This is a genomic window from Citrobacter sp. Ce006 (assembly GCF_030336535.1).
GTDB classification, from domain to species: Bacteria; Pseudomonadota; Gammaproteobacteria; order Enterobacterales; family Enterobacteriaceae; genus Citrobacter; species Citrobacter europaeus.
Map to the genome: position 1 here is coordinate 56,781 of NZ_JAOWDO010000067.1, position 115,343 is coordinate 172,123.

General features: G+C 52.2%; 114 protein-coding genes, 1 other RNA gene and 1 other annotated feature (1 of these 116 only partly in view). Of the genes, 60 read left to right on the forward strand and 55 right to left on the reverse strand.

What is annotated here, in order from left to right:
* Positions 1-677, reverse strand: the 5' portion of a protein-coding gene (gene gdhA / locus OGV94_RS09330; RefSeq protein ID WP_003832501.1) for an NADP-specific glutamate dehydrogenase. The gene continues 667 nt to the left of window position 1, outside the view; only the first 677 of its 1,344 coding nucleotides appear in the window; the start codon lies at positions 675-677; the stop codon falls past the left edge of the window.
* Between the two features lie 237 nt (positions 678-914).
* Here gdhA and OGV94_RS09335 point away from each other — a divergent pair, with 237 nt between their 5' ends.
* Positions 915-1,190 carry a YnjH family protein gene (locus tag OGV94_RS09335; RefSeq protein WP_181634639.1) on the forward strand — a complete coding sequence of 92 codons (276 nt, stop codon included), beginning with the start codon at positions 915-917 and terminating at the stop codon, positions 1,188-1,190.
* On the opposite strand, the gene OGV94_RS09340 is transcribed toward OGV94_RS09335, so the two are convergent.
* A complete protein-coding gene (locus tag OGV94_RS09340) occupies positions 1,150-1,563 on the reverse strand; it encodes a pyrimidine (deoxy)nucleoside triphosphate diphosphatase (protein ID WP_043016625.1) in 414 nt (137 codons plus the stop codon). The two genes, OGV94_RS09335 and OGV94_RS09340, sit on opposite strands and share 41 nt — an antisense overlap.
* 79 nt (positions 1,564-1,642) lie before the next feature.
* Here OGV94_RS09340 and OGV94_RS09345 point away from each other — a divergent pair, with 79 nt between their 5' ends.
* Together OGV94_RS09345 and OGV94_RS09350 are read left to right on the forward strand one after the other, a co-directional pair.
* Complete coding sequence (locus OGV94_RS09345; protein ID WP_213733105.1) at positions 1,643-2,212, forward strand: carboxymuconolactone decarboxylase family protein; 570 nt, start codon at positions 1,643-1,645, stop codon at positions 2,210-2,212.
* Positions 2,205-2,828, forward strand: coding sequence for a CDP-alcohol phosphatidyltransferase family protein (locus tag OGV94_RS09350; protein ID WP_181231344.1), 624 nt, complete (start codon positions 2,205-2,207; stop codon positions 2,826-2,828). The genes OGV94_RS09345 and OGV94_RS09350 overlap by 8 nt, the downstream gene beginning before the upstream one ends.
* A gap of 44 nt (positions 2,829-2,872) precedes the next feature.
* On the opposite strand, the gene OGV94_RS09355 is transcribed toward OGV94_RS09350, so the two are convergent.
* The 7 genes from OGV94_RS09355 to xthA form a co-directional block, all read right to left on the reverse strand.
* Entirely contained in the window at positions 2,873-4,180 is a 1,308-nt protein-coding gene (locus OGV94_RS09355; RefSeq protein ID WP_286523187.1) for a sulfurtransferase, read from the reverse strand.
* Positions 4,181-4,267: 87 nt separating this feature from the next.
* On the reverse strand, positions 4,268-4,900 hold the full coding sequence (locus OGV94_RS09360; RefSeq protein WP_043016621.1) for an ATP-binding cassette domain-containing protein: 633 nt from the start codon (positions 4,898-4,900) through the stop codon (positions 4,268-4,270).
* A complete protein-coding gene (locus OGV94_RS09365) occupies positions 4,900-6,435 on the reverse strand; it encodes an ABC transporter permease family protein (RefSeq protein WP_075146052.1) in 1,536 nt (511 codons plus the stop codon). Before OGV94_RS09365 ends, OGV94_RS09360 begins: the two co-directional genes overlap by 1 nt.
* On the reverse strand, positions 6,408-7,577 hold the full coding sequence (locus OGV94_RS09370; RefSeq protein WP_286523189.1) for an ABC transporter substrate-binding protein: 1,170 nt from the start codon (positions 7,575-7,577) through the stop codon (positions 6,408-6,410). The genes OGV94_RS09365 and OGV94_RS09370 overlap by 28 nt, the downstream gene beginning before the upstream one ends.
* Before the next feature lie 31 nt (positions 7,578-7,608).
* On the reverse strand, positions 7,609-8,319 hold the full coding sequence (locus tag OGV94_RS09375) for a TVP38/TMEM64 family protein (protein WP_075146054.1): 711 nt from the start codon (positions 8,317-8,319) through the stop codon (positions 7,609-7,611).
* On the reverse strand, positions 8,307-8,972 hold the full coding sequence (locus OGV94_RS09380; protein WP_167394280.1) for a TVP38/TMEM64 family protein: 666 nt from the start codon (positions 8,970-8,972) through the stop codon (positions 8,307-8,309). The genes OGV94_RS09375 and OGV94_RS09380 overlap by 13 nt, the downstream gene beginning before the upstream one ends.
* A gap of 223 nt (positions 8,973-9,195) precedes the next feature.
* Positions 9,196-10,002 carry an exodeoxyribonuclease III gene (xthA, locus tag OGV94_RS09385; protein ID WP_043016615.1) on the reverse strand — a complete coding sequence of 269 codons (807 nt, stop codon included), beginning with the start codon at positions 10,000-10,002 and terminating at the stop codon, positions 9,196-9,198.
* Positions 10,003-10,446: 444 nt separating this feature from the next.
* Here xthA and astC point away from each other — a divergent pair, with 444 nt between their 5' ends.
* From astC to ves, 7 genes are all read left to right on the forward strand, one after another.
* Positions 10,447-11,667, forward strand: coding sequence for a succinylornithine/acetylornithine transaminase (astC, locus tag OGV94_RS09390; protein ID WP_075146056.1), 1,221 nt, complete (start codon positions 10,447-10,449; stop codon positions 11,665-11,667).
* The gene (gene astA / locus OGV94_RS09395; protein WP_043016613.1) at positions 11,664-12,698 is read left to right on the forward strand and encodes an arginine N-succinyltransferase; all 1,035 of its coding nucleotides are present in this window, start codon (positions 11,664-11,666) and stop codon (positions 12,696-12,698) included. The genes astC and astA overlap by 4 nt, the downstream gene beginning before the upstream one ends.
* Positions 12,695-14,173, forward strand: a complete 1,479-nt coding sequence (gene astD, locus OGV94_RS09400; RefSeq protein WP_075146057.1) for a succinylglutamate-semialdehyde dehydrogenase — start codon at positions 12,695-12,697, stop codon at positions 14,171-14,173. Before astA ends, astD begins: the two co-directional genes overlap by 4 nt.
* Positions 14,170-15,513, forward strand: a complete 1,344-nt coding sequence (astB, locus tag OGV94_RS09405) for an N-succinylarginine dihydrolase (RefSeq protein ID WP_075146058.1) — start codon at positions 14,170-14,172, stop codon at positions 15,511-15,513. Before astD ends, astB begins: the two co-directional genes overlap by 4 nt.
* Complete coding sequence (gene astE / locus OGV94_RS09410) at positions 15,506-16,471, forward strand: succinylglutamate desuccinylase (RefSeq protein ID WP_075146059.1); 966 nt, start codon at positions 15,506-15,508, stop codon at positions 16,469-16,471. Before astB ends, astE begins: the two co-directional genes overlap by 8 nt.
* A gap of 348 nt (positions 16,472-16,819) precedes the next feature.
* On the forward strand, positions 16,820-17,305 hold the full coding sequence (gene spy / locus OGV94_RS09415; protein WP_003030629.1) for an ATP-independent periplasmic protein-refolding chaperone Spy: 486 nt from the start codon (positions 16,820-16,822) through the stop codon (positions 17,303-17,305).
* Positions 17,306-17,652: 347 nt separating this feature from the next.
* On the forward strand, positions 17,653-18,228 hold the full coding sequence (gene ves / locus OGV94_RS09420) for an environmental stress-induced protein Ves (RefSeq protein ID WP_003030626.1): 576 nt from the start codon (positions 17,653-17,655) through the stop codon (positions 18,226-18,228).
* On the opposite strand, the gene cho is transcribed toward ves, so the two are convergent.
* Positions 18,188-19,075 carry an excinuclease Cho gene (cho, locus tag OGV94_RS09425; RefSeq protein WP_075146060.1) on the reverse strand — a complete coding sequence of 296 codons (888 nt, stop codon included), beginning with the start codon at positions 19,073-19,075 and terminating at the stop codon, positions 18,188-18,190. The genes ves and cho overlap by 41 nt on opposite strands.
* Before the next feature lie 132 nt (positions 19,076-19,207).
* Entirely contained in the window at positions 19,208-20,038 is an 831-nt protein-coding gene (gene nadE / locus OGV94_RS09430) for an NAD(+) synthase (RefSeq protein ID WP_075146061.1), read from the reverse strand.
* Positions 20,039-20,373: 335 nt separating this feature from the next.
* On the opposite strand from nadE, the gene osmE reads away from it, so the two are divergent.
* From osmE to chbG, 7 genes are all read left to right on the forward strand, one after another.
* Positions 20,374-20,715 carry an osmotically-inducible lipoprotein OsmE gene (gene osmE / locus OGV94_RS09435; RefSeq protein WP_003030621.1) on the forward strand — a complete coding sequence of 114 codons (342 nt, stop codon included), beginning with the start codon at positions 20,374-20,376 and terminating at the stop codon, positions 20,713-20,715.
* A 298-nt stretch (positions 20,716-21,013) separates the two neighbouring features.
* Positions 21,014-21,334 (forward strand): PTS N,N'-diacetylchitobiose transporter subunit IIB, encoded by a 321-nt coding sequence (gene chbB, locus OGV94_RS09440; RefSeq protein WP_003030620.1) that lies wholly within the window; start codon positions 21,014-21,016, stop codon positions 21,332-21,334.
* Positions 21,335-21,421: 87 nt separating this feature from the next.
* Positions 21,422-22,780 carry a PTS N,N'-diacetylchitobiose transporter subunit IIC gene (gene chbC, locus OGV94_RS09445; RefSeq protein WP_003030619.1) on the forward strand — a complete coding sequence of 453 codons (1,359 nt, stop codon included), beginning with the start codon at positions 21,422-21,424 and terminating at the stop codon, positions 22,778-22,780.
* A 54-nt stretch (positions 22,781-22,834) separates the two neighbouring features.
* Complete coding sequence (gene chbA, locus OGV94_RS09450; RefSeq protein WP_003030618.1) at positions 22,835-23,182, forward strand: PTS N,N'-diacetylchitobiose transporter subunit IIA; 348 nt, start codon at positions 22,835-22,837, stop codon at positions 23,180-23,182.
* Between the two features lie 10 nt (positions 23,183-23,192).
* A complete protein-coding gene (chbR, locus tag OGV94_RS09455) occupies positions 23,193-24,035 on the forward strand; it encodes a transcriptional regulator ChbR (protein WP_087050652.1) in 843 nt (280 codons plus the stop codon).
* A gap of 124 nt (positions 24,036-24,159) precedes the next feature.
* Positions 24,160-25,515 carry a 6-phospho-beta-glucosidase gene (locus OGV94_RS09460; RefSeq protein WP_043016604.1) on the forward strand — a complete coding sequence of 452 codons (1,356 nt, stop codon included), beginning with the start codon at positions 24,160-24,162 and terminating at the stop codon, positions 25,513-25,515.
* A gap of 12 nt (positions 25,516-25,527) precedes the next feature.
* Entirely contained in the window at positions 25,528-26,286 is a 759-nt protein-coding gene (chbG, locus tag OGV94_RS09465) for a chitin disaccharide deacetylase (RefSeq protein ID WP_043016603.1), read from the forward strand.
* Between the two features lie 36 nt (positions 26,287-26,322).
* Here the strand turns inward: chbG and katE are convergent, their stop codons facing one another.
* A complete protein-coding gene (gene katE, locus OGV94_RS09470) occupies positions 26,323-28,581 on the reverse strand; it encodes a catalase HPII (RefSeq protein ID WP_075146062.1) in 2,259 nt (752 codons plus the stop codon).
* Positions 28,582-28,773: 192 nt separating this feature from the next.
* Between katE and cedA the strand changes: the two genes are divergently transcribed.
* Complete coding sequence (cedA, locus tag OGV94_RS09475) at positions 28,774-29,037, forward strand: cell division activator CedA (RefSeq protein ID WP_072025560.1); 264 nt, start codon at positions 28,774-28,776, stop codon at positions 29,035-29,037.
* Positions 29,038-29,100: 63 nt separating this feature from the next.
* On the opposite strand, the gene tcyP is transcribed toward cedA, so the two are convergent.
* The 4 genes from tcyP to hxpB all read right to left on the reverse strand — a co-directional run bounded on the left by tcyP (position 29,101) and on the right by hxpB (position 32,888).
* A complete protein-coding gene (gene tcyP / locus OGV94_RS09480) occupies positions 29,101-30,492 on the reverse strand; it encodes a cystine/sulfocysteine:cation symporter (RefSeq protein WP_043016601.1) in 1,392 nt (463 codons plus the stop codon).
* A 135-nt stretch (positions 30,493-30,627) separates the two neighbouring features.
* Positions 30,628-31,227: a metal-dependent hydrolase gene (locus tag OGV94_RS09485; protein ID WP_087050648.1), complete on the reverse strand. Its 600-nt coding sequence runs from the start codon at positions 31,225-31,227 to the stop codon at positions 30,628-30,630.
* 83 nt (positions 31,228-31,310) lie between these two features.
* Positions 31,311-32,072: a 2-dehydro-3-deoxy-D-gluconate 5-dehydrogenase KduD gene (gene kduD, locus OGV94_RS09490; protein ID WP_286523195.1), complete on the reverse strand. Its 762-nt coding sequence runs from the start codon at positions 32,070-32,072 to the stop codon at positions 31,311-31,313.
* A gap of 147 nt (positions 32,073-32,219) precedes the next feature.
* Complete coding sequence (gene hxpB / locus OGV94_RS09495; RefSeq protein WP_043016600.1) at positions 32,220-32,888, reverse strand: hexitol phosphatase HxpB; 669 nt, start codon at positions 32,886-32,888, stop codon at positions 32,220-32,222.
* Between the two features lie 167 nt (positions 32,889-33,055).
* Between hxpB and OGV94_RS09500 the strand changes: the two genes are divergently transcribed.
* Positions 33,056-33,592: a YniB family protein gene (locus OGV94_RS09500; protein WP_043016599.1), complete on the forward strand. Its 537-nt coding sequence runs from the start codon at positions 33,056-33,058 to the stop codon at positions 33,590-33,592.
* Positions 33,593-33,645: 53 nt separating this feature from the next.
* On the opposite strand, the gene OGV94_RS09505 is transcribed toward OGV94_RS09500, so the two are convergent.
* Both OGV94_RS09505 and pfkB read right to left on the reverse strand, forming a co-directional pair.
* Positions 33,646-34,506, reverse strand: a complete 861-nt coding sequence (locus OGV94_RS09505) for a fructosamine kinase family protein (protein WP_043016598.1) — start codon at positions 34,504-34,506, stop codon at positions 33,646-33,648.
* Positions 34,507-34,776: 270 nt separating this feature from the next.
* Positions 34,777-35,706 carry a 6-phosphofructokinase II gene (gene pfkB / locus OGV94_RS09510; RefSeq protein WP_043016597.1) on the reverse strand — a complete coding sequence of 310 codons (930 nt, stop codon included), beginning with the start codon at positions 35,704-35,706 and terminating at the stop codon, positions 34,777-34,779.
* A gap of 287 nt (positions 35,707-35,993) precedes the next feature.
* Between pfkB and OGV94_RS09515 the strand changes: the two genes are divergently transcribed.
* Complete coding sequence (locus OGV94_RS09515; RefSeq protein ID WP_003030592.1) at positions 35,994-36,752, forward strand: DUF481 domain-containing protein; 759 nt, start codon at positions 35,994-35,996, stop codon at positions 36,750-36,752.
* 166 nt (positions 36,753-36,918) lie between these two features.
* Here OGV94_RS09515 and yniD read toward each other — a convergent pair whose 3' ends face one another.
* Positions 36,919-37,026, reverse strand: a complete 108-nt coding sequence (gene yniD / locus OGV94_RS09520) for a small membrane protein YniD (RefSeq protein ID WP_003030590.1) — start codon at positions 37,024-37,026, stop codon at positions 36,919-36,921.
* 304 nt (positions 37,027-37,330) lie between these two features.
* Between yniD and thrS the strand changes: the two genes are divergently transcribed.
* The 14 genes from thrS to selO all read left to right on the forward strand — a co-directional run bounded on the left by thrS (position 37,331) and on the right by selO (position 50,114).
* Positions 37,331-39,259, forward strand: a complete 1,929-nt coding sequence (thrS, locus tag OGV94_RS09525) for a threonine--tRNA ligase (RefSeq protein WP_003832572.1) — start codon at positions 37,331-37,333, stop codon at positions 39,257-39,259.
* 3 nt (positions 39,260-39,262) lie between these two features.
* The gene (gene infC / locus OGV94_RS09530) at positions 39,263-39,805 is read left to right on the forward strand and encodes a translation initiation factor IF-3 (RefSeq protein ID WP_048997935.1); all 543 of its coding nucleotides are present in this window, start codon (positions 39,263-39,265) and stop codon (positions 39,803-39,805) included.
* Positions 39,806-39,901: 96 nt separating this feature from the next.
* Positions 39,902-40,099 carry a 50S ribosomal protein L35 gene (rpmI, locus tag OGV94_RS09535; RefSeq protein WP_003030583.1) on the forward strand — a complete coding sequence of 66 codons (198 nt, stop codon included), beginning with the start codon at positions 39,902-39,904 and terminating at the stop codon, positions 40,097-40,099.
* Positions 40,100-40,154: 55 nt separating this feature from the next.
* Entirely contained in the window at positions 40,155-40,511 is a 357-nt protein-coding gene (gene rplT / locus OGV94_RS09540; protein ID WP_003030578.1) for a 50S ribosomal protein L20, read from the forward strand.
* Between the two features lie 122 nt (positions 40,512-40,633).
* Positions 40,634-40,758 (forward strand) — a sequence feature (Phe leader region).
* Positions 40,639-40,683, forward strand: a complete 45-nt coding sequence (gene pheM, locus OGV94_RS09545; RefSeq protein ID WP_001386830.1) for a pheST operon leader peptide PheM — start codon at positions 40,639-40,641, stop codon at positions 40,681-40,683. Its footprint overlaps the feature before it by 45 nt.
* A gap of 124 nt (positions 40,759-40,882) precedes the next feature.
* Positions 40,883-41,866, forward strand: coding sequence for a phenylalanine--tRNA ligase subunit alpha (gene pheS / locus OGV94_RS09550; RefSeq protein WP_043016596.1), 984 nt, complete (start codon positions 40,883-40,885; stop codon positions 41,864-41,866).
* A 15-nt stretch (positions 41,867-41,881) separates the two neighbouring features.
* Positions 41,882-44,269 carry a phenylalanine--tRNA ligase subunit beta gene (gene pheT, locus OGV94_RS09555; RefSeq protein ID WP_286523197.1) on the forward strand — a complete coding sequence of 796 codons (2,388 nt, stop codon included), beginning with the start codon at positions 41,882-41,884 and terminating at the stop codon, positions 44,267-44,269.
* Positions 44,270-44,273: 4 nt separating this feature from the next.
* Positions 44,274-44,573 carry an integration host factor subunit alpha gene (gene ihfA, locus OGV94_RS09560; protein WP_003030571.1) on the forward strand — a complete coding sequence of 100 codons (300 nt, stop codon included), beginning with the start codon at positions 44,274-44,276 and terminating at the stop codon, positions 44,571-44,573.
* 121 nt (positions 44,574-44,694) lie between these two features.
* Entirely contained in the window at positions 44,695-45,675 is a 981-nt protein-coding gene (gene btuC, locus OGV94_RS09565) for a vitamin B12 ABC transporter permease BtuC (protein ID WP_043016594.1), read from the forward strand.
* 60 nt (positions 45,676-45,735) lie between these two features.
* Complete coding sequence (locus tag OGV94_RS09570) at positions 45,736-46,287, forward strand: glutathione peroxidase (RefSeq protein WP_075146064.1); 552 nt, start codon at positions 45,736-45,738, stop codon at positions 46,285-46,287.
* Positions 46,287-47,036 carry a vitamin B12 ABC transporter ATP-binding protein BtuD gene (gene btuD, locus OGV94_RS09575; RefSeq protein WP_080625088.1) on the forward strand — a complete coding sequence of 250 codons (750 nt, stop codon included), beginning with the start codon at positions 46,287-46,289 and terminating at the stop codon, positions 47,034-47,036. The genes OGV94_RS09570 and btuD overlap by 1 nt, the downstream gene beginning before the upstream one ends.
* 77 nt (positions 47,037-47,113) lie before the next feature.
* The gene (locus OGV94_RS09580) at positions 47,114-47,578 is read left to right on the forward strand and encodes an NlpC/P60 family protein (protein WP_003832591.1); all 465 of its coding nucleotides are present in this window, start codon (positions 47,114-47,116) and stop codon (positions 47,576-47,578) included.
* A gap of 318 nt (positions 47,579-47,896) precedes the next feature.
* The gene (locus tag OGV94_RS09585; RefSeq protein WP_047411698.1) at positions 47,897-48,610 is read left to right on the forward strand and encodes an EAL domain-containing protein; all 714 of its coding nucleotides are present in this window, start codon (positions 47,897-47,899) and stop codon (positions 48,608-48,610) included.
* A 61-nt stretch (positions 48,611-48,671) separates the two neighbouring features.
* Entirely contained in the window at positions 48,672-50,114 is a 1,443-nt protein-coding gene (selO, locus tag OGV94_RS09590) for a protein adenylyltransferase SelO (protein ID WP_286523199.1), read from the forward strand.
* On the opposite strand, the gene OGV94_RS09595 is transcribed toward selO, so the two are convergent.
* From OGV94_RS09595 to ppsR, 8 genes are all read right to left on the reverse strand, one after another.
* The gene (locus tag OGV94_RS09595; RefSeq protein ID WP_080625090.1) at positions 50,111-50,890 is read right to left on the reverse strand and encodes a heme ABC transporter ATP-binding protein; all 780 of its coding nucleotides are present in this window, start codon (positions 50,888-50,890) and stop codon (positions 50,111-50,113) included. The two genes, selO and OGV94_RS09595, sit on opposite strands and share 4 nt — an antisense overlap.
* Positions 50,883-51,875 (reverse strand): FecCD family ABC transporter permease, encoded by a 993-nt coding sequence (locus tag OGV94_RS09600; protein WP_043016588.1) that lies wholly within the window; start codon positions 51,873-51,875, stop codon positions 50,883-50,885. Before OGV94_RS09600 ends, OGV94_RS09595 begins: the two co-directional genes overlap by 8 nt.
* Positions 51,875-52,696 carry a heme/hemin ABC transporter substrate-binding protein gene (locus OGV94_RS09605; RefSeq protein ID WP_286523202.1) on the reverse strand — a complete coding sequence of 274 codons (822 nt, stop codon included), beginning with the start codon at positions 52,694-52,696 and terminating at the stop codon, positions 51,875-51,877. The genes OGV94_RS09600 and OGV94_RS09605 overlap by 1 nt, the downstream gene beginning before the upstream one ends.
* Complete coding sequence (chuS, locus tag OGV94_RS09610; RefSeq protein ID WP_047411688.1) at positions 52,693-53,724, reverse strand: hematinate-forming heme oxygenase ChuS; 1,032 nt, start codon at positions 53,722-53,724, stop codon at positions 52,693-52,695. The genes OGV94_RS09605 and chuS overlap by 4 nt, the downstream gene beginning before the upstream one ends.
* 47 nt (positions 53,725-53,771) lie before the next feature.
* A complete protein-coding gene (locus OGV94_RS09615) occupies positions 53,772-55,757 on the reverse strand; it encodes a TonB-dependent hemoglobin/transferrin/lactoferrin family receptor (protein WP_075146068.1) in 1,986 nt (661 codons plus the stop codon).
* A gap of 74 nt (positions 55,758-55,831) precedes the next feature.
* Positions 55,832-56,020, reverse strand: coding sequence for a hemin uptake protein HemP (hemP, locus tag OGV94_RS09620; protein ID WP_373870774.1), 189 nt, complete (start codon positions 56,018-56,020; stop codon positions 55,832-55,834).
* A 170-nt stretch (positions 56,021-56,190) separates the two neighbouring features.
* The gene (aroH, locus tag OGV94_RS09625; RefSeq protein ID WP_047411681.1) at positions 56,191-57,237 is read right to left on the reverse strand and encodes a 3-deoxy-7-phosphoheptulonate synthase AroH; all 1,047 of its coding nucleotides are present in this window, start codon (positions 57,235-57,237) and stop codon (positions 56,191-56,193) included.
* Positions 57,238-57,363: 126 nt separating this feature from the next.
* The gene (gene ppsR / locus OGV94_RS09630; protein ID WP_043016583.1) at positions 57,364-58,197 is read right to left on the reverse strand and encodes a posphoenolpyruvate synthetase regulatory kinase/phosphorylase PpsR; all 834 of its coding nucleotides are present in this window, start codon (positions 58,195-58,197) and stop codon (positions 57,364-57,366) included.
* 328 nt (positions 58,198-58,525) lie between these two features.
* On the opposite strand from ppsR, the gene ppsA reads away from it, so the two are divergent.
* Complete coding sequence (ppsA, locus tag OGV94_RS09635) at positions 58,526-60,904, forward strand: phosphoenolpyruvate synthase (RefSeq protein WP_043016582.1); 2,379 nt, start codon at positions 58,526-58,528, stop codon at positions 60,902-60,904.
* Between the two features lie 67 nt (positions 60,905-60,971).
* On the opposite strand, the gene fadK is transcribed toward ppsA, so the two are convergent.
* The 5 genes from fadK to OGV94_RS09660 form a co-directional block, all read right to left on the reverse strand.
* Entirely contained in the window at positions 60,972-62,618 is a 1,647-nt protein-coding gene (gene fadK, locus OGV94_RS09640; protein ID WP_100194458.1) for a medium-chain fatty-acid--CoA ligase, read from the reverse strand.
* Positions 62,619-62,700: 82 nt separating this feature from the next.
* The gene (locus tag OGV94_RS09645; protein ID WP_286523206.1) at positions 62,701-62,994 is read right to left on the reverse strand and encodes a ferredoxin family protein; all 294 of its coding nucleotides are present in this window, start codon (positions 62,992-62,994) and stop codon (positions 62,701-62,703) included.
* On the reverse strand, positions 62,991-64,280 hold the full coding sequence (locus tag OGV94_RS09650) for an FAD-dependent oxidoreductase (RefSeq protein ID WP_193144929.1): 1,290 nt from the start codon (positions 64,278-64,280) through the stop codon (positions 62,991-62,993). Before OGV94_RS09650 ends, OGV94_RS09645 begins: the two co-directional genes overlap by 4 nt.
* Positions 64,281-64,333: 53 nt before the next feature.
* Positions 64,334-65,269 (reverse strand): electron transfer flavoprotein subunit alpha, encoded by a 936-nt coding sequence (locus OGV94_RS09655; protein ID WP_286523209.1) that lies wholly within the window; start codon positions 65,267-65,269, stop codon positions 64,334-64,336.
* Between the two features lie 21 nt (positions 65,270-65,290).
* A complete protein-coding gene (locus OGV94_RS09660) occupies positions 65,291-66,055 on the reverse strand; it encodes an electron transfer flavoprotein (RefSeq protein ID WP_075146072.1) in 765 nt (254 codons plus the stop codon).
* Between the two features lie 506 nt (positions 66,056-66,561).
* Here OGV94_RS09660 and OGV94_RS09665 point away from each other — a divergent pair.
* Complete coding sequence (locus OGV94_RS09665) at positions 66,562-67,452, forward strand: AraC family transcriptional regulator (protein ID WP_087053197.1); 891 nt, start codon at positions 66,562-66,564, stop codon at positions 67,450-67,452.
* Between the two features lie 54 nt (positions 67,453-67,506).
* Here the strand turns inward: OGV94_RS09665 and OGV94_RS09670 are convergent, their stop codons facing one another.
* From OGV94_RS09670 to ydiK, 9 genes are all read right to left on the reverse strand, one after another.
* Entirely contained in the window at positions 67,507-68,658 is a 1,152-nt protein-coding gene (locus OGV94_RS09670) for an acyl-CoA dehydrogenase (protein ID WP_047411663.1), read from the reverse strand.
* A gap of 13 nt (positions 68,659-68,671) precedes the next feature.
* Positions 68,672-70,267, reverse strand: coding sequence for an acyl CoA:acetate/3-ketoacid CoA transferase (locus OGV94_RS09675; RefSeq protein WP_286523211.1), 1,596 nt, complete (start codon positions 70,265-70,267; stop codon positions 68,672-68,674).
* A 156-nt stretch (positions 70,268-70,423) separates the two neighbouring features.
* A complete protein-coding gene (aroD, locus tag OGV94_RS09680) occupies positions 70,424-71,182 on the reverse strand; it encodes a type I 3-dehydroquinate dehydratase (protein WP_075146076.1) in 759 nt (252 codons plus the stop codon).
* 36 nt (positions 71,183-71,218) lie between these two features.
* The gene (gene ydiB / locus OGV94_RS09685; RefSeq protein ID WP_043016572.1) at positions 71,219-72,085 is read right to left on the reverse strand and encodes a quinate/shikimate dehydrogenase; all 867 of its coding nucleotides are present in this window, start codon (positions 72,083-72,085) and stop codon (positions 71,219-71,221) included.
* Between the two features lie 21 nt (positions 72,086-72,106).
* Positions 72,107-73,342, reverse strand: coding sequence for an MFS transporter (locus tag OGV94_RS09690; RefSeq protein WP_043016571.1), 1,236 nt, complete (start codon positions 73,340-73,342; stop codon positions 72,107-72,109).
* A gap of 239 nt (positions 73,343-73,581) precedes the next feature.
* Positions 73,582-74,802 carry an MFS transporter gene (locus tag OGV94_RS09695; RefSeq protein WP_286523212.1) on the reverse strand — a complete coding sequence of 407 codons (1,221 nt, stop codon included), beginning with the start codon at positions 74,800-74,802 and terminating at the stop codon, positions 73,582-73,584.
* A gap of 48 nt (positions 74,803-74,850) precedes the next feature.
* Entirely contained in the window at positions 74,851-75,207 is a 357-nt protein-coding gene (locus OGV94_RS09700) for a YdiL family protein (protein ID WP_075146078.1), read from the reverse strand.
* 156 nt (positions 75,208-75,363) lie between these two features.
* Positions 75,364-75,471: antisense sRNA RprA (gene rprA, locus OGV94_RS09705), an RNA gene on the reverse strand.
* 183 nt (positions 75,472-75,654) lie between these two features.
* Positions 75,655-76,764 (reverse strand): AI-2E family transporter YdiK, encoded by a 1,110-nt coding sequence (gene ydiK / locus OGV94_RS09710; protein WP_047411648.1) that lies wholly within the window; start codon positions 76,762-76,764, stop codon positions 75,655-75,657.
* 213 nt (positions 76,765-76,977) lie between these two features.
* Here ydiK and ydiJ point away from each other — a divergent pair, with 213 nt between their 5' ends.
* The 3 genes from ydiJ to OGV94_RS09725 all read left to right on the forward strand — a co-directional run bounded on the left by ydiJ (position 76,978) and on the right by OGV94_RS09725 (position 80,706).
* On the forward strand, positions 76,978-80,034 hold the full coding sequence (ydiJ, locus tag OGV94_RS09715; RefSeq protein ID WP_087050639.1) for a D-2-hydroxyglutarate dehydrogenase YdiJ: 3,057 nt from the start codon (positions 76,978-76,980) through the stop codon (positions 80,032-80,034).
* On the forward strand, positions 80,031-80,441 hold the full coding sequence (gene menI, locus OGV94_RS09720) for a 1,4-dihydroxy-2-naphthoyl-CoA hydrolase (protein WP_016152900.1): 411 nt from the start codon (positions 80,031-80,033) through the stop codon (positions 80,439-80,441). The genes ydiJ and menI overlap by 4 nt, the downstream gene beginning before the upstream one ends.
* A 76-nt stretch (positions 80,442-80,517) precedes the next feature.
* Entirely contained in the window at positions 80,518-80,706 is a 189-nt protein-coding gene (locus OGV94_RS09725) for a YdiH family protein (protein WP_003030540.1), read from the forward strand.
* A 67-nt stretch (positions 80,707-80,773) separates the two neighbouring features.
* Here OGV94_RS09725 and OGV94_RS09730 read toward each other — a convergent pair whose 3' ends face one another.
* On the reverse strand, positions 80,774-81,625 hold the full coding sequence (locus OGV94_RS09730; protein ID WP_075146082.1) for a Vmh family MBL fold metallo-hydrolase: 852 nt from the start codon (positions 81,623-81,625) through the stop codon (positions 80,774-80,776).
* 122 nt (positions 81,626-81,747) lie between these two features.
* Between OGV94_RS09730 and OGV94_RS09735 the strand changes: the two genes are divergently transcribed.
* Positions 81,748-82,623 (forward strand): LysR family transcriptional regulator, encoded by an 876-nt coding sequence (locus OGV94_RS09735; protein WP_043016564.1) that lies wholly within the window; start codon positions 81,748-81,750, stop codon positions 82,621-82,623.
* A 484-nt stretch (positions 82,624-83,107) separates the two neighbouring features.
* Here OGV94_RS09735 and OGV94_RS09740 read toward each other — a convergent pair whose 3' ends face one another.
* Together OGV94_RS09740 and OGV94_RS09745 are read right to left on the reverse strand one after the other, a co-directional pair.
* A complete protein-coding gene (locus tag OGV94_RS09740) occupies positions 83,108-83,587 on the reverse strand; it encodes a DUF2778 domain-containing protein (protein ID WP_043016562.1) in 480 nt (159 codons plus the stop codon).
* A complete protein-coding gene (locus OGV94_RS09745; RefSeq protein WP_043016561.1) occupies positions 83,584-84,066 on the reverse strand; it encodes an Hcp family type VI secretion system effector in 483 nt (160 codons plus the stop codon). The genes OGV94_RS09740 and OGV94_RS09745 overlap by 4 nt, the downstream gene beginning before the upstream one ends.
* A gap of 726 nt (positions 84,067-84,792) precedes the next feature.
* Here OGV94_RS09745 and sufA point away from each other — a divergent pair.
* The 7 genes from sufA (at position 84,793) to ldtE (ending at position 91,441) form a co-directional block, all read left to right on the forward strand.
* Complete coding sequence (sufA, locus tag OGV94_RS09750) at positions 84,793-85,161, forward strand: Fe-S cluster assembly scaffold SufA (protein ID WP_043016560.1); 369 nt, start codon at positions 84,793-84,795, stop codon at positions 85,159-85,161.
* A gap of 8 nt (positions 85,162-85,169) precedes the next feature.
* Positions 85,170-86,657, forward strand: a complete 1,488-nt coding sequence (gene sufB, locus OGV94_RS09755; protein ID WP_043016559.1) for a Fe-S cluster assembly protein SufB — start codon at positions 85,170-85,172, stop codon at positions 86,655-86,657.
* A gap of 17 nt (positions 86,658-86,674) precedes the next feature.
* Positions 86,675-87,421, forward strand: coding sequence for a Fe-S cluster assembly ATPase SufC (sufC, locus tag OGV94_RS09760; RefSeq protein WP_080625103.1), 747 nt, complete (start codon positions 86,675-86,677; stop codon positions 87,419-87,421).
* Positions 87,396-88,667: a Fe-S cluster assembly protein SufD gene (sufD, locus tag OGV94_RS09765; protein WP_286523213.1), complete on the forward strand. Its 1,272-nt coding sequence runs from the start codon at positions 87,396-87,398 to the stop codon at positions 88,665-88,667. The genes sufC and sufD overlap by 26 nt, the downstream gene beginning before the upstream one ends.
* On the forward strand, positions 88,664-89,884 hold the full coding sequence (sufS, locus tag OGV94_RS09770; RefSeq protein ID WP_043016556.1) for a cysteine desulfurase SufS: 1,221 nt from the start codon (positions 88,664-88,666) through the stop codon (positions 89,882-89,884). Before sufD ends, sufS begins: the two co-directional genes overlap by 4 nt.
* Positions 89,885-89,896: 12 nt before the next feature.
* Positions 89,897-90,313: a cysteine desulfuration protein SufE gene (gene sufE, locus OGV94_RS09775; RefSeq protein ID WP_047411626.1), complete on the forward strand. Its 417-nt coding sequence runs from the start codon at positions 89,897-89,899 to the stop codon at positions 90,311-90,313.
* Between the two features lie 123 nt (positions 90,314-90,436).
* Positions 90,437-91,441: a L,D-transpeptidase LdtE gene (gene ldtE / locus OGV94_RS09780; protein ID WP_047411623.1), complete on the forward strand. Its 1,005-nt coding sequence runs from the start codon at positions 90,437-90,439 to the stop codon at positions 91,439-91,441.
* 67 nt (positions 91,442-91,508) lie between these two features.
* Here ldtE and lpp read toward each other — a convergent pair whose 3' ends face one another.
* From lpp to ynhH, 3 genes are all read right to left on the reverse strand, one after another.
* Positions 91,509-91,745, reverse strand: coding sequence for a murein lipoprotein Lpp (gene lpp / locus OGV94_RS09785; protein WP_003029373.1), 237 nt, complete (start codon positions 91,743-91,745; stop codon positions 91,509-91,511).
* A 309-nt stretch (positions 91,746-92,054) separates the two neighbouring features.
* On the reverse strand, positions 92,055-93,467 hold the full coding sequence (gene pykF, locus OGV94_RS09790; RefSeq protein WP_003029366.1) for a pyruvate kinase PykF: 1,413 nt from the start codon (positions 93,465-93,467) through the stop codon (positions 92,055-92,057).
* Between the two features lie 7 nt (positions 93,468-93,474).
* Complete coding sequence (gene ynhH, locus OGV94_RS09795; RefSeq protein ID WP_242637968.1) at positions 93,475-93,669, reverse strand: protein YnhH; 195 nt, start codon at positions 93,667-93,669, stop codon at positions 93,475-93,477.
* Positions 93,670-94,045: 376 nt separating this feature from the next.
* On the opposite strand from ynhH, the gene OGV94_RS09800 reads away from it, so the two are divergent.
* Genes OGV94_RS09800 through OGV94_RS09810 form a run of 3 tightly spaced genes read left to right on the forward strand, consistent with a single transcriptional unit; the run spans position 94,046 to position 96,563 of the window.
* On the forward strand, positions 94,046-95,068 hold the full coding sequence (locus tag OGV94_RS09800; protein WP_087050633.1) for a methionine ABC transporter ATP-binding protein: 1,023 nt from the start codon (positions 94,046-94,048) through the stop codon (positions 95,066-95,068).
* Entirely contained in the window at positions 95,061-95,729 is a 669-nt protein-coding gene (locus tag OGV94_RS09805) for a methionine ABC transporter permease (protein WP_047411615.1), read from the forward strand. The genes OGV94_RS09800 and OGV94_RS09805 overlap by 8 nt, the downstream gene beginning before the upstream one ends.
* A gap of 21 nt (positions 95,730-95,750) precedes the next feature.
* A complete protein-coding gene (locus OGV94_RS09810) occupies positions 95,751-96,563 on the forward strand; it encodes a MetQ/NlpA family ABC transporter substrate-binding protein (protein ID WP_047411612.1) in 813 nt (270 codons plus the stop codon).
* A gap of 94 nt (positions 96,564-96,657) precedes the next feature.
* Here the strand turns inward: OGV94_RS09810 and ttrA are convergent, their stop codons facing one another.
* The 3 genes from ttrA to ttrB are packed head-to-tail and all read right to left on the reverse strand — an operon-like array spanning position 96,658 to position 101,473.
* Positions 96,658-99,723 carry a tetrathionate reductase subunit TtrA gene (gene ttrA / locus OGV94_RS09815; RefSeq protein ID WP_100194452.1) on the reverse strand — a complete coding sequence of 1,022 codons (3,066 nt, stop codon included), beginning with the start codon at positions 99,721-99,723 and terminating at the stop codon, positions 96,658-96,660.
* Positions 99,716-100,738, reverse strand: coding sequence for a tetrathionate reductase subunit TtrC (ttrC, locus tag OGV94_RS09820; RefSeq protein ID WP_286523216.1), 1,023 nt, complete (start codon positions 100,736-100,738; stop codon positions 99,716-99,718). Before ttrC ends, ttrA begins: the two co-directional genes overlap by 8 nt.
* Positions 100,739-101,473: a tetrathionate reductase subunit TtrB gene (gene ttrB / locus OGV94_RS09825; protein ID WP_353622571.1), complete on the reverse strand. Its 735-nt coding sequence runs from the start codon at positions 101,471-101,473 to the stop codon at positions 100,739-100,741.
* A gap of 226 nt (positions 101,474-101,699) precedes the next feature.
* Here ttrB and ttrS point away from each other — a divergent pair, with 226 nt between their 5' ends.
* From ttrS to ydhT, 9 genes are all read left to right on the forward strand, one after another.
* Positions 101,700-103,433 (forward strand): tetrathionate respiration histidine kinase TtrS, encoded by a 1,734-nt coding sequence (ttrS, locus tag OGV94_RS09830; protein ID WP_199995150.1) that lies wholly within the window; start codon positions 101,700-101,702, stop codon positions 103,431-103,433.
* The gene (gene ttrR / locus OGV94_RS09835) at positions 103,408-103,992 is read left to right on the forward strand and encodes a tetrathionate respiration response regulator TtrR (protein WP_286523218.1); all 585 of its coding nucleotides are present in this window, start codon (positions 103,408-103,410) and stop codon (positions 103,990-103,992) included. Before ttrS ends, ttrR begins: the two co-directional genes overlap by 26 nt.
* A gap of 92 nt (positions 103,993-104,084) precedes the next feature.
* Positions 104,085-104,294: a fumarate hydratase FumD gene (gene fumD / locus OGV94_RS09840; RefSeq protein ID WP_003029345.1), complete on the forward strand. Its 210-nt coding sequence runs from the start codon at positions 104,085-104,087 to the stop codon at positions 104,292-104,294.
* 482 nt (positions 104,295-104,776) lie between these two features.
* Positions 104,777-105,403: a ferredoxin-like protein gene (locus OGV94_RS09845; protein WP_286523221.1), complete on the forward strand. Its 627-nt coding sequence runs from the start codon at positions 104,777-104,779 to the stop codon at positions 105,401-105,403.
* 120 nt (positions 105,404-105,523) lie between these two features.
* Positions 105,524-107,626 carry an aldehyde ferredoxin oxidoreductase gene (locus tag OGV94_RS09850; protein WP_043016544.1) on the forward strand — a complete coding sequence of 701 codons (2,103 nt, stop codon included), beginning with the start codon at positions 105,524-105,526 and terminating at the stop codon, positions 107,624-107,626.
* A 10-nt stretch (positions 107,627-107,636) separates the two neighbouring features.
* Entirely contained in the window at positions 107,637-108,302 is a 666-nt protein-coding gene (locus OGV94_RS09855) for a YdhW family putative oxidoreductase system protein (RefSeq protein WP_047411593.1), read from the forward strand.
* 64 nt (positions 108,303-108,366) lie between these two features.
* Complete coding sequence (locus OGV94_RS09860) at positions 108,367-109,035, forward strand: 4Fe-4S dicluster domain-containing protein (RefSeq protein WP_051642705.1); 669 nt, start codon at positions 108,367-108,369, stop codon at positions 109,033-109,035.
* Positions 109,032-109,817, forward strand: coding sequence for a thiosulfate reductase cytochrome B subunit (gene phsC, locus OGV94_RS09865; RefSeq protein ID WP_043016542.1), 786 nt, complete (start codon positions 109,032-109,034; stop codon positions 109,815-109,817). The genes OGV94_RS09860 and phsC overlap by 4 nt, the downstream gene beginning before the upstream one ends.
* 51 nt (positions 109,818-109,868) lie before the next feature.
* Positions 109,869-110,633, forward strand: coding sequence for a protein YdhT (gene ydhT / locus OGV94_RS09870; RefSeq protein WP_370867302.1), 765 nt, complete (start codon positions 109,869-109,871; stop codon positions 110,631-110,633).
* Positions 110,634-110,642: 9 nt separating this feature from the next.
* On the opposite strand, the gene OGV94_RS09875 is transcribed toward ydhT, so the two are convergent.
* The 4 genes from OGV94_RS09875 to OGV94_RS09890 are packed head-to-tail and all read right to left on the reverse strand — an operon-like array spanning position 110,643 to position 113,748.
* Entirely contained in the window at positions 110,643-111,320 is a 678-nt protein-coding gene (locus OGV94_RS09875) for an amino acid ABC transporter permease (protein WP_043016540.1), read from the reverse strand.
* Positions 111,310-112,095, reverse strand: a complete 786-nt coding sequence (locus tag OGV94_RS09880) for an amino acid ABC transporter permease (RefSeq protein WP_087050627.1) — start codon at positions 112,093-112,095, stop codon at positions 111,310-111,312. Before OGV94_RS09880 ends, OGV94_RS09875 begins: the two co-directional genes overlap by 11 nt.
* The gene (locus tag OGV94_RS09885; protein ID WP_047411580.1) at positions 112,095-112,913 is read right to left on the reverse strand and encodes an amino acid ABC transporter ATP-binding protein; all 819 of its coding nucleotides are present in this window, start codon (positions 112,911-112,913) and stop codon (positions 112,095-112,097) included. The genes OGV94_RS09880 and OGV94_RS09885 overlap by 1 nt, the downstream gene beginning before the upstream one ends.
* A gap of 1 nt (position 112,914) precedes the next feature.
* Positions 112,915-113,748 carry an ABC transporter substrate-binding protein gene (locus OGV94_RS09890; RefSeq protein WP_286523224.1) on the reverse strand — a complete coding sequence of 278 codons (834 nt, stop codon included), beginning with the start codon at positions 113,746-113,748 and terminating at the stop codon, positions 112,915-112,917.
* A 305-nt stretch (positions 113,749-114,053) separates the two neighbouring features.
* Between OGV94_RS09890 and OGV94_RS09895 the strand changes: the two genes are divergently transcribed.
* Complete coding sequence (locus OGV94_RS09895; protein WP_043016536.1) at positions 114,054-114,962, forward strand: LysR family transcriptional regulator; 909 nt, start codon at positions 114,054-114,056, stop codon at positions 114,960-114,962.
* A gap of 37 nt (positions 114,963-114,999) precedes the next feature.
* On the opposite strand, the gene OGV94_RS09900 is transcribed toward OGV94_RS09895, so the two are convergent.
* On the reverse strand, positions 115,000-115,140 hold the full coding sequence (locus OGV94_RS09900) for a hypothetical protein (RefSeq protein WP_003832695.1): 141 nt from the start codon (positions 115,138-115,140) through the stop codon (positions 115,000-115,002).
* Positions 115,141-115,343 lie beyond the last annotated feature (203 nt).

Genomic DNA, 115,343 nt, shown 5'->3' on the forward strand with positions numbered 1-115,343 from the left:
TGGCGTTTCAGCATTGCTTCGGTAAAGTACACCAGGCCGTAGCCGGTGGCTTCCGGGCGAATCAGGCTGCCGCCAAAAGAGAGACCTTTACCGGTAAAGACGCAGGCGCTGTTGTTGGACAGTTTTTTCATCATCCCGGCCATAAAGCCGACTTCACGACCGCCCACCCCGATATCGCCCGCCGGAACGTCGGTATCGGGGCCTAAATGGCGGAACAGTTCGGTCATCAGCGCCTGGCAGAAGCGCATGATTTCGCCTTCGCTTTTTCCTTTCGGATCGAAATCGCTCCCGCCTTTACCACCGCCCATTGGTAACGTGGTGAGGGCGTTCTTAAACGTCTGCTCGAAGCCAAGGAATTTCAGGATCGACAGATTCACGGAAGGGTGAAAACGCATACCGCCTTTGTACGGGCCAATGGCGGAGCTGAACTGCACACGCCACGCGCGGTTAACCTGTACCTGATTGCGATCGTCCAGCCAGACTACGCGGAACTGGATCACGCGCTCCGGTTCAACCAGACGTTCCAGCAATGACATCTGACGATAACGTGGGTTTTGTTCGAGGAAGGGCCACAGTGTCGTCATTACCTCACGAACGGCTTGCGCGAACTCGGTCTGATTCGGGTCGCGCTTTTGCACATGGTTAAGGAATGACTCCAGAGAACATGTCTGATCCATAGATATAAGAACCTCTTATGTATTGATATGGTTATATTTTTGATTTTTGTGTTAAGTGTTTTGCAGTTTTTGACTATAACATCAGCAGTGTGACGGGACGCAAGAAAAAATTAACCCCGCTAAGTAAATTAATATTGCGCCGCGGGTCATAACCAAAAACGATGACGGAAGGGGCTAAAGTTTCTGCCGATTTATACCGTTATACTGAGCATAACTGTCAGTCAAAAAGGAAAGAATATGCGCCGTTTAATCGTGGCAGGAGCGTTGGCAATAATGTCCAGCGCGACGCTGGCAAATCAGCTTTATCGCCCGGACGTGCAGGTGAATGTGCCGCCGGAAGTGTTCAGTTCCAGCGGTCAGCGGGCGCAACCCTGTAGTCAGTGCTGTATTTATCAGGATCAAAACTACTCAGAAGGGGCGGTGATTAAGGCGGATGGCGTTCTGTTGCAGTGCCAGCGTGATGATAACACGATCAGCACGAATCCGCTGGTCTGGCGGCGCGTAAAAGGATAAACGCTTCTAACAACGGGATATCGGCAGGCGCCAGCGGATAACGCAGCGCCTCTTCGGGTGAACACCAGACGATATCCTGATGCTCATACGCCTTCAGTTCTCCCTGATATGACGGCACATGCCAGGCATGTAAGTGAATCAGTCGGCCTGAAACCTCGCGTTGATGGCTGGCAATGTAGCGCCCAACGACCGCCTCGATGCCCAACTCTTCACGCAGTTCACGGACCAGCGCCTCGGGCTGACTTTCGCCAGACTCAACCTTACCGCCGGCAAACTCCCACATACCTGACTGATCCGCATGCTGCGGACGTTGAGCCAGTAAAATTTTGCCATCACGTTCTATGATAGCGGCGACCACGTCGAGGGTTTTCATTATATTCATCAAGATCTAACGGCAGAAAGTGACATACTATCGTTATCTTCGTTTTATCTAAAGTATTCAGGAGCAACCGTTGAACGATCCTCAGTCGTGGGTAAAACCGTTAACGCGTATCCCTTTCAGTTTAAAACCGCTCGTTGCGACGCAGAAAAAGCATTATGGCGATGTGCTGCATCCCACGCGCTGGTGGGGGCGGATGCCATTTCTGTTCTGGCTGGTAGCGCTGTTTGTTGGATTTCTGGAGCGTAAAAAGGCGCGCTTAACGCCGGTGATGCGCGCATTGCTAATGACCCGCGTATCTCAGGTGTGCCACTGCGCTTTCTGCATTGATGCCAACAGTTTACGGCTGGCTGAACGCTGCGGCGCGCTGGATAAAGTCTTGCAGGTTGCCAACTGGCAAGAATCGACGCTGTTCAGTGCAGAAGAGCGCGTAGCGCTGGCCTATGCGGATGCGGTGACCGCAACGCCTCCACAGATTGACGATGCGCTGAAAGCGCAGATGAAGCAGTATTTTACCGATACCGCGATTACTGAAATGACCGCGCTGATTGCGTTTCAAAATCTCTCGGCGCGTTTTAATGCCGCACTCGATATCCCCTCCCAGGGACTGTGCGACAGTTTTAAAGGACGCCCGCATGCTTGACCGTCATCTTCACCCGCGATTAAAACCGCTTTTGCATCGCTGCGTGGGGGTCATTGATAAACCCGCGATTACCCCAGACGGACTTACGCTCGTCGGTTTTGCCATTGGTGTGCTGGCGTTGCCATTTCTGGCGCTAGGCTGGTATCTGGCGGCGCTGGTGGCCATTGTGCTCAATCGGCTGTTTGATGGGCTGGATGGGGCGCTGGCTCGGCGTAGAGGGCTTACCGATGCGGGAGGATTTCTCGATATCTCGCTTGATTTTCTGTTTTACGCTTTAGTGCCGTTTGGTTTTATTCTTGCCGCACCGGCGCAAAATGCGCTGGCAGGCGGCTGGCTGCTGTTCGCGTTTATTGGCACCGGCAGCAGCTTTCTGGCCTTCGCCGCGCTGGCGGCTAAGCATCAGATAGATAACCCTGGCTACGCGCATAAATCGTTTTATTATCTGGGCGGACTAACCGAAGGAACCGAGACGATTATGCTGTTTGTGTTGGGATGTCTGTTCCCGGACTATTTCGCTGTGATGGCGTGGGTCTTTGGCGCGCTGTGCTGGATGACGACGTTCACCCGAATCTGGAGCGGATATCTGACGCTGAAAGCGGTTCAGCGTCAGGCGTAATGTATTGCGTTGCCGGATGCGCTTATCCGGCAATCGTGACCATTTTACTTGCTGGCGTCCGGACCCCGTTCACCGCGGGCAACCGGGTTTTTCGGATTGCTGCTCCACTCGTACCAGCCGCCGTCGTAAACAGAGACGTTTTTCCAGCCCATCGCGCGGGCATACATAAACGTTTCTGAAGCACGCCAGCCGGTGCCGCAGTAGAAAGAAACCTGCTGGTCTGGCGTGATATTCCACTGTTTCCACATGGCGGCGATGTCATCCGCGCTGCGCATGGTGCCATCCGGATTATGGAAATCTTCCATATGCGTGGAATCGCTGCCTGCGTGGCCCCAGCGTGCGCCTGCGATCTCACCTTTTGGCTTGATGTAGCTATAGCCGCTGGTAGTACCGATAAACTCCGGCCATGAACGAATGCTCACCAACGACGCATCCTGTCGATGCAGCAGGCCGCGAGCCTGTTCCATATTCAGCATCAACTGCGGCTGGGCAGGAATTTTTACGCCGAAATCAGGTTCTGGCTTCACCGTCGGCGGAGTACCACGTTCGACCGGTAAACCTGAGTCGGACCAGGTTTGCCAGCCGCCGTCGAGTAGACGAACATCTTTCACGCCTGCGTACAGCATAATTTGCGCCACGCGCGCGGCGGCATAAACATCGCGTCCATATAAAATCACCGTAGTGTCGTGGCGAACACCGTGTTTCGCCAGCATCGCTTTGAGCTGCTCGTCGGAAACTTTATTCCACAGTGGTTCGCTTTCGACTTCGTTGGTATCAATATAGCCCGCACCGGGGATATGGCTCAGCAGATACAACTTCGGCGCGCCCCAGGCGGCTTCAATCACTTTCCAGTCACCGGTCGGTTTGGCAGTCACGTCTTTACCCTGCTGCAGGTCGAGCAGCCACTGCGGGTAAACCAGTTGTTCGAAGTGCGGCAGACGTTGCAGACGGGCAGGGTCCGTAAGCGCATCGCTGAGGGTTGAGATATGGCTAAAGCCGACTTTCTGCAGGCGAGATTTGACGGCCTGCATGTCGCTATCGCTGCCATACAGCGCCACCGGCGCGTCGGTTTTCAGCTGATGTGACTTAACCCAGGCGCTGAGTTGTGCATCATTCATCGTGTCGAGCCAGGCGGCAGACAGGTTCAGCGCGGAAGGTTCGTGTCCTGAAGGACCATTGAGCGACTGCGGCCAGCCGTTGTAAAAAGCGCTCTGACGGGTATCGATCGCCGCGCCTTGCTTTTGCTGTAACTGGTTGAGGGTGAGCGTTTGTGCTGTTTCAGCAGCCCAGGATGAAGCGCAAGCGAGCCCTAAAGCCAGTGCCAGCGCGGTCATTTGAGAAACACGTTTCATCGAATAGCCCGACGTTGAAAAAAGAGGACGACATTCTGTGCCGCCAGTGAAGTAAAAACCTTGCGTTAACGCAGCATATCGCTACATTCACGCCCAGCTTTCCATCTGTAATACACGGCCTGCGGGCGGAACGTCCTGCGCGTCATGGGTAACCTGGACCACCGGTATACCCAGCTTACGGACTTCAGTGAAGACCCACTGGCGAAAGGTATCGCGCAGTGACGCATCCAGCCTGCTAAAGGGTTCATCGAGTAACAGCGCCTGAGGCTGCGCCAGCAGCGCGCGAAGCAGGGCGACCCGCGAACGCTGCCCACCGGAGAGCGAAGCCGGATCGCGTGAATAAAATCCTGCCAGGTCCGCGCGCGCGAGGGCGCTTTCTACCTCATGACGCCTGGCGGGACCTTGCAGACTGGCGGGTAAGGCCAGCAGTAAATTCTGCCCAACGCTGAAATGGTCAAACAGCAGCGCATCCTGGAACAGGATGCCAATCTGGCGCTGCGCGGTAGGCAGGGTGTCAATGCGTCGTTCGTTGAGCCACAGTTCGCCTGACGCCTGAAACTGAGGAGACAGCGCTCCGATCATCCACGAAAATAGCGAAGACTTTCCGCTGCCGGAAGGCCCCATAATAGTGACAATGTCACTTTTATTTACCTGAAAATTCACGTCCTTTACCAGCGCTGTCGCGCCCTGGTACAACGAAACGTCTCGTACGGTAAGCATTAGCGGAGTCCTTGTCGAAAGCGGCCAATCCACGCAGCGAGAAACGCCGTGAGTGCGAAAACTAACAGTGGTAACAGAAGCTGCCATAATGCCTGGGTAGCCAGAATCGCGGTGCTACCACCGCTGCTTAATGCCACCGCTTCGGTGGTCAGCGTCGGATAGCGTCCGGCACCTAACCACAGCGTCGGCATATACTGGGCAATACTGACTGAGAATCCTACCGCGAAGGCAATCAGCGCCGGGCGCACTAGCAGTGGGCATTTCACCTGCCAGAATATCCGCCCCCGCGTCCAGCCCAGCGTTTGTGCAATCAAAATCAATCGCGGATCAATGCGTTGCCACGCCGGTTTGAGAACAAACAGCATCCATGGCATCACCCACAGCAGGTGGCCCCAGATAATGGTCGTCATCAGCCCATCCTGTCCGCCATATAATGCCAACAGGTACTGTCCGGTCACCAGCGGCAGCGCAGGCAAAATGAGCGGTAGCCAGACCCAGCGGTGTCCGGTTTGTGGACCCCATTCCAGCCAGGCAAACAGTATCAGCAGCGCCAGCACGCTGGAAAGGAGTCCCAGTTGCAGGCTGTTGCTGAGCGCCTCGCTGTTTAGCGAGGAATAGTTGGCGAGAAGCGCCAGCACCAGCGCACATACCACACCGCTCAGGGGTAAAAGCTGTACCAGCGGGCGTGCGGCCGTAGCGGATGAAAAACGCAGGCGTTCACCGTTTACTGCCGGAATAGTGCGTCGCCAGATGCGCCAGAACAAATAACCCGCCAGCGCAATAATGAGAAGTAACAACACCAGCAGCAGGCTGGCGAGCGCACCTTTAGCCTGCTGTTCAACATCGCCCTGACTGAGCCATTGCCAGCTCAATACGGCAAGCGTTGGCGGATTGCCGGGGCCAAGAACGATTGCCACATCCACAACGGAGAGTGACCAGGCGACAATCGCCAGCATAGCTTTGCCCAACGCCGGGGCGATAGCGGGCAGAACCAGCCACTTCAGGCATTGCAGTCGGCTGTAACCCAGCGAATCCAGCACGATAACCTGCTGCGAAAGTTGTTTTTCACTTAGCAGGGCCGAGAGGATCCATAACAAAAAGGCGCTCTCTTTCACGGCCAGCGTTACGCCAAGTCCAATGCCGTAGCGATCCGGCTGGGGGCTGAAAAACGCAAGCCATTGCCAGAGCAGGCCGCCTTCGGCAAAAACTAACAGCACGCTGGTGGCAAAGGCAACGTGCGGAATTGCCAGCAGCCAGGGAAGACGCGTATACAGACGTACCCAGCCAGCGCCGGGCCACAGGGCGAGGATTGCCAGCAGAGCGATGAGCAGCGCGCCGCCAGCCGCGAGGATTACGGAAACCAGCGTTGCCAGTAACGCCTGCGGGAATTGAGGATCGGTGACTAGCGCCTGCCAGTGTGCGGTGTTAAGCGCCGGTGCTATCAGCGACAATGCCGCTGGCGCCAGCGGCAGATAAACTGCCGCCATAATGGCCCAGAGTAGCAGTATTAATGCGTACCGTAGCGGCGTAGCCATTCTTGTTCCAGAGCGTTTACCCAGGCTGCATGCGGTTCTGGCAGTACGGCAGGGAGTCCTTGCGGGATCCGCGCCAGCAACGCATTACGCTGTTCGACAGGTAATTTTTGTGGATCAAGCACCGAAGGATCTCCCCAGATAGTCGGGTCGGCTTTGCGCAGTTGCGCTTCGGGCGAAAGCAGGTAGTTTGCCACGACTTTCGCTCCGGCGCTGGCGCGCGCATTCGCCGGAATGGTGACAAAATGCACGTTGCCGAGCATGCCCTGTGAGAAACCAAAACTATAGCTGCTTTTGGGCAATTCGCCGCTGGCCACTTTTTGCTGTGCGTGGGCAGGGTTAAAGGTTATTGATAAACGCAGAACGCCACTATTAAGCAGCGCATCCATTCGTGCAGGCGTGGGCGGAAAGTCTTTGCCTTCGCGCCAGAGTGCAGGATGCAACGCATCAAGATAGTGCCATAACGGGGCAGTAACGTCGGCGAAGGTGGTTGCATCAGGAGCGATTTTCAACGCTTGCGGTTTGGTGGTGAGCGATAGTAACAACTGCTCAAGAAACGCTGTTCCGGTAAAATCTGGCGGGCGCGGATAGGTCACGGTACCGGGGTGCGCCTGCGCGAACTCCAGAAGCGCCTGCGGGGATTGCGGCGGCTGCGCGGTGAGATCGCGCCTGGCAATAAAGGTTAGCTGGGCGCCGCCCCACGGTGATTCAGCCCCCTCCGTTGGAACGGAGAAATCTTCCGTCACCGGTTTTTGGGTATCAACATAGCGCCAGTTAGGCAGCGTTTGCGCCCACTGAGTTTGCAGCAGTCCGGCTTCTTTCAGCGTACGGAAGTTTTCGCCGTTAACCCACAGTAAATCTACAGAGCCACCGGTTTTTCGCCCGGATGTCGCTTCCGTCTGAATGCGTTTTACGGCGTCGGCAGCATCCGCCAGGCGCACGATTTTTAGGTTAATGGCGTAGTGCGTTTTCATCTCACCGCTAACCCAGTCGAGATACTGATTAACTGCATTGTCGCCACCCCAGGCGTTGAACCACACCGTCTGACCGCGGGCATCTTTTTTGATTTGCTGCCAGTTGGCGTCCTGGGCAAACGTCGCCAGCGGGCAGAGCAACAAACTCAGGCACAATAAGCAGTAACGCATAATATCTCCATTGCTAAAAATGGGGGAAGTCTCAGGTTTTTTTCCGTTGATGCTCAAGATAAAGGCTTCTCGCCACGGATATCACTACGCTCAGGGCGAACAGAATGAACAGGCCGGTAACAAACCAAAATGTGCCGCCGGTTAACAGGCTACCCGCCCACGAATAGACGATAGTGGCAGGTAATTGTCCGATGCCGGTGGCGATGAAAAAATGGCGAAAGCGAATCGAGGTCAGGCCTGCTGCATAACTTACCGGGTCGAAGGGCACAAAAGGTAACAGGCGACAGATCAGAATTGTGTGCTTGCCATAGCGCTCGAAAAAAGCGTCCATGCTGTTCAGCACCGTTTTTCCGGTCAGTTTCTCCACCGCGCCGCGACCTAAAACGCGGGCAATAAAAAAGCACAGCGCCGCACCCACCATCGCGCTGCTCCAGGACAGTACGCCGCCCCAAAATGCGCCAAACAGTGAGGCATTGGCAAACGTAATAACAAAGGCAGGAAGGGGCGCGACGATGGCCTGCAGGATCATCAGGAAGAACGACACGACCGCGGCCTGGGTTCCGTAAGAACGAATGAAGTTCTCAACAGCATGCTGATCGAGCGTAGCAAACGCTGCCAGGCTGGCGTGGAGAAAGTCGCTCACGCCTGGTATCCACGCCCATGCGATTAGCGCGAGCAGCAGCAGAGCAAGCAAGCTTACCCGGTAATAGCGTGTCAGCCGCGGTGTATTCATTTTGAACATTTACCCGCGCACTCATGCCGGGACGACGGATCGATATGCTTATACCTGGCCCAGGCTTTGGCGGCCTGAACGAGGGCGAATAACACCAGCCCCGCAATGCTGAGCGTACCGATAAATGCCCAGCTAATCCCTTCGCTGGCCAGTTCGTGCGACATCAGCGTATAAATGAAGATGCCGGGCAAGGTGGTTACCGCAGATATCACGGTAAATGACCAGAACGGAATCGCCGTCAGCCCATAAGCGTAGTTTTGAATGTTATAGGGGAACAGCGGCACGAGCCGGGTCAGGATCAGAAAGTCTACTCCGCTATGCGCAATGCCTTTTTCGATAGCCTGAAACGTCGCTGTGTGCCCAACGTATTTTTGCAGTAGATCCCGACCAAGCCAGCGAGCCAGCAAAAACGACAGCGCCGAGGCAACGGTTGCCGCCACTAACGAGATGAGCGTTCCTGTCACGGGACCAAATAGCACCCCACCGACGATCACCAGGATACTGCCTGGGATCAGACACAGCGCAGCAACAATAAACAACAGGATATAAAGCGTATAGCCGAACATACCGCTTTGGCGGATGACGTCTCGTAAATGATGGAAATTGGTTATCAGGTCGGTCAGACCATAATGATGGAAAACTCCCGCCAGAACGCAGAACAGGACCGCGACAATCAGCAGCCGGTATTCTGCTTTATGCGAACTTCTTTTTCATGGGGGTTCTCCTGTAAAACCGAGTGCAATGCAGCATTTTCGTCAGCGAAAAGTGCGCGGGAAGATATAATAAATTCCCGGCCGTAACAATGTATTACCGTCGCTTTATTGATTTTGCACAGAATAAACAGACTCTCCAGGCCGGGCCCGGAGAGTGAAAAGACGCAGAAGGTCAGACGCGGAATTTAGCCCATACAGGCGCATGATCGGACGGTTTTTCCATGCTGCGAATTTCATAGTCGATGCCGGTTTCTTCGCAGCGCTCCGCCAGTGGGTTGCTCGCCAGCAGAAGATCGATACGCAGGCCACGGTTATCGTCAAAGCCTTTTGAGCGGTAATCAAACCACGAGAACTGGTCGTTCTTTTCAGGATAAGCGTGGCGATAGGTATCTACCAGACCCCAGCCCAGCAGGCGCTCCATCCACTCGCGCTCTTCCGGCAGGAAGGAACATTTACCGGTCCGCAGCCAGCGTTTACGGTTCTCTTCGCCGATGCCGATATCGAGGTCGGTAGGGCTGATATTCATATCGCCCATGATCAACACCGGATTGTCGCGTTTCAGTTCTGTCTCCAGATAGTTTTGTAGGTTCTGATAAAACGCGGCTTTGGCCGGGAATTTAGTTTCATGGTCACGGCTTTCGCCCTGCGGGAAATAGCCGTTGATCACCGTGATGCTGCCCAGCGGGGATGGAATTTCCGCCATGATGATACGACGCTGCGCTTCCTCGCCATCGCCGGGGAAGCCACGACGCACCGCGATTGGCGTTTCTTTCGTTAACAGCGCCACGCCGTAATGACCTTTCTGTCCATGATAAAAGACGTTGTAACCGAGCTTTGCTACCTCTTCGAGAGGGAACATATCGTCGTGGACCTTTGTCTCCTGTAAGCCAATAACATCCGGTTGGTGTTTTTCGACAATGGCTGCCAGTTGATGGGGACGGGCGCGCAGGCCGTTGATATTAAAAGAGACAAATTTCATAGTCGCTGCCACTTTGCAAGATGAATAGTGCAAGGATGGTAGCAGAATTTCCGCAGGCTGACTGCTTCTTGTCACCTGATTCCAACAATGATTGCTAATGGCGTTAACGATGGAGCAAAAACTGCACCGTTTTGGCGCGAAGCGCGTCGGAATAGGGCAATAATTTCCGATAAATTTCGTATACGATCACAATTTCAGAATTATATTTGGCGACTGAATAAAACTGCGTTTTTTCCTCTGTTTAGTCGCCGGATGCGCAAACATATTCACTTTATATGCACATATAGTGAATATCGCCACGTTGTAACCTGTTGATATTCCGTTACCAACCTCTGTTTATGCACTTTTTTCGCTGGCTGGCACGAACCCTGCAATCTACATTTACACCGCAAATACTATATTTATTAACATACAGATAACTTTTTATTTACCGTTGAGGTCGCTATGTCTCTGTCAATTACGCGTGAAAATTTTGATGAATGGATGATGCCCGTATACGCTCCGGCCCCTTTTATTCCGGTGCGTGGTGAAGGTTCACGTCTGTGGGACCAGCAGGGCAAAGAGTATATCGATTTCGCGGGAGGCATTGCGGTTAACGCGCTGGGTCACGCCCATCCGGCATTGCGCGATGCATTAAACGACCAGGCGAGCAAATTCTGGCATACGGGAAATGGCTACACCAACGAGCCGGTGCTGCGTCTGGCGAAAAAGTTAATTGACGCCACCTTCGCCGAGCGCATTTTCTTCTGTAACTCTGGCGCAGAGGCCAATGAAGCGGCACTAAAACTGGCGCGTAAATATGCTCACGATCGTTTTGGCAGCCAGAAGAGTGGCATTGTAGCGTTTAAAAATGCTTTCCATGGCCGCACGCTCTTTACCGTCAGCGCCGGAGGACAGCCTGCCTATTCACAGGATTTCGCACCGCTGCCGCCGGATATCCGTCATGCCGTATACAACGATCTCGACTCTGCCAGCCAACTGATTGATGACACCACCTGCGCGGTTATCGTGGAGCCGGTGCAGGGTGAAGGCGGCGTGGTGCCGGCAACGAATGCCTTTTTACAGGGGCTGCGTGAATTATGCGATCGCCATAATGCACTGCTGATATTTGATGAAGTTCAGACCGGCGTTGGCCGTACCGGAGAACTGTATGCCTATATGCACTATGGCGTTACGCCGGATCTACTGACGACAGCAAAAGCGTTGGGCGGTGGCTTTCCCATCGGCGCACTGCTGGCGACAGAGCATTGTGCCAGCGTGATGACGGTCGGTACGCACGGTACAACGTACGGCGGAAACCCGCTGGCCACGGCGGTGGCGGGCAAACTGCTGGAAATTGTTAACACGCCGGAAGTGCTCAACGGAGTGAAACAGCGCCACGACTGGTTTGTGGAGCGTATTAACGCCATTAACGAACCTTTTGGACTGTTTAGTGAAATTCGTGGACTCGGACTGCTGATCGGCTGCGTGCTGAACGCGGAATTTGCCGGGAAAGCGAAACTTATCTCGCAAGAAGCGGCCGTTGCCGGGGTGATGGTACTGATTGCTGGTGCTAACGTGGTGCGTTTTGCCCCTGCGTTAAACGTCAGTGAAGAAGAAGTCGCCACCGGGCTGGATCGCTTTGCGCTGGCCTGCGAACGCATTAAAGCAGGAGGTTCATCATGATGGTGATTCGTCCCATTGAACGCGCGGATATCACTGCGTTGATGCAGCTTGCCAGTAAGACCGGCGGCGGATTGACTTCGCTACCGGCGAATGAAGCTACGCTAATGGCGCGTATCGAACGTTCGCTACAAACCTGGCGCGGTGAGTTGCCAAAAAGTGAGCAAGGATATGTGTTTGTGCTGGAAGACAGCGCCAGCGGAACCGTGGCGGGGATTTGCGCCATCGAGGTGGCGGTGGGGCTTAACGACCCCTGGTACAACTACCGGGTCGGTACTCTGGTGCACGCGTCGAAAGAGCTGAACGTATACAACGCGCTGCCGACGCTGTTTCTGAGTAACGATCATACGGGCAGTAGCGAACTTTGCACTCTGTTTCTCGATCCGGACTGGCGTAAAGAGGGCAACGGTTATTTGCTGTCGAAGTCGCGTTTTATGTTTATGGCGGCCTTTCGCGATCGATTCAATGAGAAAGTCGTGGCCGAGATGCGCGGCGTGATCGATGAGCATGGCTACTCTCCGTTCTGGCAAAGCCTCGGCAAACGATTTTTCTCGATGGAGTTTAGCCGGGCGGATTTTCTCTGCGGAACCGGGCAAAAAGCATTCATTGCTGAACTGATGCCTAAGCATCCGATTTATACCCATTTCTTGTCTGATGAAGCGCAAAGCGTGATTGGTCAGGTACATCCGCAAACGGCTCCTGCTCGGGCAGTGCTGGAGAAAGAAGGGTTTCGCTACCGTAACTATGTCGATATTTTCGACGGCGGGCCGACCCTGGAATGTGATATTGACCGGGTGCGGGCTATCCGTAAAAGCCGACTGGTGGAGGTGGCTGAAGGGCAGCCTGCGCCGGGCGATTATCCAGCTTGTCTGGTTGCCAATGAAAATTATCAAAACTTCCGCGTCATGTTGGTTCGTGCCGACCCGGATACTCAGCGTCTGGTACTGACGGCGGCGCAACTGGACGCCCTGAAATGCCATGCGGGCGACCATGTACGTTTTGTGCGTCTTTGTGCAGAGGAGAAAACAGCATGACATTATGGATAAACGGCGACTGGGTGACCGGGCAGGGTGAGCGTCGGGTGAAAACCAATCCGGTAAGCGGTGATGCGCTGTGGCAGGGCAATGATGCCGATGCAACTCAGGTAGCACAGGCGTGTCGGGCCGCGCGCGCAGCCTTTACCGGTTGGGCTAAACAGCCCTTTAGCGCCCGTCAGACTATTGTTGAAAAGTTTGCTTCATTGCTGGAAAGCAATAAAGCCGAGCTGACCCAGATTATCGCCCGGGAAACCGGCAAACCTCATTGGGAAGCCGCGACTGAACTGACGGCGATGATCAATAAAATTGCCATCTCCGTGAAAGCTTATCATGCCCGTACCGGAGAGCAGCACAGCGAGTTACCGGATGGCGCGGCAACGTTGCGCCATCGCCCGCACGGCGTACTGGCGGTATTTGGCCCGTATAACTTCCCCGGCCATTTACCCAATGGTCATATTGTTCCGGCACTGCTGGCAGGCAATACGTTGATTTTCAAACCCAGCGAGCTGACGCCGTGGACCGGCGAAGCCGTGACAAAGCTGTGGGAGCTGGCGGGATTGCCGCCGGGCGTGCTGAACCTGGTGCAGGGCGGACGCGAAACGGGGCAGGCGCTGAGCGCGCAGGAAGATCTTGATGGTCTGCTGTTTACCGGCAGTGCCAATACCGGTTATCAACTGCATCGACAGCTATCCGGCCAGCCGGAAAAAATCCTTGCCCTGGAAATGGGGGGCAACAACCCGCTGATTATTGAGAATCCGCAAGATATTGATGCCGCGGTGCATCTGACGATTCAATCCGCGTTTGTTACCGCCGGACAGCGTTGTACCTGCGCCCGCCGCCTGTTAGTTAAAAAAGGCGCGCAGGGGGATGCGTTCCTGGCGCGTCTGGTGGAGGTCAGCCAGCGTTTAATGCCCGGCAACTGGGATGCACAACCGCAGCCGTTTCTTGGCGGACTGATTTCCGAACAGGCTGCGCAGCACGTCTATGATGCCTGGCAGCGCCTGGAGTCGTTGGGTGGCCGTACGCTGCTGGCGCCACATCTGGTGAAAGCCGGAACGTCACTGCTGACCCCTGGTATTATCGAACTGACCGGGGCAGGAAACGTACCTGATGAAGAGGTTTTTGGTCCGCTGCTCGGCGTCTGGCGTTATGACAGCTTTGATGATGCGATTCGTATGGCGAACAACACCCGTTTTGGGCTGTCATGCGGCCTGGTGTCACCCGATCGCAGCCAGTTTGACCAATTGCTGCTGGAGGCGCGGGCTGGGATCGTCAACTGGAATAAGCCGTTAACTGGCGCGGCGAGCACAGCGCCGTTTGGCGGGGTTGGCGCGTCCGGGAACCATCGCGCGAGCGCGTGGTATGCCGCAGATTATTGCGCCTGGCCGATGGCAAGTCTGGAATCACCTGCCTTAACGCTGCCAACGGCGCTTAGCCCCGGACTGGATTTTTCTCGCGAGGATAAGCTATGAAAGCCCGTGAGGTAAATTTTGATGGTCTGGTGGGACTGACCCACCATTATGCGGGGCTGTCATTTGGTAATGAGGCCTCAACCAAACATCGTTTTCAGGTGTCGAACCCGCGTCTGGCGGCGAAACAGGGTCTGCTAAAGATGAAAGCGCTGGCGGATGCGGGATTTCCCCAGGCGGTGATCCCTCCCCACGAACGGCCTTATATTCCGGTATTGCGTCAGTTGGGGTTTCACGGCAGTGACGAACAGGTGCTGGAGAAGGTGGCGCGTCAGGCGCCTCACTGGCTTTCCTGCGCCAGCTCCGCATCGCCTATGTGGGTGGCGAACGCGGCAACGGTCTGCCCTTCGGCAGATTCGCTGGACGGGAAAGTACATCTGACAGTGGCGAATCTGAATAATAAGTTCCACCGTTCGCTGGAAGCGCCAACTACCGAAGCATTGTTACGGGCAATTTTCCGTGATGAGAATAGCTTTGCGGTCCACGGCGCGTTGCCTCAGGTTGCGCTTTTCGGTGATGAAGGGGCGGCAAACCATAACCGCCTCGGTGGAGATTACGGTGACCCTGGCGTACAGCTATTCGTTTACGGTCGTGAAGAAGGGAATGCCTCCCAGCCGAAGCGCTATCCGGCGAGGCAATCCCGTGAGGCCAGCGAAGCGGTCGCACGACTGAATCAGGTTAACCCGCATCAGCGCATTTTTGCCCAGCAAAACCCGGACGTCATCGATCTCGGCGTGTTTCATAACGATGTGATTGCGGTATCGAATCGTCAGGTGCTGTTTTGTCATCAACAGGCATTTGTCAGACAGCAGGCGTTGTTAGAGCAGTTACGCAGCCAGGTGGCTGGATTTACTCCGCTGGAAGTTCCGGCTGCGGAAGTGTCGGTGCAGGATGCGGTCACTACCTATCTGTTTAACAGTCAGTTACTCAGCCGGGATGACGGTTCGATGATGTTGGTCCTGCCGCAGGAATGTCGGGAGCATGCGGGCGTGTGGCGGTATTTGAACCGTCTGCTTGAGGAAGACAATCCGATCGATGACCTGCGGGTATTCGACCTGCGCGAAAGTATGTCCAACGGCGGCGGTCCGGCATGTTTGCGCCTGAGAGTGGTGCTTACCCCACAAGAGCTGCAGGTGGTGAACCCAGCGGTTATCATGAACGACACGCTGTTTAACACGTTGAATAACTGGGTTGACCGTTACTACCGCGATCGTCTTACCGCCGCGGATCTTGCCGACCCGCAGCTGTTGCGCGAGGGGCGTGAAGCGCTGGATACGCTGACGCAATTGCTCAATCTCGGCTCTGTGTATCCTTTCCAGCAGGAGAGGACCAGTCATGGATAATTTTCTGACCCAAACGCTTAACGGGAAAATCCCCGAGCAAATCCAGGGCACAGCACATGGTTTTACCTGGCAGTGGGTGGGGCGCGGGATTCTGGAACTGACGCCGAATGCACCCGTTGAACAGTCTCTGGTGCTGTCTGCGGGGATCCATGGCAATGAAACGGCCCCGGTAGAGATTCTCGAATCATTGCTTTCCAGGCTGTTTAGCGGCGAGCTGGCACTGACATGGCGGCTGCTGGTGATTCTGGGAAACCCGCAGGCGCTGGCAGCGGGAAAACGTTATTGCCATAGTGACCTTAACCGGATGTTTGGCGGTCGTTGGCAGATTTTTGCCGCGAGTGAAGAAACGCACCGCGCCCACGAGCTTGAGCTGTGTCTGGAAGATTTCTATTCGCGGGCAAAAGAGCCAGTACGCTGGCATCTGGATCTGCACACCGCGATCCGCGGGTCACAGCATCTGCGCTTTGGCGTGTTGCCACAACGCAACGTTGCCTGGGACGAAGATTTTCTGGGATGGCTGGGTGATGCAGGGCTGGAGGCGCTGGTTTTCCATCAGACACCTGGCGGCACGTTTACCCATTTTAGCGCCGAACATTTTGGCGCGCTGGCCTGTACGCTGGAGCTGGGTAAAGCGCTACCGTTTGGACAAAACGATCTGGCCCAGTTTTCGCAGACGTCAGATGCGCTGGCGAAGCTGCTGCGGGGCGAGCGAATGGTTTGCGGAGAAACATCCCCGCTGCGTTACCGCGTGGTGTCGCAAATTACGCGGCGTAGTGATGATTTCATTCTCCATATGGATAACCAGACGCTCAACTTTACCCCTTTTAAAGAGGGGACTTTGCTTGCGCAGGACGGGGATGAACGTTTTATCGTCACCCATGATGTTGAATACGTTCTCTTTCCGAACCCTAACGTGGCCTGTGGCTTACGTGCCGGATTGATGCTGGAAAAATTGTGACGAATATATTTGCCCTGCAGGTTTATCCTTAAGGGCATATTTTGCGTGCTGTTTTTATTTATTACAGATTATTCCTGGTGAATTGCTTTCTTAATAATCAGGGTTCAGGTATAGTTCTTCATAATCCCTTCAAAATCATCCTGTTGTAATTTTTCATTGCAACTCTGCGCAATTAATTCTTTTTTTCTCCATAATTGATGAAAGTTTGTTTTTTACACTTTCACTGTTTTACCGTTGCTCTGATTAATTGACGCTTAAGCCGGTAAAGTTAATCTCGTCAACACGACATCACATTGCATAAGAGTCGCATGAGTGTCGTAAAAATAACTGAAAGAAAGGATAGAAATTATGCGTAAACTGACTGCTCTGTTTGTTGCCTCTACCCTGGCGCTGGGCGCTGCTAACCTGGCACACGCCGCTGACACGACAACAGCTGCGCCAGCGGATGCCAAACCGATGATGCACCACAACGGCAAATTCGCCCCGCATCATGACATGATGTTCAAAGACCTGAACCTGACCGACGCACAGAAACAGCAGATTCGCGAAATCATGAAAGGTCAGCGCGATCAGATGAAACGTCCACCGCTGGAAGAGCGCCGCGCAATGCACGACATCATTGCCAGCGATAGCTTCGATAAAGCAAAAGCAGAAGCGCAAATTGCGAAGATGGAAGAACAGCGCAAAGCCAATATGCTGGCGCATATGGAAACCCAGAATAAGATTTACAACATCCTGACGCCGGAACAGAAAAAGCAGTTTAATGCCAATTTTGAGAAGCGTCTGACAGAACGTGCAGCGCAGAAAGGTAAAATGCCGCAAGCTGCTGAGTAATCGTTCAGCGTCTACACTAAATCATTCACGCTGTGTGTGCTGATTGCCGCGCAGTGTGAAACCAAACTCAAGACCGCCGCTCTTGTCCACAACACGTTTAACGAGGTGGGCAGGATCGGCGGTTTTTTCTTTACCGCCTCTTGCACCGCGCTTGTGACGCGTTATTCTCCTGAAGCCCGCGAAAATTCCACCTGGAAGGCGCTAATTTTTTTGCAAAACACCGGGTTCATCGCTAAGGCAAATCAACTCTGCTGCCGATAACAATAATCTGCAGGGTGAACAAAACAATGATGATTTATGGCTGCCTGTTATGGCGGGCTGCCGTGCTGCGCCTTTCTGGAGGGATGATGGAATACTTTGATATCCGCAAAATGCCGGTCAATCTGTGGCGAAATGGTGCGGGAGAAACGCGTGAAATTTGCTGTTTTCCACCAGCAACACGAGATTTTCACTGGCGGGCGAGTATCGCCTCCATCGCAGCAAACGGTGAGTTTTCTCTTTTTCCCGGTGTAGAACGCGTGATTACCCTGCTGGAAGGCGGAGAAGTGACCCTGGAAGAGTCGAACACCTTCACGCATACCCTGAAACAGCATCAGCCTTTTACCTTTGCCGGTGACAAGGTGGTAAAAGCGAAGCTGACGGAAGGGCAGATGTCGATGGATTTTAATATCATGACCCGACGGGATGTCTGCCAGGCGAAAGTCAGGGTGGCCGATCGCACCTTTACGACCTTTGGTTCGCGCGGCGGTGTGGTGTTCGTTATCAGCGGCGCCTGGCAACTGGGCGATAAGCTGTTGACGGCCGATCAGGGTGCAAGCTGGCACGACGGTAAACACACATTACGACTGCTGGAGCGTGAGGGGAAACTGCTGTTTAGTGAGATTAACTGGATGCCGGGGCATTCTCCGGACGCAGTTCAATAATGTCATATTGACCAGACAGAACAGGCCGGCAGAGAATTTTATAGCCATCATGGTCAAAGCCGGCCGGCATACGCGCCAGTGTTGCCGCTTCATCCAGCGTAGAAACGGCCCCCAGCCACAGCCAGTTATTGATGATATGGTACTGCGTCATTTCAGCGCGCGTTTCCTGCAGCGCAATGGCATTGCTCCATGGCCAGCAGATCACGCGCACTCTTTCCAGTGCTTCTACCAGACGCAAATGATGCGCTTCAGGGCTTTCCTTCCCACAGCAGGCTCCGGCACAGCGTTTAAGCGCGGAGCGAAAACAGGCGCGCCCGCGACTCAGGGGTTCCAGACCCAACAGGCCGTAGCACAGCTTTTGTTCATCGGCGAGACTTTGCAGCGTCTGTAGCGCCGCGCGGCGATTAGCAAACAGACCAAACAGATTGGGGGCGTGGGAGAAATCAATATCTCGTGCGTAGACAACCTGAACAGTCCGCTCGGTAAGCTGCAAGGCACAAAGTTGACGATTGCGTCGCAGTCGTTTGTTAAACAACGGCTGCTGTTCTTTGATAAGCCGTGCTTCCAGCAGCAGGGCGCCAATTTCTCCGGCCGTACAAATCCAGCTAATGCGTTTGGCCTGACGTAGCATGGCCGCTTCATCTGCGGTACGTAAATGCGCCAGCACGCGGCTGCGAATATTGACGCTTTTACCAATATAAAGCGGCATGGTGTCGCTATCACTGTGAAACAGATAGACGCCGGGCGCGGTGGGAAGCTCACTCAAAAATGGGCGCAGGTGTTCGGGATATTCATAGATTGCCGCTGCCTCAAATGACAGGCGAGGGGCTGATTGACGCTGTACCACTGTTCACTCCGGATGCTGGTTATTCATCCAGTGTAGCAGCTTGAAGGCGATTAAAAAAGCGGCATGAGGTCAGCAGGCTAATGCCGGATTTCGTCAATACTGGCGCTATCCGGCATTATGAAGAGAAAAGGGTTACGCTTTTTTCCAGAAATCATCAAACACGGTGATCGGTGGACGGCGTTTGTGCTCAGTTTTTACGTACCAGCCTTCAATCTTTTTCGCGACGTCGGCAGCCAGTGCTTTTCCTTCCAGATAATCGTCGATGTTGTCGTAGGTGACGCCCAAAGCGGCTTCATCTGGCAGAGAAGGACGATCGTCTTCAAGATCGGCGGTTGGCGCTTTCTTATATAAATGCTCCGGGCAGCCCAGCGCCGCAAGCAACTGTTTACCCTGGCGTTTGTTCAGACGGAATAGAGGGTTAATGTCGGTGCCGCCATCGCCGTATTTAGTGAAAAATCCGGTGATGGCTTCCGCTGCATGATCGGTACCCACGACAACGCCGCTGGTCATGCCGGCGATGCTGTATTGTGCCTTCATGCGCTCACGGGCTTTTTCATTGCCACGCACAAAATCGCTCAGCTCAATACCCGCCTCACGCAGGGCCTGCTCGCTGGCCAGCACCGCGCCCTTGATATTAACAGTGAGCACGCGGTCCGGTTGAATGAAGGCGATGGCGTCCTGACAGTCCTGTTCATCAGCCTGAACGCCATACGGTAGGCGCACGGCAATAAACTGCAACGCGTCATTCCCCGTTTCGTTGCGAAGCTCGGATATCGCCATTTGACACAGTTTTCCAGCGAGCGTCGAGTCTTGTCCGCCGCTAATTCCCAACACCAGCGATTTCAGAAAGGGGTAGGCCTGCAGATAGGATTTCAGGAAATCCACGCTGCGGCGAATTTCTTCTTCTGCATTGATGTGCGGTTTTGCGCCAAGCGCCTGAATTATCTCTTGCTGCAGAGTCATTTAACCCCCTCCTAAAATAAAAATGATCAAAAAAATGATGTGTTAAAGCTAACGCGTTGAGGCCCAAACGACAAGGGATCCGAGCCTGATATCGCAGTATTTTGTTTTAATATACCCGTCATACTTCAAGTTGCATGTGCGTTGGCTGCGCTCGTTCTCCCCGGTCACTTACTTTAGTAAGCTCCTGGGGATTCACTCCCTTGCCGCCTTCCTGCAACTCGAATTATTTAGGCTATAGAATTTTCCGAAACTACCTAAGTATCATCTGATTGCTTGAAAAATGCGTTGTTGTGCTCCAGGCTTATATAACACGCTGAAATAAAAGAGGACGGAATATGAACAAGAATCTAACAGGAATTCTGAGCGCAGCGGCTGTTTTGACTATGCTGGCAGGGTGTACGGCCTACGACCGTACCAAAGACCAATTTGTTCAGCCCGTGGTGAAAGATGTGAAGAAAGGGATGAGCCGGGCGCAGGTGGCGCAGATCGCCGGTAAACCTTCTTCTGAAGTCAGTATGATTCATGCACGTGGGACATGCCAGACCTACATCCTGGGTCAACGAGATGGTAAAGCTGAAACCTATTTTGTTGCTCTGGACGACACCGGACACGTGATTAACTCTGGTTATCAGACCTGTGCAGAGTACGACACCGACCCGCAGGCGGCGAAGAAGTAACAACTGTTTATTGCCTGAGCACACAGAAGAGCCGGCCATCGCGCCGGTTTTTTTGTGCCACACGATCTTATTTATTGCCGCGAATTATTTGCCCGAAATGTGAGGGGGGTCATAACGACAGGTCAAGGAGAGACAATTTAGTTGGTCAAGGAAATACCATCCATCGGTGCAATCCCGTATACTCATTTCAGCCACCTAAAAAAGTAATTTAGCTGACGCAAGTTACCCAGAGCATGGATGCAGGTTATGGCTTGCGGAGTGTCTGGTTGACAGATAATCGCATATGAGGATCGTTTTAATGGAAAAGAAACACATTTATCTGTTTTGTTCTGCGGGCATGTCGACTTCATTGTTGGTTTCGAAGATGCGTGCTCAGGCCGAAAAATACGAAGTACCGGTTATTATTGAAGCGTTTCCTGAGACGCTGGCCGGAGAAAAAGGTCCTGCGGCCGATGTCGTATTATTAGGTCCACAAATTGCTTATATGTTGCCCGAAATTCAGCGCTTGTTACCCAACAAGCCTGTGGAAGTGATTGACTCGCTGCTGTATGGCAAAGTCGATGGTTTAGGCGTGCTTAAGGCTGCAGTTGCAGCAATTAAAAAAGCCGCAGCAAATTAATTATTTTATTTTAATTTTTCCCGTCAAAGAGTTATTTCATTAACATTCACCGTAATTATCAATTGCGGTATTTAAGGGTATTTTTCTATGAGTAACGCTATTGCTTCACTTGAAAAGGTACTCCTTCCTTTTGCTGTAAAAATTGGAAAGCAGCCACACGTTAATGCAATCAAAAACGGCTTTATTCGTTTAATGCCGTTAACCCTCGCAGGGGCCATGTTTGTATTAATCAATAACGTTTTCCTGAGCTTTGGGGAGGGGTCGTTTTTTTATTCAATGGGTATTCGACTTGATGCCTCAACTATTGAAACGCTGAATAGTTTGAAAGGCATTGGTGGAAACGTCTATAACGGTACGCTGGGTATCATGTCCTTGATGGCGCCGTTCTTTATTGGCATGGCGCTGGCGGAAGAACGCAAAGTCGACTCACTGGCAGCCGGGCTGTTATCCGTCGCCGCGTTTATGACCGTAACGCCATATAGCGTGGGTGAAGCCTATGCCGTTGGCGCAAACTGGCTCGGCGGTGCCAATATTATTTCCGGTATTATTATCGGCCTCGCGGTCGCGGAAATGTTTACCTTTGTGGTCCGTCGCAATTGGGTTATTAAATTACCTGATAGCGTACCGACATCCGTATCGCGTTCTTTCTCTGCACTGATTCCTGGCTTCCTTATCCTCTCCATTATGGGGATCATCGCCTGGGCGTTGAACACCTGGGGTACGAACTTCCACCAGATCATCATGGATTCCATTTCAACTCCGCTGGCGTCATTGGGCAGCGTGGTGGGCTGGGCCTACGTGATTTTTGTTCCACTGCTGTGGTTCTTCGGTATTCACGGTTCTCTGGCGCTGACCGCGCTGGACAGCGGAATCATGACGCCATGGGCGCTGGAAAACATCTCCATCTACCAACAGTTTGGTTCCGTAGACGCAGCGCTGGAAGCCGGTAAGACGTTCCACGTCTGGGCGAAACCGATGCTCGACTCCTACATCTTCCTTGGAGGGAGCGGGGCAACGCTGGGTCTGATTATCGCTATCTTCCTGGCATCGCGTCGTCCTGACTATCGTCAGGTTGCTAAACTGGCGCTGCCATCAGGTCTGTTCCAGATTAACGAACCTATCCTGTTCGGTCTGCCGATCATCATGAACCCAGTGATGTTTATCCCATTCATTCTGGTTCAGCCGATTCTGGCGGCGATTACGCTGGCAGCTTATTACTCAGGCATTATTCCACCGATTACCAACATTGCACCGTGGACTATGCCAACCGGTTTGGGCGCGTTCTTTAACACCAACGGTAGCGTCGCTGCTCTGCTGGTCGCGCTGTTCAACCTCGGTATTGCAACGCTGGTTTACCTGCCATTCGTGGTGGTAGCCAATAAAGCGCAGAACGTTATTGATCAAGAAGAAAGCGAAGAAGATATCGCTAACGCATTGAAATTCTAAATTTAATCCGGCATGGCTTCACTGTCATGCCGGACTGAACCAGAGGAAAAAAGTATGTTGGATATCGAAAACATCGTCGACACCCAGTCAGAAGCAGAAGAACTTGAAGAAGTGGTGATGGGCCTTATTATCAATTCTGGTCAGGCACGTAGCCTGGCGTACGGCGCGCTCAAAATGGCCAAGCAAGGTGATTTCGAGTCGGCTAAGGCCATGATGGACCAGTCTCGCCTGGCGCTGAACGAAGCGCACCTCGTGCAAACGAAACTGATTGAAGGCGATCAGGGCGAAGGTAAAATGAAAGTTAGTCTGGTGCTGGTCCACGCGCAGGACCACCTGATGACATCAATGCTGGCGCGTGAGCTGGTGACTGAACTGATTGAGCTTCACGAAAAGCTGAAATAGCGAGGAGTGCATAATGCAGCTACAGATTAACGCACCGGAAATCAAGACCGTCTATGAGCAGCAGCTATTTAATGGCAAAAATTTCCATGTGTTCATCTATAACAAAACTGAGAGCATCAGCGGGCTGCATCAGCATGACTACTATGAATTCACCCTGGTGTTAACCGGGCGCTATTATCAGGAAATCAACGGCAAACGCGTACTGCTCGAACGTGGAGACTTTGTCTTTATCCCGTTAGGATCGCACCACCAAAGTTTTTATGATTTTGGTGCAACAAGGATCCTTAACGTCGGCATCAGTAAACGTTTTTTTGAACAGCACTATCACCCGCTGCTGCCATTTTGTTTTGTTGCATCGCAGGTCTATCACGCGAATAACGCGTTTCTTACCTATATTGAAACGGTTATTGCATCACTGAACTTTCGTGAGAGCGGACTCGATGAATTTGTAGAAGTGGTCACCTTCTATATTATTAATCGGTTACGCCATCATCGCGAAGAGCAGGTGTTGGATGATATTCCTCAGTGGCTCAAAATAACCGTCGAGACCATGCACGACAAACGGCAGTTTAGCGAGAATGCGCTGGAAAATATGGTACACCTGTCCGCGAAATCCCAGGAGTATCTGACCCGCGCGACCCAGCGTTATTACAGCAAAACGCCGATGCAGATCATCAATGAAATCCGCATTAACTTTGCTAAAAAACAGCTGGAAATGACTAATTATTCTGTAACGGATATTGCTTATGAGTCTGGCTACAGTAGTCCAAGCCTGTTTATTAAAACGTTTAAAAAGCTGACGTCATTTACACCTAATAGCTATCGTAAGAAATTAACTGAATTTAATCAGTAGATATTATTTGCCAATAACCCATTTTTTATAGCTTGCCCAAAATAGCGTCGGGACAGCCACGCTATACCTGACAAACGGGTTGAGCATAATACACGTCAGTGTTTTGACACTGAAGGGAGAAATTATGAGCCAGAAATTAAAAGTCGTCACTATCGGTGGCGGGAGCAGCTACACCCCTGAGTTACTTGAAGGCTTTATTAAGCGCTATCATGAATTACCGGTTTCTGAGTTGTGGCTGGTTGATGTCGACGGTGGAAAAGAGAAACTGGACATTATTTTTGACCTTTGCCAGCGAATGATCGACAAAGCGGGTGTGCCGATGAAATTGTTTAAAACACTGGACCGCCGTGAAGCGCTGAAAGATGCTGATTTCGTTACTACCCAGCTGCGCGTAGGGCAACTAAAAGCCCGTGAAAAGGATGAGCGCATTCCACTGAGTCACGGTTATCTGGGGCAGGAAACTAACGGCGCTGGTGGGCTGTTCAAAGGTTTGCGTACCATTCCGGTTATCTTTGATATTGTGAAAGATGTGGAAGAACTGTGCCCGAATGCGTGGGTGATTAACTTTACTAACCCGGCCGGGATGGTGACTGAAGCGGTCTATCGTCATACGAATTTCAAAAAATTCATCGGCGTGTGTAATATTCCTGTCGGCATGAAAATGTTCATTAGCGATGTGCTGGCGCTTAACGAGAGCGACGACTTATCCATCGATCTGTTTGGTCTCAACCATATGGTCTTTATTAAAGACGTACTGGTGAACGGTACATCACGCTTTGATGAACTGTTGGACGGCGTAGCTTCGGGCCAGTTGAAAGCCTCTACCGTGAAGAACATCTTTGACCTGCCGTTTAGTGAAGGACTGATTCGTTCGCTGAAACTGCTGCCGTGCTCTTATTTGCTCTACTACTTCAAGCCAAAAGAGATGCTGGCGATTGAAATGGGTGAATACTATAAGGGCGGCGCGCGCGCTCAGGTGGTACAGAAAGTGGAGAAACAACTGTTTGATCTCTACAAAAACCCGGATCTGAACGTGAAGCCGAAAGAACTGGAGCAGCGCGGTGGAGCCTATTACTCCGATGCGGCCTGCGAAGTGATCAACGCCATCTACAACGACAAACAGACCGAGCACTATGTCAACGTTCCGCACCATGGGCATGTTGATAATATCCCTGCGGACTGGGCGGTAGAGATGACCTGCACGCTGGGACGTAACGGGGCTACGCCGCATCCACGGATTACCCATTTTGATGAGAAAGTGCTCGGCCTTATCTATACCATTAAAGGCTTCGAGGTCGCGGCGAGCAATGCGGCATTGAGCGGCGAGCTGAATGATGTGCTGCTGGCATTGAACCTGAGTCCGCTGGTGCACTCCGACAGCGATGCCGAGATCCTGGCGCGTGAGCTGATTCTGGCGCATGAAAAATGGCTGCCAAACTTTGCCGGGTGTATTGAAAAACTCAAAAGCGAACAACACTAACTGAGGTCGGCTATGGAACGCGTACTGATTGTAAATGCGGATGATTTTGGCCTGAGTAAAGGACAAAACTACGGCATTGTTGAAGCCTGCCGCAATGGCGTTGTCACCTCGACGACGGCACTGGTTAACGGCGCGGCAATTGACCATGCGGTACAGCTGAGTCGCGACATACCGGAACTTGCCGTCGGCATGCATTTTGTTCTGACGCTGGGCATGCCGTTGACGGCAATGCCTGGTCTTACTCGTGACGGATTACTGGGGAAATGGATCTGGCAGATGGCTGAAGAAGACATCTTACCGCTGGATGAAATTTCTCAGGAGCTGGCCGCGCAGTATCAGCGTTTTATTGACCTGTTCGGGCGGGAGCCGACGCATCTGGATAGCCATCACCACGTGCATATGTTCCCACAGATTTTCCCTATAGTGGCCGGGTTCGCTGCCCAAAAAGGGATTGCGTTACGGATCGATCGTCAGGCGGTATTCCAGGCGTCTGACTTTCCACAGACGTTACGGACTTCCCAGGGATTCAGCAGTGAGTTTTACGGCGAGGCGATTTCTGAAGCTCTGTTTTTGCAAACGCTTGACGCGTCAGCAGACCGGGGAGAGTCCTCGCTGGAAGTGATGTGTCACCCGGCCTTTATCGATGACATTATTCGTCAAAGTGCCTACTGTTACCCCCGCTTAACTGAGCTCGACGTGCTGACGTCTTCGTCACTGAAATATGCTATTGCGGAGCGCGGTTATCGTCTTGGCAGTTTTCTGAACGTGTAATTCCTGAGTTTGCGGCGCTTAATGCGCCGCATTTTTTTAGGCAGGAATCGTGTCTATTTTTCCGGCGCGTGACCAGACGCGGTGCGCGGTCATCAGCGTCAGCAGGGTATCCATAAACTGTGCGTTTGCACTGTCCGCTTCAACCACGCCTTCCTCTCCTTCATTTTTGATATTCAACGTTGCTTTAAACTGACGAGCATCGCCAGCCAGGGCGATAGGTTTTAAGTGTTTATACGCTTCGAGTAAGTAATATCGGGCATCACCGTTCGTAACGATATCCGCGAGATTGCCACACGGAACGATAACCGCATCGACCGTCAGGGATGGCGAACCCGCAAAAGTACCGGCGATCGTCAGGGCAGAACCATCATCGGCAACCACATTACCCATTCGGGAATAGAGCAATTTGGCATGTACACCTTTAGCCTGTAGGGCTTGCATGATGGCGAGCAGGTCGCTCGATTTCACCTGGTCATTCAGTAGGATGGCGACCACACGGCCCTTAATCTCTCCTTGCGAACCCGCATATAAACTGAGTGACGGTGCATTTTTCAAACCGTTGACGTTGGGCGGCGGCGCAATGTTGGTCTGTTCCTTGGTTAGCTCAAAACCGAGATTATCGGCAACCGCTTTGGCGAGTGACGTATCAATATGAGCTAACTGTTCGACCACTCTTTCACGAATATAGGGGCGCGTAACTTTACTGAGTTCAAAACTGAATCCACCGATAATATGCTGCTGTTCAATTGGCGTCTGACTTAGCCAGAACAGGCGAGGCTGCGCATAGTATTCGCCAAAAGAGGGGCTGCGTTCGCGGATTTTGTTTCCTTCAATACGTTCCTGATACGACTCGAATCCACCGCGTTTTGGTCCCGGCGGCGTTTCGCGCGGCCAGTTATCATTGATAGAGTTCGGTTCATAGTTGGCAGGATTGGTATCGATGTCCATACGATGCATGCCGTCACGCTGGAAATTATGGTACGGACAGGTTGGGCGATTGATCGGGATTTCATGGAAGTTTGGCCCGCCAAGGCGACTGATTTGGGTATCGGTATAGGAGAACAAGCGGCCCTGCAGCAGGGGATCGTTGGTAAAGTCGATGCCGGGGACGATGTGTCCGGGATGAAACGCGACTTGCTCATTTTCAGCAAAGAAATTATCCGGGTTGCGGTTCAGCACCATTTTACCGACGCGTTGCACCGGAACCAGCTCTTCCGGGATCAGCTTGGTCGGATCGAGCAGGTCAAAATCGAACTTAAATTCGTCTTCTTCGGGAATCAACTGTAGCCCCAGTTCATATTCCGGATAATCGCCCGCTTCAATAGCTTCCCACAGATCGCGACGATGAAAATCGGGATCCCGACCGGTAAGTTTTTGCGCTTCATCCCATACCAGCGACGCTTTGCCTGCCAGCGGTTTCCAGTGGAATCGGACAAAGGTGGCTTTCCCTTGCGCATTGATTAACCGGAATGTGTGGATGCCAAAGCCTTCCATCGTGCGATAGCTGCGTGGGATACCCCGGTCGGACATTGCCCACATGACGTTGTGCAACGTTTCCGGCTGTAATGAGACATAATCCCAAAAGGTATCATGTGCGCTTTGTCCCTGCGGGATAGCCCAATGCGGCTCCGGTTTAACCGCATGGACGAAATCCGGGAATTTATGGGCATCCTGAATAAAGAAGACAGGCGTGTTGTTTCCCACCAGATCGAAAATGCCCTCTTCAGTGTAAAACTTGGTCGCAAACCCCCGAATATCTCTGACTGTATCCGCGGAGCCTGCGCCGCCCTGAACCGTAGAAAAACGCACAAAAACCGGTGTGATTTTATTTTCATCACTCAGAAAGTCCGCTTTCGTCGTTGCGCTGAGGCTGGCATAGGGCTGAAAGTAACCGTGAGCGGCAGAACCTCGGGCATGTACGATCCGCTCAGGGATGCGTTCGTGATCAAAGTGGGTGATTTTTTCCCGCAGGATGAAGTCTTCCAGCAGGGTAGGCCCACGGTTTCCGGCGCGCAGAGAGTTTTGATCGTCCGCAATGCGCACGCCCTGATTGGTGGTCAGGGCAAAATCCTCGCTTCCTTTGCGAAAACTCTCCAGCGCGTTGAGTTTGTCACTTGTGACGTCAGGCGCTTTTAAGCTGCCGGACGTAGTGGGCTGCATGCCTGGTGGCGTAGGTTCAGGCGCTGGCCGATGTGAACCGTCTGCTGGCGCCAGTGAGTCAAGTCCTGGCTGGGATTCGCTGGCATCATGAACCGGCGCTGAGTGATGGAGTGGGTGCTTATCATTCTGTGACATTAAACTCTTCTCCTGCTTTCATCGCTTAAAGGGTCGTTGTTGCCGTCAAAAGCTTTAACTATAGACCACTCACTCAGTGGCGCAGGAACAGACCGATGGTGTAAAGCGCGATGAACCAGGCAAACAGCGCACGCAAGGCAGGACGTCAGTAGGCAAAATCGGCTAAGATAGCAGTTTTCTGATTTTTAGAATTTGTCTTTAGTGAAGCAACTGATTATGAAACCTCTTCGCCAACAAAATCGTCCGGTTATCAGCTATGTTCCTCGCGTGGAGCCTGCCCCACCAGAGCATGCGGTTAAAATGGATGCGTTTCGTGACGTATGGATACTGCGCGGAAAATATGTCGCTTTTGTCTTAATGGGGGAGGCGTTTCAACGTTCGCCTGCATTTACGGTCCCGGAATCAGCGCAACGCTGGGCTAATCAGGTTCGTCAGGAAAATGAACTGAGCGATTAATGGATATAAAAAAACCGCCGGAGCATGACACTCCGGCGGTTTTTTGTTTTTCAACTAACCGGCTTAGCGATGCGCCAGTTCGGCGTTATCGTCGCTGTCCAGAATCGTTTTATCGGTCTGCTTCAGCCATTGACTGGTCAGCGTACCGGCAGTCATAGACCCGCTTACGTTCAGCGCGGTACGACCCATATCGATCAGCGGTTCAACGGAGATCAGCAGCGCAACCAGCGTGACCGGCAGACCCATAGCAGGCAGGACGATCAGCGCGGCAAACGTTGCTCCGCCACCGACACCCGCAACGCCTGCGGAACTCACGGTCACGATACCGACCAGCGTGGCAATCCACATTGGGTCCAGCGGGTTGATTCCGACGGTCGGCGCGACCATTACTGCCAGCATTGCCGGGTACAGGCCCGCACAACCGTTCTGGCCAATCGTGGCGCCAAAAGAGGCGGCGAAAGAGGCGATAGATTCAGGCACGCCCAGACGACGGGTTTGCGCTTCAACGTTCAACGGAATTGAGGCTGCGCTGGAACGGCTGGTGAAGGCGAAAGTCAGTACCGGCCACACCTTACGGAAGTATTTCAGCGGGCTAACGCCGTTAATACCCAGCAGGATCCCGTGAACCACGAACATGATGCCCAGACCGAGATAAGAGGCCACGACAAAGCTACCCAGCTTGATGATGTCCTGCAGGTTGGAGCCTGCAACCACTTTGGTCATCAGCGCCAGAACGCCGTACGGAGTCAATTGCATCACCAGACGAACCAGCTTCATCACCCAGCTTTGCAGGGTATCGATAGCGACCAGAACGCGCTCGCCTTTTGGTGCATCATCTTTCAGCAGCTTCAGCGCGGCAACACCCAGGAATGCAGCGAAGATAACCACGCTGATAATCGACGTCGGGTTAGCACCAGTCAGGTCGGCAAACGGGTTTTTCGGGATAAAGGATAACACCAGTTGCGGAACGCTGAGGTCAGCCACTTTGCCAACGTAGTTGGTTTCAATCGCATTCAGGCGTGCAGTTTCGGCGCCACCTTGAACCAGACCTTCGGCGGTCAGGCCGAACAGGTTGGTCACCAGAACCCCTACCAGCGCGGCAATCAGCGTGGTAAACAGCAGGGTGCCGATGGTCAGGAAGCTGATTTTACCTAACTGAGAGGCGTTGTGCAGACGTGCGACGGCGCTGAGAATAGACGCAAACACCAGCGGCATGACAATCATCTGCAGCAGTTGGACATAACCGTTGCCGACAATGTTGAACCACTGTACGGAATCTTTAAGAACCTGGCTGTCGGAGCCATAAATGGTGTGCAGGGCGAGGCCAAACACGACACCCATGACCAGACCGACCAGTACTTTTTTTGCCAGACTCCACTGTTTGTGACGGGCTTGCGCCAGCAGCAACAGCAGCACTACGAACACGATAATGTTCGCGATTAATGGAAAGTTCATCCCCGTTCTCCTGATCTTATTATGCGTATCACCGTTTAAAGGTGATTCTGTTGGCGCAAGATTAGCAGAACTGTGACTTGCCTCTTATATTCAAATGGAATTGTTTATGCCAAAAATGACTTTTTGGCTGATTAATTAGTCAACCTGGTGCGTTATAAAACGATTAAACTGCATTTGCAGCGTATTTATCATCTGTGATGACCAGCGCACCGCACTGTTCTCTTGTACGGTCTGCGGCATCCAGATTGCCCACGCGAACAGCGCCATGCACAGAAACCGCTCCAGTTGATTACCTTTCTGCGGCACGAGGATCGGCAGACGAAAACGCCAGCGGCATGGCCAAAGCAGAGGAACGCCCGCCGGGGTTAGCATATCGGCCAGTATATGGCTGAGATAACCAAGAACCATACCTTGTAAGGCATCTGCCGGTATTATCCACGTGTCCGGGACTTTCAGGTAAAACGTGGCCAGCAGGGCAAAGACTGCCAGCAGGCTATGCGTAAACCCGCGATGACCAAATGCCCGGGCAATGGGTTTTGATATCCACTTCAGACGCTGCCCCAGCAGGGATTTGGGATGATCGATATCCGGCAGCAGGCACGTTAAAATGGCTGAAGGAACAATATGCCACCAGTCACCCTGCGCAAGAACGGGCGTTAGCTCGGCATTCTTGGCAAATACCGCACAGGCAATAGAAAAAAGAAGGTGACCTTCCGCCGTCATGATAAAACCCAATAAACTGTCGATTCATACAGTATAGGGGTTTTATACAGTAGGCGGAAGAGGTGACGTTGTAACCCTTTGTCACAAGTGCGCCTTTACCGCGCCAGCCAACCGCCATCCACGGCCAGCGTATAGCCATGTATATAGTCAGAGGCAGGACTGGCGAGGAAAACGACCGGGCCTTTCAGGTCATCTGGCGTGCCCCAGCGTCCGGCGGGAATACGATCGACAATCTCCTGATTACGCTCACTGTCTTCGCGCAACTGCTGTGTGTTATTGGTCGCCATATAGCCGGGAGCGATGGCATTAACATTAATCCCCAGGGGCGCCCATTCATTAGCCAGCAGGCGGGTGATACCCAGCACGCCGCTTTTTGATGCGGTATAGGATGGTACGCGGATACCGCCCTGAAAAGAGAGCATTGAGGCAATGTTAATGATTTTTCCGCCGTTGCCCTGAGCCAGAAACTGGCGCGCCACGGCCTGTGACAGAAAGAAAATGGATTTAAGGTTGAGGTTCATCACGTCATCCCAATCCTTTTCGCTGAAGTCCAGCGCATCCTGACGGCGGATGGTTCCCGCATTGTTAACCAGAATATCGACCCGGCCAAACGCCGCCACCGCTTGTGTCACAATGTTGGTGAGCGCATCCTGTTGGCTGAGGTCGGCCTGAATGGCCATAAAGCGCCGACCAAGGCCGTTAATTATCTCTGCGGTTTCATGCGGTATTTTACGATTCACGCCGACGATATCGCAGCCCGCTTCCGCCAGCGCCGCTGCCATACCTTGCCCAAGGCCGGTATCACATCCTGTGACGATAGCGATTTTACCCTCGAGACGAAAAGCTTCCTGAATCATGTTTACCTCAACTATATATGCCATTAACGCTTGCTCTGTAGGGCAAGGATAGGAGAGGTTAAACAGAAATACAATTGAAAATGAAACGATGTTTTAAAAAATAAAAAGCAGGGAAGGCGGGCAATCCGAACATTGCCCGTCACAGGATTAGCCGCGCAGGTGAGCGGCGGTGAGTTCGGTGAGCGAGGTCAGTTTGACGTCGGCAAGAACGAAGCGAGGATCGTCCTGATTTTCATGCGCCGGCACCACGACGGAACGCATACGGGCGGCTTTCGAAGCAATCATACCGTTTACCGAGTCTTCCAGTGCTACGCAGTTTAAAGGATCGATACCCAGTAGCGCCGCGCAATCGAGATAAACCTGTGGGTGCGGTTTGCTGTAGGGCAGTTTTTCCGCAGAAGCCAGTGCGTCGAAGCTGCTGCGCAGCTCAAACATGGTCAGCACTTTTTCCAGCATATGCAGCGGCGAGGCGGATGCCAGTCCTACTTTGATTCCCTGAGATTTGCACAACGCCACGGCTTCACGCACGCCCGGCAGCAACGGCTTTGTTTCTTCTACTAACGCAATTGCCCGGGTAATGATGCGCTCGGTAACTTCCTGACGTGAGGGACCATTCCATGGTTGCTGCGCAAACCACAAATCAACCACCATGTCGATGCGTAAACCAAGGGTATCGGGAAGTTCATGGCGGCGGGAGATATCAACGCCTAAACTTGCTATCACATCCAGTTCAGCCTGATCCCAAAGCGGTTCAGAATCGACCAGTAATCCATCCATATCGAAAATTGCAGCAAGAATCTGACGCGGGGTTGACATCACAACCTCTCCTGTACGGTGATAAAAGGGATTAAGAGCCAGCCAGAACGGGCTCTGAGCGTTCATTATGGCTAATTCGGCAGTATACCGCCTTTAAAGATCAGGCGAAAACGGTAATCAACGGGTAAACTTAGGCCAAAATGACACGTCTTAATCAAGGGGAACTCATGACGTATCAACAAGCTGGACGCATTGCCATCTTGAAAAGGCTGGTGGGATGGGTGGTTTTCATTCCCGCGCTGATTTCAACGCTGGTTTCAGTACTGAAGTTTATGTATGCGCACAGCGAAAAGCAGGAAGGAATTAACGCAGTCATGCTCGATTTTGCCCATGTGATGATCGACATGATGCGGGTGAACACACCTTTTCTTAACGTGTTTTGGTATAACTCGCCGACGCCCGATTTTCAAAGTGGACTGAATCTCGTCTTTTGGCTGATTTTCATTCTGATTTTTATCGGTCTGGCGTTGCAGGACTCCGGTGCCAGAATGAGTCGTCAGGCGCGTTTTTTACGCGAGGGCGTTGAGGACCAGTTGATTCTGGAACAGGCAAAAGGCAGTGAAGGTTTATCGCGCGCGCAACTTGAGTCGCGTATCGTGGTTCCGCACCATACGATTTTTTTGCAAATATTCCCACTCTATATTTTGCCGGTGATTGTTATCGTGATCGGCTACTTCTTCTTTTCATTGCTGGGCTTTTTGTAAGTGCAGGTCTATCAGGCCTGCCGCGTTGTGAAACGCCAGGCCTGATAAGCAGGCTAAGCCGCCAGTAACCTGTCCAGCGCTTTCTGCGCGACCACCAGATGCTGTCCCCCGAACAAAATTGCCCGATTCAGCAGCGTATAGAGCTGGTAGACAGGCTGCCTGTCGAGAAAATCTAATGGTAGCGGCGAAACAGACTGATAGCCGTCATAGATTTGCGGCGGCTGGTCGGTATGCAACGGCAGCATGGCCAGGTCACACTCTCTGTCCCCCCAGTAGCAGGCAGGGTCAAAGATGTACGGACCGTTTGGACCGAGAGCGCAGTTCCCGGACCACAAATCACCGTGCAGAAGAGACGGCTGCGGTTGATGGGAAGATAGACGCTGCTGAACATGCTCAACAATGGCGTCTATATTGCCAAACGCAATGCCTTTTTCAGCGGCGAGTTCCAACTGCCAGCCAATACGCTGCTCGGCAAAAAAGGTTGACCAGCGACGTTGCCAGGTGTTGGGCTGGGGTGTGGTAGAGAGCGCATTATCGAAGTCGAGCCCAAACTGCGGCTGATCGCTCCATTCATGCAAATGCGCCAGCTGTTGGCCGAGGATAAAAGCATTGTGCGCATCAAGCGGACGGGGAGGGAGGAAATCCATCACCAGAAAGCTGTAATCTCTGTCTGCGCCTACCGCCCAGACTTTCGGTACAGATACGGTTTGACTGCGAGAAAGTAGCTCCAACTGATCGGCTTCCGCCGTAAAGCCGGTTAACAGCTCTCTTTCATCGCATTTGACGAAAAAATCGCGCCCCGCATAGCGTAAATGCCATGCGGCGTGGATCTCTCCGCCGGGCAGTTCGTTACGCAGTTCGATTTCGCCTTCACCTAGTTGCTCGCTTAAAAGACGACTGATAGCCTGCCACATGATGTCTCTCCCCATGTTGTCTGCCAGATCATAAGGTTAGCGCAAGAATGCGGTTAAAAAACACGAACTGACGCACACCACTGACGCGTCATCGCTGGAAAGGCACTTAATGTTTGTCGTTCTTCTTCACCTCGCATCGATGTGAAGACGTCCGGTTGCACATGATTCACTTCTTTGTAATCACGTGATTTTTTATCATAGACGTATAACACCCATGCCGACAGTTTTACGGGTAAATCCCCCTGAATCAATACAAGGGGGAAGGTGTCATTACTGAGTAAGATACGAATATATTTTTTGCGTATCGTCTAAGGCGCACAGACGCGTACCCTGATTCAGGGTAGCGGCGCTACCTGCTGCTACACCGTAGCGGACAATATCTTCAAAAGGTACGTTCTCAGCGAGTTTAAGCGTCATGGCGCCGACCATACTGTCGCCCGCGCCTACGGTACTTTGACTTTTCACCGGTGGCGGAACCACCTGGACACAGGTGTCGCGATCAACGCCCAGTGCCCCTTGCGGCCCAAGCGAGACCACTACGCGATGGGCTTTTCCGCTTTGCACGATTTCCTGTGCGGCTTTACGCACGTCATCGGGCTGGGTGAGTTCGCGGTTGACCAGCGCGCTCAGTTCTTTGAGATTAGGTTTGACCAGTTCGATATTGCCGATAGCCAATGCCGCCGCCAGCGCTTCGCCAGAACTATCGACAATACAGCGAATCCCTTGTTTTTGTGCCGTGGTAACGAGACGGGTCAGCTTCTCAAGCTGTACGCCAGGCGGCAAACTGCCACTAATAACCAGCAGCGCGCCAGACTCTATTTCCAGCACCTGATCCTGAAGTTGGTAGAACTCGTCATCGGTCAGCGCAGCACCTGGCATGACGAAGCGATACTGTTCGCCGCTGGACTCAACGTGCACATGGAGATTTTGTCGGGTCCAGTCTTTGGCTTCGACGGTGGATACGGGAACATTTTCGTCGGCGAGCAGAGCGACAAGATGCTCTCCGGTAGCGCCTCCCGCAGGGAAGATAGCCGTCGCGGTTCCGCCAAGATGGGCAATTGCGCGAGCGACGTTGATGCCGCCGCCGCCGGGTTCAAAAACCGGCGAGGTACAGCGAAGTTTACCTTCCGGGTAGATTTGCGGAGTGATTGTTGCGCTATCGAGAGAGGGCGCAAGTGTTAACGTATAGATACGTACCATCTTTACCTCCTGTTAGGCTGTCCTCAGTCTGGCACTTAACCTCGCGAAAGTGAAGTAATTAACAACATGATTTTTAATATCTTTATTTAAAACATTTGCGTCAAAGATATATAAATAAAAAAACGGTTTAGGAACGCTCTTATTCAAAAAATGAAATAAGAATTTATTGCTATGTTATTCGAGTCTTTTTATAATTTGTTACCTTTCAAGGATCTTTTGTCATTGATCCATATGAAAGTTTCCGAGACCGTAATGGTCTCTTTTTTTGTTGTACGGACTCTTAATAAATGAAGCTTTTGAAGACAGTGCCCGCAGCATTACTGCTGACGGGTGGCCTGCTTGCGTCAATGCATGCTGCCGCCGATGATTCCGTTTTTACTGTCATGGATGACCCTTCCAGCGCGAAAAAACCCTTTGAAGGTAACCTGAACGCGGGATATCTCGCCCAGTCAGGCAACACAAAAAGTTCTTCTTTAACCGCAGACACCACCATGACCTGGTACGGTGAAACCACGGCGTGGTCTCTGTGGGGAAATGCCAGCAATACCTCTTCAAATGATGAGCGTTCATCAGAGAAATATGCCGTAGGTGGTCGTAGTCGTTACAACATGACCGACTATGACTACCTCTTTGGGCAGGCAAGCTGGTTGACCGACCGTTACAACGGCTATCGCGAGCGTGACGTGCTGACCGCCGGTTATGGTCGCCAGTTCCTTAACGGACCAGTACATAGCTTCCGTTTTGAATTCGGTCCTGGCGTGCGCTATGACGAGCATACGGATGGCACCACCGAAACGCAGCCGTTGGGCTATGCGTCCGGGGCCTATGCGTGGCAGATGACGGACAATACTAAATTTACGCAAGGCGTGTCGGTATTCGGTGCTGACGATACAACGCTCAACTCTGAAACGGCCTTGAACGTTGCCATCAACGAACACTTTGGGTTAAAGGTGGCTTACAACGTCACCTGGAACTCTGAACCACCGGCAACAGCGCCGGAACATACCGATCGTCGTACTACTGTTTCACTCGGCTACCGGATGTAATGACAAACCGGGTCAAATAATTGGCCCGGCTTTTATCTATTAAAGTTAAGGTTATTTAATAGTTAATCTGTGTTTTATTTTTAGCACTTATCAATAACGCGCTATTTTTCAGACAAATTCGATTTAATTGATAAATACATCCGAACCGGAACAGCGCGCCAGTATTTTAACCCCAGATCATCGCTGCCCAACGTAGCATTAGCATTGCCGCACAAATAACGAGTAGGATCACCACCATCTTCCAGTGTTTCTTTGCAAAGCGATTTGTTGGCATTGTTCTTTTCCTGCTCAGATTAGATGACTTTCTGCAAGTGTAACAAAGACGTCAGGGTGTCAGTGAATTGATTTACATCATAGAGTACGCGTTGATTGTTGCTTTGATCGGCTCGAAATGCCGTGTACACTGTGAAACGGTGTTATCAAAAAGCGGGTGTAGGTCCAGTGTAGCCATTGAGGCAATCAGTGACATATTTCGCAGAGTGAAGCGGGAATCAGCCCACACCTTTTTGATAATTTTAAATATTGAATCTTTGTATGTGATCTTACGTGTGGGTCACCACTGCAAATAAGGATATAACATGCCTGTTATTACTCTTCCTGATGGCAGCCAACGCCATTACGACCACGCTGTAAGCCCCATGGATGTTGCGCTGGACATCGGTCCAGGTCTGGCGAAAGCCACTATTGCTGGCCGTGTTGACGGTGAGCTGGTAGATGCTTCCGATCTGATTGAGCATGATGCGAAGCTCTCCATCATCACCGCGAAGGATGAAGAAGGTCTGGAGATCATTCGTCACTCCTGTGCGCACCTGTTAGGGCACGCGATCAAACAACTCTGGCCGCACACCAAAATGGCGATCGGACCGGTTGTTGATAACGGTTTTTACTACGATATCGATCTTGACCGTACGTTAACCCAGGAAGACGTCGACGCGCTCGAGAAGCGGATGCACGAGCTCGCTGAGAAAAACTACGATGTCATTAAGAAGAAAGTCAGCTGGTACGAAGCGCGTGAAACCTTCGTGAAGCGTGGCGAGACCTATAAAGTCTCTATTCTTGATGAAAACATCGCCCATGATGACAAGCCTGGCTTGTACCATCATGAAGAATATGTCGATATGTGCCGTGGCCCGCACGTGCCGAACATGCGTTTCTGCCATCACTTCAAACTGATGAAGACCGCTGGGGCATACTGGCGTGGCGACAGCAATAACAAGATGCTGCAGCGTATTTATGGTACTGCATGGGCAGATAAAAAAGCCCTGAATGCCTATCTGCAACGTCTGGAAGAAGCGGCCAAACGCGACCACCGTAAAATCGGCAAGCAGCTTGACCTGTATCACATGCAGGAAGAAGCGCCGGGTATGGTGTTCTGGCATAACGATGGCTGGACTATCTTCCGTGAACTGGAAGTCTTTGTTCGCTCAAAACTGAAAGAATACCAGTATCAGGAAGTTAAAGGTCCGTTCATGATGGACCGCGTGCTGTGGGAAAAAACAGGTCACTGGGATAACTACAAAGATGCAATGTTCACGACCTCCTCTGAGAACCGTGAATACTGCATTAAGCCCATGAACTGCCCAGGCCACGTGCAGATCTTCAATCAGGGTCTGAAATCCTATCGCGATCTGCCGTTGCGTATGGCAGAGTTTGGTAGCTGCCACCGTAATGAGCCGTCAGGCGCGCTGCATGGCCTGATGCGTGTTCGTGGCTTCACTCAGGATGATGCGCATATCTTCTGTACAGAAGAGCAGATCCGTGATGAAGTTAACGCTTGCATTCGTATGGTCTACGATATGTACAGCACCTTTGGCTTCGAGAAAATCGTCGTCAAACTGTCCACTCGCCCCGAAAAACGTATCGGCAGCGATGAAATGTGGGACCGTGCTGAAGCTGACCTGGCCGTTGCGCTGGAAGAAAACAACATCCCGTTTGAGTTCCAACTGGGTGAGGGCGCATTCTACGGTCCGAAAATTGAATTTACCCTGTATGACTGCCTCGATCGTGCATGGCAGTGCGGTACTGTACAGCTGGACTTCTCCCTGCCGTCCCGTTTAAGCGCCTCTTATGTTGGCGAAAATAACGAGCGTCAGGTGCCGGTTATGATTCACCGCGCAATTCTTGGGTCGATGGAACGTTTCATCGGTATCCTGACCGAAGAGTTCGCTGGCTTCTTCCCGACCTGGCTTGCGCCGGTTCAGGTTGTTGTCATGAACATCACCGATTCTCAGTCTGAATACGTTAACGAATTAACGCAGAAACTACAAAATGCGGGTATTCGTGTAAAAGCAGACTTGAGAAATGAGAAGATTGGCTTTAAAATCCGCGAGCACACTTTACGTCGTGTCCCTTACATGTTGGTCTGTGGCGACAAAGAGGTAGAAGCAGGCAAAGTTGCCGTGCGCACCCGTCGTGGCAAAGACTTGGGCAGCCTGGACGTAAATGAAGTGATTGAGAAGCTGCAACAAGAGATTCGCAGCCGCAGTCTTCAACAACTGGAGGAATAAGGTATTAAAGGCGGAAAACGAGTTCAAACGGCACGTCCGAATCGTATCAATGGCGAGATTCGCGCCCTGGAAGTTCGCTTAACAGGTCTGGAAGGCGAAGCTTTGGGTATTGTGAGTCTGAGAGAAGCGATCGAAAAAGCTGAAGAAGCTGGAGTAGATTTAGTTGAAATCAGCCCTAACGCCGAACCGCCAGTTTGTCGTATTATGGACTACGGCAAGTTCCTTTATGAAAAGAGTAAGTCTTCTAAGGAACAGAAGAAAAAGCAAAAAGTTATCCAGGTTAAGGAAATTAAATTCCGTCCTGGTACCGACGATGGCGATTACCAGGTAAAACTCCGCAGCCTGGTACGCTTTCTGGAAGATGGCGATAAGGCTAAGATCACGCTGCGTTTTCGCGGCCGTGAGATGGCCCACCAACAGATCGGTATGGAAGTGCTCAACCGCGTCCGTGACGATCTGAGTGAACTGGCAGTAGTCGAATCCTTCCCTACGAAGATCGAAGGCCGCCAGATGATCATGGTGCTCGCTCCTAAGAAGAAACAGTAAGGCCTTCAAGTAGCAATGTCTGTGGAGCCTGCGGGTTCCACAGCCGTTGTTCGCCTACGTTTCGTTTATTAACAATGCGAAGTGGAAGTTATTAAAATGCCAAAAATTAAGACCGTACGCGGTGCTGCTAAGCGCTTCAAAAAAACCGGTGGTGGTGGATTTAAGCGTAAGCACGCAAACCTGCGTCATATTCTGACCAAAAAATCTACTAAGCGTAAACGTCACCTGCGTCCAAAAGGCCTCGTGTCTAAAGGCGATCTGGGTCTGGTTATCGCGTGCCTGCCGTACGCATAAGCCGTTAACGTTTAATTCATTTTTTTACTAAGAATATAGATACAGGAGAGCACATATGGCTCGCGTAAAACGTGGTGTAGTTGCCCGTGCACGTCACAAGAAAATTTTGAAACAAGCTAAAGGCTACTACGGTGCGCGTTCTCGCGTATACCGCGTTGCCTTCCAGGCTGTTATCAAAGCTGGTCAGTACGCTTATCGTGACCGTCGTCAGAAAAAGCGTCAGTTCCGTCAACTGTGGATTGCGCGTATCAACGCAGCAGCACGTCAGAACGGTATTTCTTACAGCAAATTCATCAACGGCCTGAAAAAAGCCTCTGTTGAAATCGACCGTAAGATCCTGGCTGACATCGCAGTATTCGACAAAGTAGCGTTCACCGCTCTGGTCGAAAAAGCGAAAGCAGCTCTGGCATAAGCCGGTGAAAAGAGGGAGCCTGGCTCCCTCTCTTTTATTTGTAGCGCAATCAATTAGTTGACAATTTATCCGTAAGCCTTTTCAATAACGGTTGTCCGGTTTTTTTACCACACAAGGTAACGCAAGCATGAATGCTGCTATTTTCCGCTTCTTCTTTTACTTTAGCACCTGAACTCAGGAGGCTTGCGCGTGAAAGAAGAAACGGAAAACAGCGCCTAAAAGCCTCCCTGGTGGAGGCTTTTTTTATACGCGTCATCCTTCAAGTTGTCTCTGTATTGGCTGCATTTGCTCTTTTGCCGCGTTGATACAACTTGAATGGTTTTGCGTATAGATGAGCGACTAGTGAATATCGCAACATAACGAGGAAAATCATGTCACATCTCGCAGAGCTGGTTGCCAGTGCAACGGCCGCCATTAACCAGGCTTCAGATGTTGCCGCGTTAGACAATGTCCGCGTCGAATATTTGGGCAAGAAAGGGCACCTGACCCTTCAGATGACTACCCTGCGCGAGCTGCCGGCAGAAGAGCGCCCGGCTGCAGGTGCGGTGATAAACGTTGCCAAAGAGCAGGTTCAGCAGGCACTGAACGCGCGTAAAGCCGAATTAGAAAATGCCGCGCTGAATGCCCGTCTGGCTGAAGAAACGATCGATATATCTTTGCCTGGGCGTCGTATCGAAAACGGCGGTCTGCATCCGGTAACGCGTACTATCGACAGGATTGAAAGTTTCTTCGGTGAGCTGGGCTTTACCGTGGCGACGGGTCCAGAAATCGAAGATGACTATCATAACTTCGATGCGCTGAATATTCCTGGCCATCACCCGGCGCGCGCTGACCACGACACTTTCTGGTTTGACGCGACGCGTCTGCTGCGTACACAGACTTCAGGCGTGCAAATCCGCACCATGAAGGAAAAACAACCGCCGATCCGTATTATCGCTCCGGGCCGTGTATATCGTAACGATTACGATCAGACGCACACCCCAATGTTCCATCAGATGGAAGGGCTGATTGTTGATACCAACATCAACTTCACCAACCTGAAAGGCACGCTGCACGATTTCCTGCGCAACTTCTTTGAAGAAGACCTGCAGGTTCGTTTCCGTCCGTCCTACTTCCCGTTCACCGAACCTTCTGCGGAAGTGGACGTGATGGGCAAAAACGGTAAATGGCTGGAAGTGCTGGGTTGCGGGATGGTTCACCCGAACGTGCTGCGTAACGTCGGCATCGATCCGGAAATCTACTCTGGTTTTGCATTCGGTATGGGTATGGAGCGTCTGACCATGCTGCGTTACGGCGTTACCGATCTGCGTTCTTTCTTCGAAAACGATCTGCGTTTCCTCAAACAGTTTAAATAAAGGCAGGATAAAACAATGAAATTCAGTGAACTGTGGTTACGCGAATGGGTAAACCCGGCAATTGATAGCGATGCGCTGTCAAACCAAATCACGATGGCGGGTCTGGAAGTTGACGGTGTGGATCCCGTTTCCGGCGCGTTCAATGGCGTTGTGGTGGGCGAAGTGGTTGAGTGCGCTCAGCACCCGAACGCTGACAAACTACGCGTTACCAAAGTGAACGTCGGCGGCGACCGCCTGCTGGATATCGTCTGCGGTGCGCCAAACTGCCGTCAGGGCCTGAAAGTGGCCGTGGCAACCGTGGGTGCCGTTCTGCCGGGCGATTTCAAAATCAAAGCCGCTAAACTGCGCGGTGAGCCGTCTGAAGGCATGCTGTGCTCGTTTTCCGAGCTGGGTATTTCCGACGATCATAACGGTATTATCGAACTGCCAGCCGATGCACCAATTGGCACCGATATCCGTGAATACCTGAAGCTTGACGACAACACTATCGAAATCAGCGTTACGCCGAACCGCGCCGACTGCTTAGGTATTATCGGTGTGGCACGTGACGTTGCTGTACTGAACAAAGCCCCGCTGGTTGAGCCAGAAATGGCGCCAGTGGCCGCAACCATTAGCGACGTCCTGCCGATTCAGGTCGAAGCGGTGGAAGCCTGCCCACGCTACCTGGGGCGCGTGGTAAAAGGTATCAACGTTAAAGCGCCAACCCCGTTGTGGATGAAAGAAAAACTGCGTCGTTGCGGTATCCGCTCTATCGATGCCGTGGTTGACGTGACTAACTATGTGCTGCTCGAACTGGGCCAGCCGATGCACGCCTTCGACAAAGACCGCATTGAAGGCGGGATTGTTGTCCGTATGGCAAAAGAGGGGGAGACCCTGGTATTGCTGGACGGCAGCGAAGCGAAGCTGAATGCGGATACGCTGGTGATTGCGGACCATAACAAAGCGCTGGCGATGGGCGGCATCTTTGGTGGCGAACACTCCGGTGTGAATGATGAAACGCAAAACGTCCTGCTGGAATGCGCATTCTTTAGCCCGCTGTCTATTACTGGTCGCGCACGTCGTCACGGTCTGCACACCGATGCATCTCACCGCTATGAGCGTGGTGTTGACCCGGCTCTGCAGCATAAAGCCATGGAACGCGCGACACGCCTGCTGATTGATATCTGCGGTGGCGAAGCGGGTCCAATCATTGATGTGACGAACGAAGCTACACTGCCAAAACGCGCAACCATTACGCTTCGCCGTAGCAAACTGGATCGTCTGATCGGGCACCATATTGCGGATGAGCAGGTGAGCGACATTCTGCGTCGTCTGGGATGTGACGTGACGGAAGGGCAGGATGAGTGGAAAGCGGTAGCGCCGAGCTGGCGTTTCGATATGGAAATCGAAGAAGACCTGGTAGAAGAAGTCGCCCGCGTATACGGTTATGACAATATCCCGAACACGCCAATTCAGGCGGGTCTTATCATGGGTACGCATCGTGAAGCGGATTTGTCGCTGAAACGCGTAAAAACCATGCTGAATGACAAAGGCTACCAGGAAGTCATTACCTACAGCTTCGTCGACCCGAAAGTCCAGTCGCTGCTGCATCCGGGTGAAGAAGCGCTGCTGCTGCCAAGCCCAATCTCTATTGATATGTCGGCAATGCGTTTGTCCCTGTGGACTGGCTTGCTGTCTACGGTAGTGTATAACCAGAACCGTCAGCAGAACCGCGTGCGTATTTTCGAAACGGGTTTACGTTTCGTTCCGGATACGCAGGCCAACCTCGGGATCCGTCAGGATCTGATGCTGGCGGGCGTGATCTGCGGCAACCGTCATGATGAACACTGGAACCTGGCAAAAGAGACCGTTGATTTCTATGATCTGAAAGGCGATCTGGAAGCGGTTCTCGACCTGACCGGCAAACTGGCGGACATTCAGTTCAAAGCTGAAGCGAACCCAGCGCTGCATCCGGGGCAGTCTGCGGCGATTTATCTGAAAGGTGAACACATTGGTTTCATTGGGGTTGTTCATCCTGAACTGGAACGTAAACTGGATCTGAACGGTCGCACTCTGGTGTTTGAACTGGAGTGGAACAAGCTCGCAGACCGCGTGGTGCCTCAGGCGCGTGAAGTTTCTCGCTTCCCGGCGAACCGTCGCGATATCGCGGTCGTTGTGGCAGAAAACGTTCCCGCTGCGGATATTTTATCCGAGTGTAAGAAAGTTGGCGTAAATCAGGTAGTTGGCGTAAACTTATTTGACGTGTACCGCGGTAAGGGTGTTGCGGAGGGTTATAAGAGCCTCGCTATCAGCCTGATCCTTCAGGATACCAGCCGTACACTTGAAGAAGAGGAGATTGCCGCTACCGTCGCCAAATGTGTAGAGGCATTAAAAGAGCGATTCCAGGCATCATTGAGGGATTGAACCTATGGCGCTTACAAAAGCTGAAATGTCAGAATATCTGTTTGATAAGCTTGGGCTTAGCAAGCGGGATGCCAAAGAACTGGTCGAGCTGTTTTTCGAAGAGATCCGTCGTGCTCTGGAAAATGGTGAGCAGGTAAAACTCTCTGGTTTTGGTAACTTCGATCTGCGTGATAAGAATCAACGTCCGGGACGTAACCCGAAAACGGGCGAAGATATTCCCATTACAGCACGGCGCGTGGTGACCTTCAGACCCGGACAGAAGTTAAAAAGCCGGGTCGAAAACGCAACGCCCAAAGAAGAGTGATTTAACGATACGCAGAGTATGACGCGTATAACTAAAAAGGCCGCTATGCGGCCTTTTTCCTTTTCACTACTGAATCAGCACCGTAGAATCACCTCCATCTCTTTTCAGCAGAATGGAAAACATGCTGACTTTCGCCCATCAACAGCAGCGACGAAACGTGCGCTGGATACTGTCACTGTCAGTACTGATGCTACTGGCAACGATTCTAAGCTTGTGCGCAGGAGAACAGTGGATCGCCCCCGGCGACTGGTTCAGCGCCCGCGGCGATCTGTTCGTCTGGCAAATTCGACTTCCCCGTACTCTTGCCGTTTTGCTGGTAGGCGCTGCGTTGGCCTTATCAGGAGCCGTGATGCAAGCTCTATTTGAAAACCCGCTCGCAGAGCCTGGATTACTGGGCGTGTCTAACGGTGCGGGAGTCGGGCTTATCGCAGCGGTGCTGCTGGGGCAGGGGCAACTCCCCGGCTGGGCGTTGGGCTTATGCGCTATCGCTGGGGCGCTGATTATCACGCTTATTCTGCTACGTTTTGCCCGACGTCATTTGTCTACCAGCCGCCTGTTGTTGGCGGGAGTAGCGCTGGGGATTATCTGTAGCGCGTTGATGACATGGGCCATCTACTTCTCCACGTCTTTTGATTTGCGACAGCTGATGTACTGGATGATGGGGGGCTTTGGTGGCGTAGACTGGCATCAGGCCTGGCTCATGGTGGCGTTGATTCCGGTGCTGGTGTGGATCTGCTGTCAGTCGCAGCCGATGAATATGCTGGCGTTGGGGGAGACTTCCGCACGTCAGTTGGGACTGCCCCTGTGGTTCTGGCGCAACCTGCTGGTGGTCGCCACTGGCTGGATGGTTGGCGTAAGCGTGGCTCTGGCCGGAGCGATTGGCTTTATCGGGCTGGTGATCCCACATATTTTGCGGCTGTGCGGCTTAACCGATCACCGCGTGTTGCTGCCGGGCTGCGCGTTGGCTGGTGCAATCGTACTACTGTTTGCTGATGTTGTCGCGCGTCTGGTGCTGGCCTCGGCTGAGCTGCCAATCGGCGTGGTGACGGCCACCATGGGCGCACCGGTATTTATCTGGCTATTGTTAAAAGCCGCGCGCTAGAACGCGTTGGTTCGGTCTATGATTAAAAACTGAAAATTCACCTGTTGTTCTGGAGATGCTATGCAAAACACTATTCTCGATACAGAAGTGACGACCATCGACGGTGAGGCTACCTCACTGCAGCCGTATTCCGGAAATGTGCTGTTAATCGTCAACGTGGCCTCAAAATGTGGACTGACGCCGCAATACGAGCAACTGGAGAATCTGCAGAAAGCCTGGCATCAACAGGGTTTTACTGTCCTTGGGTTCCCTTGTAACCAGTTTCTGGGTCAGGAGCCGGGCAGCGAAGAGGAAATAAAAACGTATTGCAGTACCACCTGGGGGGTTACCTTCCCAATGTTCAGCAAAATTGACGTTAACGGCGAGGGACGCCATCCGCTGTATCAGAAGCTGATTGATGCCGCGCCAACGGCCACTGCGCCTGCGGATAGTGGGTTCTATGAGCGTATGGCGAGTAAAGGTCGGGCACCGCTCTATCCGGACGATATTCTATGGAATTTCGAGAAGTTTTTAGTGGGGCGAGATGGTCAGGTATTGCAACGATTCTCACCCGATATGACGCCTGAGGATCCCATTCTGGTGCAATCTATCAAGAAGGCGCTGGCAAACTAATGTCTCGATTGATGCAGCTACAGGACGTAGCGGAATCGACCCGTCTCGGCCCGCTCTCTGGTGAGATAAAAGCCGGAGAGATCCTGCATTTAGTGGGGCCTAACGGTGCTGGAAAGAGCACGCTGTTGGCACGAATGGCGGGCCTGACGACCGGTGAGGGCAGCATCATCTTTGGTGATATGCCGCTGGACGAATGGCCGTCAGCAAAGCTGGCGCAATACCGCGCCTATCTGGCGCAACAGCAAAACCCGCCGTTTGCGATGCCGGTCTGGCATTTTCTGACGCTGCATCAGCCAGACAAAGCGCGCACCGATCTGTTACAGGAAGTCGCTGATGCGCTTGGGCTTGGGGATAAGCTGGGGCGCAGCGTGAATCAGCTCTCCGGCGGTGAGTGGCAGCGCGTGCGCCTGGCTGCGGTTATCCTGCAGATTAGCCCGCAAGCGAATCCATTCGGCCAACTTTTACTGCTGGATGAGCCGATGAACAGCCTGGACGTGGCGCAACAAAACGCGCTGGACCGCTTGTTGAGTCGGCTGTGTCTGCAGGGCATAGCGATTGTCATGAGCAGCCATGACCTTAATCACACCTTACGTCATGCGCATAAGGCCTGGCTCCTCAAACGTGGGAAGTTGCTTGCCAGCGGCGCTCGTGATGCGGTACTCACGCCCGCCAATCTGTCTGCGGCTTATGGCGTGAACTTCCGTCGTTTGGATATTGAAGGCCACAGAATGCTCATATCAACCACTTAAGTTAAATGGGTTCTTGAAAATCATATAATTTCCACGCTAAATTGGCATAAAAATATAATTCAGAGGATTCGTCCTGAATGCGCTTTTGGCTTCTTTTCATCACAGCATTGTTTTTGGCGGGCTGCAGCAGCCATCGTGCTCCTGCGCCAAATGCCCGATTGTCGGATTCTATCGCGGTTATCGCCGGTCTTAATGACCAGCTACAAACCTGGCATGGCACACCCTATCGTTATGGCGGCATGAGCCGTAGCGGGGTGGATTGTTCTGGATTTGTTTTGATGACAATGCGCGATAAATTCGATCTGCAACTCCCGCGTGATACGCGCACGCAATCAAAGATTGGTACCGAAATTGATAAAGACGATTTGCTGCCCGGCGATCTGGTTTTCTTTAAAACCGGGTCTGGAGAAAGTGGTCTGCATGTCGGAATTTACGATACCAATAATCAATTTATTCATGCCTCCACCAGCCGCGGAGTGATGCGCTCGTCCCTGGACAACGTTTACTGGCGTAAAAACTTTTGGCAGGCGCGACGTATTTAATCCTCATTAGTCACAAGGCCGCCCAGGACTGTGCGGCCTCGGCATTTCCATTTGAAAGTCACTTTTTAATTCTACCATCAGCCGGACAATACCCCTGAACAGTAAGAGCGTATCTTGCTAAAAATATGATTTATCCCGAGATATTAAAAAGTGCAAAGCTGGATATTCGCTTATAATCAGGATAAGCTAAAAAAAAGGATTCGATTTACTGGCTATAAAGGGAAAAATGAAAGGGCCTCTACTTGCATCAGCAATAACGTATTTCTCCATCCTTTGCTACAGGATGCCGGATAACACCTATGCAGAGGGGCTGGCGCGATGATTGTTTCACTGGATACTCTTTACCATTCAGAGTTTTCTTTTTTGCCTGCGAGAAGCGAAAAAGGCGATCTTGAATACGTCGATATCATCACCAGTTTCGCCAGCGCGGATGGGGATGTGCGTATACCCACCGAGCTGGTCCTACCTCGGATGTCGGATGAAGAGCAATGTCGCTTATTTACCGAAAAGCTTGAATTAATCGAAACGTGCCAACATTTTTTTATTCAGCGAAATGTCCTGGCCTGGATTAATTTAACGCCGGCAATTGCTAATACTTTATTATCAGATGCTAAATTTGCTTCACAAGTTGAACGATTTTCATTTCTGGAACTGGCTATTAATGAAAACTATCCAGAGTTAAATAATGGAAAAGAGAATCCAACGCTGGCCGCGCTAGCGGCGAGATTTCCATTAGTTCTGACAAACTATGGTGCTGGCGGTATATCCACCCGGGCAATTTTTGATGGGCTGTTCAAACGCGTTGTGTTAGATAAAAACTTTGTTCAACAAAGGATTACACATATTTCGTTTGAGCCGTTTATGCGGGCTATTCTGGCACAGTTATCTCCCAGCAGTGAGTCAATCATCATTAGCGGTATCGATACGCCAGAGATGTTAGCGCGCGTACTGCCTTTGGGATTCAGCGCCATACAGGGCGCGCTGTGGCCCGCCGTGCCACCGGCACAGATAATTTCGTTATCCAGAATATAACCCTTTTATTTGCTGGTGTTTAACAGGCTTTTAACAGTCTACACTAGAGACAGGAGGCCCTATGACCCTGTCTTTTACCACTCGCTGGCGTGATGAATTACCAGCAACCTATACAGCACTTTCGTCGACACCCCTGAAAAACGCACGCCTGATCTGGCATAACGATGCGCTGGCGGAGCTATTAGCTATTCCTGAGTCGCTTTTTGATATTCCGAGCGGAGCGGGTGTTTGGGGTGGCGAATCGCTGCTCCCCGGGATGTCGCCTTTAGCGCAAGTGTATAGCGGAAATCAGTTTGGCGTCTGGGCAGGCCAGCTTGGCGATGGCCGCGGGATCCTGCTGGGCGAGCAACGGCTCGCTGATGGCTCCACGTTTGACTGGCACCTGAAAGGCGCCGGACTTACGCCTTATTCCCGTATGGGGGATGGGCGCGCCGTACTGCGCTCAACAATTCGCGAAAGCCTGGCCAGCGAAGCGATGCACTACCTGGGCATACCAACCACGCGGGCATTGTCGATTGTTACCAGCGACACGCCGGTGTATCGCGAAACGGTAGAAGCAGGGGCGATGCTCATTCGCGTGGCGCAAAGCCATATGCGTTTTGGCCATTTTGAACACTTCTACTATCGCCGCGAGCCGGAAAAAGTGCGTCAGTTGGCTGATTTTGCAATTCGCCATTATTGGTCGCAATGGCAGGAAGAAGCCGATAAATACCAGCTGTGGTTTAACGATGTTGTCACGCGTACAGCGACGTTAATCGCTGACTGGCAAGCGGTAGGATTTGCGCATGGAGTCATGAACACGGACAACATGTCGATTCTGGGACTGACGATGGATTACGGTCCATTCGGTTTTCTAGATGACTACGAGCCCGATTTTATCTGCAACCACTCGGACAACCAGGGACGATACAGTTTCGATAATCAACCGGCCGCGGCGCTGTGGAACTTGCAACGTCTGGCGCAAACCCTGTCGCCATTTATCCCGGTCGAGACGCTCAATGATGCGCTGGACAGTTACCAACTGGCGCTGTTAACTCGCTACGGTCAGCGGATGCGGCAAAAGCTCGGCTTCTTTAGCGAGCAGAAAGACGATAACGAATTGCTAAGCGAACTGTTTAGTCTGATGGCGAGGGAAAGAAGCGACTATACGCGAACGTTTCGTATGCTCAGCCAAACGGAACAACACAGTGCGCAATCCCCACTGCGCGATGAGTTTATCGACCGCGCGGCGTTTGACGACTGGTTCACGCGGTATCGCTCGCGTCTGCAGCAAGACAACATTGCTGACGCAGTCAGACAAACGCAGATGAAGGCGGCTAACCCGGCGATGGTATTACGTAACTGGCTGGCGCAACGGGCGATTAGTCAGGCAGAGCAGGGGGATTACGCCGAGCTGCATCGGTTGCACCAGGCGTTGCGTACCCCGTTTACCGATCGTGATGATGACTATGTCAGCCGTCCACCTGACTGGGGTAAACGGCTGGAAGTGAGCTGTTCAAGTTAAGGGGCCAGAAACACCTGCGGAGATCCGTTGGCCGGATGCTGGCCAACGTGTACCTGAGCGCCATACCAGCGCTTCAGGTCATCGGCCTGTAGCACGCTCTCAGGCGTTCCCTGCGATACCAACCTGCCATCGTGCAGCAACACTATTCTGTCCGCCCATAGTGCGGCGAGGTTCAGATCGTGAAGCACAATGCACACATGTAGCTCTCCCGAAGCGGTTAGCGTCTTCAGCAAGCGCAACAGGTGCTGCTGGTGATAAAGATCCAGCGCAGAGGTGGGTTCATCAAGGAATAACCAACCGCGAGGCGCGCCGTTGCACCAAAGTTGCGCCAGTGCACGGGCCAACTGCACTCGCTGTTGCTCGCCGCCGGAAAGTGCGGCGTATTGCCGGCCCGCCAACGGTGTGCATCCGGTCATTTCCATTACCTGAGCGATAAGCCGGGGTTCCTGCTGTTGGGTCCAGGGCGCACGTCCCATCGCGATGACGGCCTCTACCGGCCAGTCAAATCCCAGTTGCGTTTGCTGGCGCATTACCGCCCGATGCCGCGACAACGTTTGGGTAGGCCACTCCTCCAGCGGTTTGTCCGCCAGCACGCAGCGCCCGGTTGCCGGTTTGAGAAAACCGGTCAGCAGGCGCAGCAGGGTGGATTTTCCTGCACCGTTTGGGCCGATGAGCGCCACCAGTTCACCTTTTGCGAGGGCGAGTGATACATCGTCAATTACCTCTCTGCCAGCCACGCGATAATGAAGCCCTTCAGCGATGAAATGTTCAGCCATGCGGTCCTCGCTGACGAAAAATAAGCCATAAAAACCACGGTGCGCCGAGAAGACTGGTCAACAGACCGACCGGCATCTCTGCAGGGGCAACCGCCGTACGGGCCAACGTGTCGGCAATCAGTAACAGAAACGCGCCCGCCAGCACGGATCCCGGAATAACGGCCCGATGATCTGAGCCAAGCCACATGCGCATCAGATGCGGGATAACCAACCCGATAAATCCAATTACGCCGCTTACCGCCACGGCTGCGGCAACCAGCAATGCGCTACAAAGCAGCAAAATACGCTGAACGGTACGCACATCTACGCCGAGATAATGCGCCTCTTCCTCACCCAACTGCAGCAGGTTCAGTGCCGGCGCCAGACGCCAGATAATCAGCACCGTCGGGATAGTCAGCGAGGTTACCGCCAGCAGCGTGGACCATTGCGCAGCCCCCAGACTTCCCATTCCCCATAGCGACAGCTGGCGCAGTTGCGCATCATTACTGACCCACGACAGAACGCCAACCGCCGCCCCGCAAAGCGCGTTGATGGCAATACCGACCAGTAGCAGACGCGAGAGTGATCCGTCGCGTTGTTGGCTGAGGATAAAAATCACCACCGTTGCCGCCAGGGCACCCATAAAAGCGGCCAGCATTGGGGCGTACAGCATCAGCAGCGCGGGCAAAGAGACAGGCAGTACCACCCACAGGGCGACGGCGCAGGCGGCGCCGCTGCTTATCCCCAGTAATCCCGGGTCAGCTAGCGGGTTGCGAAACAGTCCCTGCATCACGCAGCCTGCGAGCGCCAGAGAGCCGCCAATCACCAGCGCCAGCAGGACGCGCGGCAGACGAATTGTGAGCCAGATTTGACGCAGTGCCTCATCGCCATCATGCCAGAGCAGACTTACCGGCAGGCGCAACGCGCCAAAACCGGTAGCCAGGATTGTCATCATGACTAATATGAGTGCGAGCGCCCATAAAGAATAACTGATACGTCGGGACATCAGGGCAATTGCTCTGCTTTAGCGCGAAGCTGCAAAATGGCCTGCGGCGTACGCACGCTGAAGCCGAGTAGCGCCATATCATCCACCTGTAACACCTGTTTATTCCGCCCGGCAGGCGTTAGCGCAAGGCCCGGCAGCGCCCACAGGTTATCTTCGCCACCCATCGCCTTAACGCCGTCCTGTGAAATCACCACCAGATCGGGCTGGCTGGCAATGACGCCTTCCTGTGACAGCGGCTGATAGCGGTTAACGCCCTGCATGGCGTTGTGCAAACCGGCGGCACGAATAGCCGCATCGGCTCCGGTTTGCTGGCCCGCCGCCATTGCAGTCATCCCGCCATGATTAAGAATAAACAGCACGCGTTTATTTAGTTCAGATGACGGCAACGCCGCCATTTCCTGACGTAAGCTGGCGCGCAGCGTTTCGCCTTCGGCCTGCCGATGGGTTGCTTCGGCGATGACGCGAATTTTTTCATCAATCACCTCAAGATCGTTGCTCGCCGGGATCGTAACAACCCTGACGTTGCTCTGCTCAAGCTGTTTTAGCGCCAGAGAGGGCTGTGCCTGCGCGCTGGCAAGGACCAGCGTAGGGCGTGTAGCAAGGATCCCTTCCGCGTTGAGCTGGCGTAAGTAACCAACATCCGGTAGCGCGCTTGCTGCTTCAGGCCACTGGCTGGTGCTGTCTCGCGCCACAAGGGAAGACTGTGCTCCCAGTGCGTATACAATCTCAGTAACATCGCCACCGAGTGCAACAACCCGTTCCCCGGCAGCAGCCAGCGCTGCAATGGGCAGCAGCGCGATCAGGACCAGCAGTTTTTTCATGCGGCCAGTCCTTTCGGCGTCAGCGCGTCAATCTGTGCACGCCATTGCGTCTGCTCCGGCTCGCCTTCCGTACGTTGACCGTACAACTGGGCAATTTGCGTGCCGTCGGCAGCAAACAGTTCCAGACTGGTGACGTGTCCATCGGCGGTCGGTTTGCGCGTTACCCATGTTTCTGCCACGCTCTCTTCCAGCAGGTGTAAGGTAAATGCCGGGTTGAATATATTCAGCCAGCCTTTCATCGGTACCAATTTTTCAATCACGCCGGTAAAAATCTGTACGCAGCCGCGATTACCCACAAAGATCATGATTTCATTGCCATCCTGACGCGCGGTGTCGAGTAACTGCGCCAGTGCGCTATTAGAAACTTTACAGGCCAGATCGTCGCCCACCAGATTAAACGCCTGTTGGCGGGTGAGGTCGTGGCGTTTCAGCAGACCGAAGAATTGATGGACATCGGTCATTGCTCGCCACTCTTGATCAACGGTCTGCGCATCGACCGTGACGACGGCGGGAGCAGAATTGTTGGCGGGTTGCAGCACCAGTGGCGGGTTTTCGGCAAAGATGAATCGGGTCAGCAACGCCGCCCAATCCTCAATGAGGGTATTCTGCGTGGCGTAGACCTTCAGCAGCGCATCTCCCTGATGGTCAAAGAACTGGATGCTCTGACGTTCGCCGTGGGCGGTTGTTTCGCTGATATGAAATACGCTTGCCCACTGATTGAGGAACAGGCGCAGGTCGAGGGCGCGCGGATTAAGAACCAGCCCGGCATGACCGTTGAGGTGCTGATTGGTAAAAGCACCCACCTGCTCATGTACCGCGTATTCGTTGCGGCAAATGCATTTGGTTTCGCCTACGGTTTCCAGTGCGCCGAGGATTTCGCGTACTTCGCCACGTAAGCGCCAGGCGTCATGACCGACGCGGGCGAAGGTCAGTTCGGCTTCGCTAATATTCATCAACCCCGCAATGTCACGTGCGTATTTGCCAGGATTTTCTTTCTTCAGTTCCAGCCAGCGTGTGTAATGATTCATTGTCTCTTCCTTCCAGATTGCTACCCCGGCGAACCGGGGAAAAGTGATTACCACTGATAACTCACGAAAATTTTGCCATTACGACCATCCTGCGGAATGCCTTGCGGCGACCAGTACTCTTTGTCGAAGGCGTTGCCCAGTACCAGTGTGGTGGTCATACCTTTCAGCGCTTGTTGGCCCTGATAGCTCACGTAGAAATCGTTTACCGCATAGCCGGGCTGTTTAGTGTAGCTGCTGCTGATATGCGTTGAACGATCGGCAAATGTCCCTATCCAGCCCACGGAGAATCCGCTGTGCGCAACCGGCACGTTCAGTTTGCTGGTGACCGTATCTGGGTTAATGCTGGAAATGTATTCTCCCGTGTCAGTATCTTTGCCGCGCGTACGGTTATAGGCCATATCGAGGCTGAACAGATCGGCGGAATATTTCGCCATGACGTCCCAGCCCCAGATTTTCGCGTTGGGGACGTTATAAGACATCGTTGTTGCGGCGGCGAAGTCGACGCTGGTGGAGATGTAATCTTTCGCTTTGGTGTCGAAATAGCTGGCTTTAAATTCGAGCGCATCGCTTGCCATCAGTAGATCGTCAAAGCGCAGACCAAATCCGTATTCCTGTGTTTCGTTGGTTTCCGGACGCAGGTTAGGGTTTGGCACCCAGTAGTTGGTGTAGAAACGGCCAATCGAGAAGTGTTTCGCATCGTTATACATCTCGCCCATAGTCGGTGCACGGAAGGCCTGAGCGTAAGAACCAAACAGCATCAGCCAGTCTGCTGGCGCAACGGTAAGTCCGGCGCGGGACGACCATTTATCGGCATCGACATCTTCATAGCCGTCGCTGCTGCCGCGATAAGAGTCATAACGGGTACCGCCCAGCAGCGTAACCGGCAGATCGCGCAGGGTGATTTCATCCTGTAGCCAGCCGGAGCTGAAATCGATCTTTGCCTCTGGGAAACCGGTGGTTGTGCCACCTGGCTGTTGTTCCTGACGATAGTACTCACCGCCGTAGGTCAGCAGGTGAGATGCGAAAGAGTCGGTAAACAGGCGGGTACGGTTGTCGAGTTTACCGCCTTTGGTCGTCTGCTTGCGAAACTCGCCGGTGTTATCCGTGTTTTGTGCATTAATGCGCGCTTCGGACCAGTAAATACGAGCATCCGCGTTCAGCCAGTCATTGTCCGCCGGGGAGAGCGAGTAGGTCAGTTGCGCATCGCGCTGGATCGTTGAACGGTTGGTCATCGGGTTGCTGGTGGCATCCGCTGCGCTGGTTTGTGGATTTTTAGGTTCACGGGCGTCATTGTTGTAGTAACGCAGCGAACCGGCCAGCGTCTGGGCGCTGTCAATTTTCCAACTGCCTTTCGCCAGCATATTGTTGATCGCTTCGTCGTTTGGCGCTGTTGTACCGTCACTCTGACGCAAATCGCCGCGATCTCGACTCGACCAGGCAAGCAGTCCGTCCAGCGTATCGGTGCGCCCAAAAGCGCTGGCGCCCATACCGAGGCTGTGATCGCCGGTTGCCGCAGTACCGAACACGCGATAACCGCTGTTTTGTCCGGCTTCCAGCAGATCTTTGGCATCCGCTGTGTCATAGGCGATCACGCCGCCCAGCGCACCGCTGCCGTACAGCAGTGCAGAAGGGCCGCGTACGACTTCGATGCGTTTGATAAGCGCCGGGTCGAGGAAGGTACTGTTCAGGTGTCCGGTGTCGGTGCCCTGACGAACGCCGTCAACCAGCACCAGAACGCCGCGTCGATCGTAGCCGCGTAGATTCACGTCCTGGCCATTGGTACGACCTGTGCCATCGAGGGTCAGACCCGGAACCGTCCGCAGCAGATCGGCTGCCGAGCTGGCGGTCTGGTTTTCTGGGGCCGTGGCATCAATCACGCTGACCATCATCGGCGCTTCAAAGGCGCTACGGGCATTGCCAGTGGCGGTAACGGTCATATCTTCAACCGCCGCATAAGCGACGGCGGGCAGGTTACTGATAATCGCCAGCGCCAACAGTGATGGACGCAGGGATGCAGTGTGCAGGTGTGGCATAGCAACTCTCCATTAGGAAATCGAAAAGCGCTGGCTGCCTGGGGATTACCTGGGTGGCTGGCGAAAAGTGTTGTTTATTTAGTCAGAATGAGTTTTCCGGCTTGGGTCTGGCGCAGCAGATAGAGCTGACCATCGTGTTCTATGATCACGCGTCCCTCTTTGCCCAATAGACTTTTACTGTCAATTCGACGCTCGTTTGGCGCGACAGAAGGGGGGGCTTTCTCTTTTGCGTGCGTTGTTGTTGTGTTATCCATACGTGAAATAGTTTTTAAAAATAACAATCAATTTAACAATGATAATCATTATCATCAAACTGCAAATTTGCGGCAAGCATTTTTGTGAAATAATTGTGACGAGAATAGATTTTGTACAACAAGGAGGGGAAAAACAAAGGATTAGCACCGGGCAACGTGATGTTACCCGGCGAACAACATTAAAAACGGCTATCAACCGCAGAGGCGAGTTTTTCAACCAGCAGTTCAGTATCTTCCCAGTTCAGGCATGGGTCGGTAATGGACTGACCGTAAACCAGCGGCTGGCCGCTAACGATTTTTTGCGTACCTTCACGCAGGAAACTCTCCGCCATAATCCCGGCAATCGCCGTCGAACCGTTGCGAATTTGCTGACACACGTCATCACAAACGTCCAACTGACGACGATGCTGCTTCTGGCAATTGCCGTGGCTAAAATCGACTACCAGATGCTCAGGCAGGGAAAATTCGTGCAGGGTATCGCAGGCGGCGGCAATATCTTCAGCATAATAATTCGGCTTTTTACCGCCGCGCATAATGATATGTCCGTAAGGATTACCGCTGGTTTGATAAATGGTCATCTGGCCGGTTTTATCCGGTGAGAGGAACATGTGGCTGGCGCGGGAGGCGCGGATCGCATCGACAGCGATACGCGTGTTGCCATCCGTGCCGTTTTTAAAGCCGACCGGACAGGAGAGCGCAGACGCCATTTCACGGTGGATTTGGCTTTCGGTGGTGCGCGCGCCAATGGCTCCCCAACTGATTAAATCGGCAATAAACTGACCGGTCACCATATCGAGGAATTCTGTTGCCGTGGGTACGCCCAGTTCATTGACCTGCAACAGCAGCTTGCGCGCCAGTTCAATGCCGTGGTTCACGCGGTAGCTGCCGTTTAAATCCGGGTCGGAAATTAAGCCTTTCCAGCCCACGACGGTGCGCGGTTTTTCAAAATAGGTGCGCATCACGATTTCCAGGCGCGCCTGATGTTTTTCGCGCAGCCCCTGCAAGCGGGTCGCGTATTCCATGGCGGCATCAAGATCGTGAATCGAGCAGGGACCTACGATCACCAGCAAACGAGCGTCTTCACCATTTAATATTTTTTCTATCCGACGTCGGGATTCCGTGACATGACGGGCGACGGAGGAAGAAACAGGATGCCGTTGCGCAAGCTCTGCTGGAGTGACCAGATTGTCAATACGCGCAGTACGGAGTTCATCGGTTCTGTTCATTACTTGTCTCAGAAATTTGTTGCTTCAACGGCAGGACTACCGGGAAGTGATGTACATCACAATATCACACTCATCCTGCCTGGTGGCGAGCATAATAACAAAAAATCGAACCAATGCACTAGCATTCTAGTACATGCGGCGATTCAGCCCCATTATGTCGAGGATCTTGGTAGCAATCTCTTCTACCGAATAATTGGTACTGTTCAGCCATGGGATCTGATTTTTACGATACAGCGCTTCCACCTCAGCCACCTCCATACGGCACTGGCGCATGGAGGCGTAACGGCTGTTCTCCCGGCGCTCTTCGCGGATGGCCGCCAGGCGCTCAGGGTCGATGGTCAGGCCGAATAATTTATGCTGTAACGGCTTCAGTGACGCTGGCAGCACCAGATTATCCATATCATCGGCAATAAAGGGGTAGTTGGCCGCACGAATACCAAACTGCATCGCCAGATACAAACTGGTTGGGGTTTTGCCGCAGCGAGAAACGCCGAGCAGGATCACCTGCGCCTGATCGAGGTTGCGCAACGAAATACCGTCGTCATGGGCCAGGGTGTAATCAATGGCGGCAATGCGCGCATCGTACTTGTTGAGGTTGCCGGGATTCAGACCGTGGGTACGATGGGCTATCGGCGTGGGATCGAGCTTCATTTCGTGCTGCAGTGGGGCAACCAATGCCTGCACGATATCCTGACAAAATCCTTCGCTTTGTAGAATGATTGAGCGAATTTCCGGCAAGACGATGGAGTAAAACACCAGAGGGCGCACCCCAGTTTGTTGGTAGATCGCGTCAATCTGGTCTTTGACCGCCCGCGCACGACTCTCATTTTCCACAAACGGCAGCGTAATGCTGCTGATCGTGACCGGAAATTGCGACATTACCGCGTGGCCCAATACCTCGGCGGTGATGGCCGTACCATCAGAAATATAAAATACGTGACGATCAACAGCATTATCCATTTTGCTCATCCTGGGGCTGACATAATTCTCTGAAAGCATAAATTAAAATTCGCCAGAAGCGAATATTGCTGCATCTATTTTATAAAATGAAACGGTATTTTTATATTTAATGAAAAGTACATTTCATTTTTCGGAACAAATGTTTATACCGATAGTTTTTGTGGTGATCCCCTGTGGCTCGCGGGTTTGCGCAAATGCGTAAACAATCTGAAAAAATAAAAAATAAAGTTGCTTGAACGATTCACCGTTTTTTTCGTTGAGGTAAATATGCAAAGATAATTACGCAAAATTGAGTTTCCTAACCTCGTTCATATATAAGGATTGTTCGATGTCCAACAATGGCTCGTCACCGCTGGTGCTTTGGTATAACCAACTCGGCATGAATGATGTAGACAGAGTTGGGGGCAAAAATGCCTCCCTGGGTGAAATGATTACTAACCTTTCCGGTATGGGTGTTTCCGTACCGAATGGTTTTGCAACGACCGCCGATGCGTTTAACCAGTTTCTGGACCAGAGCGGTGTAAACCAGCGCATTTATGAGCTGCTGGATAAAACGGATATTGACGACGTCACCGAGCTTGCGAAAGCCGGTGCACAGATCCGCCAGTGGATTATCGACACTCCTTTCCAGCCGGAGCTGGAAAATGCCGTTCGCGATGCCTACGCGCAGCTTTCAGCGGACGATGCCCATGCTTCTTTTGCCGTGCGCTCTTCCGCTACCGCAGAAGATATGCCAGATGCGTCATTTGCCGGTCAGCAGGAAACCTTCCTCAACGTCCAGGGATTTGATGCCGTACTGGTTGCTATCAAACACGTATTTGCCTCGCTGTTTAACGACCGCGCGATCTCTTATCGTGTTCACCAGGGCTATGACCATCGTGGCGTGGCGCTCTCCGCTGGCGTCCAGCGGATGGTGCGCTCAGACCTCGCGTCTTCTGGCGTAATGTTCTCCATCGATACCGAATCTGGTTTCGATCAGGTGGTGTTTATCACTTCCGCATGGGGCCTGGGTGAAATGGTCGTGCAGGGTGCCGTTAACCCGGATGAATTCTACGTGCACAAACCGACTCTGGCGGCTGACCGTCCGGCGATCGTCCGTCGCACAATGGGTTCGAAAAAAATCCGCATGGTCTACGCGCCAACCCAGGAACACGGTAAGCAGGTAACGATTGAAGATGTACCGCAGGAACAGCGCGACATTTTCTCCCTGACCAATGCAGAAGTGCAGGAGCTGGCGAAGCAGGCGGTACAGATCGAGAAGCACTATGGTCGTCCGATGGACATCGAATGGGCGAAAGACGGTCATACCGGCAAGCTGTTCATTGTGCAGGCGCGCCCGGAAACCGTGCGTTCTCGCGGCCAGGTCATGGAGCGTTATACGCTGCATGCGCAGGGTAAAATTATTGCTGAAGGTCGTGCTATCGGCCATCGCATTGGTGCGGGCCCGGTCAAAGTCATTCATGACATCAGCGAAATGAACCGTATCGAGCCAGGCGACGTACTGGTTACCGACATGACCGACCCGGACTGGGAACCGATCATGAAGAAAGCGGCGGCGATTGTGACCAACCGTGGCGGTCGTACCTGTCACGCGGCGATCATTGCCCGCGAACTGGGGATCCCGGCCGTGGTAGGCTGTGGCGATGCCACCGAGCGCATGAAAGACGGTGAGAAGGTAACCGTTTCCTGTGCCGAAGGGGATACTGGTTATGTTTACGCTGACATGCTCGACTTTAGCGTGAAAAGTTCCAGCGTGGAGACCATGCCGGATCTGCCGTTGAAGGTGATGATGAACGTCGGTAACCCGGATCGGGCTTTCGACTTCGCCTGCCTGCCAAACGAAGGCGTCGGCCTGGCGCGTCTGGAATTTATCATCAACCGTATGATTGGCGTGCACCCGCGTGCGTTGCTGGAGTTCGATGATCAGACGCCTGAGCTGCAAAACGAAATCCGCGGCATGATGAAAGGTTTCGATTCCCCACGTGAATTCTACGTCGGTCGTTTGACGGAAGGGATTGCAACGCTGGGGGCGGCGTTTTATCCAAAACGCGTCATCGTGCGTATGTCGGACTTTAAGTCCAATGAATATGCCAACCTCGTTGGTGGTGAGCGTTATGAGCCGCATGAAGAGAACCCGATGCTGGGCTTCCGCGGGGCGGGCCGCTACGTTGCAGATAGCTTCCGCGACTGCTTCGCGCTGGAATGTGATGCAGTGAAACGTGTCCGTAACGATATGGGCCTGACTAACGTTGAAGTGATGGTACCGTTTGTGCGTACCGTTGCTCAGGCGAAAGCGGTAGTAGAAGAGCTGGCGCGTCAGGGTCTGAAACGCGGTGAGAACGGACTGAAGATCATCATGATGTGTGAGATCCCGTCCAACGCCTTGCTGGCCGAGCAGTTCCTTGAGTACTTTGACGGCTTCTCCATCGGCTCAAACGACATGACGCAGTTAGCGCTGGGTCTGGACCGTGACTCTGGTGTGGTTTCTGAACTGTTTGATGAGCGTAACGACGCGGTGAAAGCGTTGCTGTCGATGGCGATTCGCGCAGCTAAGAAACAGGGTAAATACGTGGGTATTTGCGGTCAGGGACCATCCGACCACGAAGACTTCGCGGCCTGGCTGATGGAAGAGGGTATCGACAGCCTGTCGCTGAACCCGGACACCGTCGTGCAGACCTGGCTGAGCCTGGCTGAACTGAACAAGTAACATCATGCCTTATCCGGCCTATTCAATGTAGGCCGGATAAGACGCAAGAGCGTCGCCATCCGGCATTTTATCCTGCAACGATCTCCACACTCTCCACGTTTAAACGCTGAATAATATCCTGACGCAGCTGGTATTTTCGTATCTTACCGGACGCCGTGCGCGGTAACTTCTCGACAATCACGACATGCTCCGGATATTTATACTTTGCCACCCGTTTGCGGCTAAAAAAGGCCACCACTGATTCCAGCGAGAGTGAGTGATGCGGAGGTTTCAGCACCACGTAAGCGCACGACCGTTCACCTAAGCGTTCGTCCGGCATCGCGACAACGCAGGCATCATGAATGCGTGGGTGCTGCAATAAAATGTCCTCAACTTCGCGACTGCTGATGTTTTCCCCTCCGCGCACAATAATATCTTTTTTTCGTCCGGTGATTTTGATGTATCCCGCGTCGTCCATTCGGCATAAATCGCCACTGTAATACCAGCCGTCCTGATCCAGCGCGCGAGCGGTTAGTTCGGGTTCGTCGAGGTAGCCCATAAAAACATTGGGACCACGCGAGGCCTCTTCACCTTCTACTCCTGCGGGCAGGGTATTGCGCGCTTCATCGACGACTTTAATTTCGACGCCTGCGGCAGCATAGCCGTCGGTTGTCATCATGCGGGAGGGTGAATCATCGAGATTGACCAGCGCATGCGGCGAGCTCTCCGTGGAACCATAAATACTTAACAATTTAATGCCTCGCTGTTGGCAGTCACGGGCAATCTTTTGCGGAATAGTGGTGCCTCCGCATAAGAAAAAACGCAGTGAGGTGAGATCGCAGGGCCGTTTTTCCATGCTACATAACATGTCGTAGACGAAGGGCGTAGCTCCGAGCACGCAGGTACAGCGTTGTTGCTCCAGCAGTTCAAGACAAGCTGTTGGGGTGAAAATATCCAACAATACGCTGCGCGCGCCGATTAAAAACGGCGCGGTAACGCCATGCAGAAAACCGGTAGCGTGTCCAAGTGGAGCGGGCATCAAAAACACATCCTGCCAGGTAAGGTTGAGGCGGGCGCAGTAGGCACGCTCGCTGGCAAGGATGTTGTTGTGGGTTAACATGACGCCTTTCGGCATTCCCTCGGTCCCGGAAGTAAACAGCACGGCAGCCAGTTCATCGGCGTGAACGTTAATCATCTGAGTTAACGGTGGCGCTAAAAGCAACTGGCTGAGCGCCAGCGAGGTTGTTGCTGGCGCCAGTTTATCTACGGCGACAATCTGTTGCAGATGTGGCAACTGGTTTTGTAAGGGGAGGATCAGATCGACCGGTCGGGTCTGCTTAAAAAGCGTTGGTGCGAAAAAAATCTTCGCCTGGCATTTGTTCAGTACCCATACCAACTCCGCTTCGCGCCAGGCAGGCAACAGTGGGACGGAAACCGCTCCGGTTTTCAGGCAGGCCAGATAGATAATGGTAAATTCGCACCAGCCCGGCAACTGAAAGGCAATGCGATCGCCGGGTTGAATACCGCAGGCTAAAAACCAGGTTGCCAGACTGCTGGCAGCACCGTCGAGTGCGGCGTAAGTGTACGAAGCGCCATGATTATCAACCACGGCGATTTTATCCGGCATGGCTCTGGCCGTTTGGCACCAGTAGTCGCTAAGCGAAGCATCTCCCCATAAACCCTGTTTTCGCCAGGCTTCGCGGCGTTCGGCGTTAAACGTTAGTGTGATACTCATGAAGTTATTCCCTGGATGATTTCGGCATACATCTGACCGGATGGCCAGCGGGGCCAATCCGGCGGACAACATGCAAAACCCGCTAGCCGTAGCGGAAATCGACGCCAAATGTTCCGAGCGGATATTCCCATTGTGTGAGGATCGTGTCGCCGCACAGCACCCGGCAGGTGCCGCACTCCAGACAGCCTGCGGAGTCAAAATGAATATTGCCACTCTCATCCTGCTTATACAGTCCGGCGGGGCAGGCTTTCAGCAGCTTGCGAAATTCATTAAGGTCGGGGTGCTCAGCCAGGATGATGTGCGGATGAGCTTCATCGACATTAAATTTATTGACGCCCAGTTTGACGTCGACGTTAACGTTATTGTCCTGATTCATAGCGCGGTTGCCCCCATGATGCCGTCTTTCAGTAAGTTCATCAGCCCAACTTTTCTGGCATGGGACATGATCATCTTGCGAACCGGCTGATTTGGGCGTCCGTCAACGGTAAACATATCGCTCATAATATCGGCCACCATGCGAGGATACTGGGTGAACAGGCGCGGGTTTTCCATCAGCGCCGGGATCTTGCGAAAATGCTGCAAATCACGCATCACGCAGCCCTGTTCGAGGGCGCGTTTGTAGTCCATCAGGCTAGTGGCTGAGTAATCCTGACGTTCTTTGGCTGCAATGGCTGTCTTGGCGGCGGCTTCTGCGGAGGCTATCGCCAAATCCATGCCACGCACCGTGTAACCCAGATTCAGACAGAAACCAGCGGCATCGCCGACGATCATCACACCGTCATCAACCAGCTTCGGAACCATTGCCAGTCCACCTTCCGGTACCATATGTGCGGAGTACTCCAGCAGTTCGCCGCCGGCAATCAACGGACGAATTGTCGGGTGTTGCTTAAAGTCTTCCAGCATTTGTGGAATGCTTTTCGTCGCATGGGCAATCTCTCCCAGTCCACACACCAGACCCAAAGAGATGGAGTTCTGGTTGGTATACAGAAATCCTCCGCCCATCAGTCCATCTGACGGCGAGCCTGCAAACAGCCAGGCTGCACCTTCGTTGCCTGACAGGTTGAATCGATCCGCAATGACCGCTGACGGTAAGCCGATCAGCTCTTTCACGCCAACGGCATAGTGCTGTGCAGAAGAGGGAGGCACCATCCCCAGTGACCGTCCCAGGATAGAATTGACGCCATCGGCAAGGATAACCATATTGGCTTCCAGGATGTCGTCCCCGGCTTGCACGCCGGTGACTTTATTACCTTCGCGGATTAGTGCGTCGACGCGCACGCCGGGAATGAACTGTACGCCAGCCTGTTCCGCTTTTTCCATAAGCCATGGGTCGAGCCTGTTGCGCAAAACTGTCCAGGAATCCTGCGCTGGCGCGTTGTCTTTCTCACGATGGAAGTCGAGGGTAACGGCGCTTTCTTCGGTCAGAAAGGAGATTTTTTCGCGGGTCACTTTACGTTCGAGCGGTGCTTCCTGCGCAAATCCAGGCATGATGCGCTCAAGGCTGTGCGCGTAGAGTCTCCCACCGGTCATATTTTTACTGCCTGCGCTGTTCCCGCGCTCGATGACCAGTACGTCCAGTCCTGCCTGGGCCATAACGTAGCCTGCAATTGTACCCGCTACGCCAGCACCGACCACAATGGCATCAAATTTTTCATCTGACATGCTTTATGCTCCTTTCCCGCCGCGAGGCAGCGGGAGATGTGCGTTAAAGAGGATTAGCGGCTGAGATGTTCGATAAGCGCTGGAACGACTTTGTAGATGTCGCCTACCAGGCCGTAATCGGCGTAATTGAAAATAGGCGCGTTTTTATCTTTGTTGATGGCGACAATGACTTTCGCGCCGTTACCGCCGACCATATGCTGGATTTGTCCTGAGATGCCTAGCGTGAGGTAAAGGTCCGATTTCAATAACACGCCAGAAACGCCAATATAGCGTTCGCGCTCCATCCAGTTTTCGCCTTCAGCAATGGGGCGTGAACAACCCACTTCAGCACCCAGTACGGATGCCAGTTGGTGCACCATTGCCAGGTCGTTTTGCGCAACCAGGCCGCGACCCACACCCACCACGCGTTTGGCTTTGCTGAGGTCCACGCTGCTCACGGATTTGGCGCGACGCTCCAGGCACATAATTTCATGGTGCGGTGAGATGTAATTTGCTGAGACAACAGGGCTGTTATGCGAGGCGTTTTCCGCTACGGGTTCAAGCAGGCCAGGGGCAAGCGTGATGATCGCCAGCGTGCTTTTGATTTTTTCTTTGCCAAATGCCAGCCCACCGTACATACGGTGTTCAGCGAACAGTGTGCCTGCATCAAGCGTTACTGATGTGGCATCGTTCACCATCGCGGCGTTGAGCTGAATGCTTAAGCGCGCGCCAAGGGATTTGGCCCGTTTGGTGGCGGGCATCAATAGCAGTCCGGCGTGTTCCTGTATCAGAGCGACGATGGTTTCGGCATAATTTTCAACACGCTGCAAACCGGAGATTGCTTCGAGCACGACGATTTTATCAGCGCCCAGGGGTTGCAACTGCTTGGCCTGGTCGCTGCCTTGCACAATAAGGTGTACCTGCTCACCCCACTGGCGAGCGCCGGCCATTAATTCTGCATAGCGTTCTACGTTATCGCTGAACACCCAGACGTTGGCTAATTTACTCATGATAATTTCTCTCCGTTGGGCTTAGTTCAGGGCTTTTTTCAGATGTTCAGCCAGTTCGGCAATGGCTTCTGCTGAGTCATTTTCCAGAATGATGTGCTGACGTTCGGTTTGCGGCGGCACGGTGAGACTCACCAGTTCTGCTAACGGTGACGCAGGTATCCAACCAATATCGCTGGCTTGCCACGGAGTGACCGGTTTTTTACCTGCGCCCAGAATCGCTTTCATTGAGGGGATACGCGGTGTGTTGATATCCGACGTCACGCAAAGTACGGCGGGGAGCGGCAGATCAATCACTTCGACTTCATCTTCCAACGTGCGCTCAACCACCAGGCGATCGCCGTTACGTTGGATGCGGCTGACGGCATTAATCACCGGGAGCTGTAATAGTTCACCAACCAGTAAGCCGACCTGCTGAGCGTAGATATCCCCCGATCCTTCACCGAACAACATCAGGTCGACATCCATTTTTTTGGCCGCGCAGGCCAGCGCCTGAGCGGTATCGCGGGGTAATGAGTGCTCCAACTGTGGATCCTGCACCATAAACAAACTGTCCGGCCCGCGGGACAGCACGTCCTTACGCACTTTAGAGTTTTGTAGTAGCGAACCACCCACCGTTAAGGCGACGATTTCATCACCCTCGGCGCTAAGTTGCGCAGCGGCCTCTATCGCATTTAAATCAAACTGACTGATTTTGGCATCGGCCCGGTCAAAGTTAAGCGAGCGCTGTGGGGTAACAACAACGTCCTGTTCTTCAGGCACCAACTTAAAGCAGGTTATTATTTTCATGGCATCTCCAGTGATTCTCGTGTGGATAATGACGTGGCGCGTCATTATCGACAGTAGGGAAAATTGACTGAAAATAGTGTGCGACAGAGGGGACTGTATTTTCGACGGGACAATCTGTTTTCATTGCCAACAATCTTGCAAAAAAAACGACCCGGGATTACCGGGTTTATCAGCAATAATCAGACGTTGCGTACTGCAGGAAAAAACGGGAAGACAAAGGCAGTGAAAATAAATGCGAAATGCATCATGTTTTTAATCGCTTTTATGCTTGATTTGTTTCTTATATGTAAATTATTAATGCAGGGTTAATAACATTTATTCTTTCTGATTATTATAAAACACAAATAATCAGTGGTGACAATGCACTGGAGCAGCCGGTGTCATCTTGCAGATGGCGCAAATAATTTTGTTTCGCCTGGAAGGAATAACGTTGTATAACGTCATTATCGTTTTTATTTTTTCATATTAATAATTCATAAAATTGCTGCCTTTAGGTGGAGGTTGTCATGTATCAACGCTGCTTTGATAATGCCATGGAGACCCTTTTTGAACCGGGGAAAAACCCGAGGTTTTCGCGATTCGTCATCAGTGATGACCCTAAGTGGGAGTCGGGGCATCATGTTCACGATAATGAAACGGAACTTATTTATGTCAAAAAAGGGGTCGCAAGATTTATTATCGATTCGTCGCTGTATGTTGCGCATGCCGGGGATATCGTGGTGATAGAGCAAGGGCGGCTTCATGCGGTTGCTTCAGATAGCAATGCGCCTGCTACCACATACACCTGTGCGCTCCACGATTTTCGTTTCAACGGTTGGCAGGATAATCAGCTATTACAACTGCACTCGTGTCCGGTCATAAGCGTGACTCAGGGTAAGGAGGTTATTAAGAGTATCTTTAATGAGTTGAGCGTCATGCTGCCCCAGAGCAAAAATAATTTGTCGTCTTCAGCTTACGATGCATTTGCTTATGCACTAACTGTTTTATATTACGAAAATTTTAAAAATGCATATCGTTCAGAGCAAGGTTATATCAAAAAAGATGTTTTAATTAAAGATGTGCTGGTTTATTTGAATAATAACTTCCGCGAAAAAATAACTCTCGATCAGCTCTCCAAAAAATTCCGTGCCAGTGTCAGTTATATCTGTCACGAATTTACTAAAGAGTATCGTATTTCTCCGATAAATTATGTGATTCAGCGACGGATGACTGAGGCAAAATTTGCCCTGACAAATACGGAAGCCTCGTTAGCGGAAATCTCCTGGCGGGTAGGGTATGAAAATGTCGATCACTTTGCCAAACTCTTCCAGCGGCATGTGGGTTGTACACCCAGTGATTATCGTAAGCAGTTTAAAAATAATCTGGCTGAGCAGGAATGCCTGATGCCAGAGGTCTGATTATCCTGGCTTGTGCCGGAAAACGCATTTGCGCTATCCGGCACGTATTACCGCTTACTTGTTCTGATAGTCTTTCAGGATTTGGCGACCAGCGACGTAAATCATAATTTCGTCGGTACCGCCGCCAATACGTTCGCAACGGACATCGCGCCAGAATCGGGAAACGCGAGCTTCATCGGTGTAACCCAACCCGCCCATGATTTGAATGGCGTCATCAATCACTTCCATTGCCGTACGGGCGCAATACAGTTTTGCCAACGCCGCGCTGGTCCGCAGTGACTGTTCCTGATCGGCCTGCCAGGCAACTTTCAGCACCATGTTGCGCATGTTTTCGATTTTAATCGCCATCAGCGCCAGTTTTTCCTGGATCATCTGGTTATGGCCAATCGGTTTACCAAATGCGATACGTTGGTTAGCGTAACGGGCGGCATCTTCGAAGGCGCACTCGGCAAAACCGGTACTGCGTGCAGCGTTGATCAACCGTTCCATTTCAAAGTTGTACATGACGTTAAGGAAACCCATGCCTTCTTCGCCGACCCTATCGCTTTCGTCTACTTCAACGTCATCAAGATAGACTTCGCAGGTGCTGAGCATGTGCCAACCAATCTTATGCAGTGGATTAACCTTAATGCCGGGTTTCTTCGAATCCACCCACCACAGCGTAAAGGCTTTTTTCGGATCTTTCGGCTCCGGATCGCGAGCCAGTACCAGCATATACGGGTACTCTTTCGCGCCGGTGATAAAGGTTTTTTGCCCGTTGAGATAGACCTTGCCATTTTTGCGAGTGTAGCTGGTGGTCGCGCTGTTGTTGTCTGAACCCGCTCCCGGCTCGGTTAATGCCAGCGCATAGGCCGGATCGCCCGTTTCCATGGTGCTTTCTGCCGTTTTACGTAACTGCTCGGCGGAGCCAAAACGGCGCATACTGTGGATACACTGACCGTTCGTTATTAAAAAAGCGGGTGCGCCGCATTTGGACACTTCCATCAGCGCCAGCATCTGCGTGACGTAATCTGCCGGGATACCGCCGAACTCTTCCGGAACGCCCAGCATCGAAATACCATTGTCGGCAAGGGCGCGCATAAACTCTTTCGGATAGGTAGCTGTCTGATCGCAGGTACGGAAATATTCTTCCGGGAAATTACTGGTAATCAGTTCCCGAATGCTGGCAAGCAGCAGTTCTTGTTCTTCAGTTAATGAAAAATCCATTAGGGTACTCCTTTTAATTGGCCGCATCGGGTAATACAAAACCCATCGAGGTGTCGATAAATAATCTTTCGTCCATCAGTTTCAGCTCGGGGGAAATAACCGGAGAAAAATCCATTTTGTCCAGAATGTCTTCCTGTAAAGAGACTCCTGGGGCAATCTCGATTAAATGAAGACCATCTTCTTTTAACCTAAATACAGCGCGCTCGGTGATGTAGCGCACATCAAGCCCTCGCTCGAGGGCAATTTTCCCGCTGAAAGTAACTTCAGGTAATTCATTGACGAATTTTTTTACCCGTCCTTCCTGAACGATATTTAATTTGCCATCGGCAACTTCTGTTTTCAGACTTCCGGCAGTTAATGTGCCGCAAAATATTATTTTCTTCGAGGTGGCGCTGATATCGATAAAACCGCCAGTGCCCATGATTTTGCCATTGAATTTATGTACGCCGACGTTGCCGTGGCGATCCACCTCAGCAAAGCTTAAATAGCATACATCCAGCCCGCCACCGTGATAGAAGTCAAACTGAGAGGTCATATCCAGAATTGCGCGAGTGTTGACGTTGGCGCCAAAAGCGATGCCCTGAGAGGTAATACCGCCTATCGGGCCAGTCTCAACCGTCAGAATGAAGTCGTCAGCGCAGCCTTCTTCGCGCGCGACGAGACCTATACCATCGGCGATACCCACGCCAACGTTGCCGACCGCGCCTTTACGCATTTCGAACAGGGCGCGGCGAGCCACCAGTTTACGCTGATTGAGCGCCAGGGGCGTTTGTTGGCTGTCATCGAGGACAAAATCGCCCGAGATAAAGCGGTTAACTGCCGCACCGCCGTACAGTTGAGTTTGATCGGGGTCGATGACCACAATATCGACCAGATAGCCCGGGATACGTACCGCTTTCGGGTGCAGGGTGGCTTTCTTCACCATTTTTTGCACCTGCATCATGACGATGCCGCCGCTGTTGTGTACGGCCTGGGCAATCACCAGCGCATCGAGATACATAACTTCATCTTCAAAGGTGGCGTAGCCTTCGCTGTCGCAGGTGGTGGCACGAATAAAGGCGATGTTTGGCGCAATGGCTTTGTAATAGAGGTACTCTTTGTTATCGATTTCCACCAGCTTGATCAGATCGTCGGTGGTCACTTCATTCAGTTTTCCGCCCTGTTGGCGGGGATCGACAAATGTTCCGATACCAATCTCACTCAGAATGCCCGGCTGGTGGGCTGCCGATGCACGCAGGGTCTGGGTTAATACGCCCTGAGGATAGTTGTAGGCGGCGACTTTATTCTGTTCAGCGAGGTCGGAGATTCGTGGTGATTGTCCCCAGTGACCGCATAATGCCCATTTGACTAAACCTTCCTGTGCCAGCGGGCTAATTCCACGGTCTGCACGGTCACCCAGTCCCGTAGGGCTAATCAATGATAAGTTTCGCGGTGACTGTTCATTTTTATATTTTTCAGCCAGCGCGTTAATTAATGTCGTTGCTTCGAGGATACCTCCGCCTGCGCCTAAAACACAGAGCGTTGCTTCATCAGGAATGTAATTAATGGCTTCAGTTGCGGATAATACGGGTACCCGACCATCAATGCGTTTTGGTCTTAATAATTTCATGTAAACTCCAGATTATATGCGTGCGACAGCCTGTCGCTATATTCGACAATAATAATTTGAGTTATTTAATAATGTCCGGCCAGCTGCCCGATATTCGTGAATGAGCGAATATCTGGGGCAGGGCATTACTGATATTAATATGAATAAATTTTATTATTACGCCTGATGCAATATGGTCAAAACGGTACGTAGATCGGTGACCGAAATTTGCCCAGGGGCAGAGGCTTTTTTCACCGCGCCAAAGGTTGCCGCTGAACCGAAAACCTCACCGGACAGGCGTGAAATCACCCCTGTTTTGGCCATCGACATGGTAATGATCGGCCGATCGGCATAGCGTTCTTGCATTTCCAGGGTGGCGCCAAGCAGGGTCAATACATCCGATGTGTTCTGCGGCATCAGGGCGATTTTAGGAATATCAGCGCCAAGTTCCTGCATTTTACGCAGACGTTGAATAATCTCTTGTGCGGCTGGCGTCTTATGGAAATCATGATTCGACATAATGACGGCGACATTTTTAGCGTGCGCATGTTCGACGGTGGCTTTAACCAACTCATCACCAGTGAAAAGCTCCAGGTCGATCATATCCACCAGACCGCTATCTACTGCCGCACGGTTTAGCTCGATATAGTTTTCAACAGATAGCGCCTGTTCACCACCTTCTTTAGCGCTACGAAAGGTAAACAGCAGCGGTTTGTCAGTCATTACATCGCGGATGGTGCGTGCAGCTTCCAGCACGGCATCTATGGAGGAGATATCGCTGAAATGGTCAACGCGCCATTCCAGAATATCGAAATCCGCTTCGCGATAGGCCAGCGCTTCACTTTTTACCGTTGCGATGTCTTTACCCATCAGCGAGACAATGATCTTCGGCGCACCCTCGCCAATCACGAGGTTTTTTACGGTTACGGTTTTCATCGATTACCCTATTAATATATTACAAATGCTTGTCCGTCAGGCTGCAAAACCCATAACCTGTTTCACATACTCCAGTGGGAAATCTTTCCCGGTCCAGAGTTTGAACTGTTCAGCCCCTTGCCATAACAACATGCCGTAACCATCAATCGTTTTGCAACCGGCAAGTTGTGCCTGCTGCAATAATTTGGTCATATGCGGGTTGTAGACGCATTCAGTTACCAGCAGGTCCGGTCGCAGCAGGGTAACGTCGGTTACGAGAGAGTCGTTCTCCAGCGGTTTCATGCCCACTTTCGTACCGTTGGTCAAAATATCTGCACTGGCCAGTGCGTCAGCAAAAGCCTGTCGATCGTCGAGATCGATAACGGTGACCACGCAGTCGGTATTCTCATTGACACGTTTAGCGAATTCTTGCGCTTTGGCAAAGAACTCATCCTGGCGGTTGAAGAGTTTGATTTCTTTGATGCCTTCAATCGCTGCCTGGGCGCCAATGGCCGTTGACGCGCCGCCTGCGCCCAACAGTACCATGGTTTTACCTCTGATATCGAAACCGCTTTCCTTGATTGCCCGAATATGACCGGTGCCATCGGTATTGTAGCCGCGCAGGTAACCATCGTCATTGACGATAGTATTGATCGCGCCGACCAGTTTGGCTGCAGGCGTTAATTCATCAACATATTCGCATGCCAGCTGTTTGTTGGGCATAGAGACTCCGGTACCGCGCATCTTTAAGGCTTTCAGCCCGGCAATTGCGTTAGCAAACGTTGAGTTATCAACTTCAAATGCCATGTAAGTAAAAGGCAATCCTGCTTTTTCTAATGCCTTGTTTTGCATTTCAGGCGACAGACTATGTCTGATAGGGTAGGCCATCAGACCAATCAGTTCATATTTTGCAGTTACGTCCATTTGATACTCCTTCTGAATAATTTATTGAAAATAACGTTCGCCCAACCGCACATCATTTTGGGGAATATCAAATACGCGGTAGTAACGAATAAAAACGATGATCGCGGTGACGAAGGCCAGCAAAGCGAATGCGAGGTCCAGCAAAATGATGTACTGCAGGCCAATGTTAGAAAGGTATCCGGTGATTAATGGGATAATAAAGTTGGCGACGCCACCCATCATCATATAAATACTGGTGACTTTGGCTTTGCTCCTGGGAAAAAACTCTGACATCACCGAAACGCCGAGCTGTAAAATCCCCCCTGCTGCAGAGAACCCAATCAGAAATGAACCGGCGTTACACACCAATGGAGATGGATATAAATAGATAATGGCGGCGGTGACGGTTGCCAGTCCGGCGTTAAAGACATTCGCCCAAATAGGTCGAACCATTTTCTTAAGCAGCGCTGCAAAAATAAACACGCAGACCAGCGATCCCATGCTGTAGTAAGAGATGGTTTTTAGCGCGTCGGCTTCTGCCATACCGGCAAATGCCATCGCGTATTTCGGCATCCAGACAACGATGACGTAAAAGGTCGAAAATGCGGCTACCCCGAACATGACGGATGCCACGCCTTCCAGCCAGACCAACGGTTTACTGTTCATCTGGGGGAGTTCTTTTGCAATGCCCGCATCCACCATCTGGCTGGGGAAGCGACTTCTTAGCAACATTAAGGTGATGATGACAAACAATACGCCCGGGATAATGACCGCATAGCCGTACCAGATATGATTGAGCAGCATGGTGCTGACGACGATGGGGTAGACCATCTGCCCAAACGAGACCATCGCTTTAACCAGGATAACAGCGGATCCAGATGCCTTAGGGAAACACTCCATCAATGCCGGATAGCCGCCTGTATCCAGCGCCGAGTTTGCCACACCGACGCAAACAGCCAGAATAAAGGCAATCATCAGATTCGGGCTGGCGGGAATACCGAAGAAAAACAGCATGTACAGAATCGCACCTAACAGAATGATTGCCCGCCGACCAAATTTGTCTGAGAGCACCCCAAAGAATAAAATACTCACTAATCGACCAAGACCAATGCCGGAAATTAAATAGGCAATCCCGGCATTGTCGGTGGAGAATTTTTCTGCAAGCGAGCTCATATTTTGCGCCAATGTAATGACGCTAATTCCGTGTAAAAAATAACTTAAATAAATACAGCTTATCGCCAAAAGAAATGGCGTAGTAAAGGTCTTGTTTTGAGACATTTTCACAACTCCTTGCGGATTTTAAAATTGTTCTGTGCTCGTCGGTTTAGTTTAAATTGCGGCGACCTTGTGAATAATATACCGGGTGGTAACTATTGGGCCTACATAGCATGGCGTTTAACTTACCAGGGATGTTGCATGTCAAATTGTGAATTTAATACTCTGCGCCCACTTTTTGCTGAAATTTTAAAAATGCAGTCAATTATTTTGCAGGTATGAGGAACAATATTGCATCCGCGCTATTCTGCGACTTGAGTCATTTTTAATTGATGCTTTGACGCGATGTTGCTGCGATAACCAATAAACAGCGCCAACAGAAAACCTACAGCGGCTATGGCGGTATCAAACCACATGATGTGAGCGATGCTAATCTCGGAAAGTTTCGCTGTAATCAACGGGATGGTAAAAGTGGCTATGCTGCCTGCGCTGTAGTAAATCCCGGTGGCTTTGCCCTTTGCCTGCGGAAAGCGTGCCGCCATCAGCGTTAAACCGATTTGTACCACGCCTCCGGCTGAAGAAAAACCGATGACAAACGCGAAGACGATGACCACGTAGGTTGTTGGATGCAGACACACCATGAGCAGGGCGAAAAATGAAATGAACGTGTACAGCGTCAATAACGATGTCGCGCGTGCTGCTTTGCGTACCAGTGGGGCAGTAATCAAAACGCACAACAGGGAACCGCACGTGTAAATGCTTAAGAGTTTGATCGATAACGTATAGGACATCCCGGCGACGAACTGTCCGTATTGTGCCAGCCACTGGCTCACCAGATAAAATGTCGCCATGGCGATATAGCCGTATAAGGTATAACTAGCAAGGTCGAGCAAGGAGCATTGAGGTTCAGGCTGTGCGGTTTTTTGTTTTGCAGGTTGTGTTCTGATGACGATATCAGGCCCGGGATGCGGCGGGAACCGACAGCGAAACAAAAACACACCGTTGAATAACATAATGGCTGCAGCCAGCAGGAAGGACCAGCCAAACCAAAGTTCGGCCCACACCAGTAGACTGATAATCATAGGCAGTAGAAACTGGCCACTGGAGACGAACGCTTTAATTAAAATATTGGCCGTGCTGGGTGTGCGGGGAAACGCCTCCATCAGGCTGGGGTATGTACCGGCATCGAGAAAACTGTTTGCCATTCCTGCCAAAAAACCAAATGCATAGGCAATATAAATACTGTGAGTATTGACGATGCCGACAAAGAAAATCAGGTAGCAGGTCATGCCGAAAATAATAAACGGTCTGCGGCCATAGCGATCTGAGAGCATGCCTGCCACCAGTAAGACGCTTAAACGGCCAATGCCGAGTGAGGAAATAACAATTGAAACACCCGCGGCATTGGTCTGCCACTGTTGTTCCAGTGCAGACATATTGAGGCTCATCAGAATCACCCCCATGCCGTGTACCAGGTAATTAAAGTACAGCCCTATCGCAGTGGAGAAATAGGTATTTTTCATAATATGTTACTCAGCGAAGAGGCTAAATGAGAGTGGTGTTGCTGTCTCTTAACACAAACGCTCAAGGTCGTGGGCATACAGCTCTGCAGCAGCAGATTGGTAGATTTTCCAGTCAAGAAAATTATCGTGCTGATAAACCGTCTGAAAAGAGATGAAATCGGGGAAAAAACGCATGGTGTTATTACCGATACGATTATTTATTTTGTCGATAATTGCGTTAATTCTTAACTTTCTCATGGCCTTCATTTCTGCACAAATTCGCGTGATGTCTTCCGGGATTTCCCTTTCGCCATTTTCCCATTGATGCCAGGCGGCAACATTATGATCCCGCGAGATATACATAGCGCTTTCTTCTACCGTCATAGCAAAAATATGGCGGATAGCCTGGAGTTCTAATGCGTTCATTATTTGATAACCTCATCAAAGACGGTGGAATAGTAATAACATTGCTGTGGATATTTCGGCTTGAAGAGAGTCACAGTATCTTGTGCAATATTATTTGTTCATCAACGGGGAAGTGGACGTGTGGAGCGGTTAGGTGGGTGGCGAGGCGTGCTAAGGACAAAAAAAAGCCCATCGTGGGAGATGGGCAAAGACTACACACAGCAATTCGTTGTTTCACTCAGGGGATTTCCATGCTTATAAATCAATGTGTTGATCTAAAGCCATGGGCTAATAGTAGGCATACTGGTTTTTTACGTCGATCAGATTCATCTCAATAGTTTAAAAACTGTAAAGAATTTGCGACACAAATGAGTATTTAAAGAGGGTGAGGTTCAGTCCAATACAGTAAGGGAAAGGAACTGATTAGCATTGTTAAACAATCAGGCGGCAGTGCCGCCTGAAGTGGGATTACTTATTGCGTTCCATTTCAGCAATTTCTTCGAGGATTTCATCCGGATTGCTGCCTGGTGCAGGGGCTTCGTTTACCCAGGCTGAGAACAGACGCCAGGAGACGGCCAGTACTACCGGGCCGATGAACAGACCAATCATACCGAAAGCAATCAGTCCGCCGATGACTCCAGAGAGAATCAGGATCAGCGGCAAATCGGCGCCCATGCGAATCAGCATCGGGCGAATAACGTTATCCAGTGTACCGACCACGCCGCTCCACACCAGCAGCACGGTGCCCCAGGTTGAATCCCCCGTCCAGTACAGCCAGATAATGGCCGGCACCAGCACCGGTAACGGCCCCAGTTGGATCAGGCATGACAGGATCATCAATACCGCCAGCAGCGTGGCATACGGCACGCCGGTTACCGCCAGACCAATGCCGCCAAGAACAGCCTGCACCAGGGCGGTGACCACAACACCTAATGCGACGGCGCGAATGGCCTGCGCTGCCAGCAGAATGGCAGCATCGCCGCGTTTGGATGCCAGGCGACAAGCAAAATGGCGAATACCTAACGCCACCTGTTCACCGCGCCAGTACAGCAGGGCGCTGAACAGCAGCATCAGACCACAGTGCATCATAAAGCGACCAATATGCGCAGCCTGTCCGACAAACCAGGTTGTCGTCGTGCCAATATAAGGACGAACCTTGGCCATGATGGCCGAGCCGCCCATATCCAGCAGGCTGTGCCATGCGGCATACATTTTGGCACCGACCAACGGAATACTGTTCAACCACGCCAGATCCGGCAACGTCATATCGCCAGCGGTTACGGCATGGATCAACGGCCCGCTGCCATCAACAATGCTATTAACCAGCAGCGCGATAGGAATGATAAACAACAGCACCAGCAGCAGGGTCATTACCAGCACGGCCAGTGAGCGGCGTCCCCAAAGTAATTTTTGTAAGCGTAGCAGGATCGGCCAGGTTGCAATGACCACCGTACCTGCCCATGCAAAACCGAGGATAAAGGGTTGAACAATCCAGAGACAGGCCACAATCATGATGGCTAAAAACAGCACCGATAGCAGCACTTGTGCAATATCCCTGGGCTGACGGAAATTTACCATAAATACTTTTCACCTTTGTCTTTGCGCCAGAACGTTGACGCGACGTGAACACTTAAATGACACCCTGTAATGATGAGCAATTTCAGCGGTTTTGAACAGGCGGATTCTGCCTGTAAATCTGCTGAGCGTATTAGAAAAAAATGTGATACAACAAACAAAGCAACACGCAAACGATTAAATTCACAACACAGACCGCAGGAAAGGGTCACTATAATGATTCCACAAATTTCTCAGGCGCCAGGTGTCGTTCAACTGGTGCTCAATTTTTTGCAGGCGCTGGAGCAGCAAGGATTTACGGGCGATACGGCAACGAGCTATGCCGATCGCCTGACAATGTCGACGGATAACAGTATTTATCAGCTGCTTCCTGATGCTGTTGTTTTCCCGCGTTCAACCGCAGATGTGGCGCTGATCGCCCGTCTGGCGGCGGAACCTCTTTTCTCTTCGCTGATTTTTACCCCGCGCGGCGGCGGCACCGGGACCAACGGTCAGGCGCTGAATCAGGGCATTATTGTTGATATGTCCCGCTATATGAGCCGCATTATAGAAATCAATGTGCAGGAAGGCTGGGTGCGGGTCGAAGCCGGGGTGATTAAAGACCAGCTCAACCAGTTTCTGAAACCTTACGGCTATTTCTTTGCTCCCGAATTATCCACCAGTAACCGGGCAACGTTGGGGGGGATGATCAATACCGACGCATCCGGACAAGGTTCGTTGGTTTACGGTAAAACCTCCGATCACGTGCTGGGTATCCGCGCGGTGCTGATGGGCGGCGATATTCTTGATACTCAGCCAATGCCGGTCGAACTTGCCCAAACGCTGGGTAACAGCAATACCACTATTGGCCGCATCTACAAGACGGTTTATGAGCGTTGCCGCGATAACCGACAGTTGATCATTGATAAATTCCCCAAACTTAATCGCTTCCTGACCGGTTACGATCTACGGCACGTCTTTAACGATGAGATGACCGAATTTGATTTAACCCGCATTCTTACCGGCTCTGAAGGTACGCTGGCGTTTATCACCGAAGCCCGTCTGGACATCACGCCGCTGCCCAAAGTCAGACAACTGGTTAACGTTAAGTACGACTCTTTCGACTCGGCGTTGCGTAATGCCCCGGTGATGGTGGAAGCTCGCGCGCTGTCGGTAGAAACCGTCGACTCTAAAGTGCTTAATCTGGCGCGGGAAGATATCGTCTGGCACTCGGTAAGTGAATTGATTACCGATGTTCCTGATAAAGAGATGCTGGGTCTGAACATTGTGGAGTTTGCTGGTGACGACGAAGCATTGATTGATTCGCAGGTCAGCGCACTGTGTGAACGTCTGGATGGCTTAATCGCTCGTCAGGAAGCGGGCGTCATTGGCTGGCAGCTATGTACCGAACTGGCGGGTGTAGAACGAATTTACGCTATGCGTAAAAAAGCCGTTGGTTTGCTGGGGAATGCTAAAGGTGCCGCGAAGCCGATCCCGTTTGCCGAGGATACGTGCGTCCCGCCTGAACATCTGGCTGACTATATTGCCGAGTTCCGCGCGCTGCTCGATAGCCATGGTCTCAGTTACGGCATGTTTGGTCACGTAGACGCAGGCGTGCTGCACGTCAGACCCGCGCTGGATATGTGCGACCCGCAGCAGGAAGTGCTGATGAAACGCATTTCTGACGATGTCGTCGCGTTGACGGCAAAATATGGCGGACTGCTTTGGGGCGAGCATGGAAAAGGTTTTCGTGCAGAATACAGCCCGGCGTTCTTCGGTGAGGAGCTGTATAGCGAACTGCGTAAAGTAAAATCGGTCTTTGATCCGCAAAACCGGCTGAATCCGGGGAAAATCTGTCCACCTGAAGGCGTAGATGCGCCGATGATGAAAGTGGACGCGGTGAAGCGCGGAACGTATGACCGTCAGATCCCGCTGGCCGTACGCCAGGAGTGGCGCGGGGCGATGGAGTGTAACGGTAACGGATTGTGCTTTAACTTCGATGCGAAAAGCCCCATGTGTCCGTCGATGAAAATTAGCCTCAACCGTATTCATTCACCGAAGGGGCGGGCCACGCTGGTGCGTGAATGGCTGCGTCTGCTGGCCGATCGCGGGATTGACCCGGTACAGCTGGAGAAAGAGCTACCGGAAAAACGCGCCAGTTTACGTACGCTGATTGCCCGTACCCGCAACAGCTGGCATGCGCGCAAGGGTGAATACGATTTCTCGCACGAAGTAAAAGAGGCAATGTCCGGCTGTCTGGCGTGTAAAGCCTGTTCCACACAGTGTCCGATTAAAATCGATGTCCCGGAATTCCGCTCGCGCTTCCTGCAAATGTACCACACGCGTTATCTGAGACCGTTGCGCGATCACATGGTGGCGACCGTTGAGAGTTATGCGCCGTTAATGGCGCGGGCGCCCAAAACGTTTAACTTTTTCATCAACCAGCCGCTGGTGCGGAATCTGGCTAAAAAGCACATCGGTATGGTCGATTTACCGCTGCTGTCTGCGCCATCGCTTCAACGTCAGATGGTTGGTCATCGTTCTGCCAATATGACGCTGGAACAGCTCGAGTTGCTCAGCATTGAGCAAAAAGCCCGTACGGTGCTGGTGGTGCAGGACCCGTTCACCAGCTATTACGATGCGCAGGTGGTGGCTGATTTTATACGCCTGGTTGAAAAGTTGGGTCTGCAGCCGGTATTGCTGCCTTTCTCGCCAAACGGCAAAGCTCAGCATATTAAGGGCTTTTTAAACCGTTTTGCCAAAACAGCGAAAAAGACATCCGAGTTTCTCAACCGGGTGGCGAAGCTGAACATTCCGATGGTGGGGGTCGATCCGGCGCTGGTGCTCTGTTATCGCGATGAATACAAGCTGGCGCTCGGGGAACAGCGGGGTGATTTCCATGTGCTGCTGGCTAACGAATGGTTATCGACAGTCCTGGAGTCACAGCCGGCAGTCACAATCGGCGGCGAACCGTGGTACTTCTTTGGACACTGTACTGAGGTGACGGCCCTGCCGGGCGCGCCTGCGCAGTGGGCGGCTATCTTTGCGCGCTTTGGCGCCAGACTGGAGAACGTCAGCGTGGGTTGCTGTGGAATGGCGGGCACTTATGGTCACGAAGTGAAGAATCATCAGAATTCACTGGGGATCTATGAGCTATCATGGCACCAGGCAATGCAACGATTGCCGCGTAACCGTTGCCTGGCTACTGGATACTCCTGTCGCAGCCAGGTCAAACGCGTTGAAGGCACGGGCGTTCGCCATCCATTACAGGCACTGCTGGAGATTATAGGATGATCTGGAAACGTGAAGTTACACTCGAGGCACTCAATGCTATGGGTGAAGGAAACATGGTGGGGCTGCTCGATATTCGTTTTGTGCACATTGGCGATGATACGCTGGAAGCCACGATGCCGGTGGATCACCGTACCAAACAACCTTTTGGTTTGCTGCACGGCGGCGCGTCCGTAGTGCTGGCGGAAAGTATCGGTTCGGTGGCTGGCTACCTGTGTACCCAGGGGGAACAGAAAGTCGTGGGCCTGGAGGTTAACGCCAACCATATTCGCTCCGCGCGGGAAGGGCGCGTCAGAGGGGTATGTCGCGCGGTACATACCGGCTCTCGTCATCAGGTGTGGCAAATCGAAATCTTCGATGAGCAGGGACGATTGTGCTGCACGTCGCGTCTGACAACCGCAATTTTGTGATGCATATTGCTTTTGGTCATTATCTGCACAGGGAATGTGTTATACTGTGCAGGTTTTGAACACAAGCGAGGATGATATGTCTACCCAATTAGACCCGGCCCAACTGGCAATAGAATTTTTACGTCGTGATAAAACCGATCTTTCACCGGCTCAGTACCTGAAAAGACTGAAACAACTTGAGCTGGAGTTTGCAGATCTGTTGGCGCTCTCTTCAACTGAATTGAAAGAAGAGATCTATTTTGCCTGGCGCATGGGCGTTCATTGATTCCGGTATGCTTATCGTAATAAAACCCCGACACGCGTTCGGGGTTATTTTTTGCCTTAGATCTTAATTACCACTTCATCTCACCGCTATTAACCTTCGCACTTAGCTCCAGAGAACTTGCGTCCGCAAGACCCGGCCATGCTGCGGTCATGGTTTTAATCACATAGTCTGAACCTTTCTTCGCCCCCAACGCCTGCTCAAACGACTGTAAATAGTCATGTGTGAAGCGAATGGCCTTATCGCCCGCAGGGCGTTCGCCAATGTAATGGCCCGGAACTACCTGAGTAGGCTGTAAATTCTGCATTTCGCTCAGTACGCTACGCCATGCGCTACGTTGTTCTGCAGATTGTGTATCCGCCGTCCAGACGTGAATCCCGGAAGCCACGCCGGTCCCGCCAATAATGGCACGGTTCGCCGGGATCCAGACATAGGCTGCATAATCGTCAGGATGACGCAGTTCCAGCGTTTCGCCATCAATCGTGAAATGCGTTTGCGTGGTCGCCTGTGGAACGGTGAGCGATGTTGGCGCGCCGTCCTTCATTTGAGGGCCCCAGAACTGCAGCTTAGCCTCTTTGGTGGCGCGGATATGGTCTACTACGTGCGGTGTTGCCAGAACTTTAACCTGCGGGAACGCGTTGACGATGGGCTGCAGACCGAAATAGAAATCCGGATCGCCGGAAGTGATCACGATAGCCTTCAGCGTTTTACCGCTGGCGCGAATCATCTGCACCAGTTGTTCGCCATCTTTGGTGCTGAACTGGGCGTCAAACAAAATCGCCTCTTTGGGGCCAGACACCAGCGTCGAAGAGACTGGGAAAATAGCCTTATCCTGCGGATTATAGACGTCGAGCTGTAGCGGTGCGGCAAAAGCTGAAGACGCAAACAGAGGTAATAACAGGGCCAGAGATTTAACTTTCATACCAGGTAACCTTATGCAGGGAATTGTCTTTTGATAGTCCCCGTATTTTAAGCATATTCGTATCTGTTAGAATTCCCTCATTAGGACATGCTGAGTTTCATAAAACGATCGGATGGGATGCAATGGACAGAGTGATGGCGGCAACGGTATTCAACCATATCTGTGATTTGGGCAGTCTGAGTGCCGCCGCGCGCGCATTGGGGTTGTCGCGCCCGATGGTCAGTCGATATCTCGACGAGATGGAGAAATGGGCGGGGACAAGGCTTATCCATCGTTCGTCGCGCCGTTTGACGATCACGCCAGCGGGTGAAGAGGCATTACTGAAAACACGTTCTCTGGCGCAACTTTCGCTGGATATTGGCGCCGCCAGCGCCGCACAAACGCCGTCCGGCACGTTACGTGTGGCCTGTGCACATTTTACTGCCTTGCATATCTTAGCGCCGGTTCTGCCCGCTTTTCTGGCGAGGTATCCGCAACTGCGTATCGAGGTGGAGATCAATAACCAACCGGTAAGCCTCGTGGGAGAACGTATCGATGTGGCGATCCGTATAACGGAAAACCCCGAGCCAGGGACTATCGCCCGTCGCCTTGGCGACTGTAAATCGGTGCTCTGTGCGTCTGTTGATTATCTGCATCAGCATGGCACTCCAGAGACTATCGATGATCTTACGCAGCATAATTGTCTCTACTACAGCGGTTTTGCTGGAAAATCCTGGCACTTTCTGGATGCCCAGGGCCAGGCTGTCTCTGCTGCAATCAGAGGTAATTTGAGCGCCGGGATCTCTTCGCTACTTTGTGAGTCGGCGTTGGCGGGAATAGGCGTTGCGTTGGTGCCTGAACTGGAGGCGCGGGAAGGGCTGGCACAGAGAAAACTGATTAGACTATTGCCCGAGCTTCAACCTAAATGCCTGCCGATATATGGTTTATACCTTTCTCGAGAGCATCAGCCAGCAGGGTTGCGCCTGTTGCTGGATGCGCTTAGTGAACCAGAGTGCTAACCGGGTGGCTAAACGTGCTTATAAAATAGTCAAACCGCCATTAGTGTTAAAAAAAACTGTTCAGTGTATGAGATTCTTCTTATCGCCCCTTCAAGAGCTAAGCCATCGTGAGTGCCGGAGATAAGCGCCGGATGGGGCCGGAACCCTTAAGCCTGCCAGCAAGCAGACTTAAGGGTTTTTTGTTGTTTGTCGTCGATACCGAAAACAGTAGGACGGAAGTCCTACTGTTAAGTAGGCATTTAATTTTTACATCTTTCCATTATCATTGACACGGATAATATAAAAATCCCGTTCAATAATAATGCGGCTATAAAAATAACAGTCATATGGGTATTGTCCCACGTATTTGGATCCATCTCTTTTATACTAGGGTAGATTAAATCAAATAATTTCTTTTCAGGTAAGTATCTAAATAACAGGAGGAAAAAACAAACCCAAGACATTGCAAATAAATACCAAGTGATGATTTTTTTGATATGCTTCATTAATACACCTGAACAGTGCCGTATGCACGAATGCTGGAGGTAACCAGTATTTGTGGAGTGTTTAAGAGAGCTTGTCTGAGTATGTTATAATGAGCTCTGCTGGGGAGCGTTATGCAACCATTACTGACACCCTTATACCCCGCTGGGTGCAATCTGAAATACCCCCGACTGACCTTACTATAGAACGTAACGTCATCTAATTTTTCATCCTCTCTGAATAATCCGAACCAGATATCGCGGTTTGAACCGCTAATCTCTGACGCAGTATAGTCTTTAATCGCGCTGAAAACCCCGCCTTTCGGACGTGAAACAATATAGTATTTACCAGGGGGAAGCGGACCTATATCCTTAATTGTTACCGAGTCAGGGTTATTTCTATGCTCACCATTGTTACCGGAATATGCAGGGAAGAAGCCAACACCAGGGCAGCTAAGATTCGATAGTTGTCCACCGTTTAAATGAAATGTACAACGAATCACCGCTCACTCCATGAATCAGAAAATATCAAGTTCCCGTCGCAGTGCTTCCAGGTTATTCGCTCATATCTAAGGGCAATGCTTTCAAGGTGATTATGTTTTTCAGTTGCTGCGTTTTTTACGTCGTGCATTAGGGGACAAATTGAAACCACCCTCACTGTTTCGAGTAGCATGTTGAAATATTCAACTTCCTGACCGGCGTCATTGATTTTGTACCATTTGAATTCAGCCTCCTTAAGGGTTTGCCCAGTGGCTACCGCTTTGTAAAGATATGGGCTGGAGCTATCGAACTCCTTTTCGAATACAAGTGCGCTATGCACTCGTGTCCCTGTTATTTTCCCTGTGTTGTTGTCGGTAGGGAGGTGCAGGCCATGACCAAAGCCCAAGATCTCAATGCTCCTCTCACGGTCGCGAACATCTACCGAGCCATTGATATTTGCTCCTCCATCATCTTTTAACCATAAATATGCAGGTATAGCCATTTCTACAATTCCATTTCATATAAGTAAGGAGACTTTAATAAACGACATATTGCATGAGAACACAAGGCAATTAATGCCATACATTTTCAATATATTTTATTTATATTTATGGGGGGAATGGAAAGCTTGAATTTAATATGAGCAGTAATAATAAATATATAAAAATTATTGATATTTTTTGGGGGGCATATAGCTTAATTTTGATGTTGAGAAGAACTTTGTTACGCTATCAAGTAGGAACCTAAAAGTAGCCGCACAAACAGTAACGTGGGTTATGTCTGGAAGGCGATGTGGTGTTTTTTATAAATCACCTCCACAGGAAGCATGAAAAATGGTGCAGCTCGTGAAGAAAAATCGCGCTGAGGGCTCAATTTTGGACGTTAAATAGTCCGTCCTTATCTATCACGAGAAAATACTAAGTTTCTGATTATAAAATAATCGCATGATTTAATTAAATTATCAAAACCTATCCCTTAAATAGACATTATCTATACATCTTTTAATATTTGACCTGCCTGAACGATTGGATTTTTATAATCCATTGTTAATCAATGTATTGAACAAAAAATTCCATCCCTGTAAACCCACGCTGCAGGGTCTATGCTTAGTAAAAGTAGTCAAAAAGGGCGATTAACCCGAATGCCCCTGCTGTTGAGGGGTTGAAGTGATAATCATTATCACTAACATGGTGTTATAGCTTCAAAGCTAGTGACTCGAGGTAACTCTATGGAATTGCATTCAGGAACATTTAACCCGGACGATTTTGCCTGGCGTGGACTGACGTTAACGCCAGCGGCTGCGGCGCATATCCGCGAGCTGGTAGCAAAGCAACCCGACATGTTGGGCGTGCGTTTAGGCGTGAAGCAAACGGGATGTGCGGGATTCGGCTACGTGCTGGACACCGTCCGCGAGGTCCAAAAAGACGATCTGTTGTTTGAAACGGATGGCGCCAGACTTTATGTGCCGTTACAGGCGATGCCGTTTATCGACGGTACAGAGGTCGATTTCGTTCGCGAAGGATTAAATCAGTTATTTAAATTTCATAACCCGAAAGCCCAGAACGAATGCGGCTGTGGCGAAAGTTTTGGGGTATAGGCGGTACTATGTCTCGTAATACTGAAGCAACTGACGATGTCAACACCTGGGCTGGCGGGCACCTTAATTATAAAGAGGGCTTCTTCACCCAACTGCAAACTGATGAGCTGGCGAAAGGGATCAACGAAGATGTCGTGCGTGCGATTTCGGCAAAACGAAATGAACCCGACTGGATGCTGGAATTTCGCCTGAATGCCTTTAACGCATGGCTCTCCATGGAAGAGCCGCACTGGCTGAAAGCGCATTACGACAAACTGAATTACCAGGAGTATAGCTATTACTCCGCGCCGTCCTGCGGCAATTGCGATGAAACCTGCGCATCTGAGCCGGGAGCGGTACAGCAAACGGGGGCGAATGCGTTTTTAAGCAAAGAGGTTGAGGACGCATTTGAACAGCTTGGCGTGCCGGTCCGCGAAGGCAAAGAGGTGGCGGTTGATGCCATTTTTGACTCGGTGTCGGTAGCGACCACCTATCGTGACAAACTGGCGGAACAGGGCATTATTTTCTGTTCGTTTGGTGAGGCGATTCACGATCACCCTGAGCTGGTAAAACAGTATCTGGGCACGGTCGTACCAGGTAATGACAATTTCTTTGCCGCGCTGAATGCGGCGGTGGCATCCGACGGTACGTTTATCTATGTACCGAAAGGTGTGCGTTGCCCAATGGAACTGTCGACCTATTTCCGTATCAATGCGGAAAAAACCGGGCAGTTTGAACGCACCATTCTGGTTGCGGATGAGGGCAGCTACGTCAGCTATATCGAAGGCTGTTCAGCCCCGGTGCGTGACAGCTACCAACTGCATGCCGCGGTGGTGGAAGTCATCATCCACAAAGATGCCGAAGTGAAATACTCGACGGTACAAAACTGGTTCCCTGGCGATGGTAACACCGGCGGCATTTTAAACTTCGTTACCAAGCGCGCTCTGTGCGAAGGTGAAAACAGCAAAATGTCGTGGACGCAGTCGGAAACCGGCTCAGCCATTACGTGGAAATACCCAAGCTGCATTCTGCGTGGCGACAACTCTATCGGCGAATTCTATTCCGTTGCGCTAACCAGTGGTCACCAGCAGGCCGATACCGGCACCAAGATGATCCACATCGGCAAGAACACCAAATCGACCATTATCTCGAAAGGGATCTCCGCCGGACACAGCCAGAACAGCTATCGCGGTTTGGTGAAGATCATGCCGACCGCCACCAATGCCCGCAACTATACCCAATGCGATTCGATGCTGATCGGCGCGGATTGTGGGGCGCACACCTTCCCGTATGTCGAGTGTCGTAACAATAGCGCCCAGCTTGAGCACGAAGCCACAACGTCGCGTATTGGTGAAGACCAGCTGTTTTACTGCCTGCAGCGCGGCATCAGCGAAGAGGATGCCATTTCGATGATCGTGAATGGTTTCTGTAAAGACGTGTTCTCTGAACTGCCGCTGGAATTTGCCGTGGAAGCGCAAAAACTGCTCGCCATAAGCCTTGAACACAGCGTCGGTTAAAAATTTAAGGAAAGCACATGCTAAGCATCAAAGATTTACAGGTCAGTGTGGAAGATAAGGCGATCCTGCGTGGTCTCAGCCTTGAGATTCGCCCCGGAGAAGTCCACGCCATTATGGGACCGAACGGTTCCGGGAAAAGTACGCTTTCCGCCACGCTGGCCGGACGTGATGACTACGAAGTCACCGGCGGGACGGTAGAATTCAACGGTAAAGATTTACTGGAACTGTCACCGGAAGACCGGGCCGGTGAAGGGATCTTTATGGCATTTCAGTATCCGGTGGAAATCCCCGGGGTCAGTAATCAGTTTTTCCTGCAAACGGCGCTGAATGCGGTGCGCAGCTACCGTGGCGAGGAGTCGCTGGACAGGTTTGACTTCCAGGATCTGATGGAAGAGAAAATCGCGTTGTTGAAGATGCCGGAAGATCTGCTGACCCGTTCGGTAAACGTCGGTTTCTCCGGCGGCGAGAAAAAGCGTAATGACATTTTGCAAATGGCGGTACTGGAGCCTCAACTGTGCATTCTTGATGAGTCGGACTCCGGGCTGGATATCGACGCGCTGAAAATCGTCGCCGATGGCGTGAACTCGCTGCGCGATGGGCAACGTTCATTCATTATCGTCACCCACTATCAGCGCATCCTGGACTATATCAAACCCGATTATGTTCACGTTCTCTACCAGGGGCGAATTGTGAAGTCTGGCGATTTCTCGCTGGTCAAACAACTGGAGGAGCAAGGTTATGGCTGGCTTAGCGAACAGCAGTAACGTGCTGCAACAGTGGCATCATCTGTTTGAGACGCAAGGGGAGACGCGCTCGCATCATGCCCAGCAGCATCTGCAACAGATGCTACGTCTGGGACTGCCAACGCGTAAGCATGAGGACTGGAAATACACGCCGCTGGAGGGATTAACCAACAGCCAGTTTGTCAGCCATGTCGCTGAAATAACGTCAGCCCAGTGTGAAGCGTTAGCGCCGGCTATTGATGCTGTCCGACTGGTGTTTGTCGACGGGCAATTCTCTCCGACGCTCAGCGACAGCGCGGAGGGTAGCGGTTTTGAGATTGTCGTTGACGATGTGCGCCAGACGCTGCCTGCGGCTGTACAACCGGAAGTTTTTCTGCACCTGACGGAAAGCCTGTCCCGCAGCGTAACGCACATTCAGGTGAAGCGTAACCAGCGCCCCGCGAAACCGTTGCTGCTGCTGCACATTACTCAGGGACTGACGGGCGATGAGGTGAACACAGCGCACTACCGCCACCATCTGGAGCTGGCGGAAGGCGCTGAAGCCACCGTCATTGAATACTATGTAAGCCTAAGCGAGCTTCGCCATTTTACCGGTGCTCGTTTAACCATGAACGTCGCGGCGAATGCGCATTTGCGCCATATCAAACTGGCATTTGAGAATTCGCTCAGCCACCATTTCGCCCATAACGATATTCAATTGGGCGCAGATGCCACCGCCGCCAGCCACAGCTTTTTACTCGGTGCTGCGGTGTTGCGCCATAACACCAGCACCCAGCTTAATGGTGAAAACACCACGCTTCGGCTTAACAGCCTGGCGATGCCAGTGAAAAATGAAGTCTGCGATACCCGGACCTGGCTTGCGCATAACAAAGGATATTGCAACAGCCGCCAGCTGCATAAAACGATTGTCAGCGATAAGGGCCGGGCGGTATTTAATGGCCTGATCAACGTCGCCCAGCACGCTATTAAAACCGATGGTCAGATGACCAACAATAATTTGCTGCTCGGTAGACTGGCAGAAGTGGACACCAAGCCACAGCTGGAAATCTATGCCGACGACGTGAAATGCAGTCACGGAGCGACGGTAGGGCGGATTGACGATGAGCAGATGTTCTATCTGCGTTCACGCGGGATCGGCCAGCAGGATGCTCAACAAATGATTCTCTATGCGTTTGCCGCTGAGCTAACGGAAGCCCTGGGCGATGAAACGCTGAAACAATTGGTACTGGCGCGGATCGCCCAACGCTTGCCGGGAGGCGTAGCATGACATTTCCCATTGAAAAAGTGCGGGCCGATTTTCCGGTCCTGGCGCGTGAAGTGAACGGTTTACCGCTAGCCTATCTGGACAGCGCCGCCAGCGCGCAAAAGCCTAATCAGGTGATTGATGCCGAAGCCGAATTTTACCGTCATGGCTATGCAGCGGTCCACCGCGGGATCCATACGCTGAGCGCGCAGGCCACAGAAAAAATGGAGAATGTACGCAAGCTCGCCTCGCTGTTTATTAACGCCCGTTCAGCTGAAGAGCTGGTGTTCGTGCGTGGTACCACGGAAGGTATCAACCTGGTGGCGAACAGTTGGGGCAGCAGCAATGTGCGGGCGGGCGATAACATTATCATCAGCGAAATGGAGCATCACGCCAATATTGTACCCTGGCAGATGCTGTGTACCCGCGTAGGCGCAGAACTGCGCGTCATTCCACTCAATACAGACGGTACGTTGCAGCTGGAAACGCTACCGACGCTGTTTGACGATCGCACGCAACTGCTGGCGATTACCCACGTATCTAACGTGCTGGGCACGGAAAACCCGTTGGGTGAGATGATTGAGCTGGCGCATCAATACGGCGCAAAAGTGCTGGTGGATGGCGCACAGGCGGTTATGCATCATCAGGTGGATGTGCAGGCGCTGGATTGCGACTTCTATGTTTTCTCCGGACACAAGCTTTACGGGCCAACCGGTATTGGCGTTCTGTATGCCAGAGAGTCGCTGCTGCAGGAAATGCCACCCTGGGAAGGCGGTGGTTCGATGATTGCGACAGTAAGCCTGAGCCAGGGGACGACGTGGGCCAAAGCCCCCTGGCGGTTTGAAGCCGGAACGCCAAACACCGGGGGCATTATTGGGCTTGGCGCGGCGATTGAGTACGTTTCAGCGCTGGGGCTTACTGAAATCAGCGAATATGAACAGTTCATGATGCGCTATGCGCTGGAACAACTGGCGGAAGTGCCGGATTTGACGCTTTACGGTCCGGATAACCGCCTGGGGGTGATTGCGTTTAACCTCGGCAAACATCACGCCTATGACGTCGGGAGTTTTCTCGATAATTATGGGATCGCCGTGCGGACAGGGCATCACTGTGCTATGCCGCTGATGGCCTACTACAACGTTCCCGCGATGTGTCGTGCGTCGATCGCCATGTACAACACCCACGAAGAAGTGGATCGCCTGGTAACGGGTCTCAAGCGTATTCATCACTTACTGGGATAACAGGGAGGCGTTATGGCTGCGCTACCGGACAAAGAAAAGTTGTTGCGTAATTTTCTGCGTTGCGCGAATTGGGAAGAGAAATACCTGTACATTATTGAACTGGGTCAGCGTCTGCCGGCATTAAACGACGACGATCGTAATGCGGAAAATAGCATCCAGGGATGTCAAAGTCAGGTATGGATTGTTATGCGTCAGAATGGCGAAGGTATTATTGAATTACAGGGCGACAGCGATGCGGCAATTGTGAAAGGGCTTATCGCTGTGGTATTCATTCTGTATGACCGCATGACGGCTCAGGATATTGTGAACTTTGATGTGCGTCCGTGGTTTGAAAAAATGGCGCTCGCACAGCATCTCACACCGTCCCGGTCACAGGGGCTGGAGGCGATGATTCGGGCGATTCGCGCCAAAGCTGCAACTCTTAGCTAAACTGATAAAACACGTCAACTTTCAGACCGTCTTGAAAGCGTTCGTGTAGGGCAACGCAGTGACTCGTAGGCCGGATCGGGCGCTTGTCGCCGTCCGGCAAGAACGCCAGGGGGGTGAGTGAGTATGAAACGCGCGTCTGTTATTACGTTAATGCTAATCGGCGCTTACAGCGCTATTCAGGCCGCATGGGCGGTCGATTATCCTTTGCCCCAGGCGAACAGCCGTCTTGTTGGGCAAAACCAAACCTACACCGTGCAGGAAGGCGATAAAAACCTCCAGGCGATAGCCCGTAAGTTTGATACCGCCGCAATGCTGATCCTTGAAGCCAACAATACCATTGCCCCCGTACCTAAACCTGGAACGCTGATTACTATTCCCTCGCAATTACTGCTGCCGGATGCGCCACGCGAAGGCATTATTGTGAATCTGGCGGAATTACGTCTGTATTACTTCCCGCCGGGAGAGAATATTGTTCAGGTATTCCCGATTGGTATCGGTTTGCAGGGGCTGGAAACGCCGGTAATGGAAACCCGGGTTGGGCAGAAAATCCCCAATCCGACCTGGACCCCTACAGCAGGCATCCGTAAACGCTCTCTGGAGCGCGGCATCACCTTACCGCCGGTAGTACCCGCCGGGCCAAATAACCCGTTAGGACGCTTTGCACTGCGTCTGGCGCATGGAAACGGTGAATACCTGATCCATGGCACCAGCGCGCCGGACAGCGTGGGCCTGCGCGTGAGTTCTGGTTGTATTCGTATGAACGCGCCGGATATCAAAGCACTGTTTGCCCAGGTCCGTACAGGTACGCCGGTCAGGGTGATTAATGAGCCGATAAAATATTCGATTGAGCCGAACGGCATGCGGTATGTCGAGGTGCACCGACCGCTGTCGCCGGAAGAGGAGCAAAACGTCCAGACCATGCCGTATGTGCTGCCAGCCGGTTTTACCCAGTTTAAAGACAGTAACGCCGTGGATAACAGCCTGGTGGAAAGAGCGTTGTACCGTCGCGCGGGCTATCCGGTCACCGTGACTGCCGGGCAAGCCTCGGTCGTTAACAATGGAGCGGAAGTGAAGTCTGCACAGAATGGCGCGCCGGGAGAGGGCGCAGAGGTGCGTATTACGCAATAACAGGGAAGGAAATTCGGGGCAAAAAAAATGGCGCACAATGTGCGCCATTTCTATTACACAGATACTATTACTTGCGGTATTTAGTAGCTGCGTTGTCCAGACGCTGGTTAGCGCGAGCTGCGTCATCTTTAGCAGCCTGAACGTCGGAACGCATTGCGTTCACGTCGTTGCTCAGCTGGTCAACTTTAGCGTTCAGAGTCTGAACGTCAGAAGACAGCTGATCGATTTTAGCGTTGCTGGAGCAACCTGCCAGCAGAGTAGAACCCAGGATTACCGCGCCCAGTACCAGTTTAGTACGATTCATTATTAATACCCTCTAGATTGAGTTAATCTCCATGTAGCGTTACAAGTATTACACAAAGTTTTTTATGTTGAGAATATTTTTTTGATGGGAATGCACTTATTTTTGATCGTTCGCTCAAAGAAGCATCGAATTGTGCAAAAACAGCTAAAAACCCGAGTGAAAACAGAAAGCTTCCATCGGATTCATCTTAGATAATCACGGATTAGATAGTGAAATCCGATTTGATTTTTTATTAATTGTGGCTATCGATAAAATAAAAAAAGCGCCACCAGGGCGCTTTTTTAAGCAAATTAATTCGTGTTGGAATTATTACAGTACGTGAACGGATGCGGTGTTAGTCGTGCCGCTCGGAACCAGTGCGCCGGAAACCATAACCACAACGTCACCTTTCTGAGCCAGACCGCTTTCCAGAGCGACTTCTTTACCCAGGCGATAGAAATCATCGGTAGAGCTAATTTCTTTAACCACTTGTGCAACAACGCCTTTGCTCAGCACCAGCTGACGCGCGGTCGTTTCGTTGGTGGTCAGCGCCAGGATGGTGGCATCCGGGAAGTATTTACGTACTGCGCGAGCAGATTTACCGCCCTGGGTAGCGACGACGATCAGCGGCGCGTCCAGTTTTTCTGCAGTTTCAACCGCGCCACGGCAAACGGCTTCGGTGATGCGAAGTTTGCGGCTGTCGTTATTGAAGTCCAGACGGCTGGTCATCACGCGGTCAGTACGCTCACAGATGGTCGCCATGATGGTGACGGCTTCCAGCGGGTATTTACCTTTTGCAGACTCGCCAGACAGCATTACTGCGTCGGTACCGTCGAGGATGGCGTTTGCTACGTCACCGGCTTCAGCGCGGGTAGGACGCGGGTTTTTGATCATGGAGTCCAGCATCTGGGTCGCAGTGATAACGACTTTACGTGCACGGATACATTTTTCGATGATCATCTTCTGCGCGAAGATAACTTCTTCTACCGGGATCTCAACGCCCATATCGCCACGCGCAACCATGATGCCGTCAGACGCTTCGAGGATTTCGTCGAAGTTGTTCAGGCCTTCCTGGTTTTCGATTTTGGAGATGATCTGGATGTTTTCGCCGCCGTGCGCTTTCAGGTGCTCACGGATTTCTACGACGTCAGAACGTTTACGGATAAAGGAGGCAGCAACGAAGTCAACGCCTTGCTCGCAACCGAAGATAAGGTCCTGTTTGTCTTTTTCAGCCAGGGCTGGCAGTGCGATGGAAACGCCCGGCAGGTTAACACCTTTGTTTTCGCCCAGGTCGCCGTTGTTCAGCACTTTACAGATAACTTTGTTACCTTCGATGGCGGTAACTTCCATGCCGATCAGACCATCGTCAACCAGAACGGTATTGCCGACGGACAGATCTTTAGTGAAGCCTTCATAAGTAACAGCAACGATTTCGTTGTTGCCTACGACAGATTTGTCGGTGGTGAACGTGAAGGTCTGGCCCGCTTTCAGGGAAACGTCGTTACCGCCTTCCAGTTTAATGGTACGGATTTCCGGACCTTTGGTGTCGAGCAGGATTGCGGCTTTCTTACCGGTTTTGCTCATGACGTTGCGCAAATTCTTGATGCGCTGACCGTGTTCTGCATAGTCGCCGTGGGAGAAGTTCAGACGCATGACGTTCATGCCCGCGTCCAGCATTTTGGTTAACATCTCTTCGGATTCGGTTTTCGGACCGATGGTGCAAACAATTTTCGTCTTTTTCATGACAGTCTTAGTCTTTAAGTTGAGAAGGATATGGAAATCTGGCTCCCGCCGCGCACGGACGGGAAGCTAAACCTGAGTTACGAAAGTTGTGATGCCTCGCTCTAAGGATAGGTGACATCGAAAGAGCGTGCAGAGGAATGTGTGCTTGTGTTTCAGCCCAACGGGATGGTGAGTTTTGTAGTCGTTGAGTTTTACAGGTCAATGTGCTGAAACCATTCAAGAGACAATTGGCGCGCATTATACGCTGAAAATTATCAAAAAGGAAAATGGAAACAGCGTTTCAAAACACATCTGTGCAGTTTTACAAAAATTATTCATTAATTTGTTCAGCTGTATGGATAAAGAAGCTGTTCGCAGCAGCGGTTTGTTGCGCAACAGGTCGTTATTGTCGTCCCACTGTCTGAATTTTTGGCATTTAACGCCGTCCAGGTAAGCATATTTCTAAAAGTTATATCAAATGCGTTTTAATTCATTTTAAAAGCCAATTCTACTGATTACACTCGTTTGGACATCCATACTGCTAAACAGCCAAAAGCGCTAGCAGAAGAACAATAAGCAGCAGCGGATACCCAAACGACATGATTGTCCTGAAAAATATTTCGAAAGTGTTTACGCCAGGCAGGCTTGCCATTACCGCTGTCGATAACGTCAACCTGACGGTTGAACAGGGACAGATTTACGGAATTATTGGTTACAGCGGGGCGGGGAAAAGCACCTTAATTCGTTTGCTCAATGGGCTGGAAAAACCGACCTCCGGCAGCGTAACGATCAACGGCCACGATATTTCTGCCGCCCGTGGGGAGTCATTACGCCAGGCGCGACTGAAAATCAGCATGGTGTTTCAGCATTTCAATTTACTGTGGTCACGAACCGTAAGCGAAAATATTGCGTTCTCAATGCAAATCGCCGGAGCGCCAAAAGCCTCTATTAAAGCGCGAGTTGCTGAACTGATTGCGCTGGTTGGGCTGAGCGGTCGTGAAAACGCGTATCCGTCCCAACTGAGCGGTGGGCAAAAGCAGCGGGTAGGAATTGCCCGTGCGTTGGCGAACAATCCGGACGTCCTGCTGTGTGACGAAGCCACCTCGGCGCTGGATCCGCAAACCACCGATCAGATCCTCGATTTACTGCTCGATATTAACCGCCGCTTCAAATTGACCATTGTGCTGATCACCCATGAAATGCACGTGGTACGCAAAATCTGCGATCGCGTGGCGGTAATGGAAAATGGCAAAGTTGTTGAGGAGGGCGACGTGCTCAGCGTCTTTACCCATCCGCAGCAGCCGATCACCCGACAGTTTGTGCGTCAGGTGAGCCAGTACACCGAGGAAAACGAATTTAATCCGCAGTTGGCAAGCGAGCTTGGCGGCGTAGTTATCAAGCTTACGTTCACCGGGCAGCGTACGCATCGGCCTGTGGTTGGCGAATTGACCCTGCGCTATGGCCTGCCGTTTAACATTTTACACGGCAAGATGACGCAAACTGCGCACGGTGTGTTTGGTCAGCTCTGGGTTCACGTTGTGGCCTCTGAAGAACAATTGAACAATATTTTGGCCGACCTGCGCCAGAGCGATATTGAAGGCGAGGTGATTCAACATGGCTGAAGAACTGTTTCCCCATCTGAAGTGGGAGCAACTGCTGGCGGCAACCCAGGAAACGCTCTATATGACAGCCCTTTCTGGTGCGGCGACCTTTGTACTGGGGATCGCACTTGGCCTGGCGCTGTTCCTGACCGCACGCGGCGGACTGTTTCACAATCGCGCGGTATATAGCGTTATTTCGCTGGTGGTGAATATCTTCCGTTCCATCCCGTTCATCATATTGATCGTGCTGCTGATCCCGTTCACCAAAGCGATGGTTGGCACCATTCTCGGTGCCAATGCCGCGTTGCCTGCGCTGATCGTGGGGGCCGCGCCGTTTTACGCGCGTCTGGTCGAAATTGCCCTGCGTGAAGTGGATAAAGGCGTTATTGAAGCGACGCGTTCGATGGGCGCACGGCTGAGCACGCTTATTTTTCGAGTTTTATTGCCGGAATCTTCTCCTGCTCTGGTGTCCGGGATCACCGTGACGCTGATTGCGCTGGTTAGCTACAGCGCGATGGCAGGGGTAATTGGCGCCGGTGGATTAGGGAATTTGGCTTATCTGGAAGGATTCCAGCGCAACCACAGCGACGTCACGCTGGTGGCGACGGTGACGATTTTGCTCATTGTCTTCATCATCCAGCTTTGCGGCGATGTGATCACCTCTCTGTTAGATAAACGCTAATAAAATACGGAAACCATTATCATGAAAAAATCACTGACGTTACTCGCCGCAGCAACCCTAAGCGCCCTGAGCTTTGCCTCCTGGGCTGATACTCTGACCGTTGGCGCATCTAACGTGCCGCATGCGGAGATCCTTGAGCAGGCTAAGCCGATTCTGGCGAAGCAGGGGATCGATTTAGAGATTAAACCGTTCCAGGATTACATTCTGCCGAACACCGCGCTGGCTGGCCGTGAGATTGACGCGAACTACTTCCAGCATATTCCGTACCTGAACAGCGTGATTAAAGACCATGCGGGTGATAAAACCTATGATTTCGTCAGCGCCGGAGCGATTCACATCGAGCCGATTGGTATCTATTCGAAAAAGGTAAAATCGCTTAAAGATCTGCCGGAAGGTGGCAAGATCATCATGCGCGATGCGGTATCTGAAGAAGGCCGTATTCTGTCGATTTTCGAAAAAGAGGGTGTGATCAAGCTGAAGCCGGGTGTGGATAAAGTGACCGCTCGCATTAGCGATATCGTCGAAAACCCGAAAAAACTGAAGTTCCTGCCTAACGTCGAAGCGGCGCTGTTACCGCAGATGTATAACAACGACGAAGGGGATGCGGTGGTGATTAACGCCAACTACGCGATCGATGCCGGGCTGGATCCGGTGAAAGATCCTATCGCCGTCGAAAGTGGTGAAAACAACCCGTATGCCAACATCATTACCGTGCATCGTGGCGACGAGAAGAAAAAGGATATCGTGGCGCTGGTTGATGTCCTGCATTCAAAAGAGATCCAGGACTGGATCCGCACCAAATATAAAGGCGCGGTGATCCCGGTAAATAACTAATTTGCTTTTTGCCGGATGGCGACTGTGCCTTACCCTGCCTACGACGTCCTGTAGGCCGGATAAGGCGCGTTGCCGTTGCCATCCGGTGCGAGAATTACACTCGCTCAATTCTCGCGGGTAACCCCTGGCGCACCGCCGCGCCCGATACCCAGTCAAGCCAGGTATTCGCTACCTGCCGGGTAGGATCCGCAAAGCCTAAATCGTTGAGATTAATCCCCGACCTTATTTGTGCATCAAACGCCATCGGTTCGCCGTCGAGCGTATGCTGCGCAGCGCCCATTTCTTTATGCCCATAACCGTGTTCAATGGCGATTACGCCAGGCATGACCCCATGCAGCAGGCTTATCTGCGCCAGCGCCTGACCGCCAGGCGTGGTGATCCGTACCTTATCGCCGTGCGCTAAGCCATATCGCTGACCGTCCTGCGGATTGAGCGCCACCAGATTTACCGGCTTCAGATGCTGCAGACGCGGGATCACCGCCGTGGCGCTGGACATTGTATTTGATTTAAAAGAAATCAGTTTCAGCGGCCACTCTTGTTCCGGGAACAACTCCTCGACAGCACGGCCATCTGACAGGCGCGAAGGATACCAGGCCGGGCAGCCGCTGAAGCGCTCGCCGGTAATCGCATGGCGGTGCGCGGCGACGTTCGCATTCCAGATTTGTAGCGGTTTTTCCCACGCATTGCCTACCCGATTCTCAACCCGCCCGCTGATGTCCGGCGCAAAGCGTCCGCCCCGGGAGTAGATAAATGCCACCCGGCTAATTTCATCGGCTTTCAGCGTTTGGGTCATCACAGGCACTATCCGCTGTACCCCGGTCAGCGCAATGTCTTCCGGCTGTGCCTCGGCGACCGGCGCTTTGCCCATAAACGCAATATTAGCGGCGAGTCGCAGGTAGTAATCTTCCGCACGGTTCAGTGGATAGCGGTTACCTTGCGGATCGGTGATCGCATTGTCGCCGAATCCGGGTAGCCCGATGCGTTTTGCTACAGCGATACAGAAAGACTCCATCGAGGCCGGTTGACCGTTGGCGGTAGTGCTGGTCGCGGCTCTGACTACCGGCCAACGCGCGGTTGTGGCTTTACTGGCCACGCCCGCCCATGGGGCGCTGAATCCCCAACTTTCGAAATTATGGGTATCTGGCACGATGTAATCTGCCAACGCCGTGGTTTCATTCATAAAGGCGTCAATCGCGATAAACAGCGGCAGACGCGCAGGATCCTTGAGTTTTTCTTCCGCCACGCCGCGCAACCCTGCAATGCCGTAGAACGGGTTGGTCATGTTGGAGATCCAGGCTTTCAGCGGATAAGGGTAACCTTCAAGCGCTGAGACGAGAAGTTCGGTTAGCTGACCGGCGACAAACGGATACCACGGGGCTTTGGCCGGGAAGGGGGATTGTCCGGCAGCCACCTTATTGCGGTACTCTTCGGAAGACTCATAAGCCGTTTTGCTGCGCGCGATGCTTAACCCTTTCGGTTTTACCTTCCCGGCGAAGCTGTCCATGTTGTAGCGCGGACCGTCGGTGGCGCCATTAAACTTGCCGCCGCCGACGAACACGCCGCCTTCAAGGCTGAGGTTGCCAATCAGTGCATTGAGCATCATCACCGACCAGGCATTATAAAATCCATTGCCTGCCATCATGCCACCGTGGGTGATCACCGCCGCTTTGCGTCCATGACGGGTAAACGCATCGGCCAGTGCGCTAATGTCTGCTTCAGACACGCCGCACTGCTGGCTGTATTGCGTGAGTGTTAGTTTCCCGGCGGACTCTTTCAGGCACTGAAGGCTGCTTTTGACCGTCACCGTCTGGCCGTCTGCCAGCATGACTTCGCGGCTGACAAACAACTGCGCACGCGGGCAACCGCTGGCGGCGACAATTTCGCCGGCCTCGTTAACGACTGCTGGCTCCTCGGCGGCATTTGCGTTCAAATGTGCGAGGGTTAAATGCTGTCCGGCAAGGGTTGGAAGCTCATCGGTAATCACCAGATGCGTGGCGTTAGTCCAGCTTTTTTCTTCGGCCTGCTGCATGGCCTGTATGCCGGGAATAGCGAGGTAATCGGCGTTATAGCGCTGTTTATCGATAATCCAGCGGATCATCGCCATCGCCAGCGCAGAGTCGCTTCCCGGACGTACGGGCTGCCAATGGCCGCGCTCGTCAGCCAGCACCGTAGTCAATGGCAGGGCGGGCGCCACCACAACATAACGGAAGTCGTCGCGTAACCGGGCGCTAGCCAGTTGCCGGGCCTGGCGCTTAAATGGATTACCGGATTGCGCCGGCGAAGTGCCCATAAACAGCGCGAATTCGACGTTATCCCAGTCGGGTTTCACGTGGGTGTTTTTATCCAGATCGCCCATTAGCGCACCGGAACCGGCACGATAGGCCAGACCGCAGTAAGCGCCATGCGCACCGAAGTTTTTACTGCCAAAACTGTTCAGCGCGAAGCGGCGCAAAAATGTATCACGTCCTTCATCGCTGGTATTCGTGACCAGCAGTTGATTGGACTTTGGGCCAAAGCCGGGATGCCCGGCATCAAGTGGCGTGTTGGTATCATGGATTGCCCGCAGACCGTCAACGTGGCCTTCACCAAACAGATCGCCGCCTTCCACCACTTCTTCGATCAACTGTTCGAAGCTAATGCGCTGCCATTTTCCCTCACCGCGTTTACCGACGCGCTTCATAGGTTCCAGAATACGTAGCGGGCTGTACAGCCCTTCCAGTAAGGTTGCACCACGGGCGCAAGCGGTGGAACGCGCGTCAAGACCCGATTCGCCCGCCAGTTGTTCCATTGCGGTGGCAAAGGGGACGGCGGAGTCAATATGATGCTCCTGAGACAATGGATGATAGGGGTTGCCCGCAATGCGCAGCACCTTGCCTTGTTCATTGTCGACGCGTACCCGCACGCCACACTGCGTCCAGCAGCCAAAGCACTGCGTCATGGAGATAACCTGCTGCGGGTTCTGCTGCCAGCGCGGCTGGGCATTGGCTTCGGGAATGAGGGCGTTACCAAAGATGCGATCACGGGTAATTTTGCCCGAGGTTCCGTCCAATAAACCGTCTATTGCGCGCTTTGCCACATCCCGATAACTCAGGCCAAAAGTCACCATGCCACCTACGGCAAGGCCTACTTTAAGCCACTGACGACGTGTTAAATTAGCCATGTTGCATTCTCCTTGCGATCGCGTTCAGGGCTTCACGAACAATAATGATCAGTGCAATCCACAGTCCAAAGGTGCCCAAAATGGCCAGCCAGCCATCGGTACCCCCAGGCAGGGTGTAAGGGTTAAACTGCGCGTTAAATTTCGGGATGGTCTGTACCTGGATGAGTAACGTCCAGCGCATCAGCCAGCACAGCGCCATCGCGCTAAATGCGAGTATTATGCGCAGCGGCAGCGACAGGGGGTTACGTAGCACCAGCCCACAAAGAGCAAGCGATGCAAGCCATAGCGCAACCCAGCCGATGGCGTAGTGTCGTGCCGAAGAGGCAACGTCGAGCCACTGGCGAATAGCTGAACCGGAAAGCGAATTGCCGCTCGCCCATATCACCACCACTCCAGCCAGCGCGATCAGGGTAATTGTCTGCCCCCATGCCAGTTTGCGTGCTAATGTTTCCTGGTTTTTGGTCGTTGCGATGAGCAGGGCGAGAAACGTTTGCAGCGCGCTGAGAAACATTGCAATCGGAAAGGCGTAGCTGAACCAGACCGGACGCGCCTGCACCACTGACACTTCTCGACCGGTGTAAACCAGCAATCCGATGGCCGACAGGGCGCTACCTATGGCTAACCATTTGGTGACGCTGTAACTTTTTAGCGTTAACCGTTTAACGTGCTGCGCCAAAAACCACAGACCTAAGAAGCCGGTGAATAGGGGTAAAAACAGCGCGCCCCATGGCATCCACGACCATGGCGTTGGCCAGGCGTAGAAATGCCAGACGCGGGCGGTTTGGTGTAAGTCAGCGGTCAGCGCCAGCGGCGCGGTAATCGCGCAGGTCAGGGCGATTAACAGCGTCAGGTTTTCCAGTTCCGCCGTCTCTTGTTTGCGCCAGTGAAGCAGACAGGCGAACAGCGCGGCGCAGGCGGCAATGCCGATGAAAAAGAAATATTGTACGGCCCAGGGTAACCAGCTTACGTCCTGGGGATGGGCCAGAACCTCTTCAATAACCAGTGAATGGTTCATTTAAACCTCCTGCCAGAGAGCGGGTTGAGCACGTCCCATCAACGGGGTGACAAACGCCTCGTCCAGACCCAGATAGAACACGTGCGGGGCTGTCCCATTTTCTGGTTTCAGGACTTTGATGGCGTCATGGTGTTCACGCAGCATTTGCGAGATTCGACTGTGCGGATCTTTGATATCGCCTATGATGCGCGCGCCACCGACGCAGGATTCCACGCAGGCCGGGAGCAGGCCGGCTTCGAGACGGTGAACACAAAAGGTGCATTTATCAGCGGTTTGCGTTTCATGGTTGATGAATCGCGCATCATAAGGACAGGCCTGCACGCAGTAGGCGCAGCCCACGCAGCGCGTGTTGTCGACTACCACAATGCCGTCTTCGCGTTGGAAAGTGGCCTGTACCGGGCAAACGGGGACGCAGGGGGGATTATCACAATGGTTGCACAGCCGCGGCAGCAGGACGCTGGTGACGCTCTGCTGGCCCTCAATCTGCACCTGATACTGGTTAACGAGGGTACGAAATTCGCCCTGCGGCGTCTGGTTTTCAATGGCGCAACTGACGGTACACGCCTGGCAGCCAATACAGCGACGCAGGTCAACCAGCATGGCGTAGCGGTGTTGAAGTGAGCCTTCATGGCGTTCAGGCGAGAAGGGGAATTGCGCCTGAGCTAAAGGTACCAGCGATGCGCCGGCGGTCAGGACGCCCAGTTGCTGGAGAAACTGCCGTTTACTGCTGTCCATATTTTCTCCCGTCACGATGCAACAACGAAACATTGGTCACGCCGTTGATTTGCTTGTGATGAATAAAGAATCTCGATGATTTACAGTGTAAAAATCGTGATGGGGGTACTCTATTGTGGTTAACCACATACCCGGCTTGTTGTTGATCTAAAACAACATAATTGACAGGGATAATTGAGTGGGACGCAACGTAGTAAAATGTCTGGTGGTGCTGGCGTCGCTATGGATGCTAAGCGGGGTGGTCAGGGCACAGACATGGAATATCGGCGTTTTGGCGATGCGTGGGGAGGTCTCCACACGTAATCACTGGCAGCCGCTGGAAACCTTGTTGAATCAGCAAATCCCCGGCGAACAGTTTCATATTCAACCACTGGACCTGCACCAGATGCAGGAGGCGGTGAATCGTGGCACGGTACAATTTGTGGTCACCAATCCGGCGCAGTTTGTGCAGCTAAACAGCAGCGCTGCACTACGTTGGCTGGCGTCGCTACGTTCTACTCGCGGGGGGAAAGCCACCAGTAACGTGATTGGCAGCGCGATCCTCGTCAGACGCGACAGCGGGATAACCTCCGCACACGATCTGATCGGCAAAACGGTTGGCGCCATTGACGCACAGGCATTTGGCGGTTATTTGCTGGGATATAAAGCGCTCAGCGATGCCGGTTTGCGCCCGGAGCGCGATTTGCATCTGATGTTCACTGGATTTCCCGCCGATGCCTTACTCTATTTATTACGCGAAAAAGCCGTGCAGGCAGTGATTGTACCGGTGTGTCTGCTGGAAAAAATGGATGAAGAAGGGCTTATTCGTAAAACAGATTTTATGGCCGTACTTAACCATCCAACGTCGATTCCCTGTTTAACCAGTACGCCGCTCTATCCTGACTGGTCGTTTGCGGCACTGCCTGCAGTAAGCGACGAGCTGGCCGATCGCGTCACGCGGGCACTGTTCAATGCGCCGCAGAATGCGACGTTTCGCTGGGGGGCGCCCGCCTCGACTCGCGAAGTCGAAGCGTTGCTGCGCGACGTCCGCCAACATCCGCAGCAGCGCCAGCTGTGGCTGGATGTCAAAAGCTGGTTTATTCAACATCGGCTGGCGATGGGAGGCGCGGCTCTCGTACTGCTGTTGCTGACGCTCAATTATATCTGGGTGATGCTGCTGGTTCGTCGACGCGGCAGGCAGTTGGAGCGAAACAACGTACTGTTGCGCAAACAGGAACAGGAACTGGAAACCGCTCGCCAAATGAGCGTGCTTGGCGAGATGACTTCAGGTTTTGCTCATGAGCTCAATCAGCCTCTGTCGGCTATCCGACATTATGCGCAAGGCTGTCTGATCCGCCTGCGCGGTCAGGATCAGCAGCACCCGCTGCTGCCCGCGCTGGAGCACATTGATAACCAGGCACAGCGAGGCGCTGATACGCTGCGTAATCTTCGCCAGTGGGTTAGCCAGGCGCAGGGCAATCCGGTAATTACCGACGACTGGCAAGTCGTCAATATTCACGATGCCATCCATCATGTCTGGCAATTATTGCGCATGCCTCAGCAATTCCCGGCGGTGGCGCTGCAAACGCAGATTGGTAAGGCGTTAACATTAACGCTGCCAGCCGTTCTCCTCGAACAGGTTCTGGCCAATCTGGTGCTCAATGCGGCCCAGGCAGGGGCAACTACAGTGTGGTTTAGCGCCGAGCGTGAGGATGGCGATGTGTGTATTCAGGTGCAGGATAACGCCGGAGGTATTGATGAGGCACAATTGTATCAGGCTTTTCAGCCGTTTATGACCACCCGTAAAGAGGGGATGGGGCTGGGATTAGCCATTTGTCAGCGGCTGGTGCGCTACGCGAATGGAGACATTGAGATCAATAATCATCAGGCTCCTGATGAAAAAGCGGGTGCGATGGTGACATTACATTTTAAGCAAAACCTGGAGGGAGGCCGTAGTGGCAATTATTCATCTGCTGGATGACGATATTGCCGTCACCCAGGCCTGCGCGTTTTTACTGGAAAGTCTGGGATATGAGGTGTGTTGCTGGGATCAGGGCGAAACATTCCTCGCCGAGGCAAATCTGCACCAGGTGGGCGTACTTTTGCTGGACATGCGTATGCCGGTTCTGGATGGGCACGCTGTCCATGAAGCCATGCGTCAGCAAGAAAGTACGCTAGCGGTGGTATTCCTCACCGGGCATGGCGATGTTCCGATGGCGGTTGAGCAAATGAAGCGCGGAGCGGTCGATTTTTTGCAAAAGCCAGTCTCCGCTGTGCCTTTACAAGCGGCGTTAGAGCATGCTTTGCAGGTTTCTCTCGCCGCATTCTCGCGACAAGAGATCGTCGTCTGTTATCAGCAGCTCACGCCAAAGGAGCGAGAGCTGGCACAGCTGGTAGCAAAAGGGGTGATGAATCGGGAAATTGCTGACGCAATGAATATCGCCGTGCGCACGGTAGAGGTTCATCGGGCGCGGGTGATGGAAAAAATGCAGGCGGGAAGTCTTGCGGAGCTGGTAAATCGACTCCAGAAGATTCAGTAGAGTTATGACATTTGTTTGATTTTCATTGAATTTTGTCTAAACCGTCAGACTGATATATGCTGTTGGTTTGAGTTAATGACGAGCGGGCAAAAATGGGAAATCAGACCAAAGACGATGAGCTGTACCGTGAAATGTGCAGAGTAGTCGGTAAAGTAGTGCTGGAAATGCGCGATCTGGGACAAGAGCCTAAGCATATCGTCATTGCGGGAGTACTGAGAACCACCCTCGCCAACCAACGTGTGAAGCGCAGCGAGCTAGAAAAACAAGCCATTGAGACCGTGATTAAAGCATTGGCCGGATAATCCGCAAAAAAGAGGGCGGTAGTTTCTCTCGCCGTCCTCTTATTCTCATTACGTTAATCTATCAATAATTATAATTTAGTGCTGCAATTAGCGTCATCAAACTCGCTGTATATTTAATTATATATCGCATGCGATATAAAAATATATATGAGAGTGGAGTCACAAATATTTGCACAGCATATGAAGTGCTATTTTAATTTATCTAAATGATAATAAATCTCACTCCGCATTAATTATTTCCCTTCCGTTTTTTAATTGATGACGATCAAGACTATGTATGCTGAATAACCACATTATTTCTACGCCTAACCCTAAAGAATTAGATTCATTCAGTTTAACCACCGTCATTTACGCGATCAGGTTAGGGCAAAATTTTACGTGTTGTTGGCAACATAAACCGCCCGAAATGGCTTGAGCTGGACTGGTTTAATTTAGCCTGGAGGTGTTGCTACCACAGCGTTTGCGAAGAGGATGCGAAATAAATGAACCAGGTTGATCGTCCATTTTTAGATTGTGGTTTAACGCGGCTTGAATTTCTGCGGATATCAGCAAAAGGTCTGGCGGGATTAACCATTGCCCCCGCACTGTTATCCCTTTTGGGCTGTAGGCAGGAAGATGTCGACAGCGGCACCGTGGGGCTTATCAATACGCCAAAAGGGGTGCTGGTAACCCAGCGAGCGCGCTGTACGGGCTGTCACCGCTGTGAAATTTCCTGTACTAATTATAACGATGGCGCCGTGGGCACTTTCTTTTCCCGTATAAAAATCCATCGTAATTACTTCTTTGGCGATGATGGCGTTGGTTCCGGCGGCGGACTGTATGGCGATTTAAACTATACCGCTGATACTTGCCGTCAGTGCAAAGATCCGCAATGCATGAAGGTCTGCCCCATCGGCGCTATTACCTGGAAACAGGAAGAGGGTTGTATTGTGGTGGATCACAAACGTTGTATTGGCTGCAGCGCGTGTACTACCGCCTGTCCGTGGATGATGGCGACCGTAAATACCGAAACCAAAAAATCCTCAAAATGTGTGTTATGCGGGGAATGCGCCAATGCTTGTCCGACTGGAGCATTAAAAATTATCGAGTGGAAAGATATTACTGTTTGATAGATAGCAGGTATGCCTGGTACGCGTCATTAATTGCCAAAAATATCGCAGTTTTGCAGATAAAAGCTACCTGGAAAATGGCGGGTATATCTATTAAACCTTCTTGCAAAGGAAAACATGATGGCTAATGGTTGGACAGGTAATATTTTACGGGTCAATCTCACCACGGGTAATATCACCCTGGAAGATTCCAGTAAATTTAAAAAATTTGTCGGCGGGATGGGCTTTGGTTATAAAATTATGTACGACGAAGTCCCGCCTGGCACCATGCCTTTTGATGAAGGGAATAAACTGGTTTTCGCCACCGGACCATTAACGGGTTCTGGTGCCCCTTGTAGCTCCCGCGTCAATATCACCTCCTTATCGACGTTCACCAAAGGCAATTTAGTGGTGGATGCCCACATGGGCGGCTTCTTCGCCGCGCAAATGAAATTCGCCGGTTACGATGCCATTGTTATCGAAGGAAAGTCCGCATCTCCGGTCTGGATCAACATCAAAGACGATAAGGTGAGCATCGAAAAAGCCGATTTCCTGTGGGGCAAGGGAACGCGCGCCACAACCGAGGAAATTTGCCGTATTACCAGCCCGGAAACCTGCGTCGCGGCTATTGGCCAGGCGGGTGAGAATCTGGTGCCGCTCTCCTGCATGATCAACAGCCGTAACCATAGCGGCGGCGCCGGTACTGGCGCGGTGATGGGCTCGAAAAACCTGAAGGCCATTGCGGTAGAAGGGACCAGAGGGGTCAATATTGCCGATCGCAAAGAGATGAAGCGGCTCAATGACTACATGATGACCGAGCTTATCGGCGCCAACAACAACCACGTTGTGCCAAGCACCCCGCAGGCCTGGGCAGAATATTCTTCGCCAAACTCGCGCTGGACAGCCCGTAAGGGACTTTTCTGGGGCGCGGCAGAAGGTGGGCCAATCGAAACCGGCGAAATCCCGCCGGGTAACCAGAATACCGTGGGTTTCCGTACCTATAAATCCGTGTTCGATCTGGGGCCAGCCGCTGAGAAATACACGGTCAAAATGAGCGGCTGCCATTCATGTCCCATTCGTTGTATGTCGCAGCTTAATGTCCCGCGAGTGAAAGATTTTGGCGTGCCGAGTACCGGTGGTAACACCTGCGTAGCGAACTTCGTTCACACCACCATTTTCCCTAATGGCCCGAAAGATTTCGACGATAAAGACGACGGGCGCGTGGTGGGAAATCTGATAGGTCTGAACCTGTTCGACGATTATGGCATCTGGTGTAACTACGGGCAGTTGCACCGTGATTTTACTTATTGCTATTCGAAAGGCGTCTTTAAGCGCGTACTGCCCGCTGAAGAGTATGCGGAGATCCGCTGGGATCAGCTGGAAGCGGGCGATCCTCATTTTATTAAAGACTTCTACTACCGCCTGGCGCATCGCGTGGGTGAACTCAGCCATCTTGCGGACGGCTCGTATGCCATTGCTGAACGCTGGGATTTGGGCGAAGAGTACTGGGGTTATGCCAAAAATAAACTGTGGTCACCGTTCGGTTTTCCAGTCCACCATGCAAACGAGGCCTCCGCACAGGTGGGGGCGATCACCAACTGTATGTTTAACCGTGACTGTATGACGCATACCCATATCAACTTCATCGGTTCCGGATTACCGCTGAAATTACAGCGCGAAGTGGCGGGCGAGTTATTTGGTTCGCAGGATGCCTACGATGAAACCAAAAACTACACCCCGATCAATGCCGCCAAGATTAAATATGCCAAATGGACGCTGCTGAAAGTCTGTCTGCATAACGCGGTTACGCTGTGTAACTGGGTTTGGCCGATGACGGTTTCACCACTCAAGAGCCGTAACTATCGCGGGGATTTGGATCTGGAAGCGAAGTTCTTCCAGGCGGTCACCGGTGATGAAACCACGCAGGCGAGTCTGGACCTGGCCGCTGAACGCATCTTTACTCTGCATCGTGCTTATACGGTCAAACTGATGCAAACCAAAGATATGCGCAATGAGCACGATCTCATCTGTTCCTGGGTGTTTGATAAAGATCCGAAGATCCCGGTTTTCACTGAAGGAACCGACAAGATGGACAGGGAGGATATGCGTCAGTCCCTGACGATGTTCTATCAGGAAATGGGCTGGGATCCAGAGCTGGGTTGCCCAACGCGTGAAACCCTGAACCGACTCGGACTTGAAGACGTAGCCGCTGATTTGGCTGCACAGGATCTGTTGCCGGCGTAAGGAAAGCAAGATGACTAACGTGAGCGACGTTCTGATACCCGTTGAGGCGTTTCCTGACGAGGTTGACAGTCAAAAGAGACAGTGGCTGCAGGCGTTTCACCCTCCTGTAGAGCAGGTGACTGCACCTCAGGTTCAGGAACCCGTCAGCCCGGAGTCGATTGTGGCAGATTTTATTCGTCAGCATTCAGCATCAGGACAAGTTGTGGCGCGCAGCGTGTTTCTGCAGCCACCTTATTCGGTCCCTGAAACCGAGCTTTCTACGCTGTTGGATGCGCTGTGTCAGGACGCGAATGACGCGGATATTAGCCGTGTGCAGGGCGCGGAAGATGCGTATTTCTATTCGACGCAAACCATGAGCGCAAATTACGCCGATATGTGTGTGCAGGTGATGGAAAACGACATCTGCCGTGCGATTGCCGAAGCGGTACGCTTCGACTGTCGCACGTATCCTCGCCCCTATAAGGTCGCCATGCTGACGCAACCGCCGTATAGCTTTGAGTCTCAACAGCTTGCAGCTGCGCTCACAGCCATGGAAACGCATCCTGATTACGCAGATATACGGCCTGTGGAATCGTCAAATGCGGAGCCTTATTTGTTCAGCGAACGTTTTATGAGTTATGGCAAAGCGTACGGCCTGTGTGAATGGCTTGAGGTTGAGCAGTATCAGAACCCCTGAATTATTCAGGTTGATGTCATGGAATGTGTGGACGACCACTGTCACAGTATTAGAGGATAACCCGATGTCCTTCACCCGACGAAAATTTGTCATTGGCATGGGGACGGTGATTTTTTTTACCGGCCCAGGTCAAAATCTGTTAGCGAGTACCAGAAGCCCTAAAGACGTTCATTACGTCATGATTCACGACGAATCACTGTGTAACGGATGTAATCTCTGCGCCCGCGCATGCAGGAAAACCAACCATGTTCCTGCCCAGGGCAGCCGTTTGTCGATAGCGCATATTCCGGTCTCTGACAACGACAACGAAACACTGTATCACTACTTCCGTCAGTCCTGTCAGCATTGCGACGATGCGCCTTGTATTGAGGTGTGCCCGACCGGCGCCTCCTGGCGAGATGAAAACGGTATTGTGCGGGTAGACACGTCTTCCTGTATCGGCTGCAGCTACTGTATTGGCGCGTGTCCTTATCAGGTACGTTATCTCAACCCGCAAACCAAAGTGGCGGATAAATGCGACTTCTGTGCTGAAACTCGTCTGGCGAAAGGTTTTCCGCCGATCTGTGTTAACGCCTGCCCGGAACATGCGCTGATTTTTGGTCGTGAAGATAGCCCAGAAATTCAGAGCTGGTTGCGAGAAAATAAGTATTACGAACATCAACTTGCAGGCGCCGGAAAACCCCATCTGTATCGTCGGTTCGGTCAACATTTGATTAAAAAGGATAATGTATGAACGCGTCGCAGAATGCCGAACAGTTTCACGCCCAGCTTGCGCAGTATGTTCCCCTGTTTTCACCGGACTACTGGCCTGTGTGGCTGGTTATCGCTGGGTTAATGCTGGTGGGAATGTGGCTGGTGCTGGCGCTACACGCCATGCTGCGCTTTCGGGCGGCGCATAAAGCGTCGGCAGGGCACGGTGAGAAAGTCTATTTATACTCGAAGGCTGTACGTTTATGGCACTGGTCAAATGCGCTGCTTTTTTTACTACTTCTGGCTAGTGGTCTGGTCAATCACTTCTCCGCCGTCAGCGCATCGGTGATGAAAAGCCTGCTTACCGTACATGAGGTCTGCGGCTTTTTATTGCTTGCCTGCTGGATTGGTTTTGTCCTGATCAACCTGATTGGCGGCAACGGACATCATTATATTATTCAACGTCAAGGATGGATCGCACGCGCGCAAAGACAAACGCGATTTTACCTGTTCGGCATTATGCAGGGTGAGTCACACCCATTCCCGGCATCAAAGCGTTCTAAGTTCAATCCGCTACAGCAGGCGGCCTATGTGGGCGTGATGTATGGTTTGCTGCCATTACTGCTAATCTCAGGGCTGTTATCGCTCTATCCGACGGTTGTCGGCGATCTGTTCCCTGGCGTGCGTTACTGGCTGCTGCAGGCGCACTTCGCGCTGGCGATTGTCAGTCTGTTTTTCATTTTTGGGCATCTTTATCTCTGCACGACAGGTCGCACGCCGGGCGAAACCTTCAAGTGCATGGTGGATGGCTATCACCGACATTAAGCGATGATGATTACGCGAAGTGATTTACGGGCCTGGCGCGTTGGGCCCGTTATGTATCGCTGGTTTTTACGTACTTTTCCCGCTGGTGGAAGCTATGCCGATGTCCATCGTGCGCTCCAGCGAGAAGGGTATACAGACTGGGCAGACAGCCTGGTGGAATACGGCTGGTCAAAATGGCGGGAAGAGGCGAGTTTTGTCCAGCAGGATATTCGCGCGATGGGGAGTATTTCCCGTGTGCAAACGGCGGGGGAAACCCGCCGTCCGCTGGCGGATGCGGAAGATAATGCCCGGTTTAGTAGCGCTAGCGATAACGTTAAAATCGCCAGCGCAGGGTATGCCGCCCAGATTGCCAGCGCAGGTTATAGCGCACGCATTGGTAGCGTAGGCTACAACGTGCATATCGGCAGCTCAGGCGATCGCGGGCGAATTGCGGTTGCGGGAAATTCGGCACGTATCAGTAGCGTGGGTGACGGGACGCGTATCGCCAGTACCGGCATGCGCGTACGCATCAGCTCGCTCGGTGACCGAAACCGGATTGCCTGCAGTGGCGATTTAACCCAGTTGGCCTGTTTTGGCGCAGAGTCCAAAATCGCCAACTGCGCGGATAACATCCACATTATTGCCAGCGGAGAGAACGCCGTCGTTGCCAGTACAGGCGTTGTCGATTCGATAACGCTCGGTCCCGGCGGCTGCGCGGCGCTGGCCTACCACGATGGCGAGAGGATGCGTTTTGCGCTTGCCGTTGAAGGGGAAAATAACATTCGGGCAGGGGTGAAATATCGGCTCAACGAAGACCATCAGTTCGTGGAATGTTGAGCCGTGGTGTCATTTTAGCGCGAAGCGGCGTTGGGTGATTTTCTCCAGGCTCAGGCACAGCAGGTAATAGACCAGTCCGGTAAAGATAAAAATAGCTGCCGGGTAGATTTGCACCCGGCTGTTAACCTGACCGGCAACCGTCGTGAGTTCCGGCACGTTAACGATAAATGCCAGCGATGTATCCTTCAGTAATCCAATAAAGATCCCCGTGAGCGACGGCAGCACGTTACGCAGCACCTGTGGCAATAAGATAAGCCACAGTGCCTGATAAGGGCGAAAACCCTGAACCACTGCTGCATCATATTGCCCGCCAGGCAATGCGCTGATTCCTGCGTACACTGAGTGCATCACCGAGGCGGCGGTGAACCATGCCAACGCCAGCGTCACGGTAACGGCACCGGGAAGATCGCTTCCGGTCAGCATGGGGAGCAAATACCACATCCAGAAAATCACAAAGATGAGCGGAATGCCGCGAATAAACTCTGCCCAGATGAACAATAGGTTGCGAATCGCGCCAGGAAACCGCCAGGCGCAGCAGGCAAGAACTATTCCGCCCGGCAGGGCCAGCAGCGCCGCGCCGAAAGCCATCAGCAAAGTGAGCAGAACGCCGCCGGGTTGCCCCTGCGCCATACGTCCCCACAGGAGATAGTCAAGATTGTCGGTAATGACCGAAATATTAGCGATCACGCGGTATGCTCCTGACGCAGAAAATGCGCGTTCTTACCTTTGACGATTTACCCGACGCAGGCTGCGGGCCAAGACGCGTAAGCAGCATACCCAGAACGATGCCGGTGAACAGGTAAAGCGCCGTGCCAACGGCAAAGGCTTCCAGCGCGTGCGCGTTGTAGCTTTCAATTTGCCGTACCTGGTAGGTGAGCTCGGCAAAACCAATACCGCTGGCGAGCGAGGAGAGCTTCATCAGGTTGAGATACTGCCCAACAATGGGTTGCCAGGCGTTTGCCAGCCCCTGAGGCAGCAGAATGTGAAGGAACGTCGTCCAGGATGAAAAACCCTGCGCCACGGCAGCCTCGCGTTGTCCGGCAGAAACCGCTTGTAAACCAGAGGCGATCTCCTCGACCAAAAATGCCGAGGTAAATACGCCCAGCCCCCATGCTGAACAGATAAATTCTGGTGTTAACCACCAGACATCCCCCGGCAGAATAGACCATGGATGCTCAGCATTGATAAAGGTAATGATGTCGCGGGGCAGCCAATTCCATGCAGCAAAATACCAGAACATCAGTTGCACCAGTAACGGTGTGTTGCGAAACACCGAGACCCACGCGCCGACTACCGCTTTGGCAAGGCGATTGCCCGTCAGGCGCAGGCCGATCAGCGCGATGGCAATAAGCGTGGCGAGCACGATACCTGCCAGCGTCACCCAGAGCGTGGTGAGAAAGCCGGAAATTATCCATTGCAGAGGTAGCCCGCTCAGCACCCCCTGCCAGTCCATTGCAAGCATTATAGCGATGACTCCTGGTGTAACGGATCGAGCACTTTTTTCAGGAAACGCTGGGTTCTCGGGTGCTGTGGTCGGGTGAAAAAATCTTCTGGTGCGGCTACTTCAAGAATATCGCCGCCATCAATGAATACCACCCGATCGGCAATCTCACGCGCGAAATGCATTTCATGGGTCACGACGATCATGGTGATGCCGCTGTGGGCCAGGTTTTTCATCACTTGTAATACCTCGCCGATCATTTCCGGATCCAGCGCAGAGGTTGGCTCATCAAACAGAATGATTTGTGGCGACGAGGCCAGCGCACGGGCGATGGCCACGCGCTGCTGCTGCCCACCGGACAACTGCGCGGCATAGGCGTTGGCTTTTTCTGCCAGTCCCACCTTTTCCAGCAACTCGAATGCCCGACGCTCCGCTTCCGCCTTGTTCCAGCCATGAACATATTCCAGCGCCAGCGCGATGTTCGAAAGCGCTGTCAGATGCGCATAGAGATTGAATTGCTGAAATACGAAACCAATACGGCTGCGTAACTGGCGTAATGCTGCCCCGCGCAACTGACTAATCGGTTTGTCATCAATGAAGATTTCACCTCCGCTCAGCGACTCAAGCTGGTTGATAAGACGTATAAGAGTGGACTTTCCGGAGCCAGAAGGGCCCAGAATAGTCACCACTTCACCGGGTTCAACTGAGAGGCTGACGCCGTTAAGTACGGTGTGAGCGTCATACTGTTTGATGACATTGCGCAGTTCAACGCTCGCCTGACGCAAATGGGTAAAATCCGCAGCAGAAGCTGCGGACCGATGAAAAAGGGCTGAGAGCATATTATCTGGCTTCTATTTTAAAGGCGCGGGGTTGTGGATTCTTGGTTTCAGGACCAAACCAGACATCATAAATTTTGGCCGCCTGCCCGGTAGACTCCAGCTTCAAAAGCTCATCGTTGACGGCTTTTAACAGCGCAGGTTCACCTTTTTTCACCCCCACGCCGATCTCTTCTTTGCTCAGCAGATCCGGAAGAATTTTGAAATCTGCTTTATCCGGCGCGCCGCCTAATAAACCGGCCAGAATCGTACTGTCCTGGGTAATCGCCTGGACATTGCCGTTGCGTAGCGCGGTTAACGCCAGTGGAATATCGTCGTAGGCCAGCACACGCGACTGCGGAAAGCGCTGATGTAGCGCCTGCTCGCCGGTGGTACCTTTTACCGCGCCGATTCGCGCTTTACTGTATTCCTCGAGCTTGTCCGGAGATTTTGCTGGCACAAGGAACTGCTGACCGGTAACAAAATAAGGGATGGAGAAGTCAATCACCTGCGCCCGTTCAGGCGTGATCGTGATATCCGCGACGATTAAATCGGCTTTACCGGATTGTAATAACGGAATGCGGTTTGCCGGATTGGTCGCGACCAGTTCCAGTTTTACGCCAAGGGATTTGGCCAGCGCTTCGGCAAAATCAACGTCGTAGCCGACAATCTTATGCGTTTTCGCATCAATGGAGCCAAACGGCGGATTCGCGTCGAATGTCGCGACTTTTACTACGCCAGCGGCCTTGATATCAGCCAGTTGGTCGGCCTGTGCCTGCGAGACGGTAAGACCTGAAGCCAGCAGCACGCCGAGCGCCAGCAGTGTTTTTTTAGCGCGGTATTTTTTCGTTGCCATCATTGTATGAAATCCCTGTAGTTTTTGGTTTGTGCTTTTTACGCTCCCATAACTTACGGTTGGGACAAAATAAGAAAAAATTCTTATCTATATACAAAATGTTATTAGTGAAAAGGGTGTTAATTACGGGTGAAAATATTGCAATGGCGGAAGGCAAAATAGTGCATAACCCCGGCAGTAATTCACGTTTGGTTTTTGTATGAGGGTGCGCGTGAATATGACTGAAGTGTGCTAATGTCCAGAAACGCTACTGGAATATCCTCCTGACCTGTACCATGTGTCACAACAGGTCTGGATTGGGGATATGCATGCTGCGTGATAATTTTAACGATCTCTATTATCTCATTATCGTGGCCCGCGAGCGGAGTTTTACCCGGGCAGCGGCAAAGCTTGGGGTTTCGCAATCTGCGCTAAGCCATGCGATTCGTGGGCTTGAGGAACGTCTGGATGTACGACTTCTGACACGCACCACGCGCAGCGTTGCGCCGACCGAAGCCGGAGAACGGCTCATCAACAGTATCAGCCCGCGTTTTGATGACATTGAATCGGAGCTGCTGGCATTAACCGATGTCCGCCAGCGTGTGGCCGGTAACATCCGTCTGACGCTGGGCGAGCACGCGTTGCAATCTACCGTCTGGCCCGCGCTGGAGCCTTTTTTACAGACTTACCCTGATGTGAATGTTGAAATGACCATCGACAATAGCCTGACGGATATTGTAACCGGCCGCTATGATGCGGGTATTCGGCTTGGCGAGCAGGTGGCGAAAGACATGGTCGCCGTCAGGATTGGCCCAGACTGGCGCATGGTAGTGGTGGGTTCACCGGCATATTTTGCCCGTCATGGCAAACCCCATACTCCGCACGACCTGCAAAATCATAACTGTATTAACATGCGCATGCCGACGTTGGGCGGTCTGTATGCCTGGGAGTTTGCCAAAGACGGGCAAGATTTGCGCGTGCGGGTGGAGGGACAGCTTATTTTTAACAATCTGCCCCCGCGGATCGGCGCGGCGATTGCCGGAATGGGGCTGGCATTTGTGCCGGAAGATACCGTAGAACGGGCCGTTGCGGACGGCGCGCTGGAAAAAGTGCTGGAGGACTGGTGCGAACCGTTTCCTGGCTATTATATGTACTACCCCAGTCGCAAGCAGCATACCGCCGCTTTTGCGCAACTGATTGAGGCGTTGCGATATACGGGCTCAAGCAGGAAGGGGTAGCAGGCGATAAAAAACCGGCGTTGCGCCGGTTTAGAAATCAGATTTTGCAGGCGTCGCCGCAGTCATTATCAGCAATAATTTCCTGCGCTTTCTTGTCTGCATCTTCCAGACGTTCAGCATTACGCTCTTGCGCTTCTTCCAGTCCATCAAAGACCAGATTATCGAGATCAATTTCCATCATTCACCTGCTCAGGTTCAGCGTTTAACATCCCGTTATTATATTGCAAAAATGTTGCTTAATAGCAGCGATTCTTGCTACTTAGCATCGAACGCAATCCGCTGTGCGTATTTATCCGCCAAAGTGGCCCACGGTTCGCAATTGCTAAAGAATCGTTGGTCGTAAATACCGCAAAATCCTCGCTCTCTCTACCGTTTTACCTT

Bases quoted from the DNA above. Each gene is read 5' to 3' on its own strand.
- OGV94_RS09365 (WP_075146052.1), bottom strand. From the start codon at position 6,435: ATGGCTACGCCGCTACGGTACGCATTAATACTGCTACTCTGGGCCATT.
- menI (WP_016152900.1), top strand. From the start codon at position 80,031: ATGATCTGGAAACGTGAAGTTACACTCGAGGCACTCAATGCTATGGGT.
- sufA (WP_043016560.1), top strand. From the start codon at position 84,793: ATGGAATTGCATTCAGGAACATTTAACCCGGACGATTTTGCCTGGCGT.
- ydiJ (WP_087050639.1), top strand. From the start codon at position 76,978: ATGATTCCACAAATTTCTCAGGCGCCAGGTGTCGTTCAACTGGTGCTC.
- fadK (WP_100194458.1), bottom strand. From the start codon at position 62,618: ATGAGTATCACACTAACGTTTAACGCCGAACGCCGCGAAGCCTGGCGA.
- lpp (WP_003029373.1), bottom strand. From the start codon at position 91,745: ATGAATCGTACTAAACTGGTACTGGGCGCGGTAATCCTGGGTTCTACT.
- OGV94_RS09735 (WP_043016564.1), top strand. From the start codon at position 81,748: ATGGACAGAGTGATGGCGGCAACGGTATTCAACCATATCTGTGATTTG.
- OGV94_RS09570 (WP_075146064.1), top strand. From the start codon at position 45,736: ATGCAAAACACTATTCTCGATACAGAAGTGACGACCATCGACGGTGAG.
- OGV94_RS09335 (WP_181634639.1), top strand. From the start codon at position 915: ATGCGCCGTTTAATCGTGGCAGGAGCGTTGGCAATAATGTCCAGCGCG.
- OGV94_RS09885 (WP_047411580.1), bottom strand. From the start codon at position 112,913: ATGCTCTCAGCCCTTTTTCATCGGTCCGCAGCTTCTGCTGCGGATTTT.
- yniD (WP_003030590.1), bottom strand. From the start codon at position 37,026: ATGCCAACAAATCGCTTTGCAAAGAAACACTGGAAGATGGTGGTGATC.
- OGV94_RS09700 (WP_075146078.1), bottom strand. From the start codon at position 75,207: ATGAACGCATTAGAACTCCAGGCTATCCGCCATATTTTTGCTATGACG.
- sufD (WP_286523213.1), top strand. From the start codon at position 87,396: ATGGCTGGCTTAGCGAACAGCAGTAACGTGCTGCAACAGTGGCATCAT.
- OGV94_RS09745 (WP_043016561.1), bottom strand. From the start codon at position 84,066: ATGGCTATACCTGCATATTTATGGTTAAAAGATGATGGAGGAGCAAAT.
- kduD (WP_286523195.1), bottom strand. From the start codon at position 32,072: ATGATTCAGGAAGCTTTTCGTCTCGAGGGTAAAATCGCTATCGTCACA.
- OGV94_RS09360 (WP_043016621.1), bottom strand. From the start codon at position 4,900: ATGCTTACCGTACGAGACGTTTCGTTGTACCAGGGCGCGACAGCGCTG.
- astB (WP_075146058.1), top strand. From the start codon at position 14,170: ATGAAAGCCCGTGAGGTAAATTTTGATGGTCTGGTGGGACTGACCCAC.
- astA (WP_043016613.1), top strand. From the start codon at position 11,664: ATGATGGTGATTCGTCCCATTGAACGCGCGGATATCACTGCGTTGATG.
- ttrB (WP_353622571.1), bottom strand. From the start codon at position 101,473: ATGGACAGCAGTAAACGGCAGTTTCTCCAGCAACTGGGCGTCCTGACC.
- OGV94_RS09585 (WP_047411698.1), top strand. From the start codon at position 47,897: ATGATTGTTTCACTGGATACTCTTTACCATTCAGAGTTTTCTTTTTTG.
- sufS (WP_043016556.1), top strand. From the start codon at position 88,664: ATGACATTTCCCATTGAAAAAGTGCGGGCCGATTTTCCGGTCCTGGCG.
- OGV94_RS09500 (WP_043016599.1), top strand. From the start codon at position 33,056: ATGACGTATCAACAAGCTGGACGCATTGCCATCTTGAAAAGGCTGGTG.
- pheS (WP_043016596.1), top strand. From the start codon at position 40,883: ATGTCACATCTCGCAGAGCTGGTTGCCAGTGCAACGGCCGCCATTAAC.
- OGV94_RS09505 (WP_043016598.1), bottom strand. From the start codon at position 34,506: ATGTGGCAGGCTATCAGTCGTCTTTTAAGCGAGCAACTAGGTGAAGGC.
- OGV94_RS09580 (WP_003832591.1), top strand. From the start codon at position 47,114: ATGCGCTTTTGGCTTCTTTTCATCACAGCATTGTTTTTGGCGGGCTGC.
- astC (WP_075146056.1), top strand. From the start codon at position 10,447: ATGTCTCTGTCAATTACGCGTGAAAATTTTGATGAATGGATGATGCCC.
- spy (WP_003030629.1), top strand. From the start codon at position 16,820: ATGCGTAAACTGACTGCTCTGTTTGTTGCCTCTACCCTGGCGCTGGGC.
- OGV94_RS09370 (WP_286523189.1), bottom strand. From the start codon at position 7,577: ATGCGTTACTGCTTATTGTGCCTGAGTTTGTTGCTCTGCCCGCTGGCG.
- OGV94_RS09805 (WP_047411615.1), top strand. From the start codon at position 95,061: ATGGCTGAAGAACTGTTTCCCCATCTGAAGTGGGAGCAACTGCTGGCG.
- OGV94_RS09665 (WP_087053197.1), top strand. From the start codon at position 66,562: ATGTATCAACGCTGCTTTGATAATGCCATGGAGACCCTTTTTGAACCG.
- chbA (WP_003030618.1), top strand. From the start codon at position 22,835: ATGTTGGATATCGAAAACATCGTCGACACCCAGTCAGAAGCAGAAGAA.
- aroD (WP_075146076.1), bottom strand. From the start codon at position 71,182: ATGAAAACCGTAACCGTAAAAAACCTCGTGATTGGCGAGGGTGCGCCG.
- hxpB (WP_043016600.1), bottom strand. From the start codon at position 32,888: ATGTCAACCCCGCGTCAGATTCTTGCTGCAATTTTCGATATGGATGGA.
- OGV94_RS09645 (WP_286523206.1), bottom strand. From the start codon at position 62,994: ATGAATCAGGACAATAACGTTAACGTCGACGTCAAACTGGGCGTCAAT.
- ttrA (WP_100194452.1), bottom strand. From the start codon at position 99,723: ATGGCTAATTTAACACGTCGTCAGTGGCTTAAAGTAGGCCTTGCCGTA.
- ldtE (WP_047411623.1), top strand. From the start codon at position 90,437: ATGAAACGCGCGTCTGTTATTACGTTAATGCTAATCGGCGCTTACAGC.
- sufE (WP_047411626.1), top strand. From the start codon at position 89,897: ATGGCTGCGCTACCGGACAAAGAAAAGTTGTTGCGTAATTTTCTGCGT.
- OGV94_RS09515 (WP_003030592.1), top strand. From the start codon at position 35,994: ATGAAGCTTTTGAAGACAGTGCCCGCAGCATTACTGCTGACGGGTGGC.
- OGV94_RS09670 (WP_047411663.1), bottom strand. From the start codon at position 68,658: ATGGATTTTTCATTAACTGAAGAACAAGAACTGCTGCTTGCCAGCATT.
- OGV94_RS09730 (WP_075146082.1), bottom strand. From the start codon at position 81,625: ATGAAAGTTAAATCTCTGGCCCTGTTATTACCTCTGTTTGCGTCTTCA.
- OGV94_RS09655 (WP_286523209.1), bottom strand. From the start codon at position 65,269: ATGAGTAAATTAGCCAACGTCTGGGTGTTCAGCGATAACGTAGAACGC.
- OGV94_RS09595 (WP_080625090.1), bottom strand. From the start codon at position 50,890: ATGGCTGAACATTTCATCGCTGAAGGGCTTCATTATCGCGTGGCTGGC.
- OGV94_RS09845 (WP_286523221.1), top strand. From the start codon at position 104,777: ATGAACCAGGTTGATCGTCCATTTTTAGATTGTGGTTTAACGCGGCTT.
- pheT (WP_286523197.1), top strand. From the start codon at position 41,882: ATGAAATTCAGTGAACTGTGGTTACGCGAATGGGTAAACCCGGCAATT.
- ydiB (WP_043016572.1), bottom strand. From the start codon at position 72,085: ATGGACGTAACTGCAAAATATGAACTGATTGGTCTGATGGCCTACCCT.
- OGV94_RS09340 (WP_043016625.1), bottom strand. From the start codon at position 1,563: ATGAAAACCCTCGACGTGGTCGCCGCTATCATAGAACGTGATGGCAAA.
- OGV94_RS09460 (WP_043016604.1), top strand. From the start codon at position 24,160: ATGAGCCAGAAATTAAAAGTCGTCACTATCGGTGGCGGGAGCAGCTAC.
- OGV94_RS09650 (WP_193144929.1), bottom strand. From the start codon at position 64,280: ATGTCAGATGAAAAATTTGATGCCATTGTGGTCGGTGCTGGCGTAGCG.
- btuC (WP_043016594.1), top strand. From the start codon at position 44,695: ATGCTGACTTTCGCCCATCAACAGCAGCGACGAAACGTGCGCTGGATA.
- OGV94_RS09605 (WP_286523202.1), bottom strand. From the start codon at position 52,696: ATGAAAAAACTGCTGGTCCTGATCGCGCTGCTGCCCATTGCAGCGCTG.
- OGV94_RS09600 (WP_043016588.1), bottom strand. From the start codon at position 51,875: ATGTCCCGACGTATCAGTTATTCTTTATGGGCGCTCGCACTCATATTA.
- ves (WP_003030626.1), top strand. From the start codon at position 17,653: ATGGAATACTTTGATATCCGCAAAATGCCGGTCAATCTGTGGCGAAAT.
- ydiK (WP_047411648.1), bottom strand. From the start codon at position 76,764: ATGGTAAATTTCCGTCAGCCCAGGGATATTGCACAAGTGCTGCTATCG.
- OGV94_RS09880 (WP_087050627.1), bottom strand. From the start codon at position 112,095: ATGCTTGCAATGGACTGGCAGGGGGTGCTGAGCGGGCTACCTCTGCAA.
- OGV94_RS09895 (WP_043016536.1), top strand. From the start codon at position 114,054: ATGCTGCGTGATAATTTTAACGATCTCTATTATCTCATTATCGTGGCC.
- ihfA (WP_003030571.1), top strand. From the start codon at position 44,274: ATGGCGCTTACAAAAGCTGAAATGTCAGAATATCTGTTTGATAAGCTT.
- OGV94_RS09355 (WP_286523187.1), bottom strand. From the start codon at position 4,180: ATGAAACGTGTTTCTCAAATGACCGCGCTGGCACTGGCTTTAGGGCTC.
- OGV94_RS09725 (WP_003030540.1), top strand. From the start codon at position 80,518: ATGTCTACCCAATTAGACCCGGCCCAACTGGCAATAGAATTTTTACGT.
- fumD (WP_003029345.1), top strand. From the start codon at position 104,085: ATGGGAAATCAGACCAAAGACGATGAGCTGTACCGTGAAATGTGCAGA.
- osmE (WP_003030621.1), top strand. From the start codon at position 20,374: ATGAACAAGAATCTAACAGGAATTCTGAGCGCAGCGGCTGTTTTGACT.
- chbB (WP_003030620.1), top strand. From the start codon at position 21,014: ATGGAAAAGAAACACATTTATCTGTTTTGTTCTGCGGGCATGTCGACT.
- OGV94_RS09800 (WP_087050633.1), top strand. From the start codon at position 94,046: ATGATTGTCCTGAAAAATATTTCGAAAGTGTTTACGCCAGGCAGGCTT.
- OGV94_RS09890 (WP_286523224.1), bottom strand. From the start codon at position 113,748: ATGATGGCAACGAAAAAATACCGCGCTAAAAAAACACTGCTGGCGCTC.
- chbG (WP_043016603.1), top strand. From the start codon at position 25,528: ATGGAACGCGTACTGATTGTAAATGCGGATGATTTTGGCCTGAGTAAA.
- ppsR (WP_043016583.1), bottom strand. From the start codon at position 58,197: ATGGATAATGCTGTTGATCGTCACGTATTTTATATTTCTGATGGTACG.
- tcyP (WP_043016601.1), bottom strand. From the start codon at position 30,492: ATGAACTTTCCATTAATCGCGAACATTATCGTGTTCGTAGTGCTGCTG.
- aroH (WP_047411681.1), bottom strand. From the start codon at position 57,237: ATGAACAGAACCGATGAACTCCGTACTGCGCGTATTGACAATCTGGTC.
- ttrS (WP_199995150.1), top strand. From the start codon at position 101,700: ATGCTAAGCGGGGTGGTCAGGGCACAGACATGGAATATCGGCGTTTTG.
- selO (WP_286523199.1), top strand. From the start codon at position 48,672: ATGACCCTGTCTTTTACCACTCGCTGGCGTGATGAATTACCAGCAACC.
- rplT (WP_003030578.1), top strand. From the start codon at position 40,155: ATGGCTCGCGTAAAACGTGGTGTAGTTGCCCGTGCACGTCACAAGAAA.
- ppsA (WP_043016582.1), top strand. From the start codon at position 58,526: ATGTCCAACAATGGCTCGTCACCGCTGGTGCTTTGGTATAACCAACTC.
- xthA (WP_043016615.1), bottom strand. From the start codon at position 10,002: ATGAAATTTGTCTCTTTTAATATCAACGGCCTGCGCGCCCGTCCCCAT.
- rpmI (WP_003030583.1), top strand. From the start codon at position 39,902: ATGCCAAAAATTAAGACCGTACGCGGTGCTGCTAAGCGCTTCAAAAAA.
- chbC (WP_003030619.1), top strand. From the start codon at position 21,422: ATGAGTAACGCTATTGCTTCACTTGAAAAGGTACTCCTTCCTTTTGCT.
- thrS (WP_003832572.1), top strand. From the start codon at position 37,331: ATGCCTGTTATTACTCTTCCTGATGGCAGCCAACGCCATTACGACCAC.
- phsC (WP_043016542.1), top strand. From the start codon at position 109,032: ATGAACGCGTCGCAGAATGCCGAACAGTTTCACGCCCAGCTTGCGCAG.
- OGV94_RS09675 (WP_286523211.1), bottom strand. From the start codon at position 70,267: ATGAAATTATTAAGACCAAAACGCATTGATGGTCGGGTACCCGTATTA.
- btuD (WP_080625088.1), top strand. From the start codon at position 46,287: ATGTCTCGATTGATGCAGCTACAGGACGTAGCGGAATCGACCCGTCTC.
- sufB (WP_043016559.1), top strand. From the start codon at position 85,170: ATGTCTCGTAATACTGAAGCAACTGACGATGTCAACACCTGGGCTGGC.
- OGV94_RS09855 (WP_047411593.1), top strand. From the start codon at position 107,637: ATGACTAACGTGAGCGACGTTCTGATACCCGTTGAGGCGTTTCCTGAC.
- OGV94_RS09850 (WP_043016544.1), top strand. From the start codon at position 105,524: ATGGCTAATGGTTGGACAGGTAATATTTTACGGGTCAATCTCACCACG.
- pykF (WP_003029366.1), bottom strand. From the start codon at position 93,467: ATGAAAAAGACGAAAATTGTTTGCACCATCGGTCCGAAAACCGAATCC.
- OGV94_RS09690 (WP_043016571.1), bottom strand. From the start codon at position 73,342: ATGTCTCAAAACAAGACCTTTACTACGCCATTTCTTTTGGCGATAAGC.
- ttrC (WP_286523216.1), bottom strand. From the start codon at position 100,738: ATGAACCATTCACTGGTTATTGAAGAGGTTCTGGCCCATCCCCAGGAC.
- OGV94_RS09615 (WP_075146068.1), bottom strand. From the start codon at position 55,757: ATGCCACACCTGCACACTGCATCCCTGCGTCCATCACTGTTGGCGCTG.
- pfkB (WP_043016597.1), bottom strand. From the start codon at position 35,706: ATGGTACGTATCTATACGTTAACACTTGCGCCCTCTCTCGATAGCGCA.
- sufC (WP_080625103.1), top strand. From the start codon at position 86,675: ATGCTAAGCATCAAAGATTTACAGGTCAGTGTGGAAGATAAGGCGATC.
- OGV94_RS09695 (WP_286523212.1), bottom strand. From the start codon at position 74,802: ATGAAAAATACCTATTTCTCCACTGCGATAGGGCTGTACTTTAATTAC.
- OGV94_RS09900 (WP_003832695.1), bottom strand. From the start codon at position 115,140: ATGGAAATTGATCTCGATAATCTGGTCTTTGATGGACTGGAAGAAGCG.
- astD (WP_075146057.1), top strand. From the start codon at position 12,695: ATGACATTATGGATAAACGGCGACTGGGTGACCGGGCAGGGTGAGCGT.
- OGV94_RS09375 (WP_075146054.1), bottom strand. From the start codon at position 8,319: ATGTTCAAAATGAATACACCGCGGCTGACACGCTATTACCGGGTAAGC.
- chuS (WP_047411688.1), bottom strand. From the start codon at position 53,724: ATGAATCATTACACACGCTGGCTGGAACTGAAGAAAGAAAATCCTGGC.
- OGV94_RS09350 (WP_181231344.1), top strand. From the start codon at position 2,205: ATGCTTGACCGTCATCTTCACCCGCGATTAAAACCGCTTTTGCATCGC.
- astE (WP_075146059.1), top strand. From the start codon at position 15,506: ATGGATAATTTTCTGACCCAAACGCTTAACGGGAAAATCCCCGAGCAA.
- OGV94_RS09860 (WP_051642705.1), top strand. From the start codon at position 108,367: ATGTCCTTCACCCGACGAAAATTTGTCATTGGCATGGGGACGGTGATT.
- OGV94_RS09810 (WP_047411612.1), top strand. From the start codon at position 95,751: ATGAAAAAATCACTGACGTTACTCGCCGCAGCAACCCTAAGCGCCCTG.
- nadE (WP_075146061.1), bottom strand. From the start codon at position 20,038: ATGACTCTGCAGCAAGAGATAATTCAGGCGCTTGGCGCAAAACCGCAC.
- ydhT (WP_370867302.1), top strand. From the start codon at position 109,869: ATGTATCGCTGGTTTTTACGTACTTTTCCCGCTGGTGGAAGCTATGCC.
- OGV94_RS09660 (WP_075146072.1), bottom strand. From the start codon at position 66,055: ATGAAAATAATAACCTGCTTTAAGTTGGTGCCTGAAGAACAGGACGTT.
- katE (WP_075146062.1), bottom strand. From the start codon at position 28,581: ATGTCACAGAATGATAAGCACCCACTCCATCACTCAGCGCCGGTTCAT.